Source organism: Pseudoduganella albidiflava (assembly GCF_004322755.1).
Taxonomy (GTDB): Bacteria; Pseudomonadota; Gammaproteobacteria; order Burkholderiales; family Burkholderiaceae_D; genus Rugamonas; species Rugamonas albidiflava.
Genome location: NZ_CP036401.1, coordinates 1,314,240 through 1,429,582, shown reverse-complemented (window position 1 = coordinate 1,429,582; position 115,343 = coordinate 1,314,240). Strand labels below are relative to the sequence as shown.

Here is a 115,343-nt window from a genome sequence, read left to right as displayed (position 1 = left end):
CCTGCCTGCTGGCCGGTGGAGCCTGCTTCCGTGCCGTCGAGCCGCCAGCGCAGGTCGCGCGGGCCGTGCGCCAGGAAGAACACGCGCTGCCGGCCTGCCGGGATATCGGGGTCGACCGCCAGGATCGCCCCGTCGGCGGGATAGACGATCTCGGGGAGCCGCTGCTCGGCCGGCAGCAGCGCCACCCGCGATGTCTCGGTGCCTTTCAGGAACCATTCGGGCCGCGCCGCTTCCAGCGCAGGCTGCCACGTGACGGTGCGGCGCACCACACCGGCCGGCGCTTGCGGCGCACGGCCGGGAAGATCGCGGTTCAGGTAATCCATCACGTCGCGCCAGACCGGCGCGGCCCCGCTGACGCCGGACACGTCCCACATCGCGCTGCCGTCGAAATTGCCGACCCACACGCCGACGGTATGGCGCGCGGTATAGCCGATGCACCAGTTATCCCGCATGTCCTTGCTGGTCCCGGTCTTGACGGCCGCCCAGTACGGCGCGGCCAGCTCGTTCTTCAGGCCGAACGTGGCCGCCCTCGCCGCGCGGTCGGCCAGGATGTCGCCCACGATGAACGCAGCGCCCGCATCGACGACGCGACGCCTTGCCACCGGCCGCGCGCGGGCCTGCAAGGTGGCGCCGCCGGCCACGCCGCCGTTGGCCAGCGCCCGGTAGGCATTGGTCAACTCGAGCAGGGTGACGTCGGCCGAGCCCAGGGCCAGCGACGGACCATAGAAATCGGCTTCTTCGCCGAGGCTGGAAAACCCCAGTGCGCGCAACTGCGCGGCGAAGCGTTCCAGCCCGACCAGCATCAGCGTGCGCACGGCTGGAACGTTCAGCGAACCGGCCAGGCTGGCGCGCGCCGTGACGATGCCCTTGAAGTCGTGCTCGTAGTTCTGCGGCGCATACAGGCCGGACGGCGTGGTCACTTCCAGCGGCGTATCGTCCAGCGGCGACGCCGCCGTCAGCAGCCGCCGCTCCAGCGCCAGCGCGTACAGGAATGGTTTCAGCGTCGATCCGGCCTGCCGCGCCGCGGTCACGCCATCGACCTCGCTGCCGCCGGCATTGCCCACCCAGGCCAGGATCTCGCCGGTGGCGTTATCCAGGACCAGCACGGCGCCATCGGCCACGTGCCGCTCGCGCAGCGCCATCAGCTGCTGCCGCAGCACCGCCTGCACGTGGCGCTGCAGCGTGCCATCGAGCGTGCTGCGCACGTTCTCCCCGGCCCCCTTCAGCAATTGCGCAGCCGCCTCGCGTGCCGGCGGCAATGGCGCCATCGATGCCTGCCGCGAGAACGCCCGCTGGGCAACGGCATCGATCGCGGCACACGGCGTGGCCGCCTTCAGGTCCCTGGCCAGTGCGCAGGCCCGCCGCGCCACGATGGCCCGGGAGGCGGAGGGTGCCCGCAACAGGCTGGCGAGGATCACCGACTCGGCCACGTCCAGGCCGGAGGGCGCCTTGCCGAACAGGCCCTGCGCCGCCGCGCCCACGCCTTGCAGTTCGCCGCGGAACGCCACCAGGTTCAGGTACGCTTCGAGGATCTGCGCCTTGCTCCATGCGGCATCGAGCGCGCGGGCCGCTACGGCCTGGTCCCATTTCTGGCCCAGCGTGCGGCCGCCCGGCCCTGCCTTCAATGCCGGATCCAGCAACCCGGCGAGCTGCATGGTGATGGTCGACGCGCCGCGCGGCCGCTCGCGGAACAGGTTGTCCCACGCCGCCTGCCCCATGGCCCGCAGGTCGACGCCGCCATGTTCCATGAAACGCGTGTCCTCCGCCTGCAGCACGGCCAGCGGCAGTGCCGGCGAGATGTCCGCCAGCGCCACCCATGGGGCGCGGCGTGCCTGCCGGTCGACGCGCAGCGCCTGCACGGGCGCGCCATGGCGGTCCAGCATGACCGCGTCCGATGCGCGCCACTGCGCCCTGACCTGCTCATGCGCCGGCACGGCGGGCGCCGATGCCGCGGGCGCCGCGGATGCTGCCAGCAGCACGGCGATGGCAAGAGAACGTACCGGCAGGATACGCATCGGCAGAATACGCATCGGCAGGACACGCATCGGCAGAATACGTAGCGCCAGGGAGCACATTGGCAGCCAGCGCATTGGAAAACAGCGCATCACTTCACCTCGACCGCCGCATTCGGCGACTCGCCGAACATCTCCGGGCTGTACATGGCCTCCACCCGCGTGGGCGGCAGGCCGAAGCGGCCGGCATTGTTCAGCCGCACCGTGTACTCGACCGTCCACTTCCCCTTCGGCACGAAGGCGTAATAGGAACGGAACGCGGCGAACGTGCGCTCCTGGAACGCCGGCCACGCCCAGCCGGAAGCCTTCTCGCCGCGCGCGCCGATGCGTGAATCGTTGCCGAGACCGGAGCCGAGCACGGTGGAGCCGGCAGGGATCGGGTCGTCGACCACCACCCACGTCATGTCGCTCTGCGCTTCCAGCTCCAGCCTGACGCGATAGGTATCGCCGCGCGCCCACGTGCCGGCCGCCGCCTGTTCGAGCGGCGTGACCGTCTTCCTGATCACGTAGCCGGAGGACAGCGGCGCCGCCAGCGGGAGCGCCGCCAGGCTTTGCACGGTCACCCACGGCTTGCCGCCGCCCTCATGGCGCATGTCCAGCGACGCGGCGCCGCGCGGCCATGGCAGCGTGACGGCCGCGGCTTCGCCGCCGCCCTGCGCGGTCGCCGCCGCACCGTCCTGCAACGCGACGCTGCGCCGCTCGCCGCCAAGCGCCACGACGGCGCTGCCCGTCACGGCTTCCGCCTCGAAGGCCCGCGAGAACTTGCGCAGCGCGAGGGCGCCCCAGGCATTGGCAACGGTGGTGCTCCAGCGCCCGTGCTTCTGCCTGCCCAGCGCACCGCGCGCCAATCTGCCCATGTCGGCTTTCCAGGCCGGGTCGTCCAGCACCGCCAGCAGCAGGCGGTTCGCGTTGACGTCGGCGGACACCATCAGCCACCACCAGGCGTCGGTGCGCTCGGTCGAGAAGGTCATGGTCGTGCCTTGCAGGTTCAGGCGGGACTTGATGATCTGCCCGGCCTCGCGCAGGCGCGCATCCCGCTGCGGCAGCTCGGGCGTGCGCGCCAGCACCAGGTACCAGTCGATGACGGCCGAGGTGGGCCACAGGTTCGGCTGCAGCGTGAACGATTCCGTCATGCCCGGATTGACGCGCCCTTCGCGCGACAGCGCTTCCAGCGCGGCGAGCTTGCGCACCGCCAGGTCGGCCGTCGGCAGCGGCGAGCCACGCACGATGCGGCCTTCCACGAAGGCTTCCAGCCCGTCCAGCATGCGCGACCTGTGCATGGCGGGCAGTTCGTAGCCCGCTTCATGGCTTACCGAGAGCAGGTAGGCCGTCAGCGTATCGCTGCCCTGCTCCATCGGCGCGAAGTACTTCGCCAGCCCGTCGCCATCGAGGTAGGCGGGCAGCCCATCCGCCACGCGGCTCCACATGGCCGCGTCGCCCAGCGCCACCGCGCGCGAGGCCTGCTGTTCCAGGCAGGTGTACGGGTAAGCCGCCATCCAGTCGCGCACGCCGGGCAGGTCGCCGCCCAGGCGCGCCGTGAACGATGTGCGCACGCCGCCGCGGCCGGGTACCGCGCCGGCGGGCAGCTGTACCGTCATGGCCTGCGGCTTGTCCAGCTGCAGCAGCGTGGCCTGCATGGTGCGCACCGGCACAACGGGCTGCACCTGCTGGCGGACGCGCAGCCGGTCCGTGGTGCCGCCCGCGCTGGCGGCGACTTGCCAGGCCAGCTCCGTCACGCCGGCCGGCACCGTGACGTCCCACGCCACCTCCTGCGCCTGCCCCGCCACGAGGCTCACCTTTTTACCCGGCAGCGCCTTGCCGGCCAGCGTGGCGGCCAGGTCGGCCTGCAGCGCCGCGCCGGTGGCATTGCGCACCGTGAACGCTGCCCGTACCCGGTCCCCCTCGCGGACCAGCGGTGGCAGGCCGGACAGCAGCATCAGGTCTTGCGACGTGCGCACGTCGGCCTGGCCCGTGCCGAACAGGTCGGCATTGCCGTGCGCAATGGCAACGATGCGGAAGGAAGTCAGCGAATCGTTCAGCGGCACCTGCACCCGCGCCTCGCCATTCCCATCGACCTTCACGCTGGCCTGCCAGAACAGCAGCGTGTCGAACAGCTCGCGGCCCGCGCCCTTGCCACCGCCGCCGCCAGTGGGCACCGCCTTGCGGCCGAAGTGCCGCTTGCCGACCACCTGCATCTGCGCGGTGGACGTCGCCACCTGCAGCCCGCGCTGCCGCATCATCGCTTCCAGCAGCTGCCAGCTGTCGTTCGGCATCAGCTCGAGCAGGCCGACATCGACCGCGGCCAGCGCCACTTCGGTGCCGGCCGGCGGCCGCGTGCCATCGGATCGCGCCACGCGCACCGTTACCGCGGCTTTCTCGCGCACCTTGTAGACCGGCTTGTCCGCCGCCACGCGCACCTTCAGTTCGTTGGCCGCCCAGCCGACATTCAGCGCGGCGATGCCCAGCTTGTAGGCCGGCTTGCCCAGGTCGACCAGGGCGGTCGGCGCGATGCCGCCAACCCGGCCGCGCACCACCATGGCCGACACGAACACGTTCGGCGCATACGCCGGCTTCATCGGGATCGTGATCACGGGGGCATCGCCGGACAGCTCGCGCACATAGGTATCGAGGATGCCCTCGCGCTCGACCGTCACCAGCGCGGTGGCCTGCCGGAACGGCATGCGCACCTGCAGCGTGGCCTGCTCGCCCGGCTCGTAGCGCTTGCGCTCGGGCAGCATGTCGATGCGGTCGTTGTCGGTGACCTTGTACCACCAGTCTTCGCCATCGGCTACCCAGGTTTCGCGGCTGGTCACGGCGGGGTTGCCCCGGCCGTCGGTGGTGGTGGCGCGCAGCAGCAGGTTGCCGCCCTGCGGGGCCGCGCCTTCGCAGACCAGCAAGCCCTTCGCATCGGTGCGGCCGGCGCACGCCTGTCCGAGCGCCTTGATCTCGCTGCTGTTCTCGTACGAGTAGAAGCCGCCGATCAGCCGGCGCCGGTGCGTGTAGGTGTCGCGCTTGAAGTAATCGACCCGCACCGGCGCATCGGCGACCGGCCGGCCTTGCGTATCGAGCACCGCCACGGTGAATTTCAACGCTTTCCTGCTCATCACCCAGCCGTCCGGCGCGATGCCGATCACGTACGCCGATGGCCACAGCGGAATGCGCGCGGAACCGGTCAGCGTTTCGCCATTCGGGTCCTGCCACGTCATCTCGGCCAGCAGCTCGGCCGGCTGGGCCGACGGCGGCAAGCCATCGAGCGTGATGCGCGCGCCGCCGGCGCGGTCCAGCGTCACGTTGCGCGTGCGGACCGCGGCGCCGCTGCCGTCCTCTTCCTCCTCGAACACGCCCTCGTCATCGTCGAACGCGGCGCTTTCGCGCTCCACGCCTTCGCGGATGTCCGGCCCGGCGAACGCATATTCCTGGTAGTCGGGAAACTGTACCGGCTTCGGCTCCACCAGCGTGGCGACCTTGACCTGCGCGCCGCCGGCGCCGCCGCCGGACAGGTAGGACAGCTGCACGTCGAGCGGCACCTGGGTGACGCGCACCGCCGGGTCCTTCGGCCCCTGCAGGACCGCCTTCATCGTCGGAACACGGAACTGCTCGACGCGGAAACGTCCCGATTCCTGGCCGTTCAGCATCACCTGGTACCAGCCCTGCTTCGCATCGGCCGGAATCTTCCAGTCCACCGCCGCGCTGCCGTTGCGCCATGCCAGCGGCAGCTCGTAGCGCTGGTCGCTGCCTTCATGCAGCAGGAATACCTTGCCCGGCATCGCGGCATCCTCGACCTTTTTCGTCGTGCCGCTTTCCGGGTCGTAGACATCGCGCGACACGCGCTCGCCGGCGCCGGCGAATTCGATGCCGGCCGTGGTATGCCGGCGCATGAAGTGCTTCATGTGCACCGTTTCGCCCGAGCGCAGCAGCGTGCGGTCGAACACGGTGGCAGCGATCAGGTTATGCGCCGCGTGGTCCTCGGTGTTCACGTTGAAGCGCCACGGCTCGATGCCCTCGTTCCAGTCCGACAGCGTGAACGTGAAATCGCCGCCGCTGCGCGCGCTGACGAAATAGCGGTCCTGGTACCCGCCACAGCGTGCCGGCGGCAGTTCGATGCCGATGCGGGCCAGGCCCTGGGCATCGGTGGCGCCCTGCCACAGCAGCGCACCCGAGCAGGCGCGCACGGCCACCTTCGCCCCGGCCACGGGGCTGCCTTTGTCCAGCGACGTGACCCAGACCAGCGACGAGGTCTTGCCGTGCTTGAAATGGGCCGCCATGTTCGTCACCAGCGCGGCCGTGCTGACGTACGCCGTGCCGGGCTTCTTCAGCAGCGCGGCACCCAGTTTGGGGCTGGCGAGTTCGACGATGTGGAAGCCCGGGGCCAGCGGGATGCCGATCACCTCGAATGCCTTGCGGCCGCCGGGCTTGGGCAGCGCGAAACGCTTGCCCGCGCCGCGCAGCAGGGAAGCGGCCATGGTGTCGGCATATTGTTCGTCCGGTTTCCAGCCGTGCGGGTTGGCCAGCTTGCTCAGCCAGGCGATGACCTGCTCGTCGGCGTTGTCCGCCACCCGCAGCGCATTGCCCTGCAAGGCCGCGGACTTGCCCGCCAGCCGTGCCTCGACATTGCGCACGGTGACCGGCAGCAGCCGGTCGCCTTTCGACTCGATGATGCCGAAGCGGGCCGGGAACTTGACGAGCGGCGGCGCGGCGCCGGTACGCACCACCAGTGGGAAGCGCGCCGCGTTGACGAGCGGCCGGCCGGCATCGTCCTTCAGGCCGGCCGGCAGATGCAGGCGGTATGTGGTATTCGCCGCCAGCGGTGCGGCGAAGGTCACGCTGTCGAGCGTCATGCCGCTTTTCAGTTCGCCGTCGAACGACGGGGCCGTGCGCTTGCCGTCCGGCCCGACCAGGTAGATCTGCTGCAACTGGGCGACCGGCAGCGGCGCCGTGAATGCCAGGCGCGCCGGCAGCACGGGAATGCACGGACCGTTGCGGCGGGCGCGGTCGCAGCTGAATTTCGCGCTGAAATCGGGCTGGCTGCGGTAGGCAAGCGGCTGGTCCTCGGTGGTGGCGATACCGCTCGCGCTGGCGATCCCGGCACCCCACACCAGCGTTACCTGGGCATCGGCCGGCAAGGTGCGGGCGCACCGCAGCACCTGCACCGGCAGCGCGGCGTTGCGGTCGCCGGTGACCCGCACGTTTGCCTTCCACGTGACCCCGCGTGCTTCGTAGAAGACGGCCAGGTGGCCCTGCACGAAATGCTTGCGCGCGGCCAGGATCTGTTCGCGCTCGCTGCCGGTCACGGCGCGCACGGGAATCCTTTCGCTGATCCCTTCGGCGCGGCACCAGGCATTGGCGATCACGGTTTCCTCGCGCGGCAGCGCATCGAGCCCCAGCACGAAGACCTGCCGTTCGTCGATGCGGTCGCCTTCTTCCGGCAAGGCGGCGATCACGGCCGGGCCGCCGGTATCGAAGGCGTACGTGCGTTCGCCTTGCAGCGGCTGCCCCGCCAGGTCGTTCAAGCCGGCTTTCAGCGTGAAACGGCAGGCCACGCCGGCCGGCAGGTCGCGCTCGAAATCGTAGCTCCAGTTGCTGCCATCGATCCAGCGGCCCTTGCCGGGCTGCGGGCAATCGATGTCGAAGGGATCGGCCAGGCGCAAGTCGCCGAACGCCACCATCTGGCCGGAAAAGCGCGCCTGCACCTGGCGCACGCCTTTCACGGTACCTTGCGGCGTGAACGATTCAATGGTGGTTTGCGCCCGCGCCACGCCGGCCATGCAGCACAGGAAGGACAGGGACAGGAGGAAGCGGAAGGCGCGCATGGGTTCTCCGGAGATGGGAACCCAGTCTTGCAAGAAGTGCAATCGGTGTCAATATGCCGACACCTTCGACTGCCGGGCAGTTGCGCCGCGACGTCATAACCGGTGTGAGAGCGGACACCTCCATCGACTCCACGTGCGAAGTACGCGGGACTTGCGTCCGGCAGTGCCGGGCGCAAGAACTGATTGGCATCCGCTCAGGCGAGGTCGAATACCGCCATCGATTCCACATGCGACGTGTGGGGAAACATATTCATGACCCCCGCCTGCGACAGCACGTACCCGGCACGGTGCACCAGCACGCCGGCATCCCGCGCCAGCGTCGACGGGCTGCACGACACGTAGACGATCCGCTTCGGCAGCAGTTCCGGATGGCTTTCCTTCAGCTCGGCCAGCGCCAGCGACAGGGCCATGGCGCCGTCGCGCGGCGGGTCGACGAGGATGCGGTCGAACTTGCCCAGCGCGATCAGGTCGTCCTTCGTTACTTCGAACAGGTTGCGGCAGTAGAACGTGGTCTTGTCGCCGACACCGTTGACGACGGCGTTCTGCTGCGCCCGTTCCGTCAGCGCGGTACTGCCTTCGATGCCGACCACTTCGCGCGCCTGCGTCGCCAGCGGCAGCGTGAAGTTGCCGATGCCGCAGAACAGGTCGGCCACGCGCTCGCCCGGCTGCACGTCGAGGTGGCGCAGTGCCTTGTGCACCAGCACGCGGTTGATCTGGTGGTTCACCTGCGTGAAGTCGACCGGCTTGAACGGCATGCGGATGCCGAACTCCGGCAGCAGGTAATGCAGTTCCTTGTCCAGCGGGTAGAACGGATACGCGGTATCCGGGCCTTTCGGCTGCAGCCACCACTGGATGTCGTACTCGTCGGCGAAGGCTTTCAGCTTGGCTTCATCGTCGGCGGTCAGCGGCACCATGTTGCGCATCACGAGCACCGTCAGGTCTTCGCCGATCGCCAGTTCGATCTGCGGCACCTTGTCGAAGATCGACAGCGATCCGATCAGCGCGCGCAGCGGCATCATCATGTCCGACACGTGCTTCGGCAGGATCTGGCAGCTCTGGATATCGGCCACGAACACGGACTTCTTTTCATGGAAGCCGACCAGCACGGTGCCCTTCTTCGCCACGTAGCGCGACGACAGGCGCGCACGGTAGCGGTAGCCCCAGGTCGGGCCATGCAGGGGCCGCATCATCACGTCCGCCTTCACCTTCGACAGGTGCCACAGGTTGTCTTCCAGGACGCGCTGCTTGATCGCCACCTGCGCCGACGCTTCCAGGTGCTGCATCGAACAACCGCCGCAATAGTCGAAGTGCACGCATTTCGGCTGCACGCGCATCGCCGATTCGCGGTGGATCTGCGTAACGCGCCCCGACTCCCAGTTCTTTTTCTTGCGCAGCATCTCGAAGCTGACGCGCTCGCCAGGCAGCGCGCCTTCCACGAACACCACCTTGCCCGGCGTGCCGTCTTCGTTATCCTGCATGTGGCCGACGCCACGCGCGTCCATGTCGAGCGATTTGATTTCGATGCTGTTGTCTTGCATGAGTGTCTATCGGTAGGCCGGCGAGGCGGCGATTTGGGAGGCCGGTATGATAGCAGAAGCCGATGGCGCAAGAATGGTTTGAAGCACCGCGGAAGGGCGCGAGGAAACAGGATTTGACACAATCTAATACAGGAAAACAGTGTCAGGCACCGGTTTCCTGGAGCGGGCCCCGGCTCTTCACAGCAGCGAATCGCGCACCACGCCGCGCGCGGCCATGGCCCGCTTCAGCTTGACGAGCGCTTCCTGCTGGATCTGCCGCACGCGCTCGCGGGTCACGCCCATTTCCTCGGCAAGCGTTTCCAGCGTGGCCGGATCGTCGTTGTCCAGGCCGAAACGGCGCATGACGACGATGCGCTGCTTGTCCGGCAGCCGCGACAGCCAGTCGCGCACCAGGTGCGTCATTTCCTGGTGTTCGGCGCGCGCATCCGGGCTGTCGTCCGCATCGCCGGGCAGCATGTCCATCAACGAGGACTGCGGATCGTTGTCGAGCGGCGCATCGAGCGACGTGGCATGCTCGGACAACGCGAGAATGTCCTGCACCTCTTCCACCGGCCGGCCGACCAGGTGGGCGATATCCTCGGCGCTGGCATCCTTGCCGTTGTGGTGTTGCGCCTCGAGGTGGTATTTGCCGCGCAGGATCTGGTTCAGCTCGCGCACCATGTGCACTGGCAGCCGCACCGTGCGCGCCTGGTTCATGATGGCGCGTTCGATGCTCTGGCGGATCCACCAGGTCGCATAGGTGGAAAAGCGGAAGCCCCGCTCGGGTTCGAACTTGTCGATCGCCCGCATCAGGCCGATATTGCCTTCCTCGATCAGGTCGAGCAGCACGACGCCGCGGTTGATGTAGTGCTTGGCGATCGAGACGACGAGCCGCAGGTTGTGCTCGATCATGGTTTGCCGGGCGGCGAAATCGCCCGCCTTGGCCAGTGTGGCGAAATGGACTTCCTGGGGCGCCGTCAGCAGGGGCCGGGTGCCGATCTGGTTCAGGTAATGCTGGGTGGTGTCGGTGGAGAGTTCGGCGGCCAGCACCTTCTTCAGCTCGTCCACGCTGGCCAGCGCGGCACCGCGGCCGGCGACCGGGACGCTGCCACTGTCGCCGCCGCCGCTGTCATCGTCGCCATCTTCGGCAAGGCGCTCGTCGGCCAGGCTGTCGCCCACGAAATTCTCGTCCGCCAAGTCGTCCGGGAGGGAGTCGTCATCCAGAGGATCGTTCGGCGAGCTTGACATGGGCGTTACCTCATGGGCGGAACCTGGCGCTGATCCTGCGCGGAATGGTACAAAAGTGACGAGTTACCTGATGCAAATGCCTGATGCAAGATGCCTGATGCAAGATGCCTGATGCAAAATGCCTGATGCAAATGCCTGATGCAAATGCCTGATGCAAATGCCTGATACCATGCGCGGTGCAGAAACCGAGGACAACTCCACAGTGCCCGGCGCGGAGCCGGGCGCCATGCCTTACCGGTTCGGCAGGAACTTGGAAGGATCCACCGGTTTGCCCTGCTGCCTGATCTCGAAGTGCAGCTTGACGCTGTCGGAATCGGAATCCCCCATCTCCGCGATCGCCTGGCCCTTGCCCACCGTCTGGCCTTCCTTGACGAGAATCGACCGGTTGTGGGCATATGCGGATAGCAAGCCGTTACTGTGTTTTACGATGACAAGATTACCATAACCGCGGATGCCGCTACCGGCATACATCACCTTTCCTGCACCTGCGGCAAGCACTTGCTGCCCAGGCCGCCCGGCGATGTCGATGCCCTTGTTCTTGCCCTCGTCGAACTGGCCGACCACCCTGCCCTCGGCCGGCCACATCCAGCTGACTTCGCGGTCCTCGGCAGACAGCGCGGGCGCCGGCGCCGCGGCCGGCACCGACGGTTTCACGCTGGCCAGCTGCACCGGCTTGTCGGCCGGTTTCGGGGCCGGGTCCGGCTTGCCGTCGCCATCCTTGTCGTTCTTCAGGTCCGCCTCGGCGTACGGCTTCTTGTCGCCCTTCGGTTCTGTTTTCTTCGGTACCGGCGGCACGACCTTCGTCGTATCGGGCGGCATCACCACCGCGGCCGTGCGCACGCCGGGCGCATCTTCGGGCGGCGCCACGCGCAACACCTGGTCCACCTTGATGTCGTTCGGATTGGCGAGGTTATTCCACGTCACGAGGTCGCGGTAATTCTGGCCGTGATCGAGGGCGATGCGGATCAGCGTATCGCCTTTCCTTACCGTGTAATAGCCTTCCCGGTTTTCCTGGACGGGCGCCGGTGCGGGCGCCGGCGGCGGCGGGCGGCGGCTGATGGCGCGCTCCACCACGGGCGCCTGCTGCGGGGTGGAAGTACAGGCGGTCAACACCGCCAGCGGCAACAACAGGTACAGGGAACTTTTTTTCGTCATGCTCATCTGAATTGATATCTCTCGGCTACACCCTGCAGGCGGCACGCGGCGTCCCGGCCATCGGAATCGTCAGGATCACGGGCGTCACGAGAAGCGTGAACGCCGCAGGCATCGTCAGAGTCCTCAGGACCGGGCATCAGGTGCGGCCAGGCGGGTTATTACTTGTTCTTCGCAGTTCCCTGCACCGTGCGTTGCACGCAATGCGCAGGAAACGGCATTCTTCACACCGTACCGGGCCGCAGCGGTACGAAATGGCAATCTTCGAGCATCTGGCGTTGCCATTCGCTCTTTGCCACACGCGTCACCAGCTCCAGGTGCTGGCTGCGCTCACCCACCGGCGCAACCAGTCTCCCGCCGATGGCCAACTGCTCCAACAGCGCCCGCGGTACTTCCAGACCCGCGGCGGCGAGGATGATGCCGTCGAATGGCGCTGCCTGTGGCAGCCCAAGCATACCATCTCCGTAGTGCAACCGCAGGTTCGGTACCCGCAGCGGCCGCAGGTTGGCTTTCGCCAGCTCATGTAACGGTTTGATGCGCTCAATGGAATACACGTCTTGTGCAATACATGCAAGAACAGCTGCCTGGTAGCCGCAACCGGTGCCGATTTCCAGTACCCGCTGCAATTGCGTCCCCTGCCGCATCACCTCGATCATGCGCGCCACGATATAGGGCTGCGAAATCGTCTGGTGGTGGCCGATCGGCAGCGACGCATCGATGTATGCCTGCGGCGCCAGCCCTTCCTCGACGAACAGGTGCCGCGGCACGGTTTCAAGCGCGCTCAACACGGCGCGGTCGCGCACGCCCTGTTGCGCCACCCGCGCCACCATGGCCCGCCGCACCGCGCCGGAAACGAGCGCATCCTGCCTGGGAGCGGCCGGCAGTGCGCGCTCGGCCGGCACGCCCGGCCGCGCCGGCCGTGCATTGGCGCCAAGTGGCACGGGCGCGGCGTGCGCCGGCTTGTTCGACGGCACCTGGGCCGCGCCATGCAGGGCGTTGTAGGCGGCATTGCGGGTCGCCGTCTGCGGCGTTGCCACCGGGCCGAACACGGTTTGCTTCTTTTGCCCCTTGTCCGTCACCGACGACAGGGGCAGCGGAAAGTTTCGGGGCTTGTCGGTCATCCGAGGGCCTTTGCCAGGAGGTCGAGTTGCGTTCTGTGGGTCAGGTCGATCTGCAGCGGCGTCATGGAAATGTGGCCTTGCTGCACGGCATGGAAGTCGGTGCCTTCGCCGGCATCCTTGCAGGCGCCCGGCGGGCCGATCCAGAAAATTTCCCGGCCGCGCGGGTCGTGCGACTTGATGACCGGTTCGGCCTGGTGACGCCGCCCCAGCCGCGTGGCCACCGGCCGGCCCAGCGTGTCGTAGGGGCGGTTCGGGATGTTCACATTCAGCAGGTAGGGCTTTTCCAGCGCTTCGGCATAGCGCAGCACGATGTCGCGCGCGGCCCTGGCCGCATCGTCGATATGGGCCCAGCCCCATTCGCCCTGCGAGAACGCGATGGCCGGAATGCCGAACAGGTAACCTTCGGTGGCTGCCGCCACCGTGCCGGAATACAGCGTGTCGTCACCCATGTTGGGCCCGTTGTTGATACCGGAAACCACCAGGTCCGGGCGCTCGACCAGCATGCCCGTCAAGGCCACGTGCACGCAATCGGTCGGCGTGCCATTGACAAAATAGAAACCATTGGCCGCCTGCTGCACCGACAGCGGCCGGTCCAGCGACAATGAATTCGATGCCCCGGAGCGGTTGCTGTCCGGTGCGACCACCACGATATCGGCGATCGCGGCCAGCGCATCGGCCAGCGCGTTGATGCCGGGTGCCAGGTAGCCGTCGTCGTTACTGATAAGGATCCTCATGCGAGAATTTTACCTGAAGCAACGCGCCGCCAGCGCATGCGGATGCGCGACCATGCTGAAAATTGTGGCGCTTTCAGCGCAGGCGCGACGGCGACACGTCGCCATCCACCGCCAGCTCGTCCGGGCTGCCCCGGCGCCCCAGGCTTGCCGGGTACGCGGCATGCGGCTGCTCGGCGGCGGCACCGTTGCCGTCGCGCGCCCGCTCGTGCGCTGTCTCCGTGCCCCATCCGGTTCTCCGCTCCTGCCCGCCATCGTGGGCATGGATGTCCCGCCCGGCCGGCGTTTCGGGGTGTTTTGACCGGGTGCGCGTGTGGGCCAGCACCTTGCGGGTGCGCACCGTGTCCGCATGCTCGGGTCCCAGCAGCCGGCTGCGCAGCGCCAGCACCTGTTCGAGCAATTCCACGGCGCCGGCGAGTTGTTCGCCATGGCACAGGATATCGGCACGGACCGCCAGGCTTTCGACGGTGGCCAGGTGCTCGTGGCCCAGCTGGCGCTGATGGGCGTCGATCACCGCATCCTGCAACGCCAGCGCATCGGGAATCTGGTTCAGCTGCGCCAGCGTTGCCGCCAGCGCGGACGCCGCCTCCAGCGTCACCGGCGCGCCGGCACCGAACAGTTTTTCACGCACCTCTAGCACGGCTTCCTGCAGGAATTGCGCTTCGCCGTATTTCCCCTGTTCGAACAGCAGGTCGGCCAGTGCCGCCTTGCTGGCCAGCGCGTCGACATGGTCGTCGCCGAGGATCAGCACGTGCAGCGACAGGCTCTCTTCCAGGCAGGCGCCAGCCGGTTCCAGCCGGCCTTCACGGCGGTACAGCTCGCCCAGGCGGGCCAGGTCGCGCGCCAGCGGCAGTGAAACACCGCGCCCGCCGCCGCGCTCCATCGCCGCCCGGCCCTGCGCCACCGCGGCCAGCAGCGGAATCTCGTCGCGCGATTGCCATGGCCGATAGCCGCCGAGGAACCAGCCGAGGAATGCCTGGAATGTGCGCGTGACGGAGAAACGGTCGTCTTCCTCGTCGGCATATACCGGCAACGGCTCGCCGCACGCCAGGCTGCGCGCCTGCTGCAGTTGCACCTCGTCGAAATAGCTTTCCAGCGACATGCGCGACATGCCGTATGCCTCGGCGAACGCGCGTTCGAACAGCGGCTGGTAGCCGGCGATCCCCCGTTCGGGATCGCCGCGCCGCCACAGCGCGCGGTGGGCCGCATCGTCCATCGCGATGCGCGAAGGCAGCGGGTAGATCAGCATCTGGCGCTGCTCCTCCTCGTGGCTGCGGCGCCAGGTGGTGGCGCGCTGCACCAGCGCTTCGATGCCTTCCAGGTGCTGGCGGTTCGGCGCGAACACCAGCACCAGCTTGGTCGGTAGCAGGGTCGTGCAGATGCCCGCCGTGCCGCTGCGCTCCGAGCCCGAGTCGACCAGCACGTGGCGGAAACGGCGCGCCAGGTTGTCGGCGAATACGCGGAACAGCGCCGGGCAAGCGTCGAACAGCGCTTCCCAGTCCAGCCGCGCGAGCCGTTCCGCGTAACTCGCATCCTGCCGGCCGGCGCGCATCATGTACAGCGGGCGGCCATTGTCCGCCCGGGTCACGTACTGCTCCCAGCCGACCGCGTCCAGCACGGCCTGGGCCAGCGCCGCGTCATCGTGCCCGGCGGCCAGGCGCGTGCGGCGCAGCAGCTGGTCGCGGCAGGCCTCGAACAGTTCCAGCACGCCCGGCCCGTCCCCGACCGGCCTGAAGTAGTGGTGCAGGCCCGGCGCCTCCAGGTCCCAGTCGATCACCAGGGTGGGCACGGTCGCGTTGTCGCGGCGTGCCAGCATCACGGCAAGGTTGGCCAGCGCCATGGTCCGGCCCGCGCCACCCTTGTGCGAATAGAAGGTGGCGACTTCGCCGGGTTCGTCCAGCGGCGGTAGAGACAGTCGGTGCGTTTCCATGGCGAGCCCTTATATGGTTGACCCTGCAAGAGAGGGAAAAAACAGACACTGGAGACGTGGAGATGCACGCGTGGCGACGCCGGGCGACAGCGCTCGCAGCCGGCTGCCAGGCTTCAGCGGGGAAAGTGCGGCGGCGGCACCGGGCGCCACTCGGGCGGCGCCGGCGGCAAGGTGAACCGGTCGCAGTCGTGCCCGGGCGGAATGCTGTACTTCAGGTAGTGATAATGGGCGACGATGCGCTGCACGATCCTGTCGATGTCCGGCAAGAAATCGGGATTGGTCTTCAGGTCGCCGGTGGCCAGCGTGTAGCGCGAAAAGTCCACGTAAAAACCCGGTTCGCTGATCTGCGGCGGCAGGCCGATCGGATGCCGGGTCATCACCACGGGGATGATCAGGTGGCTGGGCAGCGGATACCAGGTGCGGCGCTCGGCCTCGATCATCTGCATGGCGGCGAATTCACGCCGGGTATAGGCATGGGCCTCGTACTTGGGCGTGTAGATCATGATCATGCAGACGCTTTCACACATGGCGCGCGCGATGCGCGCATCGGGATCGTCGCCGCCACCGAGCTGCTCGCTGTCGACGAACAGTTCGGCTTCCGTATCGAGGTGTGGTTCGAGATAGCAGCGCAGCGCGTCCACGAGGGCGTTGCGGAACTCCCTCATATAGGCGTGCTGGCCGTGGGCATAGCTGAAGAAACAGCCATAGCGGATCGTCATGTCGTCCTCTCCTGTTTCTCCCCTGATCATGGAGTTTTTTTATGTAACTGCTGCGGCCCACTGTAACAAGCTGGTCAACGGTTACTTTGCGCTCGCGCAAACCTTATTTGCAATTTGAATGCGCAGTCAAACGGCTGCGCGAGCGGGAAAATCAGGGGGCTTCAGGCGGCTGGAAGAAGGCGATCACCTCGGCCTGCTCGCGCGTGCGCTTGAACGGCGGCAGGCTTTGCCAGATGCGGCGGCCATAGGGCTTGGTGATCACGCGCGGGTCGCACAGCATCAGCACGCCGCGATCGCCTTCGTCGCGGATCAGGCGGCCGGCGCCCTGCTTCAGGTTAATGATCGCCTCGGGCAGCGTGTGGTGGACGAAACCATTCATGCCCTTCTTTTCCATCACCTCGATGCGCGCGGCCAGCACCGGATCGTCCGGCGGGGCGAACGGCAGCTTGTCGATGATCACCAGCGACAGCGCCTCGCCGCGCACGTCGACGCCTTCCCAGAAGCTCTGGCTGCCGATCAGCACGCCGTTGCCGGCCTTGCGGAACTGGTCGAGCAACTCGGTGCGGCCCCGGTCGCCCTGCACGAACAGCGGAAACTTCAGGCCGCGCCGCTCGAATTCGTCGCGCAGGCGTTCCGCCGCCCGCTTCACCGCGCGCAGCGTGGTGCACAGCAGGAAGGTGCGCCCGCCGGCCGCCTCGATGACGGGCAGCGCGCAATCGAGCACCGCGTCCGTGTAGCCCAGCGAATTCGGATCGGGCAAGCCCTGCGGCACATACAGGATGCCCTGCTCCGCGTAGTTGAACGGGCTCGGCCACGACATGGCCGGTTCGTCGTACAGCCCCAGCTGGTGGGAAAAATGCTTGAAGTCGTTTTTCACGGCCAGCGTGGCCGAGGTGAAGATCCAGCTGCGCGGCGTGCCTTCGCGCTGGTTGCTGAAGATCTGCGCGATCGACAGCGGCGTCTTGTGCAGCTGCAGCGAGCTGGCGAACGCCTCCACCCAGTACACCGCTTCCTGCCCCGGCGGCACCTTCACCTTCGGGTCGTAGGTCCAGTCCTTGTACTTCTGCGCCAGTTCCAGGCCGCGCGTGCGGCAATGCTCGATGGTTTCGGCGCGTTGCGCCTGCCCTTCCAGCACTTCGAGCATTCCGTCCAGTTCTTCCTTGAGCTTTTCCAGCGCCGGGAAGAAGTCCGACGATGGCGCGATCTGCGGCAGCGACAGCCGCACCACGTCCTGCGGGAAGGTCAGCCGCAAGTCACGCGCCGCCTTTTCCACCACGGAGACCACGCCGGCCCAGTTGGCACCGTCACGGGCGTGGGCCAGGCCTTCGGCCAGCACGTCGCGGCACAGTTCCAGCACCTGGCTGGTCGACACCGTCTCGCCGAAGAACAGCGTGGCGGTATCGGGCAACTGGTGCGCCTCGTCGAAGATGATGGTGTTCGCCGACGGCAGCAGTTCGGCCACGCCGGTATCCTTCAGCGCCACGTCGGCAAAGAACAGGTGGTGGTTGACGACCACCACGTCGGCCTGCTGCGCCTCGCGCCGCGCCTTCAGCACGAAGCAATCCTGGTTGTACTGGCACTCCTGGCCGAGGCAGTTCTCGCGCGTCGACGTGACCAGGTTCCACACCGGCGCGTTTTCCGGCACCCGCGCCAGTTCGGCCTTGTCGCCGGTCTGCGTCATCTTCAGGAAGCGCGAGATTTCGCGCAGGTAGCCGACATCCTCGCGCGACGTCATCCGGCCATTGGCCAGCGTGCGCTCCAGGTGGTAGTGGCACAGGTAGTTGCCGCGCCCCTTCAGCAGCGCCACCGACACGGGCGCCTTCAGCGCCGCGCGCACGGTGGGAATATCGCGCTGGAACAGCTGGTCCTGCAGGTTCTTGGTCCCGGTCGAGACGATCGTCTTGCCGCCCCACATCAGCGCCGGCACCAGGTAGGCGAACGTCTTGCCCGTGCCGGTACCCGCCTCGGCGATCAGGGTCTGCTGTTCGGAAATGGCTTGCGCGATGGCCTTGGCCATTTCGGTTTGCGATTTGCGGGGACGAAAACCGCCGACCGCCGGGCCCAGCGGGCCGCCGACGCCGAACAGCCGCTCCACCTCGGCATCGTATTTGCCGGGAGCGTCCGCGGAAACGGCGGCGGAAGTGGATGCGTCGCCATTGCCGTCGGGGACGGCTGGCGTCTGGTCGTGGTCAGTCACTGTGCTTGTTGTCCGGCTATTGCGTGGAATCTGGGAAATCAGGCGGGTACGTCGGGCACCAGCTGCATCTTCAACAGCGTGATGTAATCTTTCAGTTGCAGCTTGCGCTTCTTCAAACGACGCAGCTGCAGCTGGTCGTGATGGCCGTCGCGCGTCAGCATTTCGATCACCGCATCCAGGTCGCGATGTTCGACGTCCAGCTCGACGATGCGGCGCTGAATCTCTTCTTCGTTCTTCATGGGGAATTCGCTACCAGTGTGGGGCCGGGGCTTACGACGTCACCTGCCAATATTGCAACAATCCGTGTGGCAACAATTGCTTGCCATCAAATTGCTTACCGGTGCATAGTTTAACCCACATAAGCATTGGAAAGAAGCAGGGAGCATGATTCCCGCCATCATGAGCACTTACAAACTCGAAGCCGGCACCGCCCAGCACCTGGGCCACCGCCCTTACCAGCATGACCGCGCCGCCCTGTTCACCGCCGCCCAGGCACCCGGCTATGTCATGGCCGTGGTCGGCGACGGCGGTGCCGCGAATGGCGCCGGCGCCGAGCAACTGCTGCATACGAGCAAACAGCTGTTCGACGAGTTCCGCGGCGACACGTCCGGCATCGACCGGATCGGCCAGCTGTTGCGCGCCATCGCCCAGGAAACGCACGAGGTATTGCTGATGAATCCGCTGCCGGAGGCCGCCGATGCCCAGTCGACGATGGCGCTGCTGGTCCTGACACCGGATCGCCAGGCGGTCTGGGCCACGGTAGGAGACACCCGGCTGTATCGTTTCGCCAACGGCGCGCCCGCCGAAAAAACGGGCGACGCCGCCTACATCGACCACCTGGTCGCCACGGATGGCCTGTCCGAAGCCGCCGCGCGCCGGCATCGCGGCTCGCGCCTGCTGAACAATGTGCTGGGCAACCGATTCAAGGCACCGTTCGTGTCGCTGGGTGCGCGCCGGGACCTGCAAGCCGGCGACGGCTTCCTGCTGTGCACGGACGGCCTGTGGCCCTGGTTCGCCGATGGCGAACTGGCCGCCGCCGTGTCGCGCCGCACGCCGCGCCAGGCCGCCGAGCTGCTGGTCGGCAAGGTGAGCGAGCGCGCCGGCGGCAACGGCGACAACTGCACGATGGCGATCCTGAAACTGGTGGCGTGACCTTCCCCTGCGCTCCCCAGCGTCTAGAATGAGGGAAGCGCAACGAAGCGGGCCGCGACAGCGCCTCGCCGTTGCGCGGGAGACACATCATGTTCCTCCGCACCGCCGAGTCGACCAGACGCCATGCACCGGCTGGCATGCACGCCATGCCGGCCGCCGCTTCACACGGCACGCATGCCCCGTCCCGCTCGGCCGATGCCTGCGCTTGCGGCGGCAGCTGTCCCCGCTGTGCCGGGATCCCGCTGCAGCGCAAGGCCAGCGTCAGCTCGGCTGGCGATGCCAGCGAACACGAAGCGGACCGCATGGCGGACCACGTGATGCGCTCGCCCGGCGGCGCCAGCCCCGGCGCGATCGGCGCGACGGGCACGGCCGGCAGTGCCGGGATCGAACGGGAAGCCGCCACCGTCGCGGAAGCGGAAGCAAGCAGCGGCGGCGCACCGCTGCCGCGCGAACTGCGCGCTTTCTACGAGCCCCGCTTCGGGCAGGACTTCAGCGGTGTCCGCCTGCATACCGGCTCGGTCGCCGCGCACGCGGTGCAGGCCCGCGCCTACACCTTCGGCAGCCATATCGTGTTCGCGCCCGGCGAATACGGCCCCGCCAGCAGCCGCGGCGCGCACCTGCTGGCGCACGAACTGGCCCACGTGGTGCAGCAGGGCCACGGCCACGCGGGTGCCGCATCCACGCAGGCGCGCCGCATCGACCGGCAGGAAATGTCCCCGGCCGAGGTGTGCAGGATGCGCGAGCCCCTGTATGGCTGGGACAATATCCGCAACCGGTCCCGCGAGCAGCTGCGTGCCGCCGGATTCGTGTTTTGCGGTCCCGATCACTTCATGGGTGCGCGCCACTGGGAAAGGTGGGTGCACCCAACGCGCGGCGTGCTGCACTTCCAGGTCAGCTGGCCGGACAGCCCGGAGCCGGAGCCCCGTCCGCCCGAACCCGCGCCTGACGACCGGCAGCGGCGCTGTGCCGACCCGTGCATGGCGGAATCCGACGACGAGGAATCCTGCCACGAGTGTTGTGACGACACGATCGACGAGGCTGACGGACCCTGCCGGCGCACTTGCCACGTCGCCTGCGGGCTCATGCTGTAAGGGCATCCACGCCGGTTGCCAGCCGCGGACACCTTCAGGCCGGGCCGAGATCGCTCAACAAGACCAGCGCTAGCAGCCCGCCTCCTTCGCGGTTCCGCAACACGATCTCGGCGCCCAGCGTGGTGGCCAGCTGCCGCACGATCGACAAGCCGAGCCCGGTGCCGCCGGTATCGCGGTTGCGCGACGTTTCCAGACGCACGAAGGGCTCGAACACCGCCGCCAGTTCTTCCTCCGGAATGCCGGGCCCGCGGTCCAGCACGCCGATCGCCACCCGGCCGCCGTCGGCGCGGGCCACTTCCACCTCGGCCGCGCCGCCGAATTTCAACGCGTTGTCGACGAGGTTGCCCAGGATGCGCTTCAACGCCTGCGGCTTCGTGACGAGCGGCATGCCGATCGTGCCGCGCAGGGTCACCGCCTGCCCGGCATCGATGTAGTCGCACACCAGGCTGTCGATCAGCGCATCCGGGTCGATCCGGCATGCTTCTTCCTGCGCGCCGTGCAGTGTCTTCGCGTAGGCGATGCCTTCCTTCACCAGCGTTTCCAGCTCGCGCAAGTCCTGCCGCAAGCGGTCCTGGTCCGCGCTGTCGTCCATCATGTCCACGCGCATCCGCATCCGCGTGATCGGCGTCTGCAGGTCATGCGAGATCGCCGCGAGGATGCGGATCCGTTCGGCCACGTACAGCGCGATGCGCTCCTGCATCGCATTGAACGCGCGTGCCGCGCGCGCCACCTCGGACGGCCCGTCTTCCGGCAGCCGGGTGGCCTGCAGCTCGGGCCCCAGCCCGTCGGCGGCCTGCGCCAGCTGGTGCAAGGGGCGCGTCGCCAGGCGCACCGCGAACCAGCAGCACAAGCCCAGCAGGATCAGCTGCATCGCCAGCAGCGCGGGCAGCCAGCCGGACAGCGGCGCGCCGGCCATCGGCCGCATGTCGATCGTCAGCGGCATGCCGTCCGACAGTGCCAGGTGCACCTGGAAACGTTCGGCATCGCCCGGCACCGCATTCACGGTGAGCGCATAGCGCTTGCCGATGCCGTCCGTGATCGCGGTTGCGAAGCGTTGCGACAGTTCCGCATCCGGCGTCACGCCGGTAATGCCGGGCCCGAGGATGAAGCGGTAGCTGCGCCGCGCGAGCTGCGGCAGCCAGCGTTCCCGCTCGGCCCCCGGCAGGTGGTCGAGCAGCGCCACCGACGTCACCACTTCCCGCTCCACATAGCCGGTCATGATGTCCAGGGTGGCGCGGTCACGCTCCATCATCGTCAGCCAGCTCGACAGCCCCTGCGCCGCGGCCAGGCCCAGGCACAGGATCAGCGTGATGCGCGCGAACAGGCTGCGCGGGACCGGGAAGGTCACGGCGGGTCCGCCAGCAGCGTCACGGCGGACGAGAACACATAGCCCTCGTTGCGCAGCGTCTTGATGTAGCGCGGTTCGCGCGCGCCGTCGCCCAGGCGCTGGCGCAGGCGGCTCACCAGCAGGTCGATCGAGCGGTCGTAGATGTCCGCGTTCTTGCCCTGCGTGAGGTTCATCAGCTGGTCGCGCGTCAGCACGCGCTGCGGATGGTCGAGGAACACCCGCAGCAGCCGGTACTCGGCGCCGGACAGCGCCACCATCGTGCCCTGCTCGTCGAGCAGGTGCCGGTGCGTGGTGTCGAGCCGCCATTCGCCGAAGCCCAGCATCTGCGCGCTTTCCGTCACCTGGATGTTCGGCGGCAGCATGCGCGTGCGGCGCAGCACCGCGCGGATGCGGGCCAGCAGCTCGCGCACGCCGAACGGCTTGGCAAGGTAGTCGTCGGCGCCCATCTCCAGGCCGATGATGCGGTCCACCTCGTCGCCGCGCGCGGTCAGCATCAGCACGGGCACGTTGCGGTGCTTGCCGGCGCGCAGCTCGCGGCACAGCGCCAGGCCATCCTCGCCCGGCAGCATCAGGTCCAGCACGATCAGGTCCGGCGTGGCGGCTTCCAGCGCGGCGCGCATCTGGCGGCCGTTCGCCGCCGCCGTCGTTCGCATGCCTTCCTTTTCCAGGTAGGTGGCAAGCAGTTCGCGGATACCGCGGTCGTCATCGACGATCAATACATGGTCGGAATCGTTCATCGCATCATCTTAGCAAACGGCGTTTCACTTGTACTGTCACCAAAGGACAGGGTCCCGGGTAATGCAGCTCGCCGGCGATGCCCGCGCCGGCAAACAGCAGGGCCGCCAACAGGCGCCTGAACCGCGCGACCGGCCCCGCGGCCGGCTTCATTCGTTTCGTCATGTGCAGCCTCCATGGCTGCTTTATAGCCGACCGGGAAGCGGCCTTTGTATGCCAATGTATCCGGCCCGCTTGCGGACATGTGGCGTTTCACTTCTCCCCGTCGCGCGACACATCGCGGATACGTGGCGGCGGTCCAATGGACCCATCGCCACTCACTGGAAATCCGCCATGAACCACCTCGAAGCACCGCTGGCCCTGGCCGCCGGCGTATTCACCGTCGCCTCGCCCTGCATCCTGCCCGTGCTGCCGATCCTGTTCGGCAGCGCCGCCGGGGCATCGGGCCGCAACCGGCCCTTCATGACGATGGCCGGCTTCATCGTCACCTTCACCGCGTTCGGCCTGCTGCTGGGCGCGGCGTCGAGCGCTGTGCACGTGGCCCAGGAAACGCTGCGCAACGCCTCCCTGCTGCTGCTCGGCGGCTTCGGCCTGCTGCGCATCTGGAGCAGGCCGTACGACTGGCTGATGGCGAAGCTGCCCGCGTTCCCCCTGCCGTCATTCCGGGACTCGGCCAGCGGTGGCTTCCTGCTGGGCGCCTCGCTGGGCGCGGTGTGGACACCGTGCGCCGGCCCCGTGCTGGCCTCGATCCTGGTGCTGGTGGCTGGCGCGCAGGATATCGCGCGCTCGGCCTGGCTGCTGTTCCTGTACGCGGTCGGCGCCGCCGTGCCGATGCTGGCGATCCTGCTGGGCGGCCAGGCCGTCACCGGGCGGGTGCGCCTGCTGGCCCGCCACAGCGCCCGGCTGCAGCAGGTGTTCGGCGTGCTGATCGTCGCCACCGCGCTGGCCATGTACCTGCAATACGACGTGCTGATCTATGCCAAGGCCGCCGACTACTTCCCCGATTTCTTCTGAGCTGAAAGGACCCTGAACATGCGTACCATCGTCAACTTCGTCAACGCCGGCGTCGCCGCGGCCCTCGCGGCCACCCTCGCCATCGCCCTGCCCGGCACCAGCGCGGCCGCCGCGCCCCTTCCCGCCTCCGCACCCGCGAAGGCGCCCGACTTCGCCGGCATCGAGCAATGGCACAACAGCGCGCCGCTGACGATGCAGCAGTTGCGCGGCAAGGTGGTGCTGGTCGATTTCTGGACCTACACCTGCATCAACTGCATCCGCACGCTGCCGCACGTCACGGAATGGCACCGCAAGTACAAGGACCAGGGGCTCGTCGTGGTCGGCGTGCACACGCCCGAGTTCCCGTTCGAGCGCAGCGCCAGCAACGTGAAGAAAGCCATCGGCCGCTTCGACATCACCTACCCGGTCGCGCAGGACAACCGCTACGCCACCTGGAATGCCTACAGCAACCAGTACTGGCCGGCCGTCTACCTGATCGACAAGAAAGGGCAAGTGGTCTACACGCACTTCGGCGAAGGCGCCTACGCCAGGACCGAAGCCACCATCCGCGCGTTGCTGGCCGAGAAGCCCTGACCGTTCGCGGGTAGCCGCGATACCGGCCGCGCTGCCCATCCTCTCACGCCGGACAAGGAAAGAAAGACACCATGAGCCAGATCGACAAAGTCCTGTACACCGGCCGAACCACCACTACCGGGGGGCGCAACGGCACCGCCCGCAGCGACGACGGCCGCCTCGACATCCTCCTCGCGCCGCCCGGCGCCGCCGGCAACGGCACCAACCCCGAGCAGCTGTTCGCCGCCGGCTGGTCCGCCTGCTTCATCGGCGCCATGGGACTTGCCGCGGCCCAGCTGAAAGTGGCGCTGCCGAAGGACACAGGCGTACACGCCGAGGTGGACCTCGGCACGGGCACCGGCGGCTACTTCCTGCAGGCGCGGCTGTCCATCAGCCTGCCCGGCCTGCCACGCGACACCGCCCAGGCCATCGTCGACAATGCCCACGCGAATTGCCCGTACTCGAAAGCCACGCGCGGCAACATCGGCGTCACGCTGGCTTTGCTGTGAGCAAAAGTTTCCTGCAACCGGGGTCAGACCCCGGTTTCAGGAAACATCCGGGCCTTGCCAGCAGCGATCGGCGCACACTGCCCCGTGCAGCTCGAAGACAGCGACGCCCCAGGAATTAACCTTCTTTAAGGATGCGTGACACAAAATTTCCAAAAATCGGGGTCTGACCCCGGTTGATGGAAACATGCCGGCAAAAAAAAAGCCGGCATCGCTGCCGGCTCCCTGGTGTACGACAGGGGCTTACCTGCCCTGCGCGTTCTGCTTTGCCCGCTCCGCTTCGGCCGCCTTCTTCGCGGCTTCGTCGGCTTCGCGCTTGGCGCGCTTGGCGGCGCGTTCGGCCTGCTTTTCGGCGACGCGCTTCTGGCGCTCGGCGGCGTCGACCTGCTTTTGCTCGTATGCCTCGACCTTGCGGGCGCGCTCGCCCGCTTCGGCCGCCGCTTCCGTGGCACGCTGCTTTTCGCGGGCGGCGTGCTCGGCCTGCCGCTGGGCGGGAAGCTTGCCGGCCGGTTGCGGACGGGGCTTGTCGGCAGGGTCGGCATGCGGGGCCGGCGGGTTGGCGGCGCGTGAAGCTTCCTCGGCGGCGTCGCGCTCGTTGCGGTCGTGCAGTTCACGGTCGCGCAACTCGACGGCGCTCTTGCGCTTGAAATAGTTCGCGTCGATCTCGCGCGTGCGCAGGTCGGCCAGCCGCTCGCGGCGCTGTTCCTTGGCCTTGTCCAGGCAGTTATTGACGAAGAATTTGGTGTAGCACACCTGCTCGCTCTCGGCGTAGCTTGCCTCCGCCGCGGCGCGCTCCCTGGCCACCTCCGCCAGGATCGCATCGGCCTGCTCGACCGACCGTACCTGTGTCGGCGCATCCGCCTGCGCCAGCGCGCCACCGGCCAGCAACAGGCCGCCCATCCACATCCAAGCTTTCAAGTGCATTGCCATCATTTCGATCCGTAGATTCCCGCTGCAGGTCAGGTCAGTGCCGCGGCACCGCCACGCTGCGCCTTTTCCATGTACTCGCGCGACTGCATCTCGACGATGCGCGACACGGTGCGGTGGAATTCGTTGGCCAGCATGCCCGAGGTGTACAGCTCTTCCGGCTCCACCTCGGCGGACATGATCAGCTTCACGCCCTGGTCATAGAACACGTCGATCAGCCAGGTGAAGCGGCGCGCTTCGGACGACTGGCCGGCCGACATCATCGGCACACCGGACAATATCACGGTATGGAACCGGCTGGCGATCTCCAGGTAGTCGTTCTGCGAGCGGGGGCCGCCGCACAGCGTCTGGAAATCGAACCAGATCACGGTACCGGCGCGGCGCAGCGCATGCAGTTCGCGCCCCTCGACCGACACGTGCGAATCTTCTTCCTGCGTATCGGCCAGCCTGGTGAACGCCTCGCGCAGCTTGGCATCGGTGGCCGCGTTCAGCGGCATGTAGTACGCCTGCACCTGTTCCAGCGCGCGCCCGCGGTAGTCCACGCCGGCATCGACGTTCATCACGTCCATGCGATCCTTCAGCAGCGCGATGGTGGGCAGGATGCGGTCGCGGTGCAGGCCGTCCGGGTACAGGGTCGACGGCTCGTAGTTCGAGGTCATGATGAACGACACGCCATTGTCGTACAGCGCCTTCATCAGGTTGTACAGGATCATCGCATCGGCCACGTCGGAGACGTGGAATTCGTCGAAGCAGATCAGCCGGTACTTTTTCGCGATCCGTTTCGCCACCTCGTCGAGCGGGTCGGCGATACCCATCAGCTCGTCGAGCTGGATGTGCACGGCGCGCATGAATTCATGGAAGTGCAGGCGCGTCTTGCGCACCACCGGCACCACCGAATAGAACGAATCCATCAGGAACGATTTGCCGCGGCCCACGCCGCCCCACATGTACACGCCGCGCGGCACGTCGGGACGGTTGATCAGGCGCTTGAAGCTGTTCGAGCGCTGCGCCTTGTATTCCACCCATTCGTCGTAGCATTGCTGCAGCCGTTCCACGGCGCGGCGCTGGGCTTCATCGGGCTTGAAGTTGCGCTGTTCCAGCGCGTGCTGGTAAAACTCGAGGACGTTCATGACAGATTCGGTTCGTACAAAAACACCGGGCCGACAGTGGTGGGTCGATCAACGACCCAGCACGGCCGGCCCGGAGGATATCTAAGACAGGCTTAGAAGTTCAGCGTGCGCTTGTCGACGGCCAGTGCCGCTTCCTTGGTGGCTTCCGACAGCGACGGGTGCGCGTGGCAGATACGGGCGATGTCCTCGGCCGAAGCCTTGAACTCCATCGCCACCACGGCTTCGGAAATCAGCTCGGACGCCATCGGGCCCACGATGTGCACGCCCAGGATCTCGTCGGTGGTTGCATCGGCCAGGAACTTCACCATGCCCGAGGTATCGCCCAGTGCGCGCGCGCGGCCGTTGGCCAGGAACGGGAAGGTACCGGCCTTGTACGCGGTGCCGGCCGCCTTCAGCTGCTGCTCGGTCTTGCCGACCCACGCGATTTCAGGCGACGTGTAGATCACCCATGGAATCGTGTCGAAGTTGGTGTGGCCATGCTGGCCGGCGATACGCTCGGCCACGGCAACGCCCTCTTCTTCCGCCTTGTGCGCCAGCATCGGGCCACGCACCACGTCGCCGATCGCCCATACGTTCGGCAGGTTGGTCTTGCACTCGTCGTCCACGGCGATGAAGCCGCGTTCGTCCAGCGCCAGGCCGGCCTTGTCGGCAGCCAGGCCATTCGTGTTCGGGGTACGGCCGATCGAGACGATCAGCTTGTCGAACATGGCTTCCTGGGCGGCGCCCGACGCGTCCGCGTACTTCACGGTCACGTTGTTCTCGCCCGCGGTCACGGAGTCCACCTTCACGCCCAGGCTGATCTTCAGGCCCTGCTTGGTGAACATCTTGTGCGCTTCCTTGGCGATCTGCTCGTCCACGGCGCCCAGGAAGGTCGGCAGGCCTTCCAGCACGGTCACGTCGGAACCCAGGCGGCGCCACACGGAACCCATTTCCAGGCCGATCACGCCGGCGCCGATCACGCCCAGCTTGGCCGGCACTTCCTCGATGGCCAGCGCGCCCGTGTTCGACAGGATCAGCTTTTCATCGAACGGTGCGCCCGGCAGTGCGCGCGCGTTGGAACCGGTCGCCACGATCACCTGCTTGCCGGTGATGGTCTCGGTAGTCGGGCCGGAGATCTCGATCGGATAGCCCTCGGCACCGGCTGCGCCGCCGAATGCGCCGCGGCCGTGGAAGAAGGTCACCTTGTTTTTCTTGAACAGGTACAGGATGCCGTCGTTGTTCTGCTTCACGACGCCGTTCTTGCGCTTGAGCATCTGGCCCAGGTTCAGCGCCAGGCCGGACACTTCGATGCCGTGCTCCTTGAACGCGTGGCCGGCATGCTCGAAGTGCTCGGACGATTGCAGCAGTGCCTTGGACGGAATGCAGCCGACGTTGGTGCAGGTGCCGCCCGGTGCCGGGCCGCCTTTTTCATTGGCCCATTCATCGATACATGCCACCGAAAAGCCCAGCTGCGCCGCGCGGATTGCCGCGATATAGCCGCCGGGGCCGGCACCGATCACCACTACGTCGAATTGTTTAGTACTCATGTCATTTTCCAATTATGTCGCCGCCGGGAAGAGGTTCTTCCTCCGGGACGAATATCCACAACAGAATGTAAATCACCAGCCCGAAGCCGAACGAGATCGTGAACAGCACGAACACGAGGCGCCAGATCCATGCATCGACACCGGAAGCGCGTCCCAGCCCGCCGCACACGCCGCCCAGCCAGCGGTTGACGCGCGAGCGCCGCAGCCTGGAAAACTCGCTGGCCAGGTCGCCGTCGCCGGCCGGCTGGCCGGGCGCGCCGTCCAGCAGCCGTTCCTTGGCACGCGCGAATTCCGCGTCGGTCAGCGCACCGGCCTGGTGGAGTTCGTGCAGGCGGCGGATTTCGTCGGAGATGGTCATTGTCGGCTCCCAAGGTGCGACGTTGGCTGCCGAGGTCTCGGGGCCTGCCCCCGGGTACCTGGGGACTGCCTCCGGTTTTGCCAATGCCTCGTTAGCGTCGGCATGAAAACCGGTGTCCGACACCTGAAGGTGTCCGACACCGGCTCCGTCCAGCCGCGAGGCCGAACGGACGCCGGTGATTTACCTACTCTTCGATACCGATTACAGGTCCAGCAGCAGGCGCGCCGGATCTTCCAGCGCTTCCTTCATCGCCACCAGGCCCAGCACGGCTTCGCGGCCGTCGATGATACGGTGGTCGTACGACATCGCCAGGTAGTTCATCGGGCGGATCACGATCTGGCCATCCTCCACCACGGCGCGGTCCTTGGTCGCGTGCACGCCCAGGATCGCCGACTGCGGCGGGTTGATGATCGGGGTCGACAGCATGGAGCCGAAGGTACCGCCGTTCGAGATCGAGAACGTGCCGCCGGTCAGGTCGTCCAGCGTCAGCTTGCCTTCCTTGGCTTTCTGGCCGAATTCGCCGATCTTCTTCTCGATCTCGGCGATCGTCATCTGGTCGGCGTTGCGCAGGATCGGCACCACCAGGCCGCGCGGCGAGCCGACGGCGATACCGATGTCGAAGTAGCCGTGGTAGACGATGTCGTTACCGTCGACCGAAGCGTTCAGGATCGGGTACTTCTTCAGGGCGGCCACGGCGGCCTTGACGAAGAACGACATGAAGCCCAGCTTGACGCCGTGCTCTTTCTCGAACTTGTCCTTGTACTTGTTGCGCAGGTCCATCACCGGCTTCATGTTCACCTCGTTGAAGGTGGTCAGGATGGCGTTGGTGGATTGCGATTCGACCAGGCGCTCGGCGATACGGGCGCGCAGGCGGCTCATCGGCACGCGCTCTTCCGGACGGTCGCCCAGGTTCAGGCTGACCGGTGCGGCGATCTTCTGCAGCGCGGGCTTGGCGGCGGCTGGCGCGGCGGCCGGTGCCGGCGCGGCGGCAGGCTTGGCGGAAGCGGCCAGGGCATCGCCCTTGGTCACGCGGCCATCCTTGCCGGAGCCGGACACGTCGGTCGCGGACAGGCCTTTTTCGGACAGGATCTTGGCGGCGGCCGGCATGGCCACGTCGCCTTTCGCGCCACCGGTGGCGGGCGCAGCGGCTGCGGCGGGCGCCGGGGTCGGTGCGGCTTCGGCGGCGACCGGTGCGGCGGAAACAGGGATCGGCGATACCTTGGCAGTGGCTTCGGTGTCGATGATGGCGATCACTTGGTCGGCCACCACGGTGGCGCCGTCGTTCTGAATGATCTGCACGATCACGCCGGCGCTTGGTGCCGGCAGTTCCAGGACCACTTTGTCGGTTTCGATGTCGATCAGGTTTTCATCGCGTGCAACGGTGTCGCCGACGCGCTTGTGCCAGGCCAGCAGGGTCGCTTCGGCGACGGATTCCGACAGCTGAGGAACTTTGACTTCGATTTGTGCCATGTTGTTGTTACTCCGTGAATTCGATAGATGCGTTGCTGCCGCGCGGCCCTCGAAGGGCCGCGCGGCGTACTGTGCTTACTTGGTCAGGATGAAGCCCTTCAGCTTCGAGAACGCCGTTTCCAGCAGTTCTTTCTGCTGGGCGTAGTGCTTGTCGTAGTAGCCGACAGCCGGCGACGCGGAGGCTGGGCGGCCGGCGTACGCCAGGCGCTGGCCCGCTTCCATGGACTCGAAGATGTTGTGCTGGATCTGGAACCATGGACCCTGGTTCTGCGGCTCGTCCTGCGCCCACACCACTTCGGTCAGTGCCGGGAACTTCTTCAGTTCGGCGGCGAACGCCTTGTGCGGGAACGGGTACAGCTGTTCGACACGGATGATGGCCGTATCGGTCTGGCCGCGGGTCTTGCGGGCATTGGCCAGGTCGTAATACACCTTGCCGGAGCAGGCGATCACGCGCTTGACCTTCTTCGCATCGATCTTGTCGTCGGTCTCGCCGATCACGGTCTGGAACGCACCCTTGGCCAGGTCGGACAGCGGCGAACCGGCATCCTTGTTGCGCAGCAGCGATTTCGGGGTCATCACGACCAGCGGCTTGCGGAACTGGCGCACCATCTGGCGGCGCAGCAGGTGGAAGATCTGCGCGGCCGTGGTCGGCTGCACCACCTGCATGTTGTTCTCTGCGCACAGCTGCAGGAAGCGCTCAGGGCGGGCGGACGAGTGTTCCGGACCCTGGCCTTCGTAGCCGTGCGGCAGCAGCATCACCAGGCCGGAGGCGCGGCCCCACTTCACTTCGCCGGAGCTGATGAACTGGTCGATCACCACCTGGGCACCGTTGACGAAGTCGCCGAACTGGGCTTCCCAGATCGTCAGCGTGTTCGGCTCGGCGGTCGAGTAGCCGTATTCGAAGCCCAGCACCGCTTCTTCCGACAGCACGGAGTCGATGACGGTGAACGGTGCCTGGTTTTCGGAGATGTTCTGCAGCGGCACGTAGGTGCCGGCATCCCAGCGCTCGCGGTTCTGGTCGTGCAGCACGGCGTGGCGGTGCGTGAACGTGCCGCGGCCGGCATCCTGGCCGGTCAGGCGCACGGCGTAGCCGGACGATACCAGCGACGCGTAGGCCAGGTGTTCGCCCATGCCCCAGTCCAGGTTCAGTTCACCTTTACCCATGTTGGCGCGGTCGGCCAGCACTTTTTCCACCAGCGAGTGCACCTTGAAGCCTTCCGGCACCGTGGTGATGCGGCCGGCCAGGCGCTTCAGTTCCGTCAGCGGCACGGCGGTGTCGGCCGCGTCGGTCCACTTGCGGTTCAGGAACGGCAGCCAGTCGACGGCGAACTTGTTCTTGAAGTTCGAGATGACCGGATCGACGGTGTGCTTGCCGGCGTCCATCGCATTGCGGTACGCGGCCACCATCTGGTCGCCGCCGTCGGCCGGGATCACGCCCTGGGCCGCCAGCTTGTCGGCGTACAGGCGGCGGGTGCCAGGGTGTTGCGCGATCTTCTTGTACATCAGCGGCTGCGTCAGCGCCGGGGTATCCTGCTCGTTGTGACCCAGCTTGCGGTAGCAGATAATGTCGACGACGATGTCTTTCTGGAACTGCGCGCGGTAGTCCAGCGCGATCTGCGAAGCCAGCACGACCGCTTCAGGATCGTCCGCGTTCACGTGCAGCACCGGTGCCTCGATCATCTTCACGACGTCGGAGCAATAGATCGTCGAACGCGCGTCGCGCGGGTCGGACGTGGTGAAGCCGATCTGGTTGTTGATCACGATGTGCACCGTGCCGCCCGTGCCGTAGCCGCGGGTCTGCGCCAGGTTCAGCGTTTCCATCACCACGCCCTGGCCGGCGAATGCCGCGTCGCCGTGCACCAGGATCGGCAGCACTTGCGCGCCTTGCGTATCGCCGCGGCGGTCCATGCGCGCCTTGACGGAACCTTCGACCACCGGGTTGACGATTTCCAGGTGCGACGGGTTGAACGCCAGCGACAGGTGGACCGGGCCACCGGCGGTGGAGATGTCCGACGAGAAGCCCTGGTGGTATTTCACGTCGCCGGCCGGCAGGTCGTCGCCATGCTTGCCTTCGAATTCTTCGAACAGGTCCTTCGGTGCCTTGCCCAGGGTGTTGACCAGCACGTTCAGGCGGCCGCGGTGGGCCATGCCGATGACGATTTCCTGCACGCCCTTTTCGCCGGCGCGCTGGATGATCTCATCCATCGAGGCGATGAACGTTTCGCCGCCTTCCAGCGAGAAGCGTTTCTGGCCCACGTACTTGGTGTGCAGGTAGCGCTCGAGGCCTTCGGCGGCCGTCAGGCGTTCCAGGATGTGCTTTTTCTTTTCGGCCGTGAAGTTCGGCGTCGAGCGGATCGACTCCAGGCGCTCCTGCAGCCAGCGCTTCTCGGCCGGGTCGGAAATGTACATGAACTCCGCGCCGATCGAACGGGTGTACGTTTCGCGCAGGTAGTTCAGCAGGTCGCGCAGCGATGCGGTTTCCGGACCGAAATAGGTGTTGCTGATGTTGAACACGGTGTCCATGTCCGCGTCGGTGAAACCGTACGAGGTCGGATCCAGTTCCGGGATCGCCGGGCGCTCCTGGCGCTGCAGCGGATCGAGGTTGGCCCAGCGAGAGCCCAGGTAGCGGTAGGCTGCGATCAGCTGGGTGGCGGCCACGCGCTTGCGGCCCATCTCGGCGTCCGCCGTCGCGGTCACGGTGCGGATCGGGCCGGCTTTCGCACGCTCGGCGAACGAAGCGATCACGGAGGAGTGGTTGACGTCGGGTTTGTTCGAGCCGTCGACGGCAGGCACGTGCTGCATCGCGTCGAAATAAGCGCGCCAATTGTCGGGCACGGAGCCCGGGTTTTCCAGGTACGCTTCGTAGAGTTCCTCTACGTACGGCGCATTCCCACCAAACAGGTAGGAGTTGGACGTCTGTTGCTGCATCATTCTTGCTCACCTTTCTTCGCGCTTCGCGAGTATGGGGCGGGTTATACAAACCTTCCGCGACACGGCCTGACCGGTTAGCGGATCGCACATCAAGTTGTGGGGGAAGGACCTCTTTGGTTGCCCGAAAGACAATTTACTTCCAAGCTTCCAGAAATAGCCACTTAGGATAGCACGCTGCCTTGAGATGCAACAACCACCATTGAGTTAATTGGACACTTCTTTCCGGGGGAAACCCGCGGCTTCGGGCCGGCTCCGGTAGACATCCCTTTCTAGATCATTTATTCTACTTCCGGATCCCCCAGGAAGACCGCCATGAGCACGCCCCACACCAAGCAGCCCCGCCCCACCCCCGCCGAACTGGAGATGCTGCGCCTGCTGTATGCGCTGGGCCCGGCCACGGCGAAGCAGGTGCACGCGGCGGCCCTCGATGGCCGTCCCGAGCTGACCTATGCCAACGTGCTGCGGCTGCTCCAGGTCATGCACGGCAAGGGCCTCGTCACACGCGACGAGAGTGCGCGTGCCCATGTGTACGCGCCCGCCGAGGAACAGGATCGCCTGCAGACCCACCTGCTGAAGGACCTGATCCAGAAGGCGTTTGCCGGCTCCGGCAAGGCGCTGGTACTGGCGGCGCTGCGCGGCGGCCACGTCTCGGCCCGCGAGCGCGCCGAGATTTCCGCGCTGCTGGACGAAGAGCGGCTTCCAGACTGAAACTCTTGCTCATCCATGCGCGGCAACCGCGCGTCACATTTTTGTAATTTCATCCATACTTTAGTCACGTTGTTTAAATGGCAGCGTGCCGGCGCGCGGCCATGTTTTCCAGTGTGATTGCCGGCATCCGACAGCACGCAGGCTCGGCAATAACGCGGTAATAACAACAAGTACTTCGGGGAGATCGCATGGAAAGCGCGGCAGCGCTCGTCGGTAATCTGCCATTACGGGACGTCATCGACCTGCTGGCCGGGACTTTCTATGTAATGGACGAGTCCGGCTACTTTGTCTTATGGAACCGTCAACTCGAGCAGGTGACCGGGCTGTCGGCCGAGCGCCTGCGCTCGATCCACATGCTCGAGCTGTTCGAGCCGGACATGCGCGCCCGGGTCGCGCGCGCATTCTGCGCCGTGTTCCAGAGCGACGAGCGGGTGCAGGTGGAAGCGCGGGTGCGTAACGCCAATGGCGGCACCACGCCTTTCCTGTTCGTCGGTTCGCGGCTGTCGATCGTCGGCGACGGCCGCTACCTGTGCGGCATGGGTGTCGACCTGACGCGGCATTATCGCCAGCGCGACAAGCTCGAACTGTTCGAGCGTGCGCTGATGGCCGCCAACAACGGCATCGTCATCACGCGCCATGAAGGGCGCGACAATCCGATCGAGTACGTCAACCCGGCGTTCGAGCGCATCAGCGGCTATGCCGCCGTGGAAGCCATCAACCACGATTCGCGCTTCATGGCCGCGCACGGCATGGACGACGACCAGCGCACCTACCTCGCGAATGCGATCGCGGAACACCGCACCGCCACCGTGGTCTTCCGCAACAAGCGCAAGAGCGGCGAGCTGTTCTGGAACCACCTGTCGGTCACGCCGGTGCGCGACGCGGGCGGCCATGTCACGCATTTCATCGGCATCATCGAGGACATCACCTCCCTGAAGCAGCGCACGGCCCAGCTCGAACACCTGGTCACGCACGATCCGCTGACCGGGCTGGCGAACCGCCTGCTGCTGCGCGACCGGCTCGAGCACGCGGTGCAGGCGGCCCAGCGCAACCAGGAAAAGGTGGCCGTGATCCTGATGGACTTGAACAAGTTCAAGGAAATCAACGACACGATGGGCCATTCGGCCGGCGACCAGGTACTCAAATGCGTCGCCCAGCGCCTGCAATCGGCGCTGCGCGAATCGGACACGGTGGCGCGCCTGGGCGGCGATGAATTCGTGATGGTGCTGGCGGCGCAGCCCAACATGCGCTACACGCTGAAGATGATCGAGCGGATCCGGCGCGCGATGGCGCCGGAAATGGACATCGACGGCCGCATGCTGTCGGTGGGCGCCAGCATGGGCGTGGCGGTCTGGCCGGACGACGGCCGAACGCCGGGCGAGCTGCTGCAGGCGGCCGATACGGCGATGTACGAGGGCAAGCACGGCGGACCGGATGCCGTGCACTTCTATTCGCGCGGCATGGCGGACAACTCGGCCGCCCGCCAGCGCATGGAAGTGGCACTGCGCGAAGCGCTGGAACGGGATGATCTCTACCTGCTGTTCCAGCCGCACGTGGCCGTCGACAGCGGCAAGATCCTGGGCGTGGAGGCGCTGCTGCGCTGGCGCCACCCGGAACGGGGCGAGCTGCTGCCGGCCGACTTCCTGCCCGACGCGGAGGAAAGCGGCCTGATCGTGCTGCTCGGGCGGCGCGTGCTGGAAGACGTGTGCTCCACGCTGCGCCGGCTGGCCGAACTGGGCTTTCCGGACCTGCCGATTTCCATCAACACATCGTCGCGCGAGTTTTCCCAGCGCGACTACCTGCCCCACATCGCCAGGCGCGTGGCGCACCACGGCGTGAACCCGGCCAGCCTCACGTTGGAAATGCGCGAGGAACAATTGATGAACAACCCGGAACAGGCCACGCGGCTGGCCAATGGCCTGCAGGAACTGGGCATCCGCCTGTCTGTGGATGAATTCGGCGCCGGCATGAACAACCTGTTCTGCCTGCGCCAGCTTCCCGTCAGCCAGTTGAAGATGACGCGCCAGCGCGTGCAGGAAATCGACGGCATCCCCGGCAGCGGCGCGCTGGCCAAGACCATGCTCGACATCGGCAACAACCTCAACATCCGCGTGGTGGCCACCGGTGTCGAAACGCGCGACCAGCACGACTTCCTGGCCGCCAACGGCTGCACCAGCGTGCAGGGCAACTACATCAGCCAGCCGATGACGCGGCCCGCGCTGGAGGAATGGCTGGCGGCGCATTGAGCGGGAGGGGCCGCAGGAAAAGCCGACGGCATCCCCTTGGCTCAGCCGACGGCGTCCCCTGGGGTCAGACCCCCGATCCCGCAAACGACGAGGTCACTGCCAGCGGCGTTGGGGGTCTGACCCCGGCCTCTGCCGCTGGGTGTGACACCGGCCTCTGCCGCTGGGGCTGAACCCGGTTCCCGCCACTGGGGCGGACACGGCAAGCCTCAAGCCGGCTTCAAGATCAGCTGCACCGCCGCCCGCAGCTTCGGATACACCGCCGGCACCGTCAGCATCGTGCTCCCCACGGCCATCAGCAACAGCGCCGTGAAGGTCTCGCTGGAAATGATGCCCTTGTCGAGCAGGATATTGGCGAAGATGATCATCACCAGCCCCTTGGTCTGCAGCAGCCAGCCGATCACCGAGGATTCGGTGCGGCTCCAGCCCAGCAGTTTGCCGGCCGCGTGGGCGCCGGCCAGCTTGCCGGCGGTGGATGCCAGCAACAGCACGCCGGCGGCAACGAACACGGCATAGCCGCCCACCGCCCAGTTGGTGCGCAAGCCCGTGCTGAGGAAGTACACCGGCATCAGCGTCAGCAGCAGCACCTGGCGCATCTTGTCCAGCTTTTCCTCGCCGAACCACTCGGCATCCATCACGGCGCCGGCCAGGTACGCACCGACCATGAAGTGCAGGCCCGCCCAGTCGGCCGCGAACGAACAGAGACACAGCCAGATCAGCGCCACGAACCAGCGGTCGCGCTCGGCCAGCCTTTCCATCAGGCGGCGGAACAGCATCGTCACCGGCACGAACAGCACGATGAAGCCGGCCTGCCGCCCTACCCTTTCCCACTCCAGCAGGATCAGCGCCAGCACGCCCCAGACCAGCAGGTCGTCCAGGCTGGCATAGCGCAGCACGCGCTGGCCCAGCGGCTGGCGCAGGATCTCCAGCTTTTCCATCAGCATGATCAGCACCGGCAGCGCCGTCACGGCGCAGGCCATGCCCACGCCGGTGACGAATTGCCAGCCGGCGGCCTGCGTGCCGGCCCAGCCGTCGAACGCCAGCAGGCAGCCGGCCGCCACGCAGCCCAGCACCAGCGGCGTGCCCAGCGCCAGGCCGGCCGTGATCGAGCTTTCGCGGCGGTGCGCCCACGCCTTTTTCAGGTCCAGCTCGATTCCGGCCAGCATCACGAACAGCATCACGGCCCACCAGGCCAGGCCATTCAGGCAATGGATGACGGCTGGCGTGAACACGAAGCTGTAGTACTCGGGGAAGGCCTTGCCGAGGATGCCTGGGCCCAGCACGATGCCCGTCACCGTCTGCACCACGACCAGCGGCGCCCAGTAATCGGTGTCGCCCAGGCGCCAGACCAGGTATGGAATACCGACGATGGCCGTCATCGCGATCAAAAACAGTTCGGTGGTACCCATGTGCATCGTGCTCTCCTTGCCTCGTATCGACTGCGGGTTGCACGCGGATTGCAATGCCCGGTCGAAAAAAATTGCGGGGGAGACGATACCAGAATGCCAAGCCATTGGATACCGTTGAGAAAACTTTCGCGCAAATGCGCAACAACGCAAAGTCGCGCGCGGCACGGCGGGTGGCCGGTGTACGATGGACCCGTCTGCCACTTTTCCCGACCGCCATGCTTGCCGAAACCACCGTTGTCGCGCGCCCGCTGCTGCGCCATGTCGTGCTGTTCGCCTTCAAGAACGATGCCCCGGCCGACGCCGTCGACGCCGTGGTGAGCGGCTTCGGCAAGCTGCCCGACACGATTCCCGGCATCGTCGGCTACGAAACGGGCACCAACGTCAGCCCGGAAGGCTTGAACGATGGCTACACGCATTGCTTCGCACTGACCTTCACCAGCGCCGAAGCGCGCGACGACTACCTGAACCACCCCGATCACGTGCGCTTCGTGAAAACGCTCGGCACCTGCCTGGAGCGCTCGCTCGTCATCGACTACTGGGCGCAGCAGCGGCCGGGGCCGGAAGAAGAACAGGCAAGGATACTGGCCAGCGTGTCGTGAGGCTGTCGCGCCACGGATAGATCACCGGCTGCCCTGGCGCGCTACTGCGCCAGGCGGTCCAGCTCGATCGACAGCTGCCGGCAGCCGCCGGCCGCCTTCCCCGCCAGGCGCTCCAATTCCAGTCGACACCGGGACTCGACAAGTATTCCGCTTGCCGCTGGATGAACCGCAGCAGTTCGACATCGCGGCAGGAGCGGAAAGGCGAGCATGGGACCGGGCGCCGGCTGCGACACTTACAGCGTCGCCCCCGAATGCAGCGCCTATAATGAATTGGGCTACAGGACCAACAGGCATCTTCACGCGGGGAGAGCGAGATGGCTGGTTCGCGCATGCCCGGCCCCCTGGGCCGGGATCCGGAGGTGCACGACATCGATGACGGAACGTCGCCCCGTGTGCTGTCGGCTCGTCCATGGTCACCATTCGCAGCATCCATGGCATCGGTCCATCCGGCACATCACGCAACACGCCGATTCCCCGCGCGAATTCCGCCGACTCCAGGATTCATGTGCTGCGCGAAGGCAGCCAGGGAACGGCGGTGCAAAAGCTGCAGCGGCAACTCAATGCCCGCTTGACGCCATCGCCGCGACTCGCGGTGGACGGTCAGTTCGGCCCCCGCACACATCAGGCGGTGCTCCAGTACCAGCGCGGCATTTCCATTTCGGCGGACGGCGTCGCCGGGAAGCAGACCTGGTACCACCTGCTGAAGGGTGACAAAGCCACCCTTCAGCAGGAAGCCGGCACCGCTGGGCAGGTTGCCACCGGTGGATCGCCAATCCGCCCGGACAACCCGGCAGCGGCGGGTGCGAGCAACGTGACGCTCCTGCACATTGGTGCAAGCGATGTGTGGGAGTGGCCATTGCATGACAAGTTCATTCAAGCATTGCGCCGGACCGCGACAAAACTCCCCGGCAACATGCGGCAGGAATTCGACGCGCTGTTGAGTGCCGCCAATCTTGCGCTCATGGCCGGTATCCTGGTGGTGTGGGCCGGGTCGCACGCCTTTGGCGTCGGGCAGGCCGTCGATATCGTGCTGCTGGTCAGTGGCGCCATATTCCTGGGGATGGCCGTGTTCGATGTCGCTAGCGAGCTGGGCGATTTTCTTGTCAAGACCTGTACCGCCGCAGATGAGAGGGAGCTCGACGAGGCTGCCGCTCACCTGGCAGCAGCCATTGCCATCATGGGGGTCGCCGCTTTTATCGCATTGCTCGGCAAGGTTGCGAGAGCGAAAGGTCGCACGGGTGGCACGGCTGGCACGCCGGTCAAACCACCGCCGTCGGCTCCCGCGCAAAAGCCAGCCCGGCCGGCCCCGCCACCGGCACCGCAGCCCAAGGCCGGCGCGGGCGAGACCCGGCTTCCGGAGGAAGCGAAAACCCGTCCGCAGGCGGCAAGGAAGGTTCCACGCGGCCATACGGAGCCAACCGGTCCCCTGGGCGATCAACCCTCGGGCAAGCGCACCCGGATTTCAGCAGACGATGACGCCGCCACCGTACGTTCCCTTGAAGCGGAAAACCGGTCTGCGGACATCCTGGCCAAGGCCGGCTACAAGGTACAACAAAATCCGGTAGTGCCAGGCACCATGAAGCCTGATTACCTGATCGAGGGAAAGCGTTTCGATTGCAAGGCTCCGGAAAGTCCTCGCGCGCGCAACGTCTGGAGCGAGAAGCAGAAATCTGTTAAAAGAGGTCAAGCTGATCGTATCGTGCTGAACCTGGAAGACAGCCCCATTCCATTGGAGACGATGAAACAGCAGTTAAGCAGCTATCCTGTCGAAGGACTCAAGGAAGTCATCGTCATCAAGGGTGGCCAGGTCATCCCCTTCTGGCCCTGAGGAACAGCCATGTCACTCCATTACACACTCTCGATTGCCGCACCCGGCCTGTTCGACACCCTGGCGAAACGGCTCCAGGAACTGCCTGGCTACAGACCGGCTGCCGGCGGTATCGCTGCCCCAGATCTGCAGATCGACATGTCGCCGCCGGACGAGGTCGAAGCCGGCATCATCGAAGAGGCGTTCGGCTTCACGCCAACGGCATCGATTTCGTTCTGGGTGGACAAGGAAGCCGAGCGCGTCGCGATGCGCACGGCCTTGCTGCGAGGATGCATGGCACTGTTGGAGATCACTGCTGGCGACGCGGTACTGTTGTTCAACGGCGAGACCGTCATCCTGCTGCGCCGACAGGACGCGCTCCTGCTCAATCCCCTGGAGAAATTCTGGACCGATGAGGTGCTTGCCGTGCTCCCGGCCGATTACCGGTTCAAGGCCATGCCCGTCATCTGACGTGCGATCCGCTCCAGCGCGCGAGGCAGCCAGCGGACACGCCAGCACGGTAGTCAGTATGCCCACGGCACGGCGTCGTCAATTCCTCGGCACGAACAGGAAATCCCCGGATTCACCACCGGCGAACCTGATCGCGCCATACTCCGGCCGCTGTTCGAACTTCTGCCGCAACGCGATGTTGACGACCCGTGCGGAGATTTCCCGGTAGATGCGCATGCCTTCCAGCACATCCTGGTTCTGCGACAGGATATCGATGAAGATCGAGGCGAACACCGAGAACTTCCCGCCGCCGCCATCGAGCACGGGCTTCAATCCGCCGCTGGTCAGCGCCGTGCGCGAGCGCGTCGCGGCGATCTGCTTCAGCCACTCGAACCGGGCTTCCTCGGTCAGCCCCGTTTCCAGCTGGCCGACCGAGGAACGCGTCAGCGCGCCCGAATAGCAGGAATCGGCAACCACCAGGATGTGCCTGGCCGCCATGGCGTTGAGCATCTCGGTGATGCTGGAGCTGGAAATCCAGTTGGCGTTGCTGGACGGCTCCGCGTCCACCGGCAGCCAGTTGGCCAGGCCATTCACGCGATCGAGCTCGCCGTGGCCGGCATAGTAGATCAGCAGGTTGTCCTTCTCCGTCAGCCTGGCGCGCAAGTCGTTCATCGCGGTGAGGATCTGGTAGCGCGTGGCGTTCAGCAGGAGCGTGACCTTGAAGCCATACTTGTCGCGCAGGATGGGCGCCAGCTGTGTCACGTCCGCTTCCGGGGTTTCCAGCGGTTGCAGCTTCGTGTATTTCTGGTTGCCGATGATGAGTGCATGATAATTGCCGGTAGCGATGCCCGGCAGCCTTGGCGGTGCGATCGCCGTGGGCGCGGCACTGCGGGCATCCGGTTCAAGGTAGAACTGCAGCTGCGACACCTTGCCCTGCCGGTCCACTGCCAGCAAGGCCACCTTGGTCTTGCCCGCCCCCAGTTCGACCGTGGTCTTGAACATGCCGTTGCCATCGACCTTCTGCGCGAGGTCGTTCGCGGTCAGCGACATCAGGCCGGCCGGGGCGGTCACGCGGCCGACGATCTCGCGCGTCTGCACACCGGAACGCACCTTGACCGTGATGACGTCGCGTGTGATGACGACTTGCGGATCGAGGATCTGGATCGACGGCGGTGCCACCGCGGCCGCCAGCCGGGACTGCGCCGCTTCCAGCTTCGCCGGCTGGGCCGTTTCCAGCCTGGCCACCCTGGCCTTGTACTCGCCGACTTCGCGTTCCAGGCGCTCCACGTTCGCCTTCTGTTGCGCCAGCTCGCCTTCCCGCCCCTTGAGCAGCGCTTCGAGCCGGCCCGTTTCCGCCTTGTTGCCGGCAGCGGCGGCCTGCTGTTTCTGTACCTGCAGGCGTTCGATTTCCTCGCGCGAGCTACGCCGGTTCTCTTCCAGCAGGCGGCGCGCCTCGTCCAGCGCCCGCCGCGTCTCGTCCAGCGTGGCGGCCTGCGCCTTGTAGCTGCCGACCTCGCCCGCCAGGCGCTCGATCTCGCCCTTCTGCTTCGCCAGTTCCGCCTCGCGTGCCGCCAGCTGCGCAGCGAGGCGCCGCGTGTCTTCCTGGTTTCCCGCGGCGACGGCTTGCCGCTGCTCGGCCCGCAGGCGCTCGATGTCCTGCGCCGACTTCCTGCGCTGTTCATCCAGCAGGCGGCGTGTCTGGTCCAGTTCCTGCCGGGTCCCGTCGAACGCGGCCAGCCTGGACTTGAAGCCGGCGGCTTCGGCCTCCAGGCGCTCGACCTGTTCCTTCTGCTTCGCCAGTTCGGTTTCGCGTGCGGCGAGCAGCGTTTCAAGCCGCAGTGTTTCTTCCGTGTTGCCGGCAGCGGCGGCCTGCTGCTTCTGCATCAGCAGGCTTTCGATCTGCCGGCTCGACTTGAGCCGGTTTTCATCGAGCAGGCGGCGCGACTTCTCCAGTTCGTCGCGGGTGCGTTCCAGCTCCTTGCGCAAGGCGTCGATCTCCTGCCGCGATGCCGCGGACGTGTCGCCGCCTTCCAGGCTGATCGTGCCGGCGATGCCCGCCGCCTTGCGGTAGAGCTGCAGCGCCGCAACGGGATCCCTGGCCACGCCGAGCCCGCGCTCGTAGAGGAAGCCCAGGTTGGTCAGCGCGCGCGGGTAGCCCCGGTCCGCCGCCAGCCGGTACCACTTCGCGGCGTTCGCGTAGTCCGGCTTGCCGCCAATGCCCTTCTCGTAAATTTCGCCGACATTGGCCTGCGCCGCCTGGTCGCCGCCCTGCGCCAGCGGCAACCATACCTTGAGCGCGGTGTCGAGACTGGCGCGATCGTGGGCGACGTACTCGCCGCCGCGGATCGCGCAATCCGACGCCGACGTCTTCACCGCGCGCCGCGGAGCCAGGTAGGTCATGGCGGTACCGAGCTGGCGCACCTGCGCCGGCAACGCGCAATCGACGATCAGGAATGCATCGCTGTCGCGGCCGGGCGGCGCCGCGGACGCGATGGATTGCGCGGCAAGGGCGGGCGCGCTGGAGACGGCAATCAGCGGGACAAGAAGACGAACAAGAATCAGAGAAACAAGAATCTGAGGAACAAGAATCGCGGCCGCGATGGATCGGGCAACCCGCTCAGCCGCCCTTCGCAGGACCGCCAGCGCCGCACGCGCACCCGGCCACCCTGCGTGGATGGCGCGCGCCCCGGCCAGCGAATCGATCGTGCTCATCTGCCTTCCCTCCCGCGGCCTTTCCGCGACGGCCCCGCGCACCTCTTCACACTTTAGTCCGATATTTCGTGGGCCGGGCGAATTTTCCACGTTATTCCACCTTGATTCCTCCCGGCTTTCTGCTTGTGATGCCTGGATGCGTCAACCGTACATGGCGCATTGACTTCGCAACGAAAAAGCGAAACGATGATGTGGAGATCACAGGGAGGGCACCTTGATGAACGCTAGCCACAGCACTGCACTCACGCTCCAGCGGCCCCACCGGACGCTTGCCTGCTGGGCCGCCGGCACACTGTTGATGAGCCATGCCGCCATCGCCTCCGCGCAGTTGCGGGAGCCCGGCCCGCTGCCCGGTTCCTACAACGCTCTGCAGCGCCCGGTTGCCGACGGCGTGTTCCGAACGTGCGCCAATCTGGTCGGCGGCCTCGGCGTCAGGCCCGTCGCCACCGGCACCCCCACCGAGCGCCTGGCCAATGCGTGCAGCCTGATGGTCAACACGGCCAGGTTCGCCAACGGCGTGCAGGGCAACGCGTCGTTCGACCTCAAGCTGAGCAACAGCGAACTGCAGACCGCGATCCAGGCCATCGCTCCTGTCCAGGCCAATGCGCAAAAGCAGATCGGTACCGAGACGCTGAAGATGAATGCGATCGGCGCGCGGCTGCTCAACCTGCGCGGCGGGGCACGGGGCATGGTGCTCGGCATGAATGGCCAGGACATCCAGACCGGTGGCGGCGCCGCCGCGGACGATGTGCTGGGCGGCCGCTGGGGCAGCTTCGTCAACGTCGCCTCCAACTGGGGCGACATCGACAAGACCACGCTGCAGGACGCCTACGAACAGCGCAGCTACAACGTGCTGGCCGGCGCGGATTACCGGATCAGCGAAGCGTTCGTGGCCGGCATCGCGCTCAGCTACAGCGACACCACGGCCAGGTACGAGCAGGGGCTCGGCCGTGTCGAAGCCCGTACGAGCGGCACGGCCGCCTATGCCACCTACTATGCCGGCAGCTGGTACGTCGATGGACTGGTTGCCTACGGCACCACGGACTTCGATTCCAGGCGCAACATCAATATCGCCTCGCACAACCCGGCGTTGCCGGCCATCGCCGCATCGGCCACGTCCAGGCCGGAAGGCAACCAGTGGTCGGCCTCCATCGGCACCGGCACGGACTTCCGGTTCGGCACGTGGAACGTCACGCCGAGCGTGCGCCTGAGCTACCTCCATGTCGACAACGACGCCTTCACGGAAAGCGAGCCGGTGGCCGGCCTCGGCCTCGCGGTCGATCGCCGCACGATCGAGTCGCTGCAGTCGGCGCTCGGGGCACGGCTCGGCACCAACGTCAACACCTCGTGGGGTGTGCTGCTTCCCTATGCCAGCGTGCAGTGGATGCATGAATTCAAGAAGGACGCTCCGTCGCTGGTCTCCAGGTATGTCAACGATCCGAACGGCATTGCCTTCTCGATCCCCACGGCCACGCCGGACAGCAATTTCGGCATCGTGTCCTTCGGCACCAGCCTCACGCTGCCGAACAACCTGTCGGCATTCGCGCAGTTCAGCAGCGCGGTGGGCCTGAAGGACGAGAAAAGCTACGCCGTCTCGGCAGGCGTGCGCGTGCAGTTCTGATCCATCGCCGTGCGCGGACAACCGCAGTCGGGCTCCGGCACGAACAAGCTGCAACGGACTGGCAGGCACTTCGCCGCCGTGGCCGCCGTCGCCGCGATCGCCATGCTGGCGGCTTGCGCGACGCCGGCCGAGCGCTTCGCACGGCGCGCCTCGCAGCTGGGCTTCACGCCGCTCGTCCTGCAAGGCGATGGCTTCGAGCACCGCGCCTTCGCCTCGCCAGCGGGCCAGGCAGCCGGCACGCCGCGTGTCTCGCTACCTGCCCCACTATCTGCCTCACTATCTGCCTCGCTGCATGCCTCACTACCTGCCTCGCTGCATGCTTCTCTGCACGTGTATATCGAACACGACGGCACACCATGGGCCGGCTTCGACCGCGTGGCGGACGACCCCACGCCGCGCACGCCCTACGCGCTCGAACTGATGGCCAGGGATGCCGGCCCGCGCCTCCTGCTCGGCCGGCCATGCTACTTCCAGGCGCAGGCCTCGCCGCCATGCGGTCCGCTGGTGTGGACCCACGGCCGCTATTCGCCGCAGGTGGTCGCCAGCATGGTGGCGGCATTGCGCGGCTACCTGGCTGCCCATCCGTTCCGGCATGTCGTGCTGGTCGGCTACAGCGGCGGCGGCACGCTGGCCTGGCTGATGGCGGCGCACCTGCCCGAGGCCACCGCGCTCGTCACGATCGCCGCCAACCTCGACGTGGCCGGCTGGGCGCGTCTGCATGGCTACAGTCCGCTGGCTGGCTCACTCGACCCGGCCGCCCTGCCCCCGCTGCGGCCCGCGATCACCGAACGCCATTACGTTGGCGGGCGCGACGCCAACGTCCCGCCTTCCGTGGTGCGTTCGTTCGCGCGCCGCCATCCCCGTGCCAGCGTGATCGAGATCGCCGCGTTCGATCACGTGTGCTGCTGGCTGGAGCGCTGGCCCGAGTTGCTTGACCCAGCCAGCGCACAATAGATCAGGATCGATGCGCCCCACGAAAAAAAAGCGGACCCGCGGGTCCGCTTTCGGTCGACGCCAAAACGTCAATGGATTACTTGCGTTCCTTCAGCGGCGGCACGTCGCGCAGCGCGGAGCCGACGAACAGCTGGCGTGGGCGGCCGATCTTCTGTTCCGGATCGGCGATCATTTCGTTCCACTGGGCGATCCAGCCGATGGTACGGGCCATCGCGAAGATACCGGTGAACATCGAGACCGGGATACCCAGTGCCGACTGCACGATGCCCGAGTAGAAGTCGACGTTCGGGTACAGCTTGCGCGACACGAAGTATTCGTCTTCCAGGGCGATCTTTTCCAGTTCCATCGCCAGCTTGAACAGCGGGTCGTCCTGCAGGCCCAGCTCTTCCAGCACTTCGTGGCAGGTTTCGCGCATCAGCTTGGCACGCGGGTCGAAGTTCTTGTACACGCGGTGACCGAAGCCCATCAGCTTCACGCCCGAGTTCTTGTCCTTGACCTTCTCGATGAAGGCAGGGATGTTCTCGACCGAGCCGATTTCCTTCAGCATGTTCAGTGCCGCTTCGTTGGCGCCGCCGTGTGCCGGGCCCCACAGGCAGGCGATGCCCGCTGCGATACAGGCGAACGGGTTGGCGCCCGAGGAACCGGCCAGGCGCACGGTCGACGTCGACGCGTTCTGCTCGTGGTCGGCGTGCAGGATCAGGATGCGGTCCAGCGCGCGCACCAGCACGTCGTTCACTTCGTACTCTTCGCACGGGTTGCCGAACATCATGCGCATGAAGTTGGCGCTGTACGACAGGTCGTTGCGCGGGTACATGAACGGCTGGCCGATCGAGTATTTGTACGCCATGGCGACCAGCGTCGGCATCTTGGCGATCAGGCGGATCGCGGAGATTTCGCGCTGCTTGGCATCGTTGATGTCCAGCGAGTCGTGGTAGAACGACGCCAGCGCGCCGACCGTACCGACCAGCACCGACATCGGGTGCGCGTCGCGGCGGAAGCCGCGGAAGAAGAACTGCATCTGCTCGTGCACCATCGTGTGCTTCGACACCAGCTTCACGAAGTCGGTCTTCTGCTGTTCGTTCGGCAGTTCGCCGTTCAGCAGCAGGTAGCAGCTTTCCATGAAGTCGGCGTTCACGGCCAGCTGTTCGATCGGGTAGCCGCGGTACTGCAGTTCGCCCTTGTCGCCGTCGATGTAGGTGATCGACGAATTGCACGCTGCGGTGGACATGAAGCCCGGATCGTAGGTGAACTTGCCGGTGGCGCCGTACAGCTTGCGGATATCGATGACGTCCGGGCCGACGGTGCCCTTGTAGATCGGGAATTCGACCGGGGCGCTGCCGTCCGAGAACGACAGGGTGGCTTTGTTATCAGAAGTGTTCATGGCTCTTCCTTCCTGGATGAGGTGCGGCTATTGTAAAAAAATCAGGCGCGGCGCAGACGACCAAGCAGTGCATGCACGTGCGGCAGATCGAGCTCACCTTCCGGCTCGCTGCGCGCCAGCACCAGATCCATCAGCGCATTGTCCGACAAATCGAGAAGCCGCGTCAGCGCGTCCACTTCCTCGTCGGTCAATTCCGTTTCGTGCGCATCGAGAAAACGCGTCAGGATGATGTCGTTTTCCAGCAGGCCCCGCCGGGCACGCCAACGCAGGCGGGCACGGTTGGCGGGATCTGCCTGATGCGCACTGTTGTTATCGATACTCATGGCTTCGATCCCATGGTTCAAATGGCCCGGCGGACCATCAGTTCCTTGATCTTGCCGATCGCCCGGTTCGGGTTCAGGCCCTTCGGACAGACGTCCACGCAATTCATGATCGAGTGGCAGCGGAACAGGCGGTACGGGTCTTCCAGGTTGTCCAGGCGCTGGGCGGTGGCTTCGTCGCGCGAGTCGGCGATGAAGCGGTAAGCCTGCAGCAGGCCGGCCGGGCCGACGAACTTGTCCGGGTTCCACCAGAACGACGGGCACGACGTCGAGCAGCACGCGCACAGGATGCATTCGTACAGGCCGTCGAGCTCTTCGCGCTCGGCCGGGGTCTGAAGGCGTTCCTTCTCCGGCGGGATCGAGTCGTTGATCAGGAATGGCTTGATCGAGTCGTACTGCTTGAAGAACTGCGTCATGTCCACGATCAGGTCGCGGATCACCGGCAGGCCCGGCAGCGGGCGCAGGATGATCGGTTCGGACAGTTCGTTCAGGTTGGTCGTGCAGGCCAGGCGGTTCTTGCCGTTGACGTTCATCGCGTCCGAACCGCACACGCCTTCGCGGCACGAGCGGCGCAGGGCCAGCGAATCGTCCACGTCGGACTTGATGCGCTGCAGCGCGTCCAGCAGCATCTTGTCGGTGTCCTTCAGCTCGACCGTCAGGTCCTGCATGTAAGGCTTCTCGTCCTTGTCCGGATCGTAGCGGTAGATCTTGAATTTGAGGGTGCGTGCCATGTTCTTGCTACCTTAGAAAGTGCGTGCTTTGGGCTTGAAGGTTTCCACCGTCAGCGGCTTGGTGACGACCGGCTTGTACTCCAGGCGGTTGCCTTCGGAGAACCACAGCGTGTGCTTCATCCAGTTGTCGTCGTCGCGGTTCGGGAAGTCGCTGTGCGCGTGCGCGCCGCGCGATTCCTTGCGGGCCACCGCCGAGGTGATGGTCGCCTTGGCCGTTTCGATCAGGTTGTCCAGTTCCAGCGCTTCCACGCGGGCGGTGTTGAACACCTTCGACTTGTCCTTGAACGACACGTGCTTGCGGCGCTCGTCGAGCTTCATGATCTCGTCGAAGCCGGCCTTGAGCAGGTCGTCGGTACGGAACACGCCGCAGTACTTCTGCATCGTGGCGCGGATATCGTTGGCCACGCCCTGCACCTTCTCGGAACCGGTGGAGGTTTCCAGGCGGTTCAGGCGGTCCATCGCGAAGTCCGATGCATCCTTCGGCAGGTCCTTGTGTTCCTTCTGCTTCAGGTTCGACGCCACCACATGGTTGCCGGCCGCGCGGCCGAACACCACCAGGTCGAGCAGCGAGTTGGTGCCCAGGCGGTTCGCGCCGTGCACGGACACGCAGGCGCATTCGCCGATCGCGTACAGGCCGTTGACGATCTTCTGGCCGCCATCGGCCGACGGTGCCACTACCTGGCCGTGGATGTTGGTCGGAATGCCGCCCATCTGGTAGTGGATCGTCGGCACGACCGGGATCGGTTCCTTGGTCGCGTCCACGTTGGCGAACTTGTGGCCGATTTCCAGGATCGACGGCAAGCGCTTCTCGATGGTTTCCTTGCCGATGTGGCGCAGGTCGAGCAGCACGTGGTCCTTGTTCGGGCCCACGCCGCGGCCTTCCTTGATTTCCTGGTCCATCGAGCGCGACACGAAGTCGCGCGGCGCCAGGTCCTTCAGGGTCGGCGCATAGCGCTCCATGAAACGCTCGCCCTGCGAGTTGATCAGGATGCCGCCTTCGCCGCGCACGCCTTCGGTGATCAGGACGCCCGCGCCGGCCACGCCGGTCGGGTGGAACTGCCAGAATTCCATGTCCTGCAGCGGCAGGCCGGCGCGTGCCGCCATGCCCATGCCGTCGCCGGTGTTGATGAACGCGTTGGTCGATGCGGCGAAGATCCGGCCGGCACCGCCGGTGGCGAAGATCGTCGTCTTCGCCTGCAGGATCATCACGTCGCCGGTTTCCATTTCCAGCGCGACCACGCCGATCACGTCGCCTTCGCTGTCGCGGATCAGGTCCAGCGCCATCCATTCGACGAAGAAGTGGGTGCGGGCACGGACGTTACGCTGGTACAGCGTGTGGAGCAGCGCGTGGCCGGTACGGTCGGCCGCGGCGCAGGCGCGCTGCACGGCCTTCTCGCCGAAGTTGGCGGTATGGCCGCCGAACGGGCGCTGGTAGATCGTGCCGTCGGGATTGCGGTCGAACGGCATGCCGAAGTGTTCCAGCTCGTACACGACCTTCGGCGCCTCGCGGCACATGAATTCGATCGCATCCTGGTCGCCCAGGTAGTCGCCGCCCTTGACGGTATCGAACATGTGCCAGAACCAGTTGTCTTCGGCCATGTTGCCCAGCGAAGCGCCGATGCCGCCCTGTGCCGCGACGGTGTGCGAACGGGTCGGGAACACTTTCGACAGCACGGCCACGTTCAGGCCCGCTTCAGCCAGTTGCAGGGAGGCGCGCATGCCGGAACCGCCGGCGCCAACGATCACCGCGTCGAAGCGGCGTACGGGGATGGAGGATTTGATTGCTGCCACGATTTACACACTCCAGAGTATCTGCACCGACCACACGGCGCACGCGATCAGCCACATGGCCGACGCGGTTTGAATGAGGAAGCGGACACCGACGTTCTTGATGTAGTCCTGGTAGACGCTGACGACGCCGACCCAGGCGTGATAGAACAGGCCGATCAGGGTGGCCAGCGTGAACAGCTTGAACCAGGTCTGCGCGAACAGGCCGGCCCAGCCTTCATACGAGAAGTTGTTCCCGGTGAGGAAAGCGGCCAGCAGCACGACGGTGTACACCACCATCACGATGGCGGTGGCGCGCTGCGCGAGGAATTCACCCAGGCCGTAATGGGCGCCGACGACGAGGCGCTTCGGTCCGATATTGTTTTTCATCTCAGAACACTCCGAACAGTTTCAGGGCGACCAGGAAGGTCACCGCCAGGCTGATGACCAGCACGGCCACCGACGTCTTGCGGGCCGAATCCTTGTCCAGGCCGACGTGGGTATCCATCACCAGGTGGCGGATGCCGGCGCAGAAGTGGTGCATGTAGCCCCATACCAGGCCCAGGATCACGAGCTTGCTGAACGGGTGCTGGGCGATGCCCTGGAAGTGCGCGAACGAAATCTCGGAGCGGATGGATTCCTGCAGCAGGTACAGGATGAACGGCAGCAGCACGAACAGCAGCATGCCGCTGATACGGTGCAGGATCGACACGATTGCCGACAACGGCATGCGGTAGTTGCCCAGTTCACCGACGTGGATGTTGCGGTACTCCCGGCGTGGCTTGCGCCGGGGGTCCTTGATGGCTTCAGACATGGCTTACCTCCCTTGTGTATTGCTTTTTGGTTTAGTGACTGCGTATGAAAGCGATTCAAGGCCGTCGAATGGACGTTCGACAGTGGCTCATCTGTGGCTTATTTGCTGCTTTTGCCCACTTATTGCGCACTTTATGCTGCAACGTGATGAAACCATCATGCTGCGCCGCGATTCTCGCCCATTTCCCCACAACGACCAATATCTATTCTTACATATAACCAAATTTATGTTGCACCGCTCCATTCGTTTCCGCTAGCCAATCCGCTTGCCAGTCCTCGGGCGCTGATTCCCGGTACAAACCCGGTTCACTTCGCCCGGTCCGGCCGTTCAGTTCAAGTCGTTCTGGTAGTGGTGGCGGCTGGTCAGGTACAGGCCGCGGCGCAGCTCGACCGGCTTGTCGCCATACGTGAACGAGACGCGCTCCGCCGACAGCAGCGGCGTGCCGTCCGCCACATGGAGCAGCGCGGCATCTTCCGCGCTGGCCAGCACGGCGCGCACCTTTTCCTCGGCACGGATCATCCGCGTGCCGAACTCGGATTCGAACAGGCCGTACATCGGCCCCTTGTATTCGGACAGGCGCTCGGCCGTCAGGCCCTTGAACAGCAAGCCGGGCAGCCACAGTTCCTCGACGATGGTGGGCACGCCATCGAACGACTGCAGCCGCTTGATGTACACGGTGGCGTCGCCGGACTTCATGTCCAGCAGGCGCGCCACGTCCGCCGGCGCGCGCAGGCGCTTCACTTCCAGGAAGCGGCTCTCGGGATAATGGGGCTGCCCTTCGTCCGGACGCAGGCGCAGGAAACGGATGTGGGCGCGCGCTTCGTGGTGGGTGGACACGAACGTGCCCTTGCCCTGCCGGCGCATCACCAGGTTGTCGGCCGCCAGCTCGTCGATCGCCTTGCGCACGGTGCCCTGGCTGACCTTGTAGCGGTTCGCCAGTTCCACTTCGCTGGGGATCATTTCGCCCGGTTTCCATTCGCCGGACTGCAGGCTTTGCGTGATCAGCGCCTTGATCTGCTGGTACAGCGGCGAGAAGGTGGGAGCCGGTGCCGCCCCGGCTGGCGCGGGTGCGGCGGGGCCGGAATGCGCGGACGTAGCGGAAGTAGCGGCGGTCGCGCCCGCGCCTGGCGCAGCCGGCGCGTTCGCACTGCTGCCTGGGCTGGGCTGGTTGGGCGTGACAGGATTCATAGACCGCGATTTCACCACAAAAGGCACTGTCCGTCCAGTAATAACCGACTAAGTTATATGTCTTATATAAGACATAAGATATCATTGACAGATATCAGCATGCAGCCTACACTCGCCGTCGATGTTAGTCCTGGCAAGGCGCCGATGGCGCACAGCACAGGATGGCACCGGAGGACTGGAAATACCCCCGCAAGGCTGAGCCTTCGCGCGGGGCGAATTTGGTATCATTGCAGTTTTACCAGTGGCCGCCGCTCTGGCACGCGGCACTGGTACAGGTCCTGCACTCCAGGTCCGTCAAGCTTCTTTATTCCACAATGGAGATTCATCATGGCTAAAACCCCACTGCGTGTTGCCGTTACCGGCGCCGCCGGCCAGATCGGCTATTCCCTGCTGTTCCGCATCGCTAACGGCGACATGCTGGGCAAGGACCAGCCGGTCATCCTGCAACTGCTCGAGATCGACAACGAAAAGGCACAGAAGGCGCTGAAGGGCGTCATGATGGAAATCGACGACTGCGCATTCCCGCTGCTGGCCGGCATGACCGCCCACTCCGATCCGATGACCGCCTTCAAGGATGCCGACGTGGCCCTGCTGGTCGGCGCGCGTCCGCGCGGCCCGGGCATGGAACGCAAGGACCTGCTGGAAGCCAACGCGCAGATCTTCACGGTGCAGGGCAAGGCGCTGGACGCCGTGGCTTCGCGCGACGTGAAAGTGCTGGTGGTCGGCAACCCGGCCAACACCAATGCCTACATCGCGATGAAATCGGCACCGAACCTGCCGGCCAAGAACTTCACCGCCATGCTGCGCCTGGACCACAACCGCGCGCTGTCGCAAGTGGCACAGAAGACCGGCAAGCAGGTCAAGGACATCGAGAAGCTGACCGTGTGGGGCAACCACTCGCCGACGATGTACGCCGACTACCGCTTCGCCACCGTCGACGGCCAGTCCGTCAAGGACCTGATCAACGACCAGGAATGGAACGCCAACACCTTCCTGCCGACCGTGGGCAAGCGCGGCGCGGCCATCATCGAAGCGCGCGGCCTGTCGTCGGCGGCTTCGGCGGCCAACGCGGCCATCGACCACGTGCGTGACTGGGTACTGGGCAGCAATGGCAAGTGGACCACGATGGGCGTGCCGTCCGACGGTTCCTACGGCATCCCCGAAGGCATCGTGTTCGGCTTCCCGGTGACCACCGAGAACGGCGAATACAAGATCGTGCAGGGCCTGGAGATCGACGAGTTCTCCCAGGAACGCATCAACCTCACGCTGAAGGAACTGACCGAAGAGCGTGAAGGCGTGAAGCACCTGCTGTAATCATCCCCCGTGGAACCGGTCGTCAAGACACCGCTCCACACAGGTCGCCGCGCCGCCGAATCCGGCCGCGCGGCGGTCTCTTCAACCGGAACATCCACGATGCATCCATCCGAGGTCTTATTCCAGGGCGAACGCCAGCCGCTGCTCCTGCCAGCTTGCGATCATTACGCCGGCTCCGAGAAGCTGATGCGTAAATCGATGGCCCTGCAACAAGAGCTTGGCCCCGTGTTCGACATCACGTTCGACTGCGAGGACGGCGCGGCCGCCGGCAACGAGGAAGCGCATGCGCACCTCGTGGCCGAACTGGTCAATTCCGCCGACAACAAATTCAACCGCATCGGCGTGCGCGTGCACGACGTATCGAGCCCGCACTTCGCCCGCGATGTCGAGATCATCGCCGGCGCCGCCGCCAGCCGCCTGGCCTACCTGGTGCTGCCCAAGCCGGACAGCGTGCAGGATGTCATGAAGGCCATCGACGTCATCAACAGCCACGCCGTCAAGGCGGGCCGCGGGAATGGGGCCAATGAGCTTCCGGTGCATGTGCTGATCGAAACGCACGGCGCGCTGCGCGGCGTGTTCGCCATCGCCGCCCTGCCCCAGGTCGAATGCCTGTCGTTCGGCATCATGGATTTCGTCTCCAGCCACTATGGCGCGATCCCCGCCAACGCCATGCGCACGCCGAACCAGTTCGTGCACCCGCTGGTGGTGCGCGCCAAGCTGGAAATCGCCGCGGCCTGCCATGCGCACGGCAAGGTCCCGTCGCACAACGTCACCACCGACATCAAGGATTCGGCCGTGGTGGCCAACGATGCCCAGCGCGCGCTGGCCGAATTCGGCTACACGCGCATGTGGAGCATCCACCCCAGCCAGATCAAGCCGGTCGTCAAGGCCTTCGCGCCGCGGCTGTCGGAAGTGAACGAAGCGGCGGCGATCCTGCAGGAAGCGGCCAAGGCGCACTGGGGCCCGATCAGCCAGCATGGCCGCTTGCACGACCGCGCGAGCTATCGCTACTATTGGACGATCCTGCAGCGGGCCAGGCTGGCCGGGCTGAACCTGCCGGAAGCGGCCGCGCAACTGTTGCAGCCGCTGCCGGCGCCTGCGTCCGAAACGCCGCAGGCACCGCAATCCAACGCAACGGAAAACACCTAATGTCCATCCTCAAATTCATCGCGGCCTGCGCTGCCGCGTGCGCACTGGTCTGCGCCCCGGCGGCCCATGCCGCCGTCGAGACCGCGAAACCGAAGGCGGAGGCGAAGAAAAAGCCGGCCGCGAAACAGTCCAGGGCGAAACCGGCCGCCAAGTCGAAAAGCAAGCCTGCGCCAGTGGCACCGGCGGTACCCGATCCGGAAGCCGACGAGCCGACCGAACTGGGCTCCACCGTGGTCGACTACGACTGCGAACTGGGCAACAAGATCACCATCTACCAGAACGCCGGCGACGAAAGCCATGTCGCGCTGCGCTGGAAACAGCGCCTGCACCGCCTGACGCGCGTGGCCACGACCACCGGCGCGCAGCGCTTCGAGAACAAGTTCCACGGCCTGATCTGGATCGGCATTCCCGCCAAGGGCATGCTGCTCGATTCGAAGAAGAACCGCCAGCTGGCCAACGAATGCCGCAACGCCGAACAGTTGAATCCGGCGCCGGCCCCCATCGAAGCTGCAGCGCCGGTGGCGCCGGCAGCCTCGCCAGCCCCGGCAGTGCCGGCCACCTCGGCGGCGCAGGCGCAACCGGCACCGTCAGCACCGGGCGCGCATATGTAATCCGCAAGCGCGCGTCATCACGGCGTAGCAAACAAGATGTAGATATCGTCGCAATCATTCGCAACACCCCGATCAATAACTGACGCCCACCTGAAGGAGAGGTCATGTCAAGCAACACTTTCAACACGCTCAAGGAATTCCCGATTTCCGGCAAAACCAAGGGCAAACTGTATTCCCTGCCCGCGCTGGAACAGGCCCTGGGCGCCAAGATCTCCCGCCTGCCGGTGTCGATCCGCGTGGTGCTCGAATCCGTGCTGCGTAACTGCGACGGCAAGAAGGTCACCGAGGAACACGTGAAGCAGCTGGCCAACTGGGGCGCCACCGCCGAGCGCACGGACGAGATCCCGTTCGTCGTGGCCCGCGTGGTGCTGCAGGACTTCACCGGCGTGCCGCTGCTGGCCGACCTGGCCGCGATGCGCAACGTCGCCTACAAGCAGGGCGCCAACCCGAAGAAGATCGAGCCGCTGGTGCCGGTCGACCTGGTGGTCGACCACTCGGTCACGATCGACCACTTCCGCGAGCCGAAGGCGCTGGACCTGAACATGAAGCTGGAATTCTCGCGCAACAACGAGCGCTACCAGTTCATGAAGTGGGGCATGCAGGCCTTCGACACCTTCGGCGTGGTGCCGCCGGGCTTCGGCATCGTCCACCAGGTCAACCTGGAATACCTGGCGCGCGGCGTGCACAACAACAACGGCGTGTACTACCCGGATTCGCTGGTGGGTACCGACTCGCACACCACGATGATCAACGGTATCGGCGTGGTGGGCTGGGGCGTGGGCGGCATCGAGGCGGAAGCCGGCATGCTGGGCCAGCCGGTGTACTTCCTGACGCCGGACGTGATCGGCGTGAACCTGACCGGCCGCCTGCGCGAAGGCTGCACCGCGACCGACCTGGTGCTGACCATCACCGAACTGCTGCGTAAAGAAAAGGTCGTCGGCAAGTTCGTCGAGTTCTTCGGCGAAGGCACCGAATCGCTGTCCGTGACGGACCGCGCCACCATCGGCAACATGGCCCCGGAATACGGCGCCACGATGGGCTTCTTCCCGGTCGACGACAAGACCATCGAGTACTTCGAAGGCACCGGCCGCACGCCGGAAGAAATCGCCGCGTTCCAGGCCTACTTCAAGGCGCAGGGCATGTACGGCGTGGCCAAGGCCGGCGAGCTCGACTTCACCCGCGAAGTGAACCTGGACCTGTCGACGGTGACCCCGTCGCTGGCCGGCCCGAAGCGCCCGCAGGACCGTATCGAGATCGGCAACGTGAAGTCGACCTTCACCGACCTGTTCTCCAAGCCGACCACGCAGAACGGCTTCAACAAGAACCCGGCCGACCTGACCAATACCTACCAGACCACCAACGGCGTGCAGGTGAAGAACGGCGACATCCTGATCGCCGCGATCACCTCGTGCACCAACACCAGCAACCCGAGCGTGCTGCTGGCCGCCGGCCTGCTGGCGAAGAAGGCCGTGGAAGCCGGCCTGACCGTGGCACCGCACATCAAGTCGTCGCTGGCTCCTGGCTCGCGCGTCGTCACCGAGTACCTGGAAGCGGCTGGCCTGCTGCCGTACCTGGACAAGCTGGGCTTCGGCGTGACCGCCTACGGCTGCACCACCTGCATCGGCAACGCGGGCGACCTGACCCCGGAACTGAACGCGGCGATCACCAGCAACGACATCGTGGCCGCGGCCGTGCTGTCCGGTAACCGCAACTTCGAAGCGCGTATCCACCCGAACATCCGCGCCAACTTCCTGGCCTCGCCACCGCTGGTCGTCGCCTACGCGATCGCCGGCAACGTGACGCGCGACCTGATGACCGAACCGGTCGGCAAGGGCACCGGCGGCCGCGACGTGTACCTGGGCGACATCTGGCCGACCTCGGCCGAGATCGAGGAACTGATGAAGTTCGCGATGAACTCGGAAGTGTTCAAGGCCAACTACGCCCAGGTGAAGAGCAACCCGGGCAAGCTGTGGGAAGCCGTGTCGTCCGTCGAAGGCCAGGTCTACAACTGGCCGGAGTCCACCTACATCGCCGAGCCGCCATTCTTCGAGAACTTCGAGATGACGCCGCCGGTTTCCGAGAACGCCAACATCACCGGCGCGCGCGCACTGGGCGTGTTCGGCGACTCGATCACCACCGACCACATCTCCCCGGCCGGTTCGATCAAGGAAGACGGCCCGGCCGGCAAGTGGCTGAAGGAAAACGGCGTGATGAAGGCCGACTTCAACTCCTACGGCTCGCGCCGCGGCAACCATGAAATCATGATGCGCGGCACCTTTGCCAACGTGCGGATCAAGAACAAGATGATCCCGCCGAAGGCCGACGGTTCCGCGGTCGAAGGCGGCATCACGATCCACCAGCCGAGCGGCGAACAGCTGTCGATCTACGACGCGGCCATGAAGTACGTGGCCGAAGGCACCCCGACCATGATCTTCGGCGGCGAAGAGTACGGCACCGGCTCGTCGCGCGACTGGGCCGCGAAAGGCACCCAGCTGCTGGGCGTGAAGGCCGTGATCACCCGTTCCTTCGAGCGTATCCACCGCTCGAACCTGGTGGGCATGGGCGTGCTGCCGCTGCAGTTCATCGGCAACGACAGCGTGGAATCGCTGGGCATCACCGGCAAGGAAACCTACGACCTGCTCGGCCTGGAAGGCGAGATCAAGCCGCAGCAACTGGCCACCCTGGTGATCAACCGCGAAGACGGCACGAAGCAGGAAGCCACCGTGCTGCTGCGCATCGACACGCCGATCGAAGTCGATTACTACAAGCATGGCGGCATCCTGCCGTTCGTGCTGCGTCAGCTGCTGGCTGCGTAAATTCAGCTGCCAATTGGCCTTGCTGGACCCCAACTGCAGAGGCCGGGGTCAGACCCGCCGGGTCTGACCCCAGGTTCAGCTCCTGGGGTTGCCCCTGAAGCGCCGGATTCGTTCCGGCGCTTTTTTCGTTTGCCGCCCATCCTTGCCGAATCAACTACAATACGTCTGATAAGTTATTCACCACTACCGAGATCGTTAGCGCCATGCGTCGCCCATCCAAAGATTCATCTACTAAATTGTCTGCCGACAGCCAGCGCCTTTCCACCCTTGCCCAGGCCGTCGGCCAGGCAGGCAGCCGTCTCGAAGAGCGCAGCTGGGAGCGCGCGCTGGACGTGCAATTGACGAAACTGCTCAAGACGAGCCACCAGGACACCGTCGATGCCGCCCTGAACAGCCTGTTCGCCGCCGACCTGACCGCCTATGACGTGCTGATGGACAGCGTGGAAGCCGTCAGCGAATCGGCCACCATCACCGTCGAAACCGACGGCGCACCGGTGCAGTACGACGTGCTGCTCGTCGCGGCGCCCATCCTGGCCTGGACCAGGTATTCGATCGCCTCCGGCGCCATCCCGGCCGATATCCTGAACACGCTGTCCGCCCACTTCTCGGCCCATCTGCTGGCCGATGGCACGAAGATGGCCATGGCCTCGAACCTGTTCTCGATCGACCAGCTGCCGCGCACGCACGCGGAAACGTACGCCAAGATGCACAAGCTGGCGCAAGCCGCCGTGAAGGGCGTGGCCGTGAAGACGGATGTGAAATCGCCCGAGACGGCGCCCTTCCTGGCCGACACGCGCTACCTGATCGCGGCCATCGTCGCGCCGGCCGGCGGGCCACTGTTCCGCTGGCAGATGCCGGGCGCCCACCTGCACCAGTCCGACGAGCGGCGCAACGCGCTGGAAGCCTGGCGCACCCAGGCCACGCCCACCGTGGCGCGCCTGCTGCCCGGCTGCGGCATCGAACTGCTGCTGCCCGAAGCGTATTACATGGCGTGCCGCGAAGCCGATAAACTGATTCGCCCGGTGTCGATCCGCGCCGCCGTGCATTACCTGACGCACACGCTGGCCTGCGAGCCGGCCGACCTGCGCGCCGTGATCGCCGGCTTCGGCGAGGAAGCGGCCGACGGCCAGGTGGACGAGTACCGCGTGGCCTTCACGCGCCGCTCGGATACCGATGTGATCTACGGCGTCGTCTGGCCGCTGTATGGCCAGGAAGACGAAGAAGGCACGCCGCCCGAAGGCCCGATGGCCGGCGGCCTGGCCACGCTGCTGCAGCCGCGCACGCCGGTCGAGGAAATCGTCGAACACCTGAGCGCGGCCGGCGTCACCGTCGTCAAGAAGCTGTCGGAGCGCTACGTCGCCGAATACTGCGACGATTGCGGCGCCCCGCTGTTCGCCGACCCGGCCGGCGAACTGGTCCATGCCGAGATGCCGGAAGACGCCCCGGCCGGCACCGAGCACTTCCACTGATCGCTTCCCCAAACGTAAAAACCTCGCAGACCGCGAGGTTTTTTTCACCCGAAAACCGGTGACAGGCTCCGATTTCGTTTGAAAGTTTTCAAACAATTGGAGCCTGTCACCGGTTTTTTCTTGGTTGCGGTTGCCCGCCTTATCCTTGCCGATGCTGGACGCCAGCCCAGGCGAACGTGGCGTCAGCGCTTCAGCGAGCCTGCCGAGTTGCTTTCGGTGCCGGGATTGCTGCCGCTATTCGAGCCGTTGCTGGTTCCCCCGCTCGTTCCACCACTGATGCCGGTACCGGTCGCACCGCCCGTGGTGCCCGTGTTCGAGCCGCCGCTGGTGCCGCTCTCGGTGCGGGTGGCATCCATGCCCTGGCCCGGCGTGCCGGCTGCCTGGCCGCCGGTGGTCGTGCCGCCGCTGGACGAACCGGACGACGTGCCGGAGCTGGCACCCGCGTCCTTGCCGGCATGCTTGCCGCCGTGCTTTTTCGTCTTCGACTGCTTCGTGTCGCCGGAGGTCGCCTGGTTGCTGGAAGCGCCCTGCGTGCGTTGCGGGTCGGTGGAATTGCTCTGGCCGCTCTGGGCGTAAGCAAGGGTCGCCATCGAGGCGAGGACTGCTGCGATCAACGTCTTGCGCATGGTGGGGCTCCTGTCATGGTCGTTCGGTCCCAATGACCGTGGACGACAAGATTAGCGTTTTCGCCACGCGCGCAGCATCGGCGCCCGTACCTTCGTCCGGTCGGAGGGCTCCTACCTCACTCGACAATAAGCTCGAGTTCGCGACGCGCCCCGCCGCTTCGCATAATCGGAGCCTGTCACTGGTTTTCGCATGCACTCACCCCAACAGCGAAGGCTGGGGTCAGACCCGCCGGGTCTGACCCCGGCATTTGCACTTGGGGTAGGCTTAACTGGACGGCATCGGAGCCTGTCACCGTTTTTTTCAGAGGTTGCTATTGCCCGTCGTCGCCTTGCCATTGCTGGACTTGCGGCTGTCGGTGCGCTGCGTGCCGTGGCCGGACGTGTCGTCCGGCGCGGCCTTGTCGCGCCCTGCCCGGTTCGCCGTGCTGCCCAGCGGCGCTGGCTCCCGGCCAGGCACCGGGCGCACCTTGTCGCTGGTCTTCGGCGCGGTGGGCGCGGCCTTGCGGCTGGCCGCATCGCTGCTGGCATCGGCATCCTGCAAGCCCACGCTGCCCGGCTTGTTCTTCAGCGCGTCGCCAACCGTCGATTGCCCGTGCGCGGTGCCGGCCAGTGCGGCAACGCAGAGTCCCATGATGATGAAGTTCTGTCGCATATCGCCTCCTGGTCTGTTCGCCGGCACCGCACGGTGTCAGCGGGTGGTGCCGCCGGTGGTGCCGCCGCTCGTGCCCGACGAACCGCCGGTGCCGGACGTGCCGGACGTGCCGCCCGTGCCGGTGGAGCCGCCGGTACCCGACGAACCGCCCGTGCCCGACGAGCCGCTGCCGCCCGACATGCCGCCGGTGCCGGAGGAACCGCCGGTGCCCGAGGTGCCGCCCGCGCCGGACGAAGTGCCGGAACCCGCCGTACCGGAAGCGCCGCTACCGGAAGTGCTGCCCGAGGTACCGCCGGACGAGCTGCCCGAAGAACCGCTTTGCTGCGAACCGGAGTTGGAACCGGACTTGCTGCGCTTGGATTTCTTGGTCGACTGCTGATCCGACGAGCCGCTGCCGGACGTCGCGTTGTTCGACGACGCGCCGGACGTGCGCTGCGGATCGGTGGAAGTGCTGCCGCTCGCGCCGCTCTGGGCGTAAGCGACGGTTGCCATCGTTGCGAGGACTGCTGCGATCAGGGTTTTGCGCATGGTAGAGCTCCTGTTGAGATTCGGACTGTGGGCGCGGTCACGGGGACCGCGGACAGCCAGAGTACCCACTTCGCCATGCGTGCTGCATCGGCGTGCATACCGTCATGCGGTCGGAAGGTTCCTACCTGTCTCGACAGTAATCGGGTAACACGCGATCCGCGATGCAGCGCAACCCTGGTCGCGGTCTGGAACCGGCGGCCCTACCAGGCCGAGTAGGGATGGCTGATCAGGTTCGAATTCAGGTAGCGCTTGTCATGGGTGACTTCCTCGCCCACCCAGTCCGGCTTGTCGAACGCCGTGTCTTCGGCGGGCAGTTCGATTTCCGCCACCACCAGCCCGGCGTTCACGCCGAGGAACTCGTCCACTTCCCACACGAAGCCCGCGTACGGAATCCGGCGCCGGTATTTCTCGATGACGGGCTGCTCGCACAGCCGGTCCAGGAACTCGGCGGCGTCCGCCACCGGCAGCGGGTATTCCCACTCGCCGCGCGACACGCCGACCGCCTTGCTCTTGATCGTCATGACGGCGTGGTCACCCTCGATCCGCACGCGCACCACGCGCTCGGGATGCGAGGACAGGTAACCCTGGCGCAGCAGCACCGGCTGCACATGGGGCGCGCCCTCGGTGCGCCAGCCATCGTCCCGTACCAGGAACTTGCGTTCGATTTCAATGCCCATCAGTCGTCCAGTGACAGGAGTACAGGTTGCAGGATCGCGGCGCCCAGCGCGGCGCTGCGGGCGCCGTTCCAGCCCACGTGCGGCACCGGCAGGTCGGCGTTGTCCTTGAACGGCATTTCCAGCGTCAGCGACAGGCACTGGAAATGATGGCCGACATACTTCGAGGCCAGCGTCAGCACGTCCGCCTTGTACTTGCTGACGGGGTAGCCCACCTTGTCCTGGAAGTCCGGGCTGGCGTTCTTGTAGCGCTCGATGAAGGCCTTTTGCGCGGCGGCCTGCTGCGGCGTGAACGTCTCCAGCATCTCGTTGCCGGCCACGAAGTTGTACGGCAGCGCCTCGTCGCCATGGATGTCGAAGAACATGTCGACGCCCGTCTCGTGCAGCTTCTGCTTCACGCACAGCACTTCAGGCGAACGCTCCGCCGTCGGCGCCATCCATTCGCGGTTCAGGTTGGCGCCGGCCGCGTTGGTACGCAGGTTGCCGCGCACCGAGCCGTCCGGGTTCATGTTCGGCACGATGTAGAACACGCAGCGCTGCAGCAGCTTGCGGGCAATCGGATTGGCATCGTCCAGCAGCGCATCGATCAGGCCCTCGATGAACCACTCGGCCATCGATTCGCCCGGGTGCTGGCGAGCGATGAACCAGATCTTCTTTTCCGCCTGCGGGTCCCCGATCACCACCAGGTTCATGTCGCGGCCATCCACCGACGAGCCCAGATCGAGCACGCGCGCGACCGGATTCTCCGCCACCTCGCCCAGCAGGCGCAGGTGCCGTTCCCACGAATACGGCTCGAAGTAGGCGTAGTACACGCTGTCCAGGTCCGGCGTGTGCCGGATCGTCATCACTTCGCCATCGAACGAGGTCGGCACGCGGAACCAGTTCTCGCCATCGTAGCTGGCCACCGCGCTGTAGTCCTCGAAACCCTTGGCGTAGGTGGCCTGGCCGGCATTCAGGAAGCGCAGGTTCAACCCCGTGCCGCGCACGCCCTGCACGCGAAAGTGGAACCACTGGTGGATGTCGGCATGCGAATCGCTGCGCAGCTTCAGTTCGATATTGGCGGGATTCTCCGCGCTCACGACGTCGATCGCGCCGGAGTCGAAGTTCTGACTGATTTTGATGGTCATTGTGGGATCCGTCGGGTTTGGATGGCGTTATTGTCGTCGGGTTTACGGCAAAAGGGCAAGTCCACGGAACTTGCCCTTGAAGCAGTCATACTGCCGGCTTACCCCAGAGGCAGATGCCGGGGTCGGACCCGGCGGGTCCGACCCCAGGGTTACGCCGTTGGGGTTAACAACGCAGCCGGGTCATTGCACTCACATCAGTCGACGTTGCGCCCCTTCTTCTTCAGCGCCGCCCGCACGCCCGCGCCATACGCCGCGTCGGCCTTGTCGAAATGGCCCAGCTGCCGCTGGATGATCTCGTCGGACACCTGCGACAGCGGTCCGGCCAGGTTGTCGAACAGGGCTTGCTGCTCGGCCGCGTCCAGCACGCGGAACAGGTTGCCGGCCTGCGTGAAGTCGTCGTCCGTGCCGCGCGGGTCGTACAGGCCGGCCGCACCGTCCAGCGCCAGCGCCGGTTCGCCATTGCCCAGGCCCCGCACGCCCGAACCGCCCGCCTGGATCGTGTGGTAGTTCTGCTCGGCGCCGCCGTTGGCGAAGGCCATCGCGCCGTCACGCTGCTGGTTGTGCACCGGGCAGCGCGGCGCATTCACGGGCAGGTACTGGTGGTTGGTGCCCACGCGGTACAGCTGGGCGTCGTGATAGGCGAACAGGCGTGCCTGCAGCATCTTGTCCGGCGAGTAGCCCATGCCCGGCACCACGTTCGACGGCGACAGCGCGGCCTGCTCCACTTCGGCGTGGTAGTTGACCGGGTTGCGGTTCAGTTCCAGCACGCCCACTTGCTGCAGCGGGAAGTCGCCATGCGGCCATACTTTCGTCAGGTCGAACGGATTCCAGCCGGTGCGCTGTTCCCATGCCGCCAGCTCGGCTTCGGTGGCCACCTGGATCGACACGGTCCAGCGCGGGAAGTCGCCGCGGGCGATCGCGTTGAACAGGTCGCGCTGCGCGTAGTCCGGGTCTTCGCCGGCCAGGCGCGTGGCATCGGCGGCGCTCAGGTTCTTGATGCCCTGCTGCGTCAGGAAGTGCCACTTCACGTAGACACGCTCGCCGGCATCGTTGATCAGGCTGTACGTGTGGCTGCCGAAGCCATGCATGTGGCGGTAGCCGTCCGGCGTGCCGCGGCTGGAGAACAGCGTGGTCACCTGGTGCAGGCTTTCCGGCGCCTTGCTCCAGAAGTCGAACATCATCGTGGCCGACTTCAGGTTGGTTTGCGGATCGCGCTTCTGCGTGTGGATGAAGTCCGGGAACTTGATGCCGTCCTTCAGGAAGAACACGGGCGTGTTGTTGCCCACCAGGTCCCAGTTGCCTTCCTCGGTGTAGAAGCGCACCGCGAAACCGCGCGGATCGCGCTCGGTATCGGCACTGCCCTTTTCACCGCCCACGGTGGAAAAGCGCAGGAACGTTTCGGTTTCCTTGCCGATCGCCGAGAACAGCTTCGCTTTCGAGAACTGCGAGATGTCGTGCGTGACAGTGAATTTGCCGTAGGCGCCGGAACCCTTGGCGTGCACCACGCGCTCCGGAATGCGCTCACGGTTGAAGTGCTGCAGCTTCTCGATCAGGTGGAAGTCCTGCAGCAGCAACGGACCACGGGCGCCGGCGCTGGCCGAATTCTGGTTGTCGGCAACGGGAATGCCGGATGCGGTGGTGATTGGCGGCTGGCTCATGCTTGGCTCCTCAGTGGTGTGAACGTGAGGAAATTTTACGTCCACACCAGACATTGGCAAAGCTAATTGATTAAATCGACACAATAGCTATTACCAATGGCAGAGCTGCCGCCTATCCCATTTACAGGCCGGCTGTTGTCAAATGCGCAGCGACCACGGCTTCATGGCCGATCCACGCGCCGACCAGCTCGGCGCGTGTGTGTTCGCGCAAGTAATCCACCCATGCCGCGGCCCCGCCGGCCATTCCATCGCCCAGTGCCGAATTGGCATACAGCGCATCCACGAATGCCCTGTCGTCCAGCGCGCCGTAGCTGGCCTGGAACTCGGCCGAGTCCACGAACCCGGCTGCCATCTGGCTGGCCGTTCCGCCGTGCGCGGACCACCAGGCGATGCCGGGCAGGTCGGCGGCCCGGTCCAGCACGGCCTGGTACAGCAGTCCCGCCGTCACGGCATGCGGATCCTGCGCGAACGACAGATCCAGCCCGCCATCCGCGAACTCTCCCCACTCGATGCCGGAGATGGTGTCGGCGCCGTGCGCCGTGGACGTCAGCACCGCCTTGCCGCCCCCGGTGACGAGCATGCCGTAATCGGCGAGCGCGCCAGCGAACACCGCGGTATCGCTGCCGTCGCCACCAGCCAGCCAGTCATTGCCCGCGCCCGCCTCGAGCCGGTCGTCACCGCTGCCGCCGATCCACCCTTGTTCGGCTGCCACGTCGGCGGTACCGAGGACGATGCTCCCTGCATGCTGCCCGCGGTGCTCCGCGCTACCCGTGAAGCCCAGCAGCACCTCGGCGCGCGAAGCGGCCGCGCCATGCGTGCCCGCCATGGCCCCGGTCCAGAACGCCATGCCTTCCGCATCGGCGGCCCGCCCCAGTACCTGGCGGTACAGCGCTTCGACATAGTCGGTGTCACCGGCGACGTTCAGCACCGAACCAGCCCATTCTTCCGATACGGTGAACGACTGCGCCACCTGGATCGCGCTGCCCGCGTGGACAGCATGGAAATTCAGGCCCTCGAGATCCGCGGCGCGGCCGAACGCGCCCTGGTACAGCAGCGCAATGTCGAGCAGCCGCTCGGCTGGCGTGGCAAGGAACGCCAGCGCGCCGGCATCGGCGTCCAGCTCCGCCGCTGCCAGTGTTTCGCTGGCCGTGGCCGCGAACATCCGCGTCTGGTGTATCGCCGTGACGGTGCCGTTCGCCGCAAGCGTGAAGGTCCAGGCGCCCCGGTCGCTGCGGCCGCCCTGCAGCACGTCGTCGCCGCTGCCACCGGCAACACTGTCGTTGCCGGTCCCGCCCGCCGCCGCGTCGTTACCATCGCCGCCGGACAGCAGGTCGTTGCCGCCCGCGCTGCCCAGCACGTCGTCGCCGCCACCGCCCAGCAACTGGTCGTCCTCCTCGCCGAGGAAGATGTCCTGGCCGGCACTGTCGCCGATGACGATGTTCTGGCCCGCGCCGCCGCGCAGCGTGGCGGCGCCGACGACGGCGGCGAAGTGCACGTCGTCGAGCTGCAGCGTGACACTGTCCGGCAGCTGGCGGGCATCGATGACGATTCCCCGCGCGGCGGCGTCGGCCGGCGTGCCCGGCACGGTCGAGCCGCCGATCAGGATCGTCCGCGCCGTGCCGTCGTCCAGCGCCGTCGGCGTCACCGTGGCGGTCTGCAGCAGCACATCGCCGAGCAGTCCTTCGAGGAACGCCGTGCCTTCCGCGGTCATCTCCTCGCGCACGCCGCTCCCGGCGGCAGTCTTTTGCTCGATGCGGTGAATCAGGTCGCGCAGCGCATCGTCCCCGGTCAGCAGGCTGGCGGCGCCGCTCACGTCCAGGCCCGCGCCGACCGGCAGGCTGACCGTCAGCGCCGAGCCGCTGCCGCCGCGCGACGCGGTGAGCGGTATGTCGGCCAGCGCGGCGTTCGGCGTGCCCGGATCCTCATTGCGTGTCGCCGTCACGGTCGGTACGGTAACGACGTTGTTGACCAGGCCCGTCGCCGGGTCTTCCTGCTGCGTGACGGTGACGGGGACTCCGTCCACTGCGCCGGGCGGAGGAGGAGGAGGTGGCACTTCGCCGCCGGGTTCGGAGCCCGTCCGCACCGCATAGGCGTTCGACTCGGCGGTGCCGGTACCGGCAATGCCATCGGGGCCGTGCACCAGCGCCAGGTTCAATGTCACCACGTTCGCATTCGCCCAGGCATCGCCGTCGGGCGTCAGCGTGGCGGTCCAGGTCAATCCGCCATCCGCCGTGGCCAGTGCCGCCAGCGAACCGTTCGGCACGGTGAAATCGGCCACGTCCAGGTCCTGAACCGCGCGGGTGAACGTGACGGTCATCGTGGTCGTCTCGCCCGCCGTCAACGCGGTATCGGCAATGGCGAGCGTGGCCCGCAGCGTCGTGCCGACGTGGAACATGTGCGCGGCCGGGTTGGCAGCGACGGCGTTCCCGGCGAGATCGCGCACGCTGTTGGCGGCGATGCCGATCGTATAGTCGCCCAGTTCATTGGTGTCCCAGCTGCCGCCGGGTGCATCGACCGTGTACGTGACCGTGCCGCCGGCCACGCTGTAACCGGACACGGCGAGCGCTCCGGCCGCTCCCGTGACGGCGACATTGCCGGTCCCGAAGGTCGCCGGATCCAGGCCCGCACCGCCCGCATCGGCATAGGCGACGGTAAACGTGAAGCTGGCACCGCTCGCATCCAGGTCGGCGCGCACGGGCGGCGCCGCCACCGGCGCGGCCGTATCGACGACGTACGCCTGCGTCCAAGGCGCCGCGTGGTTGCCCGCCGTGTCGCTGACGCGCACCTGCAGCACCCCCATGGCCGCCAGCGTGGCGCCCTGCAGGGTCCAGCCGGTTCCGCTGGCGGACGCCACCGCCCAGGTCGCGCCGTCGTCGAGCGACACCTCGACGAACTCGCCATCGGCCAGCGCGCCGTCGAGCGTTCCCGACAAGTCCTGCCCGGCCGTTTGCGTGATGAAATCGGTGCTGCTGGCGCCCGTGTCGGCGGACAGCGCCACGGTGGCCACCGTGCGTGCCGGCGCGGCGGTATCGAGTACGTAGGCATGGCTGGCGGCCGCACCGTCCTGACCGACGCCGTCGGTCACCTTCACCACCACGGTCCCGGCGCCGGCCAGCGACACGCCATCCCATGCCACGGCCGTGCCGCTGACCTTGGCCGTGATATTCGTCCATGACTGGCCATTGTCCAGTGAACCCCATGCCGTATCGCTGGCCGCCAATGCCTTGTCCAGTGTGGCGTGGATCGTCTGCGCCGCCACGCTGGTGATGAAATCGGTATCGCTGATACCCGTGTCGCTGCCCAGCCGCAGCACGCTTGCCGCGGGCGGGGTACGGTATCCCACGGTGATCGTGCCCGCGGCGGGATCGGCCGCCACCGTGTTGCCGGCCATGTCGCGCACCGACGCGCCATTGACGGCAACCGTGTACGCGCCCGCGTCGCCCGCATCCCAGCTGCCGCCCGGGGCCTGCGCCGTGTACGTGACGGCATTGCCGTCGACGCTGAACGCGGTCACGGTCACCGGATTGCCGTGGGGCCCCGCCACGGCCACGTTACCGGTGCCAAGGGTTGCCGTGTCCAGCCCCGCACCGCCGGTGTCGGCATACGTGACGGTAAACTCGAACGTGCCGCCCGTCGGCCCGGCCAGGTCGGTGGTGGCCGGCATGGCGGCGGTCGGCGCCAGGGTATCGACCAGGTAGGCGCGCACCGCCGGGCTGCCGTGGTTGCCGGCGACGTCCGCCACGCGCACCTGCAGCGTGCCGCTGGCCGGCAGCGTAATGCCATGCAGCGACCAGGTGCTGCCGCTCGTGGTGGCGGGTGCCCAGCTGGCGCCGTTGTCCAGGGAGACTTCGACGAACTCGCCCTGCCCCGCCGCGCCGTTCAATACCCCGCCGATATTCTGCAGCGCCGTGGCGGTGACGAAATCCGTCCCGCTGGCCCCCGTGTCCGCCGAAAGCGCGACATCGTCGAACCCTTGCGCCGGCGCGGCCGTGTCCAGCGTATAGGCATGGCTGGCGGCGGTGCCGGGCTGGCCGTTACTGTCGGTAGCCCGGACGACCAGCGTATTGCTGCCTGCCAGCGTCACGCCGCTCCACTGCACGCCGGTACCGCTGACGGTGTGCGTGATATCGGCCCAGGTCTGGCCGTTGTCCAGTGATCCCCAGAGCCTGTCGCCGGCCGCCAGCCCAATGCCGAGCGTGGCGGTGACGGTCTGGCTGGCGATGTGCGTGATGAAGTCGCTGTTGCTGGTGCCCGTATCGGCCGACAGTGCCAGCTGGCTGACCGCCGGCGCGGTGCTGAAGACAACGTCGACAGTCTCCGCCGACGCGTTCGCGGCAACGGCGTTGCCCGCCACATCGGCGACACCGCCATGGATGGCGACCGTGTAGGCGCCGGCATCTTCCGGGCCCCAGCCTCCGCCGGGCGCCGCCACCGTGTAGGTCACCTGGTTGCCGTTCACGGCGAACCCCGTGACCGCCAGCGCGCCGCCCTGCGGACCGGTGACGCCAATGTTGCCGGTGCCGATCGTCGCGGTATCGATGCCCGCGCCGCCCGTGTCGGCATACGTGACCGTGACGGTCCAAGCACTGCCGGTGGGCGCCACGAGGCTGCTGCTGGCCGGCGTTGTCGCCGTCGGCGCCGCGCTGTCGACCAGGTAGGCATGGGTGTACGCCGTGCCGGGATTGCCCGCCGCGTCGGTTACGCGCACCTGCAGGATGCCGCTGGCGGCCAGGATTTGCGCGGGAAGGGACCAGGTGCTGGTGCCGGCGGCGTGGCTGGCCATCGTCCAGCTGGCGCCGTTGTTCAGCGATACCTCGACGACGTCGCCGGCGGCCGTGTTGCCCGACAGAGTGCCGGACAGCGTCTGCGCCGCCGTATTCGTGACGAAGTCGCCGCCGGCGCCGCTGTCGGCCGACAGCGCGGCCAGCGCCACCGTCTGCGCCGGTGGCGTCACGTCGAGCGCATAGGCCTGCGACGTGGTGGTGCCGGCGTTGCCATGCTCGTCGAGCACCTGCAGCCGGATCCCGCCGCTGGCCACCAGCGTGGCGCCGGTCCACGCCAGCGTGGTGCCGCTGACCATGCCCGTCAGCGTCGTCCACGTGGCGCCATTGTCGAGTGAGCCGCGCACGGTGTCGGTGGCCGCCAGTGCCGAGGTGAGCGTGGCCGTAATCGTCTGCGCCGCCGTGTTCGTGACCGCGTCGCCCGGCACGCCGGTGTCGGCGGACAGCGTCACGCCACTGAACGTCATGGCGGGCGGCGTGCGATCCACCGTGATCGCCAGCGCACTGCCGGCGCCGCTGCTCAAGCCGCCCGTGGCCGACGTCACCACGGCGCGCACGTTGTAGCTGCCGGTCCCGAGGCCGCTCGTATCGACGCCCGCCACCGTCCACGCACCGTTGCTGACGGTGGCGGTACCAGTGGCTTCGCCCGCGTTATAGGCGCCATTGTCGTTGACGTCGATGAACACGCGCACCGTGCTGGCGATATCGCCCGGCGCGCTGGTACCGGAGAACGTCATCGAGTTCGCCGCGGTCACGTTGTCGCTGGCACTGGCGCCGGTATCGCTGGCGGACGCCAGGTCCGGCGCGCCGGGCGGCAGCGGCGCCACGCTGACGGTGATGGTGCGGCTCGACGTCGCGATACCGTCCGAGACCTGGACGGTAAAGCTGTCGGTGCCCGCGTAGCCGGCCGCAGGGGTGTAGCCAAGCGTACCGCCGGGGGTGATGTCGGTACTGCCCGACGCGGCGGTGGCACCGCTGATCGACAGGGTGCCGTGGGCCGGGCCGGCGCTCTGTGACCATGTCAGCGTCTGGCCACTGTCCGTGTCGCTGGCGTGCAGCAGCCCGGCCAGGTTGACAGCGCCGCCATTCTGCACGGCCGACATCGTGGTGCCCGCGCCCACGAAGGCCGGCGCCACGTTCGGCGAGGTAATATTGCTGAGGACGATGTCATCGATGGCGGGAATGAACTGATGTGCCGGGTCGACCATGGTGATGTCGACCCACGCGATTCCGGCAAGGATCGGAGAATTGGAGAAAAACGACACCGACCATTCGCTGTCCAGCGGTCCGCTGTCGACCACGCCCTTGGCTGTCGTGAACCGGAATTGCCCGCCCGAATTCGCGACGATATCCACCAGGTTCAGCGACGTGAGATCGAACAGCTTGTTACCGTCCAGCGATAGCCTGAGTTTGGTTGCGATATCGTTGAATTCCTTGAACAGCGCCTGGCCGTGCAGGCGCTGCAGATCGCCGCCCAGGAAATCGTTCTCGCTCATCACCACCCAGCCACCGGAATCCCCGACCAGCCGCAATGTGTGGCCGTCGACGGTCTGGGTTGCAGTCGTTATCCCGGGCCCGGCATTGGGATCGGTATCGGCAATGACGTTGGCAGTGAAGTCGAAGGTGCTGGGCATGTTCAATCCTGTCGAAATACCGCGACACGCGGCGGGTGCGGGGCGGCCGTCCTGGTACGGTCGCGAGAGTGAATCGCATCATGCCACAGGGTAACCCGGTCGGGAGCAGTGCACGATTGGCGGGCAAGCGGTGTGGCAAATGCCCACAGTCACTTGAAAACCGCCAGTCGCGAACTGCCGCTTACCAGCCGGTATCCGATGATTGCCCCGCCCCGCGTCAGGCCGCGCGCATATGCCTGGCCGTCCGGTACCGCTCGTGCCACGACAGCGCCTCCTCCAGCACATGCGGGGTGTGTCCGCCCCGCAGCAGCGCGCGCTCGTAATAGTCGCGCAGCTGGTCGCGGTAATCCGGATGGGCGCAGCGCTCGATGATCAGTGGCGCGCGTTCGCGGGGCGCCAGCCCGCGCAGGTCGGCGAGGCCCCACTCCGTCACCAGCACGTCCACGTCGTGTTCCGTATGGTCCACGTGCGCCACCATCGGCACCACGCTGGAAATGGCGCCATCCTTCGCCTCGGACTTGCTGACGAAGATCGCCAGCTCGCCGTTGCGGGCGAAATCGCCGGAACCGCCGATGCCGTTCATCATGCTGGTGCCGCCCACGTGGGTGGAGTTCACATTGCCGTAGATGTCGAATTCCAGCGCCGTGTTCAGGCCGATGATGCCGAGCCGCCGCACGATTTCCGGATGGTTGCTGATTTCCTGCGGGCGCAGCACGATGCGGTCGCGGTAGCGCTCCAGGTTGGCCAGGAAGCGCTCGTGCATCGGTGCCGACAGCGTGATCGACGAGGCCGACGCGAGCGCCAGCTGGCCCGATTCGAGCAGCGCGATGGCGCTGTCCTGCAGCACTTCGGAATACATCGCCAGGTTGCGGAACGACGATTGCGCCAGGCCATGCAGCACCGCATTGGCGATGGTGCCGATGCCCGCCTGGAGCGGCAGCAGTTCCGGGCCCATGCGGCCGGCCGCAACCTCGCCCTCCAGGAAGGCGATCACGTGGCGTGCAATCGCATCGGTGCCTTCATCCGGCGGCAGCACGGACGACGGGCTGTCCACGTGGTCCGTGACGACGATCGCGGCGATGCGCTCCGGGTCCAGCATGATGGCGCCGCTACCGATGCGCTGGCCCGGATGCGTCAGCGGAATCGGCTCGCGCGCGGGGCGCGGGCGCGGCACGTAGATATCGTGCAGGCCCTCCAGCGCCGCGGGCGCCGCCAGGTTCAGCTCGACGATCACGTGCCTGGCGGCCTGCACGAAGCTGGCACTGTTCCCCACCGCCATGGTCGGCACGATCGCGCCATCCTCGCGGATCGCGCAGGCTTCGATGACGGCGATGTCGATGCGCGGCAGCGCGCCGCTGCGCAGCTGTTCGGCGGTCTCCGACAGGTGCTGGTCGATGAACATGACTTCGCCCGTGTTGATCTTGCGGCGCATCGACGCATCGGCCTGGAACGGCAGGCGGCGGCGGATCACGCCGGCGTTGGCCATCATGCCGTCGCTGTCGTTGCCCAGCGAGGCGCCGGTGATCAGCGTGAGGCCCAGCGGCTGCTCGCGGGCCCGTTCGACGAGCGCGCGTGGCAGCGCCTTCGCATCGCCGGCTTTCGTGAAGCCGCTCATGCCTACCGTCATGCCCGGCTCGAACAGGCGCGCGGCCTGTTCCGCGCTCTGGATGCGGGCCAGCAGCCCTGGATGCCGGATGCGTTCCGCCACATTATGTTCCACCATGGTGTCCTCCACTATTCTTGGTTCGGTCAGTGGAGTATAGGAGTGCCATTCATGGATAATATGACTTATATTCACCGATTCCATTCGAAAAATTCATGCCGCCCGCGGCGCCCCGCCACCCATGGACATCCGATCGCTGCGCTACTTCGTTGAAACCGCCCGCCTGTCCAGCTTTACCCAGGCGGCCGAGCTGCTGCACGTGACGCAGTCGACCATCAGCAAGATGGTGCACCAGCTGGAGGAAGAACTGGGCACCCCGCTGTTCGTCCGCGATGGCCGCCGCCTCGGCCTGACCGATACCGGCCGCGTGGTGTTCCAGCGTGGCGAGGAAATGCTGGCGACGATGCGCACGCTGGCCGCCGAGGTGCGCGACGTGCAGGCCGTGCGCCGGGGCACCCTCACGGTCGGCATTCCGCCGATGATCAACGTGCTGTTCACGCCAGTGCTGAAGGCGTTCCGCGAACGCCATCCGGACATCGCGCTCGTGCTGCGCGAAGAGACCGGCCAGAACGTCGAGCGGCTGGTGGCGGGCGGCGAGCTGGAACTCGGCATGACCGTGCTGCCTGCCGATCCGGGCCTGGCGGTGGAGACGCTGCCGGTGGCCAGCTACCCGATGTGGGCGCTGGCGGCCGGCGGCACCTTCCAGCGCCAGCGGCGCACGCTGAAGCTGTCCGCCCTGAAGGACTTGCCGCTGGTGCTGCTGACCGACGACTTCGCGCTGACCCGCGCGCTGCGCCGCGCCTTCGCGCAAGCCGGGTTCGAGCCGGTGGTCGCGGCGCAAAGCGGCCAGTGGGACTGGCTGGTGGAAATGGCATCGGCCGGCATCGGCGTGGCGCTGCTGCCGGAACCGTTCATCGAGCGGCTGGCCGACGCATCGCTGCAGGCCGTGCGCATCGTCGAACCGGAACTGCCGTGGCAGGTTGCGCACGTGCGCAGCGGCAGATATCTGTCGCACGCGGCGCGGGCGTGGCTGGAGGTTTCCGCAGAAGTGCTGGGCTAGCGCCGCATTTTCAACTCCTGCGCGGGCGTGGCTGGAGGTTTCCGCAGAAGTGCTGGGCTGGCGCCGGCCATCGGCCGGCGCTAGCCCGGCATTGCCTCTGTGTAGTGCCTTACTTGCGCGCGAATTTGCGCCGTGCAGCCAGCAACAGCAGGCCGGCGCCGAACATCGCATAGGTCTGCGGCTCGGGAACCGGCGGCAGCGGCGGATTGCCGAAAATGGAAGTGCTCGAATTCATGGACAGATACACCGTGGTCGCCACATCGCTGTCATTGGCGAAACCAAGGTTGAAGTGCCCGGAGCGCTGGCCGCCAGCTTCCCCTTGCAGTACCGTCAAGGACGCTTGCTCGTCGACGAACTTGCCATCGGCGAACAGCTGGGCCCATATCGAAGCACCGCCGCTTTGCGTGCCGAGCTCGTCGCCCTGGCGCTCGACGGAGATTGCATAGTCCCCCGTCAGCCACAGCTCGCTATGGGCATCCAGCATCACGCGGAAGTACTGGTTGCCAGTGCTGTAGAGATGACCGCCTTCCGTTGGCCCGGGGAAGGAAGCGAACGTTTCCAGGCTGCCCAGCGTGCCATCGGTACGGACCCAGGTCGAGGCCTGCCCCACGGTCAGCGATGCGCTGCCCGCCTGGCCCAGCCCGACGGCAGTTCCGTCCTGGTGCGGCATCTGGCCATCCGTGGCAAGGGAAGTGAGGGAAGTGTAGGACGTGGGCAAGATGGCGTAATTCGCCTGCACGCCATCATCCGGCGTCAGGTCGCGGACATCGAGCTGGACGTTGCTGAAAGCAGTGCTCGATTGAAGGACCGAGGCGGCTTGCGCGGGCACGGCGGCGGCCAGCGCCACGGCCGCGCATGCGGCGTATTGCAGAAGGAATCGCATTCATATCTCCATGTGCGTTGAGGGAAGAGCTCGCGAATCATCCGGAAGATGAGCGACGAAGTCGCAGCGATTCTAGCCAAGGCGCATGGAAAGTGTAGAGAAAAATGCAACTTTCATTTGCGAATGAACAAATTACAACAAGGGCCTTCATTCATTGCCCGGGAACTTCCCTGATCCTGATGCGCTGATGGTCTTCTTCCCATTCCAGCGTCATGTTGCCAACCATGGCGCCGGACTGGCGACCTACGGCATCCGCCCGGTCCGCAACGCATGCGCCCAGTCGGGCCGGCCATTGCCCTCGGCCAGCAGCGCCGCGAATTCGCTGTCGTACGGCACGGCGATGTGCTCGACCATCCAGCCGGCCGCGGTGCGCTCGATGAGTGCGTAGCGCGCGTGCGGTGTCAGGTTTTCGGATTGGTGCGGGAATGGCTGGTCATGGTCGTAGGCCTGCAGGCCCACGCTGCCGGGGTTGACGACCAGGCGTCCGTCGTCGAGCCGCACGCCGCGCGGCACGTGCGTGTGGCCGCACAGGATCAGCGAGGCGCGCGCATCGCCGGCCCGCTCCAGCACTTCGTCGTGCGTGGCGGGCCGCTGGCCCGATTCGGTGACGGTCTCTGTCCAGTACACCAGGTCGGACGACGGCGTGCCATGCACCAGCAGCACATCGTCCGTCAGCCTGAGCGTGGCCGGCAGCGAATGGATCCAGGCACGCTGCACTTCGGTGATCTGCTCGTGGGCATAGCGGTCCGACGCGCCCATCTTTTCCGGTACATGCATCAGCACCTGGCGTTCGTGGTTGCCGGCGATGGTCGGCATGTCCAGCGCCATCAGGCGCTCGGCCGTCTCGCGCGGTTGCAGCGGGCCGGACAGGATGTCGCCCAGGTTCACCGTCACGGTCGCGCCGCGCCGTTCGATATCGGCCAGTACCGCCTCCAGCGCGCCGAGATTGCCGTGGATATCCGAGATTGCCGCGATCTTCATGTGTTCTCCCCGTTTCTTTTCCGCGTTGAATCCAGCAGTATAAGCGGGCGGCGCAAGGCGGCGCGCGATGCTACATTGGCCACTTCACAGGCAACCGGCTGAGGAAAAGGCGATGGAATTCGACTACCAGGGATACACGATCCGCACCGAAGAGTACGAAGATACGGCCGCCGTGCACGATCACCAATGGCACTGCACGATCATCATCAAGGGCCACGTGGATACGTGGAGCGACCGCTTCACCGCCGAGCAGCGCTTTGCCAGCCGGGCCGATGCCGAGGCGGGCGCGGCCCGCATCGCCCGCGAATACCTCGACAAGAAGCTGGCCGGTTCCGGGCAGGGTAACCCTCAGGTATAGGCCAGCAGGCGGCCGCAGGCGATCACGCCGATCCACAGCAGCAGCGACAGCAGCGCATGCGCCCGCGCGCCGAGCGGCGCTGGCGTGCCCACGTTCCACGCGCCCACGCCACGGTACACGCCGGCGTGGAATGCCAGCGCGTTCACCCCGGCCAGCGCAATCAGCGCCAGCTTCACGCCGAAGGTAGGGTTGCCGAGGAACTCGGCCGGCCCGCTGGCGAACAGCAGCAGCCCGGCCGGCACGATCAGCAGCAGGCTGCCCGCCGCCCATGGCAGCAGGTGCGCGCCCAGCGCATCCACCGGCAGGCGGCGTGCACAGCCGAGCACGCGCAAGTCGAACATGGCCACCGCGCCCACCAGGATCGCGAAGCCGACGATGTGCACCGTCTCGACGGCCGGATACAGCCACACGCCATCGCGCATCGCCACCGCCAAGGGCGTGGCGGCCAGCCACTCCGCCGCTTGCGCCAGCGCGCCGGCCATCAGCGCAGCTCGACCGTCTTTTCCTTGCTGTCGACAGCCAGCGTGATGCGTTCGGCGCGCAGCTCGCCATCCTTGCTGCGGTGCGGGTAGCCATAGACGGTGGCTTGCGCGCCGCTGGCCAGCGACTGCTTCGGCAAGCCGCGGCTTTCCATCCGCGATGGCGGCGCCAGCACCACATGCCAGGTCTTGTCTGCGGCCTTCAGCGCCACGTAGCCATGCGGCTGGGAATAGCCGCTCTCGGCGATGGTGCCGGTCAGCGTGAGGGGCTTGTCGGCGTTGTATTCGCTCCAGCCGTGGTGGGCGAACGCGGACGCGGCAGCGCCCATGGCCAGCGCCAGCACGTGGGCAACGACGAGGGATCGCTTCATGGTCTCTCCTGCGGTGTCGGTACCCCGGCACTTTAGCTGAACGGGTCGAAAGTGCAAGCGCCGGGCCGTGCCGTGCGCACCTGGCCGGTCCCGGATTCCAGTGAGCCCGCCGATTATTCATTTCCGTAATTCTTATTGCCTGGCCATCGGCCTGCCGCTAAGCTGCCGCTTCCATCGATATTGAAAAGACCATGGCGACCACCGACTTCCACCACCCCTCCGCTGCCCGCCCGCTGACCGGCCAGGACTACAAGACGCTGTCGCTGGCGGCCCTCGGCGGCGCGCTGGAGTTCTACGATTTCATCATCTTCGTGTTCTTCGCCACCACCATCGGCGCGCTGTTCTTCCCGCCCTCGATGCCGGACTGGCTGCGCCTGTTCCAGACCTTCGGCATCTTCGCCGCGGGCTACGTGGTGCGCCCGCTGGGCGGCATGGTGATGGCCCACTTCGGCGACCTGCTGGGCCGCAAGAAGATGTTCAACCTGTCGATCGTGCTGATGGCCGTGCCCACGCTGATGATCGGCCTGCTGCCAACCTATGCCAGCGTGGGCCTGGCCGCCCCGCTGCTGCTGTTGCTGTTCCGTGTGCTGCAGGGCGCGGCGGTGGGTGGCGAAGTCCCTGGCGCCTGGGTGTTCGTGTCCGAGCATGTGCCGGCGCGGCGCATCGGCTACGCGTGCGGCACGCTGACCGCCGGCCTCACGTTCGGCATCCTGCTCGGCTCCCTGATGGCACGCGGCATCCACCACTTCTTCACGCCGGGCGAAGTGGAAGCCTTCGCGTGGCGCATCCCGTTCCTGCTGGGTGGCATCTTCGGCCTGGGTGCGATGGTTCTGCGCCGCTGGCTGCATGAAACGCCGGTCTTCACCGAACTGCAGCAGCGCAAGGCGCTGGCCGCCGAACTGCCGCTGAAGGCGGTGCTGCGCGGGCACCGGCGCGCTGTCGTGCTGTCGATGCTGCTGACGTGGGTGCTGTCGGCCGGCATCGTCGTGGTGATCCTGATGACGCCCGCGCTGCTGCAGAAAATCCACGGCTTCGACGCGCCCACCGCACTGCAGGCCAACACCGCTGCCACGCTGTGCCTGGCGTTCGGCTGCATCGCCGCCGGCCTGCTGGCCGACCGGTTCGGCGCGCGGCCCGTGCTGCTGGGCGGTGCCCTGCTGTTCGGCGCCTGCACGTGGCTGTTCTACACCACGCTGACGGCCCGCCCCGACCTGCTGCTGCCCCTGTATGCCGTGCTGGGCTTCTCGGTCGGCGTGGTCGGCGTGGTGCCCGGCGTGATGGTGCGGGCATTCCCCCCGGCGGTGCGGTTTTCCGGCATCTCGTTTTCCTATAACCTGTCCTACGCCGTCTTTGGCGGGCTCACGCCCGTCATGGTGACGCTGCTGCTGAAGAACCATCCGCTGGCGCCGGCCTACTACGTGATGGGGCTGTGCGCACTGGGCGCCGTGATCGCGCTGGTCATGAAAGAGGACCGGCAAGCAGCGTGAAGTCTTCGGCTCGCGTTCCCGGGCGTGGCCGGGCGGCGCGAGGCGATCCGCCGGCGGTGTCCGACAATACCCGTCCATGGCGGAGGCGTGCCTCCTACAACGGTTGAGCTGTGCGGCCTACCCGCGCCGGCCAGCCCGTGGCCTATGATTTCCTCAACGATGACGCCGTGATGTCCACGGTATCCAACGAGGAGATCAACATGCCGAATACCATCAAGACCACGCCAGCCGCCAGCAAGAAAAACACCCTGCTGGCCAGCGCCGCCCCCAATGCGATCGAACTGCTGAAAGCCGATCACGACAAGGTCAAGGCCATGTTCGAGCAGTACGAAGGCTTGAGCGACCGCGCCGTCGCATCGAAGAAAAAACTCGTGCGCGAGATCTGCCTGGAGCTGACCAAGCACACGCTGGCGGAAGAAGAGATATTCTACTCGGCCGTCCGCAAGGCCCTCGGCGACGAGGACATGGTGGACGAAGCCACCGTCGAACACGCGTGCGCGAAAGACCTGATCGAACAGCTGCTGTCGATGGAGCCGGGTGACGACCTCTACGACGCCAAGGTGAAAGTGCTGTCCGAGCAGATCGAGCACCACGTCGAGGAAGAGGAAAAGGAAATGTTCCCGAAAGCGAAAAAGGCCAAGCTCGACATGGCTGAACTGGGCGAGGCGATCCGGGCACGCAAGGACGAGATCGGCCTGCCGCTGCCGCACTGACCGGCTGGGCGGCTGATGCGCTGACGGCCTGACTGGCTGATGGGCTGACCGGCGGAATCGCTGGTCGGCCCTGCCGCGCATTCATTGCCCGCCGGCGGCGGCTGCCAGCGCGTAGAATGCAGCCCTTTAAGGGATGACAACGAGGATGGCAACGTGAAGAAAACCGATCTGGCGAAATTCGACGCCAAGAAACTGATGGGCAAGGTTGCGGCACCAGGCGCCGCATTCGGCAATGCCGTACCACCCGCCGTCGACAAACGCGAACAGCGCAAGCGCGACCAGGCACTGGGGCTGGTGCCGTTCGCCGTGAAGCTCAACAGCGAATTGGTGAAGCAGTTGCAGGCGCTGGCCGCCGAGACGGGTCAGGATTTGAATGTGACCGTGGCGGAAGTGCTGGCCAGGGGCCTGGCCGCCGATCCGGGCGCCAGCAAGACCTGATGACGGGCGATCCGCTCACCCCGGATCGTTCAACGCTTCATCCAGGAACTCCACGAGCGCCGCCACGCGCCGTGACGGCAGCCCGCCGGGCTGCACCGCATACAGGTCGATCCGGTCCGCGGCGAAGTCGTCGAGCGCCGTTTCCAGCCTTCCCGCCACCAGGTCGTGGCGCACATCCCACGCGTTCTTGAACGCGACACCCAGCCCGGCCAGGGCCCATTCCCGTATCACGTCGCCATTGCTGGCTTGCCGGTCGCCGGCCACCTTGACGCTGAACTGCCGCGCGCCGTCCTGGAATGCCCAGGCCGCGAGCGGTGCGCCGGGCCGCGCCAGGACCAGGCAATTGTGGCCCGCCAGTTGTTCCGGACGGGCAGGCCTGCCCGCCTTCGTCCAATAGCCGGGTGCCGCACAGACCAGCCGCTTGCCGCGCAACAGCCGCCGCGCGCGCAGGCTGGAATCGGGCAGCGGCCCGGAACGCAGTGCGAGATCGATCCGCTCGTCGACCACGTCGATGGTGCTGTCGCTCAGCAGCAGCGTGATGTGGATGCCGGGGTGGCGCTGCTGGAAGCCATCCAGCAGGGGGCGCAGCTGGATACGGCCGAAATCGTTCGTCGCCGCCACGCGGATCGGCCCCGCCAGCGGGCCATCCTGGCGCAATCCGCTCAGCGCCCCATCCCACTCCGCCACGATACGGCGGGCATCGGCCAGCAACATCTCGCCCTCCCTGGTGAGCACCAGGCGCCGCGTCGAACGGACCATCAGCCGGGCAGCCGTCTCCTGTTCGAGCTGGCGGACCGCCAGCGTCACGGTGGATGTCGCGATCGTGCGCTGCCGCGCCACGGCCGAAAAGCTGCCGGCCTCCACGACGTCGACGAACAGGCGCAGTGCATCGATACGGTCCATCTTTCGAATTCCTCGAAAAGTCATTTGGAAACAGCCCCCATTATCGCGCCATCGGTGCATCGATATAGTGGTCGCAGCTTTTCCGTTCTGTTGATTCAGTTTCTGTTCATTCAACTCAGTTCATTCAATCAGTTCATTCAATCCAGGAGGATTCGACATGCATATCGATTTCGCAGGGCGCACCGTGCTGGTGACCGGTTCCACCGCCGGCATCGGCTTCGCCACCGCCAGGGCCTTCGTTGCGGCGGGCGCGCACGTGATCGTCAATGGCCGCAGCCAGAAGAGCGTCGACGGCGCGCTGGAACGGCTGGGTGGGCCGCAAGGAACGGTTTCGGGCTTCGCGGGCGACCTCGCCACGGCGGCGGGCTGCGCGCAATTGATCGCGGCGTATCCGGACGTCGACGTCCTCGTCAACAACGTCGGCATCTTCGGCCTGCAGGACTTTTTCGACTTGCCCGACAGCGAATGGGAGCGCTTCTTCCAGACCAACGTGATGTCCGGCGTGCGCCTGGCGAAGGCTTACGCGCCGGGCATGAGCACACGCGGCTGGGGGCGCATCGTGTTCATCTCCTCCGAATCGGCGCTGAACATCCCGGCGGACATGATCCACTACGGCTTCACCAAGACGGCCCAGCTGGCCGTGTCGCGCGGCCTGGCCAAGCGGCTGGCCGGCACCGGCGTCACCGTCAATGCCGTGCTGCCCGGCCCTACTCTCTCGGACGGCGTGGCGGACATGCTGCAGGCCGACGTGCAGCGCACCGGCGACAGCCTGGAAAAGGTGGCGGCCGACTTCGTGGCGCAGCACCGCGGCTCGTCGATCCTGCGCCGGGCCGCCACGGTCGTTGAAGTGGCCAACATGATCGTCTACGTCAGCTCGGAGCAGGCATCCGCCACCACGGGCGCCGCGCTGCGGGTCGACGGCGGCGTCGTCGACTACCTCGTCTGATCTCTCCCATTTACTCCACCAAGGACCACCATGACCCACCCTACCCTCCAGGCGATCGCGGAGCGCCGCACCACCAACCTGTTCGATCCGGCGCGCGATATCGCCGTTACGCAGATCGGCGAACTGGTGCACTTCGCCACCCGGGCGCCGACCTCGTTCAACCTGCAGAACTGGCGATTCATCGCCGTCCACGAACCCGCCTCCAAGGCGCGGCTGCGCAAGGTCGCCTGGGACCAGGGCAAGATCACCGATGCCGCCGTGACGTTCATCGTGTGCGGCCAGCTGGCCGACGAGCGCGTGCTGGCAGGCCGCCTGAAGCCAGTCGTCGATGCCGGCATCATGCCCGCCGCGATGGTGCCCGGCTGGGAAGGCGCCGCGCGGAGCCTCTACAACGACCAGCCGCAACGCCAGCGCGACGAGGCGATCCGCTCCGCGACGCTCGGTGCCGCGACGCTGATCCATGCGGCCCAGGCAATGGGGCTTGGTTCGGCGCCGATGATCGGCTTCGATGCGGATGCCGTCGCCCGCGAGTTCGGGCTGGCGGCCGGCGAGATCCCCGTGGTGCTGGTCGCGGTGGGGTATGCGCTGCCGGAGAACTGGCCGCAGAAGCCACGGCGGCCGCTGGAGGAGGTGCTGGAGCTGGCGTGATCGGCAGGATGGCCCCCACGGTAGCGCCGCACGGACTACAATCGTTTGTCGCTACCGAACATGACCAGCAGTCGATGACGTCGATCCCCTTCTACGAACAACACGCGGCCCGGCTGGCCGGCCAGTACGAATCCCTGGATTTCAACGAGGTGCATGCCGGCTTGCTGGACCTGCTTCCGCCGCCCGGCGGGATGGTGCTCGATGTCGGCGCCGGCTCCGGCCGCGATGCCGCCTGGTTCGCGGCAAACGGCTACGAAGTCGTTGCCGTCGATCCGTCCGAGGCGATGCTTGCCCAGGCGCGCCGGCTTCACCCGTCCGACCGGATCCGCTGGCTGTCCGACAGCCTGCCGGACCTCGCCAAAGTTCCCCGTCTCGGCCTGAGGTTCGATCTCATCCTGCTGTCGGCTGTCTGGATGCACATCCACCCGGCGGACCGCCAGCGCTCTCTGCGCAAGCTGGCAACGCTGCTGGCCCCCAACGGCCGCATCGCCGTCAGCCTTCGCCTCGGCACCCCGGACGCCGAACGGGCAATGCATGAGGTGTCACTGCAGGAGCTGTCCTTGCTCGCCCGGCAATTCGGGCTGCGTATCGTACGCACCAGCGATAGCCCCGACAAACTGGGACGCGCCGATGTCTCGTGGACCAGCGTCGTGCTGGGACTACCCGACGATGGCCTTGGCGCCTTGCCCCTGCTGCGGCATCTGATCCTGGTCGACGAGAAGTCGTCCACCTACAAGATCGCGCTGCTGCGCGTCATCGCCCGCATTGCCGACACGGCGGCGGGCCTGGCGCGCCACGAAACCGAATCGGTGGTCGTACCGCTGGGACTCGTCTCCCTGTTCTGGCTGCGCATGTACAAGCCGCTGATCGAACACCAGTTGCCGCAGATGCCGGCGTCACGCCTGGGAACCGGGCCTGGTTTCGTCACCGATAACTTCCATGCGCTCAGGCAGATCGCTCCCGTCGAACTGGCCGTCGGTTCCATGTTCACGGGCGATACCGCGAGGCACCTGCAGCGCAGCCTGTCGGAGATCTCGCAGGTGATACGGGACATGCCGGGCAGGTACCTGCGCTGGCCATCCAGCGACAAGCCGATCTTCGAGATCGTCCGGCGCCGGCAGGCCTCCACGCCGCCGCAACAGCGCATCGACGACGCTTTCCTGTGGAGCTTCGGCGACTTCCGTGTGCCGCTCGACATCTGGCAGGCGCTGACGCATTACAACGTGTGGATCGAGCCGGTGCTGATATCGGAATGGGTCAGGCTGATCGAAGCCTATTCCGCTGGCCAGGTGCCGGACGTGCGCATGCTCGCGCACCGGCTGCTCACATGGGCCGACCCTATTCGCGATACCGGCCTCGCCAGGGCGGCGGTCGACCGTATCCGCGCGGATGGCAAGCCGGTGTATTGCGTGTGGACCGGCGCCAGGCTGCGCGACGAGTACGATATCGACCATTGCTTCCCATTCGCGGCCTGGCCTTGCGGGGATGCGTGGAACCTGATGCCGTCCGCACGCCACATCAATATCCAGAAGTCCAACCGGCTGGTGACACAGGCAGCACTGGAGCGCGCCAGCGACTGGATCACCGAGTGGTGGGCGTCTGCGTTCATCGACCGGGGCGAGGAGCCGCGCCAGCGATTCTTCATCGAAGCGGCGCAGACGCTGCCGCTGCTGGTTGCTTCACCCGGGACGGCGGATGTCATCGACGCGATGAAGATTCATCGGATCAAGCTGAGCAAGGATCAGGGCTTGCGCCCTTGGGAGCCGGGGCTGCGTGACAGGAGATTTGGCGAGACGGCATCGTCCATTGACGCGCATGGTTCGGCTGATGTTTGACAGCGGAATCCAGGGAATCCTCCCTGATGGACGCCTTGCATGGAAGGCACCTGGTCGTGCATAAGTGACGAGCCGCACTTGGCGCTTGTCTCGTAGGTATATCCAAGCTGGTGAAGCGATGGGTTCAGGCTAGCCTATGTATTGCTTCCTTGAGCGACTCGGCAGAATAGCGCTCTTGCCCATCCAGTTCACCGGCATCGTTGAACACAACGCGGCCCCATGCCTTGCAAAACGCGTACGCCCCCCCGCAAAGAGCCAGCTCCCCCGATTTTTCACATCAGCAAGAAGCGAGCACTCCTCATCGCCGGTCACGTCCGCAGCGCCACGACTGATCGATACCCAGCATCGATCATGCTCCTCTTGACCCTCGATCAAGATGAAGCCGTCGGCTAACGCATTGGAGAACGTATCCTTGTTATCCAGCCAAATCCCAGGTGCCGGCAGTGCAAACGCCGCAAAGGCGACGGCCCCAACAAAATCGGCCGCATAAACATTGCCAGTATGGGTCGCAGTCCGGCCTGCGTTATTTGCCCCAATAGCCTTATGAGGTTCGGTTAGGAAATCAGTCGAATTTCAGAGTGCTGTCTATTGAACTCCGCCTGTTCACTTTCCTCAACGAGGGTATGTGCGCTCTCAGGGATTCTTGTTCGAGAAATGTTGATCCCATGTTTGCAAACTTCACACCAGATTAATTTCCACCCAAAATTGCTATCACGAAAACCAAAGTATTGGTACGCAAGCCCAAGCGAGCCACATGCCGGGCATGCACACTCACGAAAAGTTTCATCATCAGCAGGCAAAGCTTTTAACCAATCCATATATGTAGAATTATTGATTTTCATTTGAAACCATCCAGTCGGCCAGATCTATTGTTCAGGCCTACCCCGCCTTCTTCGGCTGCTTGTGTGACGTAGCGCATTTTCATCGGCGCCTTCAGTTCAGAAAACTCGCCGACATTACCTGTTCTTCGAAGAAGATCGACAGTCTGACTATTTGCTCCAATGGCATCAACTTTCGCACCTGTCCGTGCGGGCGATGCACTGCGTCCGCTATCAGGCAGCAACGACTCCATCGCCATGGGAACCGAATTATTCGACCGCGCCTGCAACTGCGGATGTGCAAGCAGCCGCCCTTCGCTCGCGCTTACCCACCGTGCAAACTTCTCCCCCAGCGCCCGGCTCTGCCGGCGCTTGGATATATGAAAACGACATCTTTAACAATGGGATAGATATTCTGTTAGACATATCCATCCTTCAGGAGCCTAATGGTTCGTTCATTCAACACTCATTCTCGCTACGACTTTCCATATCGCGGATCAGAGCGGAGCGCTGTTAGTAACTCATCCCAAGAATTTCTGCGGGCCGAAAATGGCTGTTCCTTTATTTCATTTTCGTAGGCTATTGATGCTGCACGAACGAATGCATTGAATCTCTCAGCACATTGCTCTACGAGAGAAATGAATGACATTCCTCCATCATCGACAGGGCTATAGATCTCTTCTCGAACGTCTTTTTCCGAGTCGTTAAAATTCGGTCGAATTTTTTCAATGATGTAATCGAAATCTATCGAACTCAACGACACACCATTTTTCTCCGTCACCAAAATTGCACCAGCCATTTTTTCACCTCAAAATAATTATTTTCGACTGCAACTCGGGTGGTTGTTTACTTATAATATCCATTAATAAACTCTGGTTATGAGGCGTCAAGAACCTCATATCTAATGGTACAATATCCGCTTTGTTCAGGTGCAAGCTGAGTTGCTCAGAGAATCTAGCAGTATTTTTCGCGAAAAAATTATTTATCTTTCCTGCTTGAGCCATGCTATCCGGAGTAAGCATGAAGTCGACAGTTTTCCCGGCATTTGGGCCAGACGTAAAGATAAAATCACCTGGAGTACCTGGCAATGCTCTTTCCAAATTCCCTTTCATGTAATTCTGGAGTTCAGCTGCCGCGCCAGCCTCCCCCGGCCGTATCCGCCCAACAGCAGGATCAATCATATTCAGGCGTTTGAACTCGCCAAGATTCACCGCATCTCGAGCCGCAATCATTTGTGGACCGTTGATAACCTCAACAACCTCAACATTGCTGCTTTTCGTATTGGAAGATGCCCCTCGCCCACCGCCTGGCACGGGTTCCCCCATCGCCATGGGAACCGAATTATTCGGCCGCGCCTGCAACTGCGGATGAGCAAGCAGCTTCCTCTCGTTCGCGCTTACCCACCGTGCAAACCGCTCCCCCAGCGCCCGGCTCTGCCGGAGCTTCTGCACCAGCACGGCAATATTCCCTCGGCCCACCGTGAGATAAGCCACCAGTGCCGTCAGGATGGCCGTCACCATAAGGACATGGCCTTGGGCCATGTGCCACGCGCCGGCAGAAACATTGCCAGTCGGCAGAGCGGCACTGTTCCCGATGTCGCGCCGCTTGTCGGGCACGGCGCCCCAGGCTTCACGGAAGCCTCGCTGGTAATGCTCCATTGCGGCTGGGAACATTGAACAGAGCCCTACGGCCAGCTCTTTCAGGCCCAGCAAAGTCAGCACCCAGATACCGACCTGCGAACCAGCCGCGGTACCGGCGATGGCACCCGGCACGGCGCCAACGCCTAACGCAAGACTGCCGACAGCGCCGCCGACGACGGCACCGGCGACCACGGAGCCGCCGTAGTAGAGGGCGATTTCCTTGCAGGCGGCGATCAGGATTTCCCACACATCGGAAAGATCTATACCGGACAGCTGTTCCACCACGAGCCGTTTTGCCATGGGCCCGGATTGCTCGAGGGCTTGTCGCACCCTTTCGACCCGGGCTACACCCGCAAGCACCTGGTTGCCGTAGCTGACGAAGGTGCGTTCGCCGGGCCGCCCCATGGTGTCGTAGACGCGGCCGGCGGCAGCGCCGGCGTTCGTACTCAGCCATTGCTCGGCCCGCTCCAGCTCCCGCCAGAAGTGCACTTGCTCTTTATTATCCAGTAACAAGCCTGACTCCTCGGTCGTCACGCCTGGTGAGTGAGCGGCCGCGGCCGGTCAATGCTGAGGCATGGGATTTATCAGAACGAAAATAATATCATGAGCACAACAGCTGAAGATCGACTGGACTGGTGGGAATGCGCTGTTTCTGCGGCTACGGCACAGGGCGAAAGCTGATGGTGTGAGGTGAGGACAAATCAGGCACGAGGGGACGCGTCGCCACACATGGGAAGTAGCGGAAGACAGCCAGAAACAACAAGGGCCACTCAAAGAGTGGCCCTTATCGTTAATTCTTCTGGTCGGGGCGAGAGGATTCGAACCTCCGACCCCTTGCACCCCATGCAAGTACGCTACCAGGCTGCGCTACGCCCCGACGAGAGCCCGGATTATAGCAGAGGGGTTTGAGTTTTTGCCATGCCAATTTGCATCCAAGAAGTCTTGCCGAACGGCACCGATGCGCCGTGCGCGAAAGGCCGGGACAGCGCTAGAATCCGGCAATGACGACTTCACTCTCTTCCACTCAGCTCGACCGCGCCGCCGGCTTGATCCGCCAGGCGGACGCACTCGTCGTGGCCGCCGGCGCCGGCATGGGCGTCGATTCCGGCTTGCCCGACTTCCGCGGCAACGAAGGCTTCTGGCGCGCCTACCCTGCCCTCGGCGCGGCCGGCATTGCTTTCACGACAGCCGCCTCGCCCGCCACGTTCAAGGAAAATCTCTCACTGGCCTGGGGCTTCTATGGCCACCGTTTGAACCTCTACCGCGACACGGCCCCGCACGAGGGGTTCCAGCTGCTGAAAAGCTGGGCCGGGCGCATGCCGCACGGTTATCAGGTCTTCACCAGCAATGTCGACGGCCAGTTCCAGAAAGCCGGCTTCGACGCGGACAGGATCTACGAATGCCACGGCTCGATCCACCACCTGCAGTGCCTGGAACCGTGCGGCGACGCGATCTGGGAAGCGCGCGATTTCGCGCCCGATGTCAACGAAAGAGCCTGCGAACTGACGAGCGAGGCGCCCCGCTGCCCGCATTGTGGCGGCATGGCGCGCCCGAATATCCTGATGTTCGGCGATTGGGGCTGGATCGAGCAGCGCAGCGAGCGGCAGGCGGCGCGGCTGGCGCGCTGGCTGGAGAAGGTCGAGCGGCCGGTCGTCATCGAATTGGGCGCCGGCACGGCGATTCCCTCGGTGCGGCACTTCAGCCAGGAGGTGATACGACGCGGCGGGCGGCTCGTGCGGATCAATCCGCGCGAGCCGGAGGTGCCGACGCCGCTGGATGTCGGGCTGGCATCCGGCGCGCTCGAGGGCCTGCTGGCCATCGCGGTGCGCCTGTGACCTAACCTGTCAGCGACGAATGAGCCTTAAACGAAGCGGACGGCGATGTCGCTCAGGCCATCCACGTGGCCGACCAGGGTCTGGCCACGCTGCACGGCGCCCACGCCTTCCGGCGTGCCCGTGAAAATCAGGTCGCCCGGCTGCAGGGTGAAATAGGTGGAGAGGTTGGCGATCGTCTCGGGGATCGACCAGATCATCTCGTCGACATGGCCGGATTGCCTGGTGACGCCATCGACCTGCAGGCTGATCGCGGCGGCTTCGATGCCCGTCACCGTGGCAGCCGGGTGCAGCGTGCCGACCGGTGCGGAGAAGTCGAAGGCCTTGCCGATTTCCCAGGGCCGGCCGGCATCCTTCATCTTGCCTTGCAGGTCGCGGCGCGTCATGTCGAAGCCGACCGCGTAGCCGAAGATGTGCGCCGCCGCGTCTTCCACGGCGATATCGGCGCCGCCCTTGCCGATCGCCACCACCAGTTCGCACTCATAGTGGAAATTGTCCGTCCGCGGCGGGAACGGCAGCTCGGCCGTGGTGCCCGGCGCCACCGCCACCACGGCGTGCGCGTCGCCCGGCTTGCTGAAGAAGAATGGCGGTTCGCGGCTCGGGTCCGAACCCATTTCGCGGGCGTGGCCGGCGTAGTTGCGGCCCACGCAGTAGACACGGCGAACGGGGAAACGGGCATCGCTGCCGTCGATGGCCAGCGCTGCCGCCGGGTGCGGGGGGAAAACGTAGTCGGTCATGGTGCTTTCGTGATGGGATGTCAGGTAAACAGCAGGGCCCGCAGCGCCAGCCGGAACGATTCGGTCAGCACGTCCGGGTCCATGTCCGGGTTGTGCACGGCACGCACGGGCAAGCCCTGGAACATGGCAATGATAGCGTTCATCCGCCCGTCGAGCACGGCGTCTTCCACGGACAGGCCATGGCGCTGGCGCCCCACCTTCAGGATCACGCGGAACAGTTCGCGCGTGCGGCGGTCCGCGTCGCGCGCCACGGCGGCGATCTTCGGATTGCGCGATGCTTCGGCCGTGATTTCCAGCGGCAAGATCCACGTCTGCGGGTCGAGGTCGTCGCGCACGCTGCGCGGCACTTCATCGAGCAGCGCCTGCAGCGGGTCTTCCTTCAGCTCGAAACCGCGCATCAATGCCGACACGCGTTCGACGTTTTCCTCGACGAACGCGGCAATGATCGCGTCCTTGCTGTCAAAGTAGTTATAGATGTGGCCGGCGCTCATGCCGGCGGCCTTCGAGATCTCGGCCATGCTGGCGCCATGGAAGCCGCTGCGGCCGAAGCATGCGGCGGCCGCGTCCAGGACCTGGCGGCGCCGGTGGCGCGCCTTCTCGGGATCGTGATGACGTTTTTCGGTAGTGCTCATACTGCCTTTCATGGGCGCTGGCGATAAGGCGGGTCGCTCGACAACGGCGTGGCAAATAAAAGTGATGGATTTTCGTGCCAGGCTAGGCGCAAATGCCCCGGGATAGTTACTTATCCCGGGGTATTTGCAACAACGCCTGGCGCGGAAAGCCGCGCTTTTATGCCATGATCAGTTGTCGAGCGACCGGCCTATGGCTGGCAGCCCAGGTTTGTCAAACGGATCGCCCGTGCACCGGCACGGATGCTATCATTTTCTACGACCGCCACTTGCGCAAGGATGACCATGTCAACCAGGACCTCACGCACGATCGAAATGCGGCCGGCGGAAGCCGCCGACCAGGTTTTCATGGAAGTGCTGTTCGCCAGCACCCGCACCGCCGACCAGCGGATGGGGGCTTGCGACGCCCCCACGGAGGCCCTGCTGATGGCCCTGCAATTCCGCGCCCGGCAAACGCAGCTGCATGCGTACTATCCGTATGCCGACGTGGCCATCATCGTCGAGCGCGAGCGGCCGATCGGCGCGCTGCACGTCAACTACGGCTCCGACGAGATCCGCATCCTCGACCTCAGCCTGCTGCCGGAGTGCCGCAGCCGCGGCATCGGCCTGGGATTGCTGCGCAGCCTGCAGGCGCAAGGCGTGCGCATGCGCGTGCCCGTGCGGCTGGACGTCCTGCCCGGCACCCGTGCCCAGCGCCTGTTCCAGCGCTGCGGCTTCACGCTCAACGGGGCCAACGGCCTGTATCTCTGCATGGAGTGGATGCCGGCGTTGCTGACCTGACGGCTGTTCAGCCGCGGCCCAGCCTTTGCGGCGCGTAGCGGCTGCTCATCATTACAACCCGGATCCTGGTCCGGGGTCCGACCCGCCGGGTCGGACCCCTGGTTCATGCCGTTGGGTCAGTTGCCGTCAACGGCTCGCTGGCGTTATTGCCAGCCACCACCAAGTACTTTGTAAAGAGTAACTTGGTTCGACGCCTTCGCCAGCCGCGCGCTGATATACGTCTGCTGGGCCGCGTACAGGTTGCGCTGCGAGACCAGGGCGTTCAGGTACGATTCCGCCCCCTTCTGGTAACGCTGCTCGTGGATCCGGTAGCTCTTGCCGGAAGCTTCCACCAGCGCGGCTTGCGACGCCACGCGCTCATCGATCGTGCCGCGCTGGGCCAGCGCATCGGACACTTCGCGGAAGGCCGACTGGATCGCCTTTTCGTACTGCGCCAGCGCGATATCCCGGTTGGCCCTGGCCAGGTCCAGGTTGGCCTGGTTGCGGCCGCCGGCGAAGATCGGCAGGGTCAGTTGCGGGATGAACGACCACGTGCCGGCGCCCGCCTTGAACAGGTTCGACAGGTCGCCACTGGCCGCACCGGCCGATGCCGTCAGCGAAATGCTGGGGAAGAACGCGGCGCGGGCCACGCCGATATTGGCGTTGTTGGCCTGCAGCGTGCGTTCGGCGGCCAGCACGTCCGGGCGGCGCTGCAGCACTTCGGAAGGCACGCCTTCCGGCAGTTCCGCCAGCTGCGTCACCGATTGCAGCGCGCCTTGCGGCAGCAGCTCGGCAGGCACCGGGGCGCCGGCCAGCAGTGCCAGCGCGTTCTGGTCCGCCGCCACCTGGGCGGTGTAGACGGCCACGTCGCTGCGCGCCGTTTCCACGCTGGTCTGCGCTTCATACATGTCCAGGCCCGAGGTGGCGCCCGCTTCGAAGCGGCGCTTGCTGAGCTCATAGCTGATCTGCTGGCTCTTCAGCGTGTCCTGCGCCAGGCGCAGGCGCTCCAGGTCCGCCGCCAGGGTCAGCCAGGCATTGGCCACTTCGGCCACCAGGCTGATCTGCTGCGAACGGCGCGCCTCTTCGGTGCCCAGGTATTGCTGCAGCGCCGCTTCGGACAGGTTCTTCACCCGGCCGAAGAAATCCAGCTCGAAGGACGGGATGCCCAGCCCCGCCGAATACTGGCGCGAGATATAGGCTTCACCGGTCGCCGACGAGTTGGCCGGCACGCGCTGGGCCGTCTGGCCCACGCTGGCGTTCACGTTCGGCACGCGGTCGGCGCGCTGCACGCCGTACTGCGCGCGCGCGGCTTCGATATTGAGGATCGACACGCGCAGGTCGCGGTTATTGGCCAGCGCCAGTTCGACCAGCTTTTCCAGCTGTTCGTCGGCGATGAACTCCCGCCATTGCACTTCGTACGCGCCCTTGGCATCCGCGGCGGCTGCCGTCGGCTGGTATGCATCGCCCTGCGGCCACGCCGGCGTCACCGGTGCCGCGGGGCGCTCGTACGTCGGCGCCAGGCTGCAACCGGCCAGCAGCGCCGTCACGGCCAGGGTAATCAGAGTCTTGGTCATTTCTCTACTTCCTTAAACAGTAGTGCCGGCGGCGGGTTGCGCGTTCTTCGCTGCTTTCGACGCGAACATGCTGCGCACCATCACGAAGAACACCGGCACGAAGAAGATGCCGAGGAACGTGGCCGACAGCATCCCGCCCAGCACGCCCACGCCGATCGCGTTCTGGCTGCCGGAGCCGGCACCGCTCGCCAGGGCCAGCGGCAGCACGCCCAGGCCGAAGGCGATCGACGTCATCAGGATCGGGCGCAGGCGCAGCTTCACCGCTTCCAGCGTGGCCTGGCGCACGTCCATGCCGCCTTCCTGCAGTTCCTTGGCGAATTCCACGATCAGGATCGCGTTTTTCGCCGCCAGGCCGACCACGGTCAGCAGGCCCACCTGGAAGTACACGTCGTTCGCCAGGTGGAAGCCCCACGTGGCGATCACGGTACCGATGATGCCCAGCGGGATCACCAGCAGCACCGAGAACGGCACCGACCAGCTTTCATACAGCGCGGCCAGGCACAGGAACACGATGAGGATCGAGATCGTGTACAGCAGCGGCGTCTGCGAACCGGATTCGCGTTCTTCCACCGACAGGCCGGTCCACTCGTAGCCGATGCCCGGCGGCAGTTGCGCGATCATCTTTTCCACTTCGGCCATGGCCGCGCCGGAGCTCACGCCCGGCGCCGGGCTGCCCTGGATGTTCACGGACGACAGGCCGTTGTAGCGTTCCAGGCGCGGCGATGCGTAGATCCACTCGCCGGTGGCGAAGGCCGAGAACGGCACCATCTCGCCGGCGTTGTTCCGCACGAACCACTTGCCCAGGTCTTCCGGCACCATGCGCGAATCCGGCTGGCCCTGCATGAACACCTTCTTCACGCGGCCGCGGTCGACGAAGTCGTTCACGTACGACGAACCCCAGCCCACCGACAGCACGCGGTTCACGTCCGCCACGGCCAGGCCCAGCGCCGTCGCCTTCTGCTGGTCGATCGTCACCTTGTACTGCGGCGTATCTTCCTGGCCGTTCGGGCGCACGCCCACCAGAGCCTTGTTCTGCGCGGCCATGCCGAGCAGCTGGTTACGCGCCGCCATCAGCGCGGTGTGGCCCACGCCACCCACGTCCTGCAGCTGCAGGTCGAAGCCGGAGGCGTTACCCAGTTCGATCACCGCGGGCGGCGCGAACGAGAACACCATCGAATCGCGCAGCTGCATCAGCGCGCCCATGGCGCGGCCGGCAATCGCGCTGACCTTGTTTTCATCGCCCGAACGCTCGGACCAGTCCTTCATCCGCACGAACGCGATACCGGTGTTCTGGCCATTGCCGCCGAACGAGAAGCCGGCCACCGCGAACACGGAAGCGACGTTGGCCTTTTCCTGGTTCATGAAGTAGTCCTCGACCTTCTCGATCGTCTTCAGCGTGCGTTCCTGCGTGGCGCCGGTCGGCAGCTGGATCTGCGTGAACAGCACGCCCTGGTCCTCTTCCGGCAGGAACGAGGTCGGCAGGCGCATGAACACCACGGCCAGCACGGCCAGCAGCACGGCGTAGATGATCATCGACGGCGCGCGGCGGCGGATCATGCCGGCCACCACGCCCTGGTATTTATCGGTGCTCTTCTCGAACGTGCGGTTGAACCAGCCGAAGAAACCGCGGTTGGTCAGGTGATGGCCCTTCTCGACCGGCTTGAGGAACGTGGCGCACAGCGCCGGCGTGAAGACCATCGCCACCAGCACGGACAGCACCATGGCCGACACGATCGTGATCGAGAACTGGCGGTAGATCACGCCGGTGGAGCCGCCGAAGAACGCCATCGGCACGAACACGGCGGACAGCACCATCGCGATACCGACCAGCGCGCCGGAGATCTGGCCCATCGACTTCTTGGTCGCTTCCTTCGGCGACAGGCCTTCTTCCGTCATCACGCGTTCGACGTTTTCCACCACCACGATCGCATCGTCGACCAGCAGGCCGATGGCGAGCACCATCGCGAACATGGTCAGCGTGTTGATCGAATAGCCCAGCGCGGACAGCACGGCGAAGGTACCCAGCAGCACCACCGGCACCGCCATCGTCGGGATCAGCGTGGCGCGGAAGTTCTGCAGGAACAGGTACATCACGAGGAACACCAGCACGATCGCCTCGATCAGCGTCTTGACCACTTCCTCGATCGACAGCTCGACGAACGGCGTGGTATCGAACGCCACGACGGCCTTCATGCCTTTCGGGAACAGCTTGCTCATTTCCTCGACCTTGGCCTTCACGGCTTCGGCGGTGTCCAGCGCGTTGGCGCCGGTGGCCAGCTTCAGGGCGATACCGGTGGCCGGCTTGCCGTTGAAGCGCGCCACGGTGGCGTAGTTTTCGCGGCCCAGTTCCATTTTCGCCACGTCGCGCAGGTGCACGGTGGCGCCGTTTTCCTGCGTCTTCAGCAGGATCGCGCCGAACTGCTCGGCCGTCTGCAGGCGGCTTTGCGCCGTCACGGTGGCGTTCAGCTGCTGGCCCGGCACGGCGGGCGCGCCGCCCAGCTCACCGGCGGAAACCTCGGCATTCTGCGCCTGCACGGCGGTGATCACGTCGGCCGGCGTCAGTTGATAGCTGGTCAGCTTGGTCGGATCGAGCCAGATGCGCATCGCATACTGGGAACCAAACAGCGTGACGTCGCCCACGCCCTCCACGCGCGACAGCGGGTCGAGCACATTGGCCGCCACGTAGTCGCCCAGGTCGGCCTGATTCATGCTGTTGTCCTCGGACACGAAGCCCAGCACCAGCAGGAAGTTCTTGGTGGCTTTCGACACCACCAGGCCTTGCTGCGTGACGGCGGTGGGCAGCAGCGGCGTGGCCAGCTGCAGCTTGTTCTGCACCTGCACCTGCGCGATGTCCGGATTGGTGCCGCTCTTGAACGTCAGCGTGATGCTGATGCCGCCGGTGGAGTCCGACGAAGAGCTCATGTAGCGCAGGCCGTCGATACCCTTCATCTTCTGCTCGATGACCTGGGTGACCGCGTCTTCCACGGTCTTCGCGGAGGCGCCCGGGTACGAGCCGGAGATGGAAATCGAAGGCGGCGCGATGCTCGGATACTGCGCGATCGGCAGGCTCCAGATCGCGAGGCCGCCCGCGAGCATGATGACGATGGCGATCACCCACGCGAAGATGGGACGATCGATGAAAAATCTTGCCATGAAATGGACTCCTGCTTAGTGGGCCGCGGCGGCCGGCTTGGCGGCGGCGGTGTTTGCCGCGGCCGGTGCCACGACGGCGGGCGCGCCCGGCTTCACCTTCTGGATGCCTTCGACGATCACGCGATCGCCGGCGGCCAGGCCGGATTTCACCAGCCACTTGTCGCCCAGCGTGCCGGTGGTGGCGATCACGCGCTGCTCCACGATGCCCTGCTGGTTCAGCACCAGCGTGGTGGCTTCGCCTTTCTGGTTGCGCGTCACGCCCTGCTGCGGCACCGCGATGGCCTGCTCGTTCACGCCGTTCTCGACGATGGCGCGCACGAACATGCCGGGCAGCAGGTCATGCTTCGGATTCGGGAACAGCGCGCGCAGCGTGACGTTGCCGGTACCCGGATCGACCGCCACGTCGGCGAACTGCAGCTTGCCCGCCTGCGCATAGGTGGAACCGTCGGCCAGCTTCAGCGTGACCTTGCCCTCGGCCTTCTTCACGCCGCCGCCTTCCAGCGATTTCTTCAGGCGCAGCAGGTCTTCGGACGATTGCGTGACGTCGACATAGATCGGGTCCAGCTGCTGCACGGTGGTCAGCGCGGTTTCCTGGCCGGCCGTCACCAGCGCGCCCGGAGTCACGTTCGAACGGCCGATGCGGCCCGAGATCGGCGCATGCACCCTGGTGTATTCGACATTGATGCGGGCCGTTTGCAGTTGCGCCTTCGCCGATTCCACGTCGGCGCGTGCCTGCGCCTCGGCGGCCACCGCGTCATCGTAGTCCTGGCGGCTCACGCCTTCGATCTCCACCAGCTCCTTGTAGCGCTTCACTTTCGGGCCGGCCGTCAGCAGGTTCGCCTCGGCGCGTGCCAGCGCGGCCTTGGCGGCGCTGAACGTGGCCTGGTAGGTGGCCGGATCGATCTGGTACAGCTGGGTGCCGGCCTTCACGTCGGCGCCTTCGGTAAACAGGCGCTTCTGCACGATGCCGGCCACCTGCGGGCGGACTTCGGCGATCTGGTAGGCGGACGTGCGGCCCGGCAGTTCGGTAATGACCGGCAGCGCTTCGGCCTTGACGGTGTAGACGGACACCTGCGGCGGCGGCATCTTGCCGCCCGGCGCGCCGGCCTGTTGCTGCTTGTCGGAGTCGCAGCCGGCGGTCAGCGCCGCCGCGCATGCGAGGAAAAGGATGCCGGCCGAACGCAGCGGCGGGCGGGAGAGCGAGTTGTTCATAAAGACTGAACCTTCTGATTTTGAGGGGGTGCTCGGTAGAATGAACGATCATTCTAATACAAATTAGGATCCTACGCATTAACTGACTTTAGAGTCATGAGTCAAAGGGAGCGCTAACAAGCGTTGCCAGAAATCGGGACAGTGACTGGTGTTGTTTTGCAACCAACTCAACAGTTGATGCTTTCCGGCATCTTCGGCGAATGCGGCCGAAGATGCGCTAATACCGCCGAACGCCGCGGCTGAGAATTTTGCCAAAAATCGGGGACTGTCCCCGGTGTTGCCCGGTGTTGTTTTGAGACCAGCTCAGCAGTAACGGCGAAAAAAAGCCTCCCGGCCGGTGGCGGGGAGGCTTTTCGGAGAGACGGCCGGATCAGGTCGTCGTGGTCGGCGGCACGTAGGGCACGAACGTCATCGTGACGTTCTGCAGGTAGATGCCGGTGGTCGCTTCGAAGCCGGAGTCGATGCCGAGCAGCACCCAGACCTTGCCTTCGCCATCGGTCTTCACCCGGATGCCGGTGTTGTTGGTGACCAGTTTCGATGCGTAGGTCTGCTTGCCGTCACAAGGCAGGCCGTTGGCGATGTTCCCCAGCATCATCGAGGCGGCGCCCGGCGCGGCCTGGTTGCCGTGGTCGATGTTCAGGCGGGTGTCGCCGTTGGTGGTCACCGGTTTCGGTTCGGTCGGCGAAGCCGCCGCGATCACCCAAACCGATTCGCCCGGCGCGCCGCCGACACCCATGCAGCCGGAGTGCGCGTTACTGAGCAGGTTCATCGACGGGACCGTGAACGTGTACTCGGTATTCACCGCCAGGCCGGTGATCTGCTTCTTCACGTACAGCAGCAGGTCGTCGCTGCGGTTGGTGCCGCTGATGAAGTAAGCCTTGGTGTCCTTGTAGGCGGCGCCGTACTGGCTGATGTCGCGCAGTTCGAAGACGACATTGGCCGGCGCGGTCTCGGTGGTGTAGTCGCTCGATTCGCCGGTCCAGCCGCCGGTTTCCACCTTGAAGTCCTGCGTCACCAGCACCGCGCGGGCGGTGGGCGTGGTGCCGCCGGTGGACGTGCCCGCGGGATCGTCGTCGTCACCGCCGCAGGCGGCCAGCAGGGCCAGGGTCGCTACCGACAAAGCGGCTTTCCAGGTACGGGTCATTGCGTGATCTCTTTTCTGTGCAGGGGAACGGAGGCAACATTTTAGAAAGGAATAAGCAACTCGTGTGATCTATTTGTAACGAGTTGTACGGGCGCCCCCGGCGCCCCTGCCTGATCCCTTGCTGACTCCCTACTTCCAGTCGCCGCGCAGCGCCAGCACTTCCTCCTGCAGCCGCTCCGGCGTGGCCGCATGTGGCTCCACCGGCACGCCCACCGCCAGCGCCAGGCGCGAACGCAGGCCCTTGCGGAAGGCGCGCTCGAACACATTGTCCTGGCTGCGCGACAGCAGGTGGCCCCACAGCCCGCGCAGCGCCATCGGGATCACCGGCACCTGCGAACGCTCGATGATCTTGGCGATGCCACCCTTGAATTCGTTGATCTCGCCGGTCGTCGTCAGGCGCCCTTCGGGGAAGATGCACACCAGTTCCCCCTCGTGCAGCGCGCGGGCGATGTCCACGTAGGATTTCTCCAGCAGCCACGGGTCTTCCTTGGCGGGCGCGATGGGGATCGCCTTCCCGGTGCGGAAGATCCAGCCCAGGATCGGGGTCTTGAAGATACGGTGGTCCATCACGAAGCGGATCGGCCGCGGGCTGGCCGCCATGATCACGACCGCATCCACATAGCTGACATGGTTGCAGACCAGTACCGCGGCGCCCTCCTCGGGAATGCGGCCAGGCTCGATCACCTTCACCTTGTGCACCGTGTGGATCAGCAGCCAGGCCAGGAAGCGCATCAGGAACTCCGGCACCAGCGAGAAGATGTAGACGGCCACGATGCCGTTCATGATGGCGGTGGCCAGGAACAGTTCCGGGATCGTCAGGCCCTGCCCCAGCAGCAGGATCGCCACGCCGGCCGCGGCCACCATGAACAGCGCGTTCAGGATGTTCATGCCGGCGATCGTGCGCGACAGGTGCTTCGGATCGCAGCGCAGCTGGATCAGCGCGAACAGCGGCACGATGAAGAAGCCGCCGAACACGCCGATCATCACCACGTCGAACACGATGCGCCAGCTGCCCGGCTGCGCCAGCATGGCGATCGCGTCGACCGGCGCCGCGGGCGCGGCATAGCCCTGGCTGGCGAAATACAGGTCGATGCCGAACAGCGACAGCCCGATCGAGCCGAACGGCACCAGGCCGATTTCCACCTTGCGCCCGGACAGCTTCTCGCACAGCAGCGAGCCGGCGCCGATCCCCAGCGAGAAGACCGTGAGCAGCAGCACGAACACGCTGTGATCGCCCTTCAGGTACGTCATCGCGTACACCGGGAACTGCGCCAGCACCATCGCGCCGTAGAACCAGAACCACGAGTTGCCCAGCATCGACAGGAACACGGTGCGGTTGCCGGCCGAGTACTTCAGGTTGCGCACGGTTTCCGCGAACGGGTTCCAGTTAATGTGCAGGTCCGGCGCCGGTGCCGGCGTGACGGGAATCCGGTAGCTGGCCAGCAGGCCCAGGACCGCGAAGCCGACTGTGCCGGCGGCCACCACGGGGATGCCCAGGCCGGCATGCATCACCAGCACATCGCCGAACACCTGCCCGAGCAGGATGCCGACGAAGGTACCCATTTCCACCATGCCGTTGCCGCCGGTGAGTTCCTCGGGTTTCAGCTGTTGCGGCATGTACGAATACTTGACGGGGCCGAACAGCGTGGAGTGCGTGCCCATCGCGAACACCGCCAGCACCAGCAGCCACAGGCTGTGCGTCATCCATCCCAGCGCGGCGACGCCCATGATGACGATCTCGGCCCACTTGACGAAGCGCACCAGCCGCGACTTCTCGAACTTCTCGGCGATCTGGCCGGAAGTGGCCGAGAACAGCACGTAGGGCAGGATGAACAGGCCGGGGATCAGGTTCGTCACCATCGATGGCGACAGGGTCGTCCAACTGGCGGCGTCGAACGTGAGCACGACGATCAGCGCCGTCTTGAACAGGTTGTCGTTGAAGGCGCCGAGGAACTGGGTCCAGAAGAATGGCGCGAAGCGGCGTTGGCCGAGCAGCGCGAACTGACTGGCATGCTGCGTGGCAGCGGGGGTGGTCTGGCTCATGGGCAGGCAGGGGAATCGATCGAACCGACAACATACCGCACATCGCCCTGTACAACAACACGCCAGCGAACACGCCGGCGCCCGGGCCTGGCTAGCCGAGTGGCAGGCGGATCGCAATGCGGGTGCCGCCGCCGCCGTCTTCGCCGCCGCTGCCGATCGCGAAGCTGCCGCTCACCGCGTGCACGCGCTCGCGCATGCCGGCGATGCCGATGCCGTCGGTGCGCACCCCCGGCAGGCCCACGCCATCGTCGCGCACCTCGATGTCCAGCGCGTCGCCATGCCGCGCCAGCGCGACACTTGCATGGCGCGCCCCCGCATGCTTGACGATGTTCGACAGCGCTTCCTGGATGATGCGGTAGGCGGAAATTGCCAGCTCCGGCTCCACGCCCGCCATGTCGCCTTCGATGCGGCAATCGAAGCGGCAGTCCGGCTGGCTGTCGCCGACCTGGCGCACCATTTCCTCGACGGCTCCGCGCAGGCCCAGCATGTCGAGCACTTCGGGCCGCAGCCGCCGCACCAGCGCCCTGCCATTGTTGTACAGCCCCAGCGCCAGCTGCGTCACGGAGGTGGCGCGGCGCGCGATCTCCTGCGCCACCTCCGCCGGTGCGGCCTGCCCCGCGAGCGACGCAATGCGCTGCGATTCCAGGCGCACGGCGATCAGCGAGGCATTCAGTTCGTCATGGATTTCCAGCGCGATGCTCTGGCGCTCATGTTCCACCGCCGTGTTCAGCCGCCGCAGCAGCCGGCGCTTCTCGGCATCCGCGTCGCGCAGCGCCTGCATGGAAGCCTGCAGCGACGTATCGAAACCTTCCGACAGGCGCCAGGCCAGCGCGCCGCACAGCACCAGGCCGAGCGCGGCGGCCAGCAGTTCGAGGCGGAAGCGCGCCGCCTGGCGGGCCAGCATCGCGTCCGGCGTCATCCGCACCTGCACGTAGCCGACCGTTTCAAACGCGGGACGCGGCGCACCGTTGGCGGCGCCGAACACCACGCGGCCATCCGGTGCCCGCATGTTCAGCCACACCAGCCGCTTCAGGACGGCCGCCTCGTAGTAGCGGCCTTCCGGCGCCCCCGTGGCGCGGCCGCGCAGCCGCACCAGTTCACGCCGCCGCGCATCGAACAGGGCGACTTCGCGGATGGCGGTGTCCGTTTGCAGCACGCCGCGCACGCTGCGCCGCAGTTCATCGTACTGGCCCGAGATCACGGCGTACTCGCTGCTGTCGGCCAGCACCCGCGCCAGCAGCGTGCCCCGCTCGGCCAGCTCGGCGCGCACTTCGTCCTGGCGCGACTGGTAGCTGAACCACAGCAGCGACAGGCACAGCGCCACCAGCGGCGCCAGCGTGATCGCCAGCAGCCGCGTGCGCAGGTTCCAGCCGAGGCGCCAGTGCCGGCGCAGGAAGGCCAGCATCAGGCTTGCAGCAGGCCGTAGCGCACGGCCAGGCGCGTGATGTCGGCGGCGCGGTTCACACCCAGCTTGTCCTTGATCGCCTGGCTGGCGTTGCTGATCGTCTTCGACGATACCGACAGCCGGTCGGCGATTTCCGCATTGGTCAGGCCTTCCGCCATCAGCGTGAAGATTTCCAGCGCGCGCTCGTCGAGCACCGATTGCGGCGACATGTCGCCCTGTACCGACAGGCTGGCGAGCCGCTCGGCGATGCGGGGCATGAAGTACAGCGCGCCCGCATGCGCGCGGCGCACCGCCGTGGCCAGTTCCCCGGGGTCGCAATCCTTGGTGATGAAGGCGCGCGCGCCGATCCGGTAGCACTCCTTGATCAGGCTGTCCTGGTCGAACTGCGTCAGGAACACGATGCGCGCCTCCGGCTGGCGCCCGAGGATGGCGCGCGCCACATCCAGTCCCGTCAATGCCTCGCCGAAGCGGATGTCCAGCACCAGCACATCCGGCTGCAGGCTTGCATGCTGCTCGAGCACCTCGTCCGGGCTCCTCGCCTGGCCCACCACGTCGATGTCCGGCCCCGCCAGCGACATCGCGAATCCGGTCATCACGATCGGATGGTCATCCGCCAGCATCACGCGGATGCGCGCTTCCTTTGCCTGCTTCACTTTCCACCTCCACGCAATATGAACTTCTCACGGACAGAAGCATATCATTCCACACGATTACTCGCTAACCCCTTCCATTTTTGCTATGACATGGAATAGTATACTTCCAACACGTAGCAAAAAACCTCTACCAACCATGGCAAGGAGAATGGCATGAACTTCGTCAGTCAACGCAGGAACCCCACCGGTATCGCCGTCGTCGTGCTGCTGCACGTGCTTGCCGGGTTTGTCGCCCTGCAGAATTCCACCGTGCTGGTGGGCCGTACGCCGCCCGGCGTCGTCGACCTGATCCCGGTGGACCAGACGCCGCCGCCGCCACCCCCGCCGCCAGTACCCATGCCCGATCCGGTGCAGCCGCCGACCACCACGATCGCCGTGCCGGACCTGCCGAACGATGTATTCCAGCCCGCGGACCAGGTGCCGATGGCGACGCGCCCGGCCAGCGATCCGGCGCCGCCGGCCACCGCGTCGACAGGCACGGTGGCGCAGCAGCCGGCGGAGCCCGCACCCAGGGCGCCCGTTCGGGTGGCGGCGGTGGTCGATGCGAAAGCCTGCACGCGGCCCGAGTATCCGCGCAGCGCGCTGCGCAACGGCGACACCGGCACCGTCACGCTGGCACTGCTGGTCGGTACGGATGGCCGGGTGGCCGAATCGAGGGTGGAGAAATCAAGCGGCGTGCGCGACCTGGATCGCGCCGCCCAGGCGGGGCTGTCGCTGTGCCGCTTCCAGCCCGGCACGGTGGATGGCGTCCCCCAGCAGTCGTGGACGCGGATGGACTACGTGTGGAGCCTGGAAGACTGAAGGGGATGCCGGCCGCGCGGTGGCGCGGCCGGCATGAATCACGGCTTGCACGATCACGGCTTGCGCGCCACCAGGTTGATCAGCGTTTCCTCCCGCACGGCGCGCGGCTTGATGCGGAACACGCGCTCCAGCAAGCCCAGGTCCTCGCGGCTCCACCACAGGAACGGATACGACACGGCGCTGTCCGGCACATCGAAGCCGGCGCCGCGCACCATCGCCAGGTATTCCGGCGCGGTCTTCTGCACGTCCATCGGATGGCGGAACAGCAGCCGGATGATCCATGAATGGATATAGCGGCGCGTCGATTCCGCGAACAGCAGCACGCCGCCCGGCTTGAGCACGCGGAAGAACTCGGCGATCGCCCGTTCCTGGTCGATCAGGTGGTGGAAGGTCTGGTGGCAGAACAGCAGGTCCACCGACGCATCGGGCATGGCGATGTTCGAACTGGAACAGCAGATGAATTCGGCCGGGATGCCATGCACCGCCACTTCCATGCCGGATGCCTCGATCATCTCGGGGTCGATGTCCATGCCGATCAGCCGCTTCGGCGCGAAGCGCGCGTGCAGCTTCGGCAGCGAGCGGCCATAGCCGCAGCCGACGTCGGCAACCACATCGAAGCGCGTGCGGCCGGCCGGCATCAGGCGGCCGAGGTCCTCCAGCGCGCGCTCCAGTACGTGCACGGTCCACGTCTCGGTGCGCAGGAACCACTTGCCGAACTCCGTTTCCGGCACGTGCGGGTCGGTGGGCAACGGGGCCGGCTGCATTTTCGGTGGCTGAACATCCATACAATTTTCCTCAAATTTGATGCGGGCGGGCCCGCGCTGACCAATCTATAATGCAGCCCGTTTTTATGTGAAGCCACCAACGTGCCGATCCGACCACTCTTCTGTTTCATCCTTGCCGCCGCCGCGCACCTGGCACATGCGGGCGAGGAGCCTGCGCCGGCACCTATCCCGTCGGCGCGGGTTTCTACACCTTCTGCGCCGGCCCCCATACCGTCGGCGCTGGCCGCGCCGGCACCTATCCGTTTCCTGCTCAGCTTCGACGACGGTCCGAGCGGTTCGCGCGGCGACAATTCCACCGCACGGGTGCTCGACACCCTGGACCATAACGCCGTGCAGGACGGCATCAAGGCCGTCTTCTTCACGCAAACCCGCCACTGGCACGGCGGCGGCACCGAGACCGGCCGCGCACTGATCCGGCGCGAGCACGCCGCCGGCCATGTCGTGGCACTGCATTCGGCCACCGCCCTGCACTCGAACCACCGCTTCATGGCCGCGGCGGAACTCGACGAGTCGCTGCGCCGCGGCGTGGACGACTTGCGCGAGCTCACCGGCAACGCGCCGCGCCTGGTACGCCCGCCGTTCTGGGCCTACGACGCCGCCACGCTGGAGGGCTACCACCGCCATGGCCTGCGCATGCTGCTGACGGACCTGAACGCCAACGACGGCAAGATCTGGGGCGTCAACTTCAGCTGGCACAAGCGCTCCAACATGCTCAGGATGCTGGCCGACACCCGCGCGCGCTGGGCCGCCGGCACCATGCAGGTGGTCGATGGCCACACGCCGGTCATCGTCACCTTCCACGACGTGAATACCTACACGGCGCGCAACCTCGAGGTCTACCTGCGCATCCTCGTCGACGTGGCGCGCGAACTCGACATGCCCGTCGCCGGCAAGCCGTTCTACGACGACCACGACGCGCTGGAGCGGGCCGCGCTGGCCAGTACCGTGAACAGCGCCGCCGAACATCCGCGGCTGCCGGGGTTGTGGAACTGGCTGTGGCAGTAGCCTCCTACCGCTGGTGTCTGACACTATTTTCTGGGCGGTTTCCAGAGAACGGTGTCAGACACTGCTGCCGTTAAGTTAAGTGTTACCCGACACATTGAGAGCGCATGCATTCACCCCAACAGCGAAGGGCGGGGGTCAGACCCGCCGGGTCTGACCCCGGACTTTGCACTTGGGGTTTGCTTAACTAAGCGGCATAAGTGTCCGACACCAGCGACCTCACAAGTCCACGATTTGCAACCGGGGCACATCCGCCAGCGGCACGGCGCTGCACACCACCACCGACAATGCATCGTGCGGCAACGCATATGTGCCGCCCGCTTCCACGCTTAGCTTGATCCGCGCTTCCTGCGTACTCCACGCGGCATAAAACGCATCGACCCGCGCCCCCTCGGGCAGCGCGGCAAGCCGCGCGCAGGTGGCCGCGTCGAACGCCTGTTCGGCCAGCGCGCCGATATCGCGCGCGGCATCCTTCATTTCAATATCCAGCCCGAGCGCCGTAGCGAAGCTGACCGCACAGCCGACCCAGGGCCCGCTGTGCGACACCGACAAACCCGGCAGCGGCACCGCCGGCGCGACCAGCCACGGTGCCCGCCCCGGCGCGCCGCCCAGTTCCACCGATTCGGGTGGCACACCGAGCAGCGTGCCGATGGCGATCCGCAGCAGCGCCCGCGCGGCGATGAACTGGCGGCGGCGCGCTTCGCGCACGAAGCCGCGTTCCCGCTCGCCAGCGCCCAGCCAGCGCCCGTATTCGTGCAGCCGCGCTTCGTCCAGCCCGTCGCAACGGGCCAGCCACACGTGCGCGGCCGCCGTCACTTACTTGGCCAGCTTGACGAAATCGCCCTTCAGCGCCACGCCGCTGACGATATTGCCGTCATGGCATTCGAACTCCGTCTGGCTCGACATTTCCTTGTGCTTGTAGTTGCTGACGATGTTGACCACCGCATCGGCGCCCACCGAGTCGGCCTTCTTCTTCAGTGCCAGCATCGCCGACAGGAAGGCCCAGTGGCAGGCTTCCTCGGGCGACTTGCCCACGCTGTTGGTCTTCTGGCTGGTGCTGTCGGAAGTGATCTTCGAGGCCACTTTCGGGGTCTTCTGGTCGCCGAAGTAGAACTTCACCGTGTCGCCCAGGCGGCCCTTCGCATCGTTGCTGTTCAACGCGTTCTCGATCGGCACCATCATCGCGCGATCGGCCGCGGTGGCCGGCAGGGAGGCGGCGACGGCGCTTGCCGCCAGGACCATCGTCAACATTGCTTTTTTCATTTTTCTTCCTTTGTTGTGGTGAGTGAACTTTGAATTGTTTTCAGGGGCGCTTGAAGATCAGCGACGTATTGATGCCGCCGAACGCGAAATTGTTCGACATTACGTAATCGCACCGCAGCGCGCGGCCCTCGCCGACGATGTAGTCGAGTGCCGCGCATTGCGGATCGACGCCGTCGAGGTTGATGGTCGGCGCGAACCAGCCCTCGCGCATCATCTCGATGCTGATCCAGGCTTCCAGCGCACCGCAGGCGCCCAGCGTGTGGCCCATGTAGCTCTTCAGGGAACTGATCGGCACGCCGCCGCCGAACACCTGTTGCGTGGCCTGCGATTCGGCCACGTCGCCCTGGGCGGTGCCGGTGCCGTGCGCGTTGATATAGCCGATCGCGGACGGCTCCAGGCCGGCATCCTCGAGCGCCAGCAGCATCGCCGTCTTCATCGTCGCCGCGTTGGGCTGCGTCACGTGCACGCCGTCGCTGTTGGTGCCGAAGCCCACCAGCTCGGCGTGGATCGTGGCGCCGCGCGCCAGCGCATGCTCGCGTTCCTCCAGCACCAGCGCGCCGGCGCCTTCGCCGATCACCAGGCCGTCGCGCTGCGCATCGAACGGCCGGGGCGAGGTGTGCGGCGCATCGTTGCGCGTGCTGGTGGCGAACAGCGTGTCGAACACGGCCGCCTCGGTGGCGTCGAGTTCCTCGGCGCCGCCGGCCAGCATGGCCGTCTGCGCGCCGCTCCGGATCGCTTCATACGCGTAGCCGATGCCCTGGCTGCCGGAGGTGCAGGCCGACGACGTGGTGTACACCCGCCCGGTCATGCCGAAGAACACGCCGATGTTGACCGGCGCGGTGTGCGCCATCATCTTGATGTAGGTGGTGGCGTTGATGCCTTTCGTGGTGCGGTCTTCCATCATGCGGCCGAAGTCGCCGATGGCACTGGGCGTGCCGGCCGAGGAACCGAAGGACACGCCCATCCGGCCCGAGGTCAGCAGCGGATGGTCGAGCAGGCCGGCGTCGAGCAGCGCCAGTTCGCTGGCGCGTGTGGCCATCAGCGCCACGCGGCCCATGCTGCGCGTGGTCTTGCGGTTGTAGCGCGCGGTGAGCTCGAACGGCGCGGCCGGCGCGCCCAGGTTCGTGTTCAGGCCTTCATAGCTGGCCCACTGTTCCATCCGCACGATGGCGTTGCGGTACTCGCCCAGCCGCTGGCGCACGCTGGCCCAGTCGTTGCCGATCGGGCTGATGCCGGCCATGCCGGTGACGACGACGCGGCGGCTCATGCCAGGCCACCGTTGACGGAAATGACTTGCCGGGTGATGTAGCCGGCATCCTCGCTCATCAGGAAGCTGACGGCGGCGGCCACCTCTTCCGGCCTGCCGACACGGCGCGCCGGGATCATCTTCAAGGCTTCCTCCATCGGCACCTCGCTCGTCATGTCGGTATCGATCAGGCCGGGCGCCACGCAGTTCACCGTGATCGCGCGCTTGGCCAGTTCCAGCGCCAGCGCCTTGGTGGCGCCGATGATGCCGGCCTTGGCGGCGCTGTAGTTGACTTGCCCGCGGTTGCCGACCAGGCCGGACACGGAAGCCAGGGTGACGATGCGGCCCGGCTTGCGGCGCTGCACCAGCGGCATCACCAGCGGGTTCAGCACGTTGTAGAAGCCGTCCAGGTTCGTGCGCAGCACGAGATCCCAGTCTTCGCCGGACATCGCCGGGAAGGCGTTGTCGCGCGCGATGCCGGCGTTGGCGACCACGCCGTAGTAGCAGCCGTGTTCGGCGATGTCCGCCTCCAGCGCCGCGGCGGTAGCGGCGCGGTCGCTCACGTCGAACTGCAGCACTCGCGCCGGGTTGCGCGACCCCGGGTTCATGGCGGCGATCTGCGCGGCCACCGCCTCGGCTTCGTCGCGCCCGCTGCGGCAATGCAGCACCACGTCGTAGCCGTCGCGCGCCAGGCGCAGCGCAATCGCCTTGCCGATGCCGCGCGACGAACCCGTCACCAGCACACTGGGCGGCGTGGCCGCGGGCTTGCCCATGGGCGCATTGTTAAGTTGATCCGTACTCATACCGCTGTTCCACCTGAAAGAAACTCATTGACATTGTCGGGCTGGAACACCGTCACGGTAGCCGTGGCCACGGTATTCCCCCCTGCGTCGATCCTGCATTCGAACGCGCCCAGGCCGTTGTCGCCCTGCAGCGCGCGGTGCGCGTGCACATGCAGCACGCTGCCCACGTCGAACGCGGGAACGCCCGCCTCATACTTGCGCGACCCCAGCAGGAAGCCCACCTTGACGGCGTCGCCGCGGCGCCGCGCCAGCCAGCCGGCATGCGCCGCGATGGCCTGCGCCATGTACTCGATGCCGACCCAGGCGCCGACGGCCGTGCCGTCGCAGAACATGCTGTCCGGCCGGATCACCACCTCGGCGCACAGGTCGTCGTCACCGACGCTGACGACACGGTCGAGCAGCACCATCTGGCCGGAATGCGGAAGGATGTCAGCGACCGGTGGAAGGGTCGCCGCATCCTGCGCAAGCGGCGCCGCGCGCCCCAGCACCAGTACCGCGTTCGAACCGCCGAACGCGAAGGAATTGCTCATCACATGGCGCACTGGCCGGCCCAGCGTGGCGCCCACCGGCACCAGGTTCAGGGCCGGCAGCGCCGCATCCGGTACGCCATCCCACAGGTGGGGCGGCAGCGCGCCGCGGTCGTTGTCCGGCTGCAGCGCCAGCCAGCACAGCGCCGCCTCGATCGCCGCCGCCGCGCCCAGCGTGTGGCCGGTGAACGGCTTGGTCGAACTGGCCGGTACTTCGCAGCCGAACAGCCCGGCGATCACCTTCGATTCCATCGCATCGTTCTGCTGCGTGGCGGTGCCGTGCATGTTGATGTAGTCGATGTCGGCCGGTTGCAGGCCGGCGCGCCGCAGCGCGTCGAGCATGGCGATCCGCGCGCCGCCGCCGGCCGGATCGGGCGCCGACATGTGATGCCCGTCGGACGATTCGCCCCACCCGGCCAGCGTCACCGCCGCCGGCTCGCGAGTCAGCAGGAACAGCGCGGCGCCTTCGCCGATATTGATGCCGTCGCGGTTGGCGCTCATCGGGTTGCAGCGCGCCGCGCTGACCGATTCCAGCGCGGAAAAGCCGGCCACCGTGAAGGTGCACAGCGAATCGACGCCGCCCGTCAGCACCGCGTCGCACAGGCCCATGCGGATCAGCCGCGCGGCGCTGGCCATCGCCTTGGCGCTGGACGAGCAGGCGCTCGAATGCACGTATGCCGGCCCGGCGATGCCCAGCTCGTCGGCCAGCAGTGCCGCCGGCGAGCCCATTTCCTGCTGCCCGTAATGGAAACCGGGCGCCAGCTCGCCATGCGCGGCACGGTGCATCAGCGCCTTTTCCGTTTCGGCGATGCCGGACGTGCTGGTGCCGATGATGACGCCCACGCGATCGGCGCCGAAGCGCGCCACGGCCGCGTCCACGGCCGGCCGGATCTGCGCCAGCGCGGCCAGCGCCAGCGCGTTGTTGCGGCTGCGCTGCGCCGGCGGCAGGTGCGCGACCGACGGCAGCGCCGCGCGCACCTGGCCCAGCGGCAGCTCGCGGCCCGGCGAGCATTCGGTGGCGGGCAGCGTGCCGGGCGTGCCGGCGAACAGGTTCGCCCGCACCTCTGCGAGGCCGGTGCCCAGCGCGCACACGATGCCGCACTCGTTCAGGTAGACGTTCATTGCACTCATTGACAACTCGATATCAAAACTCTTTACTCGGCGGCGAACTGGATCGTCAGCCGGTATTTATACCGCAGGTTGTCCAGCACCACCGTGCCGCTCCAGCGCGGGCTGCCGCTGTAGGCGATACGCATGATGGGCTCGTCGTTCAGGTACAGCGTCCGGCGCAATCCATCCTCGGCGATGCGCCAGCCGGGCGGCAGCGCCCGCGCCACCGCTTCCACCGGCCACAGGGTCAACTGCATGTCTTCCAGCACGTCGTCCGCGCGCACCTGGCGCGGCAGCATAACGTGCCGCCATTCCTTCACTTCCTTGCCGTCGTAGTGCACGGTCAGCACGCGCTGGCCGAACGCCAGGCCGACCATGTCGATCGCGTCCGGCTCGACCTGCAGCGCCACGTCCATGTCGTCGATGCGGCCGGCGCGTTCCACCTTCAGGTGCTGCTGCACGCTGATCGACTGGCCCAGCGCGGCCGGGTGCAGCTTCAGCCCGAGCCGGGCCGGCACCGGCGGGGACGACGCGCAGCCGGCCAGCGCGGCGGCCAGCAGGAGCGCTGGAATCAGCCGCCGGTTCGGCCGCTGATTCGACCACACCCTCAGGCGCGCTTTCAGCCCAGTTTGCACGCGGCCTCCAGCGCCGCCAGGCGGCGCGCGGTTTCCTTCACGTACGGGTTCGACTGGTCCCACGCGTAGCCGGCCAGGATGGCCGAGATCATGCGGCGGATCTCCGGCTGCTGGCGTTCATGGAAGATGATGGTCTGGAAGCCGCCCTCGTACCACGATTCGACGAACGCGCGGAAGGTGTCGACACCCTTGCGCAGCGGCGCGCCGTAGTCGGCCTGCCAGTCCACCGTTTCGCCGGCGAACTGCCGCTTCAGCGCGGCGGCGGCCAGGCTGGCCGAGCGCACCGCGATCGTCACGCCGGACGAGAACACCGGGTCGAGGAATTCGCCGGCATTGCCCAGCAGCGCATAGCCCTCGCCCCACAGCCTGTCGACGTTCGCGGAATAGCCGGTGATCTGGCGCGCCGGGGTATCCCACGCGGCATCCTTCAGCAGGCCCGCCAGCGACGGTTCCTCGGCCACGATCATCTGCAGCCGCTCGGTCGGCGAGCCCTGGTACTGCTCCAGGTACGAGGTTTCCGCCACCACGCCCAGCGAGCAGCGGCCGCCGGCGAACGGGATGGTCCAGAACCACACATTGGTGTGCTTCGGGTGCACCGTGACGCGGATCTTGTTGCGGTCGAACCCGGCGTCCGGGCCGATGCCATCCTTGACGTGCGTGAAGATCGCGCCGCGCACCGGGAAGTTCGATGGCGTTTCCAGCTTCAGGAGCCGCGGCAGGATGCGGCCGAAACCGCTGGCATCGAGGATGAAGCCGGCATCGACCTGGTACTGCGCGCCGTCGAGGTCCTTCACCGTGACGAGCGAGCGGCCGCCCGGCTGGCCCAGCTCGATATTCAGCACTTCATGGCGGAAGCGGATCTCGGCGCCCTGCTTCGCGGCTTCCTTTGCCAGCAGGTGGTCGAAGTCGGCGCGCTGCACCTGGTACGTGGTGCCCCAGCCTTCCGAATGCTTGTCGCGGAAATCGAAGTCCGTGTACACGCCGTTCTTCATGAAGGCGGCACCGTTCTTGTACTGGAAGCCCGCCTCGACGACGGCGCGCAGCATGCCCGCTTCTTCCAGGTACTGCATGCTCTGCGGCAGCAGGCTCTCGCCGATCGAAAAACGGGGAAACTGTTCGCGCTCGATGACGAGCACCTGGCGGCCCTGCTTGCGCAGCAGCGCCGCGGCCACTGATCCGGCGGGGCCGGCTCCGACGATCAGGATGTCAGCTGATTCCAATTGCTTCTGCATTTGCTTTCTCTTTGTTGAAGGTCACTACACCGAAACAGGGAACCGCCAGCCATACCAGCAGGGTACCCAGCAGCATCGTCAGTCCGAACGCCTGCAGCGCCGGGGTGTTCGACAGGCCGAGCAGGCCGAACGCCAGCAGCGTGTTGGCGGCGGCGAGACCCACGGCCAGCCATGGCGTGGTGTCTTTCCTGTCCGGGTGTTCTTGCATGAAGATGCCGTAGTCGACGCCCACGCCCAGCAGCAGCATCAGCGCCAGCACGTGGAACAGCTGCAGGTTCTGGCCGGCATAGCCGAGGATGGCCAGCGTGGCCACGCTGGCCAGCGCGGTCGGCGCGATCACGCGCCATGCCCGGCCCCGGTAGCGCGGCAGCAGCAGCACGAACACCACGCAGTACGCGCCCAGCACGACGAAGCCCATGTTGACGCGATAGCGCCCCAGCACGGACGAGATCTCTTCCACCTTGTCGACCCACTGCACGCCGGCCAGGCCGTCGGCCAGCGGGCGCACGCGCGGCACGCTGGCCATCGACAGGCCGCGTAGCGCGACGATGCTGGCGTATTCTCCCTCTTCCTTGCCGAGCCACAGGTGGCGCCACGGCTCGCTGGCCGGCGCATTCATGAAGGCATCGACATCGAGCGGCGTGCCGGCCGCGCGCAAGGCGTCGGCGGTAGCTTTCACCCATCCGGCATCCTCGCCGGCCTGCCGCGCGACGGCGGCCAGCGGCCCCTCCGGTCCCAGCAGCTTCAGGTCCACCAGCGCGCGGCGCTCGGCCTGCGTGCGTGCCGACGGCACCCAGTTCGAGATGGCCTGGTAGCCCGACAGGTGGCCGGCGGCGATCAGCCGGTCGAGCCGCAGCTTCAGCGCTTCTTCGCGCTGCAAGACCGTTTCAGCCGACGCGCCGCGCACCAGGAAGAACTGCACGGGCGTGGCCGCGTCGAGCAGCTTGCCCAGCTTGATCTGGTCATCGACCAGGTGCTTCGGCGGATTCTGCAGCAGGCGGATATCGTCGTTGGCGCCCAGCTTCGCGATGCCGAAGGCGGCCGCCACACCGAACACCGCCGCGGCGATCCACGTGCCGGCATTGGCGCGCAGCAGCGGCCAGCGCGCCAGTGCCGCGCCATAGGCATGCACCAGGGCGCCGCTCTTCAGGCTGCGCGGCCCGATCAGCTGGGGGAACCAGAACACCACCGTCAGCCACGCGAATACCAGGCCCAGTGCGGAAAACACGGCCATCTGCCGCAGGCCCGGGAACGGCGTCAGCGCCAGGCCCATGTAGCCGATGACGGCGGCCAGCAGCGTCAGCGCCAGGCCCGGCAGCAATTTCTTCAGCAGCGCGCGCGAATCCAGCGATTCACCGGCCGAGAGCCGGTTGCACAGGAAGTAGATGCCGTAGTCCTGCGCCACGCCGACCAGGCTGGCCCCGAACACGAGCGTCATCAGGTGGATCTGGCCGAACAGCAGCCAGCACACTGATAGCGCGCCCAGCACGCCGACGCCGATCGACAGCAGGATCAGCACGATCGGCTTCAGGGTGCGGAAGCTCAGCCACATCAGCAGCACGATGCCGGCCACCGAACCGGCGCCGATGGTGTGCATCTCGCGGCTGGCCTGGGCACTGGCATTGGCGGCATGCAGGATCACGCCGGCCTGGATCACCTGCGCCCGCGGCGTGGCCTGGCGCGCCGCGGCGACGGCCTGCTCCAGCAGCGGCAGCACACGGTCCTGCGCGGTCATCGACAGGGCCGGCACTTTCAAGGTCAGCGGCAGCAGCACGTAATCGGCGCCCCCGCCGCTGACGAACAGGTGGCCGTCGCGCGGACGCACCGGCGTTTCCTGCGCCCGTTCCTGCACCCAGCCGGAGAACAGGCCGAAGGGATCGTCCTGCCAGGCGCCCAGCTTGGGGCCGCCGAACGGCGCGTACAGCTTCGCCAGCGCCTGCTGGGTCCAGAACGCGGCGCCTTCCTTTTGCAGCTGTTCCTGCTGCGCCGGCGACATCAGCACCAGCCGGTGCCGCTGGAACAGCGACAGCCATTCGGCCTGCACGTTCGCGCCGGCATTGGCCGCTTCGAACAGGTCGGGATGCTTCGCCAGCACGGCGGCATACGCGTCGGCGGCGCGCTTCGCATCGTCCCATTCGGCGGCGCCGACCAGCACGATCACCCGCTGCTGGGCCGCGTCGACCATGTGCGCGAACGAGCGCTGCAGGATCGGGTCGCGTTCCTGCACGGGCAGCAGCGCCATGATGTCGGTGTCCGGCACGATGCGCTTGACCAGCCACAGGTAGCCGTTATGGCCCAGCAGCAGGGCCACGGCCACCAGCCACACCAGCGCGAGCGTGCGTCCCCTGGCCATCATCAGAACAGCGCCGCCTCGTCGGCGGTCATTGCCTTGTCGCCGGATTCGATCTTCGAGAACACGATGCTGGTACGGTCGCCCGACGCTTCGCTGATGACGATGTTGTTCACGTAGGCGCCGCCATCGAGCCGGATGGTGCCGATCGCCTTGGCCAGGGCCGGTTCACGCGCTTCCAGCGTGACCTTCCAGCTGTCCGCGCCCACCGTGCCGTCTACCTTGAACAGTTGTTCGAGCTGCGCCAGGTCGCCGGCCAGCAGCGAGAACAGCACCTGGTTGATCATGCGCACCGTCGGTTCGGTCTTCGCGTCGAGCCGCATCGCCACGCGTTCGCCCTGGTAGTGGACGATCTCGCCCTTGGTCAGGCGCAGCGTGTTCGGGAACGGCTGCAGCGTGCGCCACAGCACGCCCTTTTCCTGCACCACGCAGAAGCGGCCATTGGCGGCCAGCGGCTTCTTCATGCCGGCCAGCGTCTTGCTCTGGTCGAAGCGGCCGCACATCACCTTCGGCTTGGCCAGCATGGCCTGGATCTTCGCCACCGGCACGGCCGAATTCGTGGCTGGATTCGCGGCGGCGGCGACCAGGACGGGCAAGGCCAGCGCCAGCGGCAGCAAGTAAGTCAACATCGGTTTTTTCATGCGATCCCCAGTTTCTCCATCAGCACGGGCGGCGACACGTAGCACATTTCCTGCGTGGCCATGTTCACCGCCACCATCGTGGTGGTGGCGCGGTTCAGGCGCTTGCCCGATTGCGCATCCGTGATCAGGTAATCGATCTTCAGGCAGTTTTCCCACTCGACGATGTCGGCACGCAGCCGGATCTTCTGGCCGAAGGTGGCCGGCGCCACATAGCGCAGGTGCATGTCGACCACCGGCCACGCATAGCCGGACTGCTTCATCTGCGGGTAGTTGTAGCCGATCTTGTCGAGCAGCGCGCAGCGCACCACTTCGAGATACTTCACGTAGTTGCCGTGCCAGACGATCTCCATCGGGTCCAGGTCGAAGAACTGGACTTCCATGTCGACCTCGGCGAACCAGCGGCTTTCCGCGAGTTTTCGTGCACCGTTACGCATACAGCTCCCATGCCTTGGCGCGGATGCTGGCCAGCAGCGAATGCAGGTCGCTGTCCAGGCGGCGGTCTTCGTCGATCGGCGCGATGTCCAGCGCCTCGACCATCGCGGCGAGGTGCGGCTGCAGCGCCAGTTCCGGACTGGCGCGGCCACGCAGCCAGGCGCCCTGCCGCACCGTGATCAGCAGGGCCGCCACGACTTGCTCGGTCAGTTCCAGCACGCGCAGGCAGTCGCGCGCGGCGATGGTACCCATGCTGACCTTGTCCTGGTTGTGGCATTCGGTCGAACGCGAGAACACCGAGGCCGGCATGGTCAGCTTCAAGGCCTCGGCCGTCCAGGCCGAGGCGCTGATCTGCAGCGCCTTCAGGCCATGGTTGATGGCGGCGCGCGGCCCCGTGCTGCCGGACAGGTTGGCCGGCAGGCCGTTGTTGTAGCGCGCATCGACCAGCAGCGCCATCTGGCGGTCCAGCAGATCGGCCACGTTGGCCACCGCGTTCTTCATGCCATCCATCGCGAAGGCGATGTGACCGCCATAGAAATGGCCGCCGTGCAGCACGCGCTCGTTGTCGCCATCGATCAGCGGGTTGTCGTTGGCGCTGTTCAGTTCATTTTCGATATTGCTGCGGAATAGCGGCATCGCATCGGCCAGCACGCCGATCACGTGCGGCGCGCAGCGGATCGAATAGCGGTCCTGCAGGCGCTTGCCGTTGCGTTCCCACACGGTGGTGGGCAAGTCTTCGCGCAGCATGGCGGCCACGCGGCCCATGCCGGGATGCGGCTTGACGGCGAACAGCACTTCGTCGAAGTGGTGGGCGTTGCCATCGAGCGTGTACGAAGCCAGCGCCGTGATGCGCGTGGCCAGCTTGACCAGGTAGTCAGCGCGGTCGTAGGCCAGGCAGGCCAGCGCCGTCATCACGGCGGTGCCGTTCATGATGGCCAGGCCTTCCTTCGGGCGCAGGCGCAGCGGCGTGATGCCGGCTTCGCGCAGCGCCACCGCCGCGCAGACCACCTGCCCGTTGCGCCACACTTCGCGCTCGCCGCACATCACGGCGGCCAGGTACGACAGCGGCGTGAGGTCGCCGGAGGCGCCCACCGACCCTTCGGACGGAATCTGCGGCAGCAGCCCGGCATCGAGCAGCCGGGTGATCTGCAGCAGCAGCTCGACCGAGACGCCGCTGTAGCCCTTGGCCAGCGATGCCAGGCGCGCGGCCAGGATCGCCCGCGTCTGCGCCG

At 66.2% G+C, this 115,343-nt stretch carries 95 protein-coding genes, 1 tRNA gene and 1 pseudogene (2 of these 97 cut by a window edge); 29 read left to right on the top strand and 68 right to left on the bottom strand.

Going from position 1 to position 115,343, the window contains the following annotated elements; all coding sequences use genetic code 11:
* From pbpC to EYF70_RS06030, 11 genes are all read right to left on the bottom strand, one after another.
* Window positions 1-2,015, bottom strand: partial view of a penicillin-binding protein 1C gene (pbpC, locus tag EYF70_RS06080; protein ID WP_131148921.1) — the 5' portion only. Its footprint begins 97 nt before the window's first position; only the first 2,015 of its 2,112 coding nucleotides appear in the window; it begins with the start codon at window positions 2,013-2,015; the stop codon falls past the left edge of the window.
* Window positions 2,016-2,104: 89 nt separating this feature from the next.
* A complete protein-coding gene (locus EYF70_RS06075) occupies window positions 2,105-7,822 on the bottom strand; it encodes an alpha-2-macroglobulin family protein (RefSeq protein ID WP_131144608.1) in 5,718 nt (1,905 codons plus the stop codon).
* A gap of 194 nt (window positions 7,823-8,016) precedes the next feature.
* Window positions 8,017-9,360, bottom strand: coding sequence for a 23S rRNA (uracil(1939)-C(5))-methyltransferase RlmD (rlmD, locus tag EYF70_RS06070; RefSeq protein WP_131144607.1), 1,344 nt, complete (start codon window positions 9,358-9,360; stop codon window positions 8,017-8,019).
* A gap of 177 nt (window positions 9,361-9,537) precedes the next feature.
* Window positions 9,538-10,587 carry an RNA polymerase sigma factor RpoS gene (gene rpoS, locus EYF70_RS06065; RefSeq protein WP_131144606.1) on the bottom strand — a complete coding sequence of 350 codons (1,050 nt, stop codon included), beginning with the start codon at window positions 10,585-10,587 and terminating at the stop codon, window positions 9,538-9,540.
* Window positions 10,588-10,818: 231 nt separating this feature from the next.
* On the bottom strand, window positions 10,819-11,742 hold the full coding sequence (locus EYF70_RS06060; protein WP_131144605.1) for a peptidoglycan DD-metalloendopeptidase family protein: 924 nt from the start codon (window positions 11,740-11,742) through the stop codon (window positions 10,819-10,821).
* 221 nt (window positions 11,743-11,963) lie between these two features.
* Entirely contained in the window at window positions 11,964-12,860 is an 897-nt protein-coding gene (locus EYF70_RS06055; protein ID WP_131144604.1) for a protein-L-isoaspartate(D-aspartate) O-methyltransferase, read from the bottom strand.
* Complete coding sequence (surE, locus tag EYF70_RS06050; RefSeq protein WP_131144603.1) at window positions 12,857-13,594, bottom strand: 5'/3'-nucleotidase SurE; 738 nt, start codon at window positions 13,592-13,594, stop codon at window positions 12,857-12,859. Before surE ends, EYF70_RS06055 begins: the two co-directional genes overlap by 4 nt.
* A gap of 73 nt (window positions 13,595-13,667) precedes the next feature.
* Window positions 13,668-15,521, bottom strand: a complete 1,854-nt coding sequence (locus EYF70_RS06045; protein WP_131144602.1) for a KGGVGR-motif variant AAA ATPase — start codon at window positions 15,519-15,521, stop codon at window positions 13,668-13,670.
* A gap of 113 nt (window positions 15,522-15,634) precedes the next feature.
* Entirely contained in the window at window positions 15,635-16,240 is a 606-nt protein-coding gene (locus EYF70_RS06040) for a toll/interleukin-1 receptor domain-containing protein (RefSeq protein ID WP_131144601.1), read from the bottom strand.
* A gap of 151 nt (window positions 16,241-16,391) precedes the next feature.
* Window positions 16,392-18,437 carry a DNA repair helicase YoaA gene (yoaA, locus tag EYF70_RS06035; RefSeq protein WP_131144600.1) on the bottom strand — a complete coding sequence of 682 codons (2,046 nt, stop codon included), beginning with the start codon at window positions 18,435-18,437 and terminating at the stop codon, window positions 16,392-16,394.
* Between the two features lie 38 nt (window positions 18,438-18,475).
* Window positions 18,476-18,676 (bottom strand): YdcH family protein, encoded by a 201-nt coding sequence (locus tag EYF70_RS06030; RefSeq protein ID WP_131144599.1) that lies wholly within the window; start codon window positions 18,674-18,676, stop codon window positions 18,476-18,478.
* Window positions 18,677-18,836: 160 nt separating this feature from the next.
* On the opposite strand from EYF70_RS06030, the gene EYF70_RS06025 reads away from it, so the two are divergent.
* Window positions 18,837-19,589 (top strand): PP2C family protein-serine/threonine phosphatase, encoded by a 753-nt coding sequence (locus tag EYF70_RS06025; RefSeq protein ID WP_131144598.1) that lies wholly within the window; start codon window positions 18,837-18,839, stop codon window positions 19,587-19,589.
* An 89-nt stretch (window positions 19,590-19,678) separates the two neighbouring features.
* On the top strand, window positions 19,679-20,680 hold the full coding sequence (locus EYF70_RS06020) for an eCIS core domain-containing protein (RefSeq protein ID WP_131144597.1): 1,002 nt from the start codon (window positions 19,679-19,681) through the stop codon (window positions 20,678-20,680).
* Between the two features lie 34 nt (window positions 20,681-20,714).
* Here EYF70_RS06020 and EYF70_RS06015 read toward each other — a convergent pair whose 3' ends face one another.
* Window positions 20,715-22,028, bottom strand: a complete 1,314-nt coding sequence (locus EYF70_RS06015) for an ATP-binding protein (RefSeq protein WP_229420722.1) — start codon at window positions 22,026-22,028, stop codon at window positions 20,715-20,717.
* Complete coding sequence (locus EYF70_RS06010; protein ID WP_131144596.1) at window positions 22,025-22,765, bottom strand: response regulator; 741 nt, start codon at window positions 22,763-22,765, stop codon at window positions 22,025-22,027. Before EYF70_RS06010 ends, EYF70_RS06015 begins: the two co-directional genes overlap by 4 nt.
* A 331-nt stretch (window positions 22,766-23,096) precedes the next feature.
* Between EYF70_RS06010 and EYF70_RS06005 the strand changes: the two genes are divergently transcribed.
* The 3 genes from EYF70_RS06005 to EYF70_RS05995 all read left to right on the top strand — a co-directional run bounded on the left by EYF70_RS06005 (window position 23,097) and on the right by EYF70_RS05995 (window position 24,838).
* Complete coding sequence (locus EYF70_RS06005; protein WP_131144595.1) at window positions 23,097-23,777, top strand: cytochrome c biogenesis CcdA family protein; 681 nt, start codon at window positions 23,097-23,099, stop codon at window positions 23,775-23,777.
* 18 nt (window positions 23,778-23,795) lie between these two features.
* Window positions 23,796-24,350, top strand: a complete 555-nt coding sequence (locus tag EYF70_RS06000; RefSeq protein WP_131144594.1) for a thioredoxin family protein — start codon at window positions 23,796-23,798, stop codon at window positions 24,348-24,350.
* A gap of 71 nt (window positions 24,351-24,421) precedes the next feature.
* Window positions 24,422-24,838, top strand: coding sequence for an organic hydroperoxide resistance protein (locus tag EYF70_RS05995; protein WP_131144593.1), 417 nt, complete (start codon window positions 24,422-24,424; stop codon window positions 24,836-24,838).
* Between the two features lie 240 nt (window positions 24,839-25,078).
* Here the strand turns inward: EYF70_RS05995 and EYF70_RS05990 are convergent, their stop codons facing one another.
* The 6 genes from EYF70_RS05990 to EYF70_RS05965 form a co-directional block, all read right to left on the bottom strand.
* Complete coding sequence (locus tag EYF70_RS05990; protein WP_131144592.1) at window positions 25,079-25,759, bottom strand: hypothetical protein; 681 nt, start codon at window positions 25,757-25,759, stop codon at window positions 25,079-25,081.
* A gap of 35 nt (window positions 25,760-25,794) precedes the next feature.
* Window positions 25,795-26,892, bottom strand: coding sequence for a cell division protein ZapE (zapE, locus tag EYF70_RS05985; protein ID WP_131144591.1), 1,098 nt, complete (start codon window positions 26,890-26,892; stop codon window positions 25,795-25,797).
* 92 nt (window positions 26,893-26,984) lie between these two features.
* On the bottom strand, window positions 26,985-28,418 hold the full coding sequence (lpdA, locus tag EYF70_RS05980; RefSeq protein WP_131144590.1) for a dihydrolipoyl dehydrogenase: 1,434 nt from the start codon (window positions 28,416-28,418) through the stop codon (window positions 26,985-26,987).
* Between the two features lies 1 nt (window position 28,419).
* On the bottom strand, window positions 28,420-28,776 hold the full coding sequence (locus EYF70_RS05975; RefSeq protein WP_131144589.1) for a PspC domain-containing protein: 357 nt from the start codon (window positions 28,774-28,776) through the stop codon (window positions 28,420-28,422).
* Window positions 28,777-28,977: 201 nt separating this feature from the next.
* Window positions 28,978-30,246 carry a 2-oxoglutarate dehydrogenase complex dihydrolipoyllysine-residue succinyltransferase gene (gene odhB / locus EYF70_RS05970; protein WP_131144588.1) on the bottom strand — a complete coding sequence of 423 codons (1,269 nt, stop codon included), beginning with the start codon at window positions 30,244-30,246 and terminating at the stop codon, window positions 28,978-28,980.
* Between the two features lie 75 nt (window positions 30,247-30,321).
* Window positions 30,322-33,177, bottom strand: a complete 2,856-nt coding sequence (locus EYF70_RS05965; RefSeq protein WP_131144587.1) for a 2-oxoglutarate dehydrogenase E1 component — start codon at window positions 33,175-33,177, stop codon at window positions 30,322-30,324.
* A gap of 312 nt (window positions 33,178-33,489) precedes the next feature.
* Here EYF70_RS05965 and EYF70_RS05960 point away from each other — a divergent pair, with 312 nt between their 5' ends.
* Window positions 33,490-33,885, top strand: coding sequence for a BlaI/MecI/CopY family transcriptional regulator (locus tag EYF70_RS05960; RefSeq protein WP_131144586.1), 396 nt, complete (start codon window positions 33,490-33,492; stop codon window positions 33,883-33,885).
* A 188-nt stretch (window positions 33,886-34,073) separates the two neighbouring features.
* Window positions 34,074-36,131, top strand: a complete 2,058-nt coding sequence (locus tag EYF70_RS05955) for a putative bifunctional diguanylate cyclase/phosphodiesterase (protein WP_131144585.1) — start codon at window positions 34,074-34,076, stop codon at window positions 36,129-36,131.
* Between the two features lie 206 nt (window positions 36,132-36,337).
* Here EYF70_RS05955 and EYF70_RS05950 read toward each other — a convergent pair whose 3' ends face one another.
* On the bottom strand, window positions 36,338-37,543 hold the full coding sequence (locus tag EYF70_RS05950; protein WP_131144584.1) for a cation:proton antiporter: 1,206 nt from the start codon (window positions 37,541-37,543) through the stop codon (window positions 36,338-36,340).
* Window positions 37,544-37,752: 209 nt separating this feature from the next.
* Here EYF70_RS05950 and EYF70_RS31005 point away from each other — a divergent pair, with 209 nt between their 5' ends.
* From EYF70_RS31005 to EYF70_RS05935, 3 genes are all read left to right on the top strand, one after another.
* On the top strand, window positions 37,753-38,136 hold the full coding sequence (locus EYF70_RS31005; protein ID WP_165497580.1) for a Dabb family protein: 384 nt from the start codon (window positions 37,753-37,755) through the stop codon (window positions 38,134-38,136).
* A 409-nt stretch (window positions 38,137-38,545) separates the two neighbouring features.
* Entirely contained in the window at window positions 38,546-39,964 is a 1,419-nt protein-coding gene (locus EYF70_RS05940; RefSeq protein WP_131144582.1) for a CdiA C-terminal domain-containing protein, read from the top strand.
* 9 nt (window positions 39,965-39,973) lie between these two features.
* Window positions 39,974-40,414, top strand: coding sequence for a SitI3 family protein (locus EYF70_RS05935; RefSeq protein WP_131144581.1), 441 nt, complete (start codon window positions 39,974-39,976; stop codon window positions 40,412-40,414).
* A 78-nt stretch (window positions 40,415-40,492) separates the two neighbouring features.
* Here the strand turns inward: EYF70_RS05935 and EYF70_RS05930 are convergent, their stop codons facing one another.
* Window positions 40,493-43,105 (bottom strand): caspase family protein, encoded by a 2,613-nt coding sequence (locus EYF70_RS05930; RefSeq protein ID WP_131144580.1) that lies wholly within the window; start codon window positions 43,103-43,105, stop codon window positions 40,493-40,495.
* A 298-nt stretch (window positions 43,106-43,403) separates the two neighbouring features.
* On the opposite strand from EYF70_RS05930, the gene EYF70_RS05925 reads away from it, so the two are divergent.
* Both EYF70_RS05925 and EYF70_RS05920 read left to right on the top strand, forming a co-directional pair.
* The gene (locus EYF70_RS05925) at window positions 43,404-44,726 is read left to right on the top strand and encodes an autotransporter outer membrane beta-barrel domain-containing protein (RefSeq protein ID WP_165497579.1); all 1,323 of its coding nucleotides are present in this window, start codon (window positions 43,404-43,406) and stop codon (window positions 44,724-44,726) included.
* Window positions 44,727-44,735: 9 nt separating this feature from the next.
* On the top strand, window positions 44,736-45,680 hold the full coding sequence (locus tag EYF70_RS05920; RefSeq protein WP_131144578.1) for an alpha/beta fold hydrolase: 945 nt from the start codon (window positions 44,736-44,738) through the stop codon (window positions 45,678-45,680).
* Window positions 45,681-45,756: 76 nt separating this feature from the next.
* On the opposite strand, the gene gltA is transcribed toward EYF70_RS05920, so the two are convergent.
* The 7 genes from gltA to EYF70_RS05885 form a co-directional block, all read right to left on the bottom strand.
* Window positions 45,757-47,061, bottom strand: coding sequence for a citrate synthase (gene gltA, locus EYF70_RS05915; protein ID WP_131144577.1), 1,305 nt, complete (start codon window positions 47,059-47,061; stop codon window positions 45,757-45,759).
* A 41-nt stretch (window positions 47,062-47,102) separates the two neighbouring features.
* Window positions 47,103-47,384: an FAD assembly factor SdhE gene (locus EYF70_RS05910; protein WP_131144576.1), complete on the bottom strand. Its 282-nt coding sequence runs from the start codon at window positions 47,382-47,384 to the stop codon at window positions 47,103-47,105.
* Window positions 47,385-47,401: 17 nt separating this feature from the next.
* Window positions 47,402-48,112 carry a succinate dehydrogenase iron-sulfur subunit gene (locus EYF70_RS05905; RefSeq protein WP_131144575.1) on the bottom strand — a complete coding sequence of 237 codons (711 nt, stop codon included), beginning with the start codon at window positions 48,110-48,112 and terminating at the stop codon, window positions 47,402-47,404.
* A gap of 12 nt (window positions 48,113-48,124) precedes the next feature.
* A complete protein-coding gene (gene sdhA, locus EYF70_RS05900; protein WP_131144574.1) occupies window positions 48,125-49,903 on the bottom strand; it encodes a succinate dehydrogenase flavoprotein subunit in 1,779 nt (592 codons plus the stop codon).
* Between the two features lie 3 nt (window positions 49,904-49,906).
* The gene (gene sdhD, locus EYF70_RS05895; RefSeq protein WP_130184892.1) at window positions 49,907-50,269 is read right to left on the bottom strand and encodes a succinate dehydrogenase, hydrophobic membrane anchor protein; all 363 of its coding nucleotides are present in this window, start codon (window positions 50,267-50,269) and stop codon (window positions 49,907-49,909) included.
* Between the two features lies 1 nt (window position 50,270).
* Complete coding sequence (sdhC, locus tag EYF70_RS05890) at window positions 50,271-50,693, bottom strand: succinate dehydrogenase, cytochrome b556 subunit (RefSeq protein ID WP_131144573.1); 423 nt, start codon at window positions 50,691-50,693, stop codon at window positions 50,271-50,273.
* 327 nt (window positions 50,694-51,020) lie between these two features.
* Window positions 51,021-51,881, bottom strand: a complete 861-nt coding sequence (locus EYF70_RS05885; RefSeq protein WP_131144572.1) for a GntR family transcriptional regulator — start codon at window positions 51,879-51,881, stop codon at window positions 51,021-51,023.
* Window positions 51,882-52,208: 327 nt separating this feature from the next.
* On the opposite strand from EYF70_RS05885, the gene EYF70_RS05880 reads away from it, so the two are divergent.
* From EYF70_RS05880 to EYF70_RS05860, 5 genes are all read left to right on the top strand, one after another.
* A complete protein-coding gene (locus EYF70_RS05880; RefSeq protein ID WP_131144571.1) occupies window positions 52,209-53,195 on the top strand; it encodes a malate dehydrogenase in 987 nt (328 codons plus the stop codon).
* 99 nt (window positions 53,196-53,294) lie between these two features.
* On the top strand, window positions 53,295-54,344 hold the full coding sequence (locus tag EYF70_RS05875) for an HpcH/HpaI aldolase/citrate lyase family protein (protein WP_131144570.1): 1,050 nt from the start codon (window positions 53,295-53,297) through the stop codon (window positions 54,342-54,344).
* A complete protein-coding gene (locus EYF70_RS05870; RefSeq protein WP_229420721.1) occupies window positions 54,344-54,955 on the top strand; it encodes an MliC family protein in 612 nt (203 codons plus the stop codon). Before EYF70_RS05875 ends, EYF70_RS05870 begins: the two co-directional genes overlap by 1 nt.
* Before the next feature lie 104 nt (window positions 54,956-55,059).
* A complete protein-coding gene (gene acnA, locus EYF70_RS05865) occupies window positions 55,060-57,771 on the top strand; it encodes an aconitate hydratase AcnA (RefSeq protein WP_131144569.1) in 2,712 nt (903 codons plus the stop codon).
* 203 nt (window positions 57,772-57,974) lie between these two features.
* Window positions 57,975-59,240, top strand: coding sequence for a DUF2863 family protein (locus EYF70_RS05860; protein WP_131144568.1), 1,266 nt, complete (start codon window positions 57,975-57,977; stop codon window positions 59,238-59,240).
* Between the two features lie 182 nt (window positions 59,241-59,422).
* Here the strand turns inward: EYF70_RS05860 and EYF70_RS31000 are convergent, their stop codons facing one another.
* The 8 genes from EYF70_RS31000 to scpC all read right to left on the bottom strand — a co-directional run bounded on the left by EYF70_RS31000 (window position 59,423) and on the right by scpC (window position 72,643).
* Window positions 59,423-59,866 (bottom strand): hypothetical protein, encoded by a 444-nt coding sequence (locus EYF70_RS31000; protein ID WP_165497578.1) that lies wholly within the window; start codon window positions 59,864-59,866, stop codon window positions 59,423-59,425.
* Between the two features lie 301 nt (window positions 59,867-60,167).
* A complete protein-coding gene (locus EYF70_RS05850; RefSeq protein WP_131144566.1) occupies window positions 60,168-60,518 on the bottom strand; it encodes a hypothetical protein in 351 nt (116 codons plus the stop codon).
* Window positions 60,519-60,554: 36 nt separating this feature from the next.
* Window positions 60,555-61,046: a hypothetical protein gene (locus EYF70_RS05845; protein WP_131144565.1), complete on the bottom strand. Its 492-nt coding sequence runs from the start codon at window positions 61,044-61,046 to the stop codon at window positions 60,555-60,557.
* A gap of 200 nt (window positions 61,047-61,246) precedes the next feature.
* Window positions 61,247-61,723 (bottom strand): CYTH domain-containing protein, encoded by a 477-nt coding sequence (locus tag EYF70_RS05840; protein ID WP_131144564.1) that lies wholly within the window; start codon window positions 61,721-61,723, stop codon window positions 61,247-61,249.
* Window positions 61,723-62,847 (bottom strand): M14 family metallopeptidase, encoded by a 1,125-nt coding sequence (locus EYF70_RS05835; protein WP_131144563.1) that lies wholly within the window; start codon window positions 62,845-62,847, stop codon window positions 61,723-61,725. The genes EYF70_RS05840 and EYF70_RS05835 overlap by 1 nt, the downstream gene beginning before the upstream one ends.
* Before the next feature lie 194 nt (window positions 62,848-63,041).
* Window positions 63,042-64,505 carry a catalase gene (locus EYF70_RS05830; RefSeq protein WP_131144562.1) on the bottom strand — a complete coding sequence of 488 codons (1,464 nt, stop codon included), beginning with the start codon at window positions 64,503-64,505 and terminating at the stop codon, window positions 63,042-63,044.
* A 121-nt stretch (window positions 64,506-64,626) separates the two neighbouring features.
* Window positions 64,627-70,920, bottom strand: a complete 6,294-nt coding sequence (locus EYF70_RS05825) for a DUF4214 domain-containing protein (protein WP_131144561.1) — start codon at window positions 70,918-70,920, stop codon at window positions 64,627-64,629.
* Window positions 70,921-71,137: 217 nt separating this feature from the next.
* The gene (scpC, locus tag EYF70_RS05820; protein WP_131144560.1) at window positions 71,138-72,643 is read right to left on the bottom strand and encodes a succinyl-CoA:acetate CoA-transferase ScpC; all 1,506 of its coding nucleotides are present in this window, start codon (window positions 72,641-72,643) and stop codon (window positions 71,138-71,140) included.
* 121 nt (window positions 72,644-72,764) lie between these two features.
* Between scpC and EYF70_RS05815 the strand changes: the two genes are divergently transcribed.
* On the top strand, window positions 72,765-73,643 hold the full coding sequence (locus EYF70_RS05815) for a LysR family transcriptional regulator (RefSeq protein WP_131144559.1): 879 nt from the start codon (window positions 72,765-72,767) through the stop codon (window positions 73,641-73,643).
* A gap of 109 nt (window positions 73,644-73,752) precedes the next feature.
* Here the strand turns inward: EYF70_RS05815 and EYF70_RS05810 are convergent, their stop codons facing one another.
* Window positions 73,753-74,526, bottom strand: a complete 774-nt coding sequence (locus EYF70_RS05810) for a PEP-CTERM sorting domain-containing protein (protein WP_131144558.1) — start codon at window positions 74,524-74,526, stop codon at window positions 73,753-73,755.
* A gap of 243 nt (window positions 74,527-74,769) precedes the next feature.
* Window positions 74,770-75,507, bottom strand: coding sequence for a metallophosphoesterase family protein (locus EYF70_RS05805; protein ID WP_131144557.1), 738 nt, complete (start codon window positions 75,505-75,507; stop codon window positions 74,770-74,772).
* A 112-nt stretch (window positions 75,508-75,619) separates the two neighbouring features.
* On the opposite strand from EYF70_RS05805, the gene EYF70_RS05800 reads away from it, so the two are divergent.
* Entirely contained in the window at window positions 75,620-75,865 is a 246-nt protein-coding gene (locus tag EYF70_RS05800) for a hypothetical protein (protein ID WP_131144556.1), read from the top strand.
* On the opposite strand, the gene EYF70_RS05795 is transcribed toward EYF70_RS05800, so the two are convergent.
* Both EYF70_RS05795 and EYF70_RS05790 read right to left on the bottom strand, forming a co-directional pair.
* Complete coding sequence (locus EYF70_RS05795; protein WP_131144555.1) at window positions 75,856-76,347, bottom strand: hypothetical protein; 492 nt, start codon at window positions 76,345-76,347, stop codon at window positions 75,856-75,858. The two genes, EYF70_RS05800 and EYF70_RS05795, sit on opposite strands and share 10 nt — an antisense overlap.
* Window positions 76,347-76,715, bottom strand: coding sequence for a DUF6152 family protein (locus EYF70_RS05790; protein ID WP_131144554.1), 369 nt, complete (start codon window positions 76,713-76,715; stop codon window positions 76,347-76,349). The genes EYF70_RS05795 and EYF70_RS05790 overlap by 1 nt, the downstream gene beginning before the upstream one ends.
* 191 nt (window positions 76,716-76,906) lie before the next feature.
* On the opposite strand from EYF70_RS05790, the gene EYF70_RS05785 reads away from it, so the two are divergent.
* From EYF70_RS05785 to EYF70_RS05775, 3 genes are all read left to right on the top strand, one after another.
* On the top strand, window positions 76,907-78,202 hold the full coding sequence (locus EYF70_RS05785) for an MFS transporter (protein WP_131144553.1): 1,296 nt from the start codon (window positions 76,907-76,909) through the stop codon (window positions 78,200-78,202).
* Window positions 78,203-78,402: 200 nt separating this feature from the next.
* Window positions 78,403-78,915 (top strand): hemerythrin domain-containing protein, encoded by a 513-nt coding sequence (locus EYF70_RS05780; RefSeq protein ID WP_131144552.1) that lies wholly within the window; start codon window positions 78,403-78,405, stop codon window positions 78,913-78,915.
* A 153-nt stretch (window positions 78,916-79,068) separates the two neighbouring features.
* Window positions 79,069-79,353 carry a hypothetical protein gene (locus EYF70_RS05775; RefSeq protein WP_131144551.1) on the top strand — a complete coding sequence of 95 codons (285 nt, stop codon included), beginning with the start codon at window positions 79,069-79,071 and terminating at the stop codon, window positions 79,351-79,353.
* A gap of 15 nt (window positions 79,354-79,368) precedes the next feature.
* Here the strand turns inward: EYF70_RS05775 and EYF70_RS05770 are convergent, their stop codons facing one another.
* Complete coding sequence (locus EYF70_RS05770; RefSeq protein WP_131144550.1) at window positions 79,369-80,256, bottom strand: LysR family transcriptional regulator; 888 nt, start codon at window positions 80,254-80,256, stop codon at window positions 79,369-79,371.
* 157 nt (window positions 80,257-80,413) lie between these two features.
* On the opposite strand from EYF70_RS05770, the gene EYF70_RS05765 reads away from it, so the two are divergent.
* The 3 genes from EYF70_RS05765 (at window position 80,414) to EYF70_RS05755 (ending at window position 83,685) form a co-directional block, all read left to right on the top strand.
* The gene (locus EYF70_RS05765) at window positions 80,414-81,202 is read left to right on the top strand and encodes an SDR family NAD(P)-dependent oxidoreductase (RefSeq protein ID WP_131144549.1); all 789 of its coding nucleotides are present in this window, start codon (window positions 80,414-80,416) and stop codon (window positions 81,200-81,202) included.
* 30 nt (window positions 81,203-81,232) lie between these two features.
* Window positions 81,233-81,850: a nitroreductase family protein gene (locus EYF70_RS05760; RefSeq protein WP_131144548.1), complete on the top strand. Its 618-nt coding sequence runs from the start codon at window positions 81,233-81,235 to the stop codon at window positions 81,848-81,850.
* Window positions 81,851-81,924: 74 nt separating this feature from the next.
* Window positions 81,925-83,685 carry a class I SAM-dependent methyltransferase gene (locus tag EYF70_RS05755; RefSeq protein WP_165497577.1) on the top strand — a complete coding sequence of 587 codons (1,761 nt, stop codon included), beginning with the start codon at window positions 81,925-81,927 and terminating at the stop codon, window positions 83,683-83,685.
* A 554-nt stretch (window positions 83,686-84,239) separates the two neighbouring features.
* Here the strand turns inward: EYF70_RS05755 and EYF70_RS05750 are convergent.
* The 5 genes from EYF70_RS05750 to EYF70_RS05730 all read right to left on the bottom strand — a co-directional run bounded on the left by EYF70_RS05750 (window position 84,240) and on the right by EYF70_RS05730 (window position 87,020).
* On the bottom strand, window positions 84,240-84,527 hold the full coding sequence (locus tag EYF70_RS05750) for a hypothetical protein (protein WP_218943756.1): 288 nt from the start codon (window positions 84,525-84,527) through the stop codon (window positions 84,240-84,242).
* Entirely contained in the window at window positions 84,524-84,763 is a 240-nt protein-coding gene (locus tag EYF70_RS05745; RefSeq protein ID WP_131144546.1) for a hypothetical protein, read from the bottom strand. The genes EYF70_RS05750 and EYF70_RS05745 overlap by 4 nt, the downstream gene beginning before the upstream one ends.
* Window positions 84,764-84,978: 215 nt before the next feature.
* Window positions 84,979-85,302 carry a hypothetical protein gene (locus EYF70_RS05740; RefSeq protein ID WP_131144545.1) on the bottom strand — a complete coding sequence of 108 codons (324 nt, stop codon included), beginning with the start codon at window positions 85,300-85,302 and terminating at the stop codon, window positions 84,979-84,981.
* A 4-nt stretch (window positions 85,303-85,306) separates the two neighbouring features.
* Entirely contained in the window at window positions 85,307-86,656 is a 1,350-nt protein-coding gene (locus tag EYF70_RS05735; RefSeq protein WP_131144544.1) for a DUF6861 domain-containing protein, read from the bottom strand.
* Window positions 86,657-86,943: 287 nt separating this feature from the next.
* Window positions 86,944-87,020 (bottom strand) — tRNA-Pro (locus EYF70_RS05730).
* Between the two features lie 124 nt (window positions 87,021-87,144).
* Here EYF70_RS05730 and EYF70_RS05725 point away from each other — a divergent pair.
* A complete protein-coding gene (locus tag EYF70_RS05725; protein ID WP_131144543.1) occupies window positions 87,145-87,978 on the top strand; it encodes an SIR2 family NAD-dependent protein deacylase in 834 nt (277 codons plus the stop codon).
* Window positions 87,979-88,004: 26 nt separating this feature from the next.
* Here EYF70_RS05725 and EYF70_RS05720 read toward each other — a convergent pair whose 3' ends face one another.
* A complete protein-coding gene (locus EYF70_RS05720) occupies window positions 88,005-88,712 on the bottom strand; it encodes a fumarylacetoacetate hydrolase family protein (RefSeq protein WP_131144542.1) in 708 nt (235 codons plus the stop codon).
* A gap of 20 nt (window positions 88,713-88,732) precedes the next feature.
* Window positions 88,733-89,344, bottom strand: coding sequence for a TetR/AcrR family transcriptional regulator (locus EYF70_RS05715; RefSeq protein WP_131144541.1), 612 nt, complete (start codon window positions 89,342-89,344; stop codon window positions 88,733-88,735).
* A 282-nt stretch (window positions 89,345-89,626) separates the two neighbouring features.
* Here EYF70_RS05715 and EYF70_RS05710 point away from each other — a divergent pair, with 282 nt between their 5' ends.
* Window positions 89,627-90,121 (top strand): GNAT family N-acetyltransferase, encoded by a 495-nt coding sequence (locus tag EYF70_RS05710; protein ID WP_165497576.1) that lies wholly within the window; start codon window positions 89,627-89,629, stop codon window positions 90,119-90,121.
* Between the two features lie 143 nt (window positions 90,122-90,264).
* On the opposite strand, the gene EYF70_RS05705 is transcribed toward EYF70_RS05710, so the two are convergent.
* The 7 genes from EYF70_RS05705 to EYF70_RS05675 form a co-directional block, all read right to left on the bottom strand.
* Window positions 90,265-91,674, bottom strand: coding sequence for an efflux transporter outer membrane subunit (locus EYF70_RS05705; protein ID WP_131144539.1), 1,410 nt, complete (start codon window positions 91,672-91,674; stop codon window positions 90,265-90,267).
* 12 nt (window positions 91,675-91,686) lie between these two features.
* On the bottom strand, window positions 91,687-94,827 hold the full coding sequence (locus tag EYF70_RS05700; protein ID WP_131144538.1) for an efflux RND transporter permease subunit: 3,141 nt from the start codon (window positions 94,825-94,827) through the stop codon (window positions 91,687-91,689).
* 15 nt (window positions 94,828-94,842) lie between these two features.
* Window positions 94,843-96,039, bottom strand: coding sequence for an efflux RND transporter periplasmic adaptor subunit (locus tag EYF70_RS05695; RefSeq protein WP_131144537.1), 1,197 nt, complete (start codon window positions 96,037-96,039; stop codon window positions 94,843-94,845).
* Between the two features lie 370 nt (window positions 96,040-96,409).
* The gene (locus EYF70_RS05690; protein WP_131144536.1) at window positions 96,410-97,183 is read right to left on the bottom strand and encodes a hypothetical protein; all 774 of its coding nucleotides are present in this window, start codon (window positions 97,181-97,183) and stop codon (window positions 96,410-96,412) included.
* A 129-nt stretch (window positions 97,184-97,312) separates the two neighbouring features.
* Window positions 97,313-99,226: an MFS transporter gene (locus EYF70_RS05685; RefSeq protein WP_131144535.1), complete on the bottom strand. Its 1,914-nt coding sequence runs from the start codon at window positions 99,224-99,226 to the stop codon at window positions 97,313-97,315.
* 91 nt (window positions 99,227-99,317) lie between these two features.
* Window positions 99,318-100,631, bottom strand: coding sequence for an ATP-binding protein (locus EYF70_RS05680; RefSeq protein WP_131144534.1), 1,314 nt, complete (start codon window positions 100,629-100,631; stop codon window positions 99,318-99,320).
* Window positions 100,631-101,284, bottom strand: a complete 654-nt coding sequence (locus tag EYF70_RS05675; RefSeq protein WP_229420720.1) for a response regulator transcription factor — start codon at window positions 101,282-101,284, stop codon at window positions 100,631-100,633. Before EYF70_RS05675 ends, EYF70_RS05680 begins: the two co-directional genes overlap by 1 nt.
* A gap of 153 nt (window positions 101,285-101,437) precedes the next feature.
* On the opposite strand from EYF70_RS05675, the gene EYF70_RS05670 reads away from it, so the two are divergent.
* The gene (locus EYF70_RS05670; protein ID WP_131144533.1) at window positions 101,438-102,085 is read left to right on the top strand and encodes an energy transducer TonB; all 648 of its coding nucleotides are present in this window, start codon (window positions 101,438-101,440) and stop codon (window positions 102,083-102,085) included.
* Between the two features lie 53 nt (window positions 102,086-102,138).
* Here the strand turns inward: EYF70_RS05670 and EYF70_RS05665 are convergent, their stop codons facing one another.
* The gene (locus EYF70_RS05665) at window positions 102,139-102,870 is read right to left on the bottom strand and encodes a class I SAM-dependent methyltransferase (protein ID WP_229420719.1); all 732 of its coding nucleotides are present in this window, start codon (window positions 102,868-102,870) and stop codon (window positions 102,139-102,141) included.
* Window positions 102,871-102,951: 81 nt separating this feature from the next.
* Between EYF70_RS05665 and EYF70_RS05660 the strand changes: the two genes are divergently transcribed.
* Entirely contained in the window at window positions 102,952-103,875 is a 924-nt protein-coding gene (locus tag EYF70_RS05660; RefSeq protein WP_229420718.1) for a polysaccharide deacetylase family protein, read from the top strand.
* A gap of 216 nt (window positions 103,876-104,091) precedes the next feature.
* Here the strand turns inward: EYF70_RS05660 and EYF70_RS05655 are convergent, their stop codons facing one another.
* From EYF70_RS05655 to EYF70_RS05605, 12 genes and pseudogenes are all read right to left on the bottom strand, one after another.
* Window positions 104,092-104,688, bottom strand: coding sequence for a 4'-phosphopantetheinyl transferase family protein (locus EYF70_RS05655; protein WP_131144532.1), 597 nt, complete (start codon window positions 104,686-104,688; stop codon window positions 104,092-104,094).
* Entirely contained in the window at window positions 104,689-105,135 is a 447-nt protein-coding gene (locus EYF70_RS05650; RefSeq protein WP_131144531.1) for an excinuclease ATPase subunit, read from the bottom strand.
* Between the two features lie 40 nt (window positions 105,136-105,175).
* Entirely contained in the window at window positions 105,176-106,402 is a 1,227-nt protein-coding gene (locus EYF70_RS05645) for a beta-ketoacyl-ACP synthase (protein WP_131144530.1), read from the bottom strand.
* The gene (locus EYF70_RS05640) at window positions 106,399-107,184 is read right to left on the bottom strand and encodes a 3-ketoacyl-ACP reductase FabG2 (RefSeq protein WP_229420717.1); all 786 of its coding nucleotides are present in this window, start codon (window positions 107,182-107,184) and stop codon (window positions 106,399-106,401) included. Before EYF70_RS05640 ends, EYF70_RS05645 begins: the two co-directional genes overlap by 4 nt.
* Window positions 107,181-107,591: a hotdog family protein gene (locus EYF70_RS31995; RefSeq protein WP_371861730.1), complete on the bottom strand. Its 411-nt coding sequence runs from the start codon at window positions 107,589-107,591 to the stop codon at window positions 107,181-107,183. Before EYF70_RS31995 ends, EYF70_RS05640 begins: the two co-directional genes overlap by 4 nt.
* Window positions 107,592-107,660: 69 nt before the next feature.
* Window positions 107,661-108,833 (bottom strand): annotated as a pseudogene (locus EYF70_RS05635) (beta-ketoacyl-ACP synthase); the annotation flags it as partial.
* Window positions 108,834-108,865: 32 nt separating this feature from the next.
* A complete protein-coding gene (locus tag EYF70_RS05630) occupies window positions 108,866-109,426 on the bottom strand; it encodes a DUF3261 domain-containing protein (RefSeq protein ID WP_443094099.1) in 561 nt (186 codons plus the stop codon).
* Window positions 109,427-109,440: 14 nt separating this feature from the next.
* Complete coding sequence (locus tag EYF70_RS05625) at window positions 109,441-110,688, bottom strand: NAD(P)/FAD-dependent oxidoreductase (protein ID WP_131144529.1); 1,248 nt, start codon at window positions 110,686-110,688, stop codon at window positions 109,441-109,443.
* Window positions 110,663-113,041 carry an MMPL family transporter gene (locus EYF70_RS05620; RefSeq protein WP_131148912.1) on the bottom strand — a complete coding sequence of 793 codons (2,379 nt, stop codon included), beginning with the start codon at window positions 113,039-113,041 and terminating at the stop codon, window positions 110,663-110,665. Before EYF70_RS05620 ends, EYF70_RS05625 begins: the two co-directional genes overlap by 26 nt.
* Window positions 113,042-113,043: 2 nt before the next feature.
* Window positions 113,044-113,667 carry an outer membrane lipoprotein carrier protein LolA gene (locus EYF70_RS05615; protein ID WP_131144528.1) on the bottom strand — a complete coding sequence of 208 codons (624 nt, stop codon included), beginning with the start codon at window positions 113,665-113,667 and terminating at the stop codon, window positions 113,044-113,046.
* Between the two features lie 8 nt (window positions 113,668-113,675).
* Window positions 113,676-114,113: an acyl-CoA thioesterase gene (locus EYF70_RS05610; RefSeq protein WP_131144527.1), complete on the bottom strand. Its 438-nt coding sequence runs from the start codon at window positions 114,111-114,113 to the stop codon at window positions 113,676-113,678.
* A protein-coding gene (locus tag EYF70_RS05605) for an HAL/PAL/TAL family ammonia-lyase (protein WP_131144526.1) crosses the window boundary here: on the bottom strand, window positions 114,106-115,343 show its 3' portion. 325 nt of this gene lie beyond the right edge of the window; the window shows 1,238 of its 1,563 coding nt (coding positions 326-1,563); the start codon falls outside the window, past its right edge; it ends in the stop codon at window positions 114,106-114,108. Before EYF70_RS05605 ends, EYF70_RS05610 begins: the two co-directional genes overlap by 8 nt.

Excerpts from the sequence above, each read along its gene's own strand:
- EYF70_RS05615 (WP_131144528.1), bottom strand. The coding sequence starts at position 113,667 with ATGTTGACTTACTTGCTGCCGCTGGCGCTGGCCTTGCCCGTCCTGGTC.
- EYF70_RS05715 (WP_131144541.1), bottom strand. The coding sequence starts at position 89,344 with ATGAGCACTACCGAAAAACGTCATCACGATCCCGAGAAGGCGCGCCAC.
- sdhC (WP_131144573.1), bottom strand. The coding sequence starts at position 50,693 with ATGTCTGAAGCCATCAAGGACCCCCGGCGCAAGCCACGCCGGGAGTAC.
- EYF70_RS06030 (WP_131144599.1), bottom strand. The coding sequence starts at position 18,676 with ATGAAGAACGAAGAAGAGATTCAGCGCCGCATCGTCGAGCTGGACGTC.
- EYF70_RS05755 (WP_165497577.1), top strand. The coding sequence starts at position 81,925 with ATGACGTCGATCCCCTTCTACGAACAACACGCGGCCCGGCTGGCCGGC.
- EYF70_RS05710 (WP_165497576.1), top strand. The coding sequence starts at position 89,627 with ATGTCAACCAGGACCTCACGCACGATCGAAATGCGGCCGGCGGAAGCC.
- acnA (WP_131144569.1), top strand. The coding sequence starts at position 55,060 with ATGTCAAGCAACACTTTCAACACGCTCAAGGAATTCCCGATTTCCGGC.
- EYF70_RS05825 (WP_131144561.1), bottom strand. The coding sequence starts at position 70,920 with ATGCCCAGCACCTTCGACTTCACTGCCAACGTCATTGCCGATACCGAT.
- EYF70_RS05645 (WP_131144530.1), bottom strand. The coding sequence starts at position 106,402 with ATGAGCCGCCGCGTCGTCGTCACCGGCATGGCCGGCATCAGCCCGATC.
- EYF70_RS05745 (WP_131144546.1), bottom strand. The coding sequence starts at position 84,763 with ATGGCGATGGAGTCGTTGCTGCCTGATAGCGGACGCAGTGCATCGCCC.
- EYF70_RS05680 (WP_131144534.1), bottom strand. The coding sequence starts at position 100,631 with ATGCTGGCCTTCCTGCGCCGGCACTGGCGCCTCGGCTGGAACCTGCGC.
- EYF70_RS05805 (WP_131144557.1), bottom strand. The coding sequence starts at position 75,507 with ATGAAGATCGCGGCAATCTCGGATATCCACGGCAATCTCGGCGCGCTG.
- EYF70_RS05950 (WP_131144584.1), bottom strand. The coding sequence starts at position 37,543 with ATGCACATGGGTACCACCGAACTGTTTTTGATCGCGATGACGGCCATC.
- zapE (WP_131144591.1), bottom strand. The coding sequence starts at position 26,892 with ATGAACGTCCTCGAGTTTTACCAGCACGCGCTGGAACAGCGCAACTTC.
- EYF70_RS05830 (WP_131144562.1), bottom strand. The coding sequence starts at position 64,505 with ATGAGCCAGCCGCCAATCACCACCGCATCCGGCATTCCCGTTGCCGAC.
- EYF70_RS05840 (WP_131144564.1), bottom strand. The coding sequence starts at position 61,723 with ATGGGCATTGAAATCGAACGCAAGTTCCTGGTACGGGACGATGGCTGG.
- EYF70_RS05695 (WP_131144537.1), bottom strand. The coding sequence starts at position 96,039 with ATGAACAACTCGCTCTCCCGCCCGCCGCTGCGTTCGGCCGGCATCCTT.
- EYF70_RS05640 (WP_229420717.1), bottom strand. The coding sequence starts at position 107,184 with ATGAGTACGGATCAACTTAACAATGCGCCCATGGGCAAGCCCGCGGCC.
- EYF70_RS05625 (WP_131144529.1), bottom strand. The coding sequence starts at position 110,688 with ATGCAGAAGCAATTGGAATCAGCTGACATCCTGATCGTCGGAGCCGGC.
- EYF70_RS05995 (WP_131144593.1), top strand. The coding sequence starts at position 24,422 with ATGAGCCAGATCGACAAAGTCCTGTACACCGGCCGAACCACCACTACC.
- EYF70_RS05880 (WP_131144571.1), top strand. The coding sequence starts at position 52,209 with ATGGCTAAAACCCCACTGCGTGTTGCCGTTACCGGCGCCGCCGGCCAG.
- EYF70_RS05935 (WP_131144581.1), top strand. The coding sequence starts at position 39,974 with ATGTCACTCCATTACACACTCTCGATTGCCGCACCCGGCCTGTTCGAC.
- EYF70_RS05885 (WP_131144572.1), bottom strand. The coding sequence starts at position 51,881 with ATGAATCCTGTCACGCCCAACCAGCCCAGCCCAGGCAGCAGTGCGAAC.
- EYF70_RS05750 (WP_218943756.1), bottom strand. The coding sequence starts at position 84,527 with ATGAAAATCAATAATTCTACATATATGGATTGGTTAAAAGCTTTGCCT.
- EYF70_RS05740 (WP_131144545.1), bottom strand. The coding sequence starts at position 85,302 with ATGGCTGGTGCAATTTTGGTGACGGAGAAAAATGGTGTGTCGTTGAGT.
- EYF70_RS05700 (WP_131144538.1), bottom strand. The coding sequence starts at position 94,827 with ATGGCAAGATTTTTCATCGATCGTCCCATCTTCGCGTGGGTGATCGCC.
- EYF70_RS06040 (WP_131144601.1), bottom strand. The coding sequence starts at position 16,240 with ATGACGATCCGCTATGGCTGTTTCTTCAGCTATGCCCACGGCCAGCAC.
- EYF70_RS05620 (WP_131148912.1), bottom strand. The coding sequence starts at position 113,041 with ATGGCCAGGGGACGCACGCTCGCGCTGGTGTGGCTGGTGGCCGTGGCC.
- lpdA (WP_131144590.1), bottom strand. The coding sequence starts at position 28,418 with ATGAGTACTAAACAATTCGACGTAGTGGTGATCGGTGCCGGCCCCGGC.
- EYF70_RS05910 (WP_131144576.1), bottom strand. The coding sequence starts at position 47,384 with ATGAGTATCGATAACAACAGTGCGCATCAGGCAGATCCCGCCAACCGT.
- EYF70_RS05940 (WP_131144582.1), top strand. The coding sequence starts at position 38,546 with ATGGTCACCATTCGCAGCATCCATGGCATCGGTCCATCCGGCACATCA.
- EYF70_RS06020 (WP_131144597.1), top strand. The coding sequence starts at position 19,679 with ATGTTCCTCCGCACCGCCGAGTCGACCAGACGCCATGCACCGGCTGGC.
- EYF70_RS06075 (WP_131144608.1), bottom strand. The coding sequence starts at position 7,822 with ATGCGCGCCTTCCGCTTCCTCCTGTCCCTGTCCTTCCTGTGCTGCATG.
- EYF70_RS06060 (WP_131144605.1), bottom strand. The coding sequence starts at position 11,742 with ATGACGAAAAAAAGTTCCCTGTACCTGTTGTTGCCGCTGGCGGTGTTG.
- rpoS (WP_131144606.1), bottom strand. The coding sequence starts at position 10,587 with ATGTCAAGCTCGCCGAACGATCCTCTGGATGACGACTCCCTCCCGGAC.
- EYF70_RS06045 (WP_131144602.1), bottom strand. The coding sequence starts at position 15,521 with ATGGAAACGCACCGACTGTCTCTACCGCCGCTGGACGAACCCGGCGAA.
- EYF70_RS05690 (WP_131144536.1), bottom strand. The coding sequence starts at position 97,183 with ATGACCCGTACCTGGAAAGCCGCTTTGTCGGTAGCGACCCTGGCCCTG.
- EYF70_RS05725 (WP_131144543.1), top strand. The coding sequence starts at position 87,145 with ATGACGACTTCACTCTCTTCCACTCAGCTCGACCGCGCCGCCGGCTTG.
- scpC (WP_131144560.1), bottom strand. The coding sequence starts at position 72,643 with ATGGTGGAACATAATGTGGCGGAACGCATCCGGCATCCAGGGCTGCTG.
- EYF70_RS05770 (WP_131144550.1), bottom strand. The coding sequence starts at position 80,256 with ATGGACCGTATCGATGCACTGCGCCTGTTCGTCGACGTCGTGGAGGCC.
- EYF70_RS31005 (WP_165497580.1), top strand. The coding sequence starts at position 37,753 with ATGCTTGCCGAAACCACCGTTGTCGCGCGCCCGCTGCTGCGCCATGTC.
- EYF70_RS05665 (WP_229420719.1), bottom strand. The coding sequence starts at position 102,870 with ATGGATGTTCAGCCACCGAAAATGCAGCCGGCCCCGTTGCCCACCGAC.
- EYF70_RS31995 (WP_371861730.1), bottom strand. The coding sequence starts at position 107,591 with ATGGTGCTGCTCGACCGTGTCGTCAGCGTCGGTGACGACGACCTGTGC.
- surE (WP_131144603.1), bottom strand. The coding sequence starts at position 13,594 with ATGAGGATCCTTATCAGTAACGACGACGGCTACCTGGCACCCGGCATC.
- EYF70_RS05930 (WP_131144580.1), bottom strand. The coding sequence starts at position 43,105 with ATGAGCACGATCGATTCGCTGGCCGGGGCGCGCGCCATCCACGCAGGG.
- EYF70_RS05965 (WP_131144587.1), bottom strand. The coding sequence starts at position 33,177 with ATGATGCAGCAACAGACGTCCAACTCCTACCTGTTTGGTGGGAATGCG.
- EYF70_RS05610 (WP_131144527.1), bottom strand. The coding sequence starts at position 114,113 with ATGCGTAACGGTGCACGAAAACTCGCGGAAAGCCGCTGGTTCGCCGAG.
- EYF70_RS06000 (WP_131144594.1), top strand. The coding sequence starts at position 23,796 with ATGCGTACCATCGTCAACTTCGTCAACGCCGGCGTCGCCGCGGCCCTC.
- EYF70_RS05870 (WP_229420721.1), top strand. The coding sequence starts at position 54,344 with ATGTCCATCCTCAAATTCATCGCGGCCTGCGCTGCCGCGTGCGCACTG.
- EYF70_RS05845 (WP_131144565.1), bottom strand. The coding sequence starts at position 61,046 with ATGCGCAAAACCCTGATCGCAGCAGTCCTCGCAACGATGGCAACCGTC.
- EYF70_RS05955 (WP_131144585.1), top strand. The coding sequence starts at position 34,074 with ATGGAAAGCGCGGCAGCGCTCGTCGGTAATCTGCCATTACGGGACGTC.
- EYF70_RS06005 (WP_131144595.1), top strand. The coding sequence starts at position 23,097 with ATGAACCACCTCGAAGCACCGCTGGCCCTGGCCGCCGGCGTATTCACC.
- rlmD (WP_131144607.1), bottom strand. The coding sequence starts at position 9,360 with ATGCAAGACAACAGCATCGAAATCAAATCGCTCGACATGGACGCGCGT.
- EYF70_RS05765 (WP_131144549.1), top strand. The coding sequence starts at position 80,414 with ATGCATATCGATTTCGCAGGGCGCACCGTGCTGGTGACCGGTTCCACC.
- EYF70_RS05835 (WP_131144563.1), bottom strand. The coding sequence starts at position 62,847 with ATGACCATCAAAATCAGTCAGAACTTCGACTCCGGCGCGATCGACGTC.
- EYF70_RS05670 (WP_131144533.1), top strand. The coding sequence starts at position 101,438 with ATGAACTTCGTCAGTCAACGCAGGAACCCCACCGGTATCGCCGTCGTC.
- EYF70_RS05815 (WP_131144559.1), top strand. The coding sequence starts at position 72,765 with ATGGACATCCGATCGCTGCGCTACTTCGTTGAAACCGCCCGCCTGTCC.
- EYF70_RS05875 (WP_131144570.1), top strand. The coding sequence starts at position 53,295 with ATGCATCCATCCGAGGTCTTATTCCAGGGCGAACGCCAGCCGCTGCTC.
- EYF70_RS06055 (WP_131144604.1), bottom strand. The coding sequence starts at position 12,860 with ATGACCGACAAGCCCCGAAACTTTCCGCTGCCCCTGTCGTCGGTGACG.
- EYF70_RS06010 (WP_131144596.1), bottom strand. The coding sequence starts at position 22,765 with ATGAACGATTCCGACCATGTATTGATCGTCGATGACGACCGCGGTATC.
- EYF70_RS05780 (WP_131144552.1), top strand. The coding sequence starts at position 78,403 with ATGCCGAATACCATCAAGACCACGCCAGCCGCCAGCAAGAAAAACACC.
- odhB (WP_131144588.1), bottom strand. The coding sequence starts at position 30,246 with ATGGCACAAATCGAAGTCAAAGTTCCTCAGCTGTCGGAATCCGTCGCC.
- EYF70_RS05795 (WP_131144555.1), bottom strand. The coding sequence starts at position 76,347 with ATGGCCGGCGCGCTGGCGCAAGCGGCGGAGTGGCTGGCCGCCACGCCC.
- EYF70_RS31000 (WP_165497578.1), bottom strand. The coding sequence starts at position 59,866 with ATGCGCAAGACGTTGATCGCAGCAGTCCTCGCCTCGATGGCGACCCTT.
- EYF70_RS05650 (WP_131144531.1), bottom strand. The coding sequence starts at position 105,135 with ATGAAAAAAGCAATGTTGACGATGGTCCTGGCGGCAAGCGCCGTCGCC.
- EYF70_RS05705 (WP_131144539.1), bottom strand. The coding sequence starts at position 91,674 with ATGACCAAGACTCTGATTACCCTGGCCGTGACGGCGCTGCTGGCCGGT.
- EYF70_RS05720 (WP_131144542.1), bottom strand. The coding sequence starts at position 88,712 with ATGACCGACTACGTTTTCCCCCCGCACCCGGCGGCAGCGCTGGCCATC.
- sdhD (WP_130184892.1), bottom strand. The coding sequence starts at position 50,269 with ATGAAAAACAATATCGGACCGAAGCGCCTCGTCGTCGGCGCCCATTAC.
- EYF70_RS05760 (WP_131144548.1), top strand. The coding sequence starts at position 81,233 with ATGACCCACCCTACCCTCCAGGCGATCGCGGAGCGCCGCACCACCAAC.
- EYF70_RS05850 (WP_131144566.1), bottom strand. The coding sequence starts at position 60,518 with ATGCGACAGAACTTCATCATCATGGGACTCTGCGTTGCCGCACTGGCC.
- EYF70_RS05975 (WP_131144589.1), bottom strand. The coding sequence starts at position 28,776 with ATGACCATCTCCGACGAAATCCGCCGCCTGCACGAACTCCACCAGGCC.
- EYF70_RS06025 (WP_131144598.1), top strand. The coding sequence starts at position 18,837 with ATGAGCACTTACAAACTCGAAGCCGGCACCGCCCAGCACCTGGGCCAC.
- EYF70_RS05810 (WP_131144558.1), bottom strand. The coding sequence starts at position 74,526 with ATGCGATTCCTTCTGCAATACGCCGCATGCGCGGCCGTGGCGCTGGCC.
- EYF70_RS05790 (WP_131144554.1), bottom strand. The coding sequence starts at position 76,715 with ATGAAGCGATCCCTCGTCGTTGCCCACGTGCTGGCGCTGGCCATGGGC.
- EYF70_RS05860 (WP_131144568.1), top strand. The coding sequence starts at position 57,975 with ATGCGTCGCCCATCCAAAGATTCATCTACTAAATTGTCTGCCGACAGC.
- gltA (WP_131144577.1), bottom strand. The coding sequence starts at position 47,061 with ATGAACACTTCTGATAACAAAGCCACCCTGTCGTTCTCGGACGGCAGC.
- EYF70_RS05785 (WP_131144553.1), top strand. The coding sequence starts at position 76,907 with ATGGCGACCACCGACTTCCACCACCCCTCCGCTGCCCGCCCGCTGACC.
- EYF70_RS05925 (WP_165497579.1), top strand. The coding sequence starts at position 43,404 with ATGAGCCATGCCGCCATCGCCTCCGCGCAGTTGCGGGAGCCCGGCCCG.
- EYF70_RS05960 (WP_131144586.1), top strand. The coding sequence starts at position 33,490 with ATGAGCACGCCCCACACCAAGCAGCCCCGCCCCACCCCCGCCGAACTG.
- EYF70_RS05685 (WP_131144535.1), bottom strand. The coding sequence starts at position 99,226 with ATGAGCCAGACCACCCCCGCTGCCACGCAGCATGCCAGTCAGTTCGCG.
- EYF70_RS05905 (WP_131144575.1), bottom strand. The coding sequence starts at position 48,112 with ATGGCACGCACCCTCAAATTCAAGATCTACCGCTACGATCCGGACAAG.
- EYF70_RS05990 (WP_131144592.1), bottom strand. The coding sequence starts at position 25,759 with ATGCACTTGAAAGCTTGGATGTGGATGGGCGGCCTGTTGCTGGCCGGT.
- EYF70_RS05800 (WP_131144556.1), top strand. The coding sequence starts at position 75,620 with ATGGAATTCGACTACCAGGGATACACGATCCGCACCGAAGAGTACGAA.